This is a genomic window from Bacillus sp. FJAT-26390 (genome assembly GCF_001682865.1).
Lineage (GTDB): Bacteria > Bacillota > Bacilli > Paenibacillales > Paenibacillaceae > Pristimantibacillus.
Map to the genome: position 1 here is coordinate 459,218 of NZ_MAQX01000001.1, position 115,343 is coordinate 574,560.

General features: G+C 50.0%; 107 protein-coding genes, 1 riboswitch and 1 other annotated feature (2 of these 109 running past the window's edge). Of the genes, 79 read left to right on the forward strand and 28 right to left on the reverse strand.

Translation table 11 applies throughout. The annotated features are described in order from the left end of the window. Both A7975_RS02135 and A7975_RS02140 read left to right on the forward strand, forming a co-directional pair. Positions 1 to 402, forward strand: partial view of a stalk domain-containing protein gene (locus A7975_RS02135; protein WP_053375572.1) — the 3' portion only. Its footprint begins 162 nt before the window's first position; 402 of the gene's 564 nt are visible here — the last part of the coding sequence; its start codon lies off the left edge, out of view; the stop codon is at positions 400 to 402. Between the two features lie 116 nt (positions 403 to 518). Next, on the forward strand, positions 519 to 827 hold the full coding sequence (locus A7975_RS02140; protein ID WP_053375573.1) for a DUF1292 domain-containing protein: 309 nt from the start codon (positions 519 to 521) through the stop codon (positions 825 to 827). 75 nt (positions 828 to 902) lie between these two features. On the opposite strand, the gene A7975_RS02145 is transcribed toward A7975_RS02140, so the two are convergent. Both A7975_RS02145 and A7975_RS02150 read right to left on the reverse strand, forming a co-directional pair. Continuing rightward, complete coding sequence (locus A7975_RS02145; RefSeq protein WP_065384006.1) at positions 903 to 1,319, reverse strand: DUF1885 family protein; 417 nt, start codon at positions 1,317 to 1,319, stop codon at positions 903 to 905. Positions 1,320 to 1,459: 140 nt separating this feature from the next. Further along, positions 1,460 to 2,929, reverse strand: a complete 1,470-nt coding sequence (locus tag A7975_RS02150) for an aminotransferase class I/II-fold pyridoxal phosphate-dependent enzyme (protein ID WP_065384007.1) — start codon at positions 2,927 to 2,929, stop codon at positions 1,460 to 1,462. A 176-nt stretch (positions 2,930 to 3,105) separates the two neighbouring features. On the opposite strand from A7975_RS02150, the gene A7975_RS02155 reads away from it, so the two are divergent. Then, positions 3,106 to 4,299: an MFS transporter gene (locus A7975_RS02155; protein WP_053375576.1), complete on the forward strand. Its 1,194-nt coding sequence runs from the start codon at positions 3,106 to 3,108 to the stop codon at positions 4,297 to 4,299. Positions 4,300 to 4,353: 54 nt separating this feature from the next. Here the strand turns inward: A7975_RS02155 and A7975_RS02160 are convergent, their stop codons facing one another. From A7975_RS02160 to A7975_RS02170, 3 genes are read right to left on the reverse strand one after another with little or no spacing between them, the layout of a single operon-like run. Further along, positions 4,354 to 5,016 carry a TetR/AcrR family transcriptional regulator gene (locus A7975_RS02160; RefSeq protein ID WP_053375577.1) on the reverse strand — a complete coding sequence of 221 codons (663 nt, stop codon included), beginning with the start codon at positions 5,014 to 5,016 and terminating at the stop codon, positions 4,354 to 4,356. A 56-nt stretch (positions 5,017 to 5,072) separates the two neighbouring features. Further along, positions 5,073 to 6,095, reverse strand: coding sequence for an ABC transporter permease (locus A7975_RS02165; protein WP_065384008.1), 1,023 nt, complete (start codon positions 6,093 to 6,095; stop codon positions 5,073 to 5,075). After that, entirely contained in the window at positions 6,092 to 6,853 is a 762-nt protein-coding gene (locus tag A7975_RS02170; protein WP_065384009.1) for an ABC transporter ATP-binding protein, read from the reverse strand. The genes A7975_RS02165 and A7975_RS02170 overlap by 4 nt, the downstream gene beginning before the upstream one ends. A 251-nt stretch (positions 6,854 to 7,104) precedes the next feature. Between A7975_RS02170 and A7975_RS02175 the strand changes: the two genes are divergently transcribed. After that, positions 7,105 to 10,134, forward strand: a complete 3,030-nt coding sequence (locus tag A7975_RS02175) for an efflux RND transporter permease subunit (protein ID WP_065384010.1) — start codon at positions 7,105 to 7,107, stop codon at positions 10,132 to 10,134. A gap of 60 nt (positions 10,135 to 10,194) precedes the next feature. Here A7975_RS02175 and A7975_RS02180 read toward each other — a convergent pair whose 3' ends face one another. Genes A7975_RS02180 through A7975_RS02190 form a run of 3 tightly spaced genes read right to left on the reverse strand, consistent with a single transcriptional unit; the run spans position 10,195 to position 12,683 of the window. Next, on the reverse strand, positions 10,195 to 10,842 hold the full coding sequence (locus A7975_RS02180; protein ID WP_065384011.1) for a DUF1054 domain-containing protein: 648 nt from the start codon (positions 10,840 to 10,842) through the stop codon (positions 10,195 to 10,197). A gap of 28 nt (positions 10,843 to 10,870) precedes the next feature. Further along, positions 10,871 to 11,512 (reverse strand): response regulator transcription factor, encoded by a 642-nt coding sequence (locus A7975_RS02185; protein ID WP_053377756.1) that lies wholly within the window; start codon positions 11,510 to 11,512, stop codon positions 10,871 to 10,873. Between the two features lie 40 nt (positions 11,513 to 11,552). Then, positions 11,553 to 12,683, reverse strand: coding sequence for a sensor histidine kinase (locus A7975_RS02190; RefSeq protein WP_065384012.1), 1,131 nt, complete (start codon positions 12,681 to 12,683; stop codon positions 11,553 to 11,555). 222 nt (positions 12,684 to 12,905) lie between these two features. Here A7975_RS02190 and A7975_RS02195 point away from each other — a divergent pair, with 222 nt between their 5' ends. The 6 genes from A7975_RS02195 to gndA all read left to right on the forward strand — a co-directional run bounded on the left by A7975_RS02195 (position 12,906) and on the right by gndA (position 20,796). Further along, positions 12,906 to 13,850, forward strand: a complete 945-nt coding sequence (locus A7975_RS02195) for an ABC transporter ATP-binding protein (RefSeq protein ID WP_053375583.1) — start codon at positions 12,906 to 12,908, stop codon at positions 13,848 to 13,850. Positions 13,851 to 13,862: 12 nt separating this feature from the next. Next, positions 13,863 to 15,032, forward strand: a complete 1,170-nt coding sequence (locus tag A7975_RS02200) for an ABC transporter permease (RefSeq protein WP_065384013.1) — start codon at positions 13,863 to 13,865, stop codon at positions 15,030 to 15,032. Continuing rightward, positions 15,025 to 16,176 carry an ABC transporter permease gene (locus tag A7975_RS02205; protein WP_065384014.1) on the forward strand — a complete coding sequence of 384 codons (1,152 nt, stop codon included), beginning with the start codon at positions 15,025 to 15,027 and terminating at the stop codon, positions 16,174 to 16,176. The genes A7975_RS02200 and A7975_RS02205 overlap by 8 nt, the downstream gene beginning before the upstream one ends. Before the next feature lie 361 nt (positions 16,177 to 16,537). Continuing rightward, positions 16,538 to 18,241, forward strand: a complete 1,704-nt coding sequence (locus tag A7975_RS02210) for a proline--tRNA ligase (protein ID WP_065384015.1) — start codon at positions 16,538 to 16,540, stop codon at positions 18,239 to 18,241. A 258-nt stretch (positions 18,242 to 18,499) separates the two neighbouring features. Then, the gene (locus A7975_RS02215; RefSeq protein WP_053375586.1) at positions 18,500 to 19,096 is read left to right on the forward strand and encodes a hypothetical protein; all 597 of its coding nucleotides are present in this window, start codon (positions 18,500 to 18,502) and stop codon (positions 19,094 to 19,096) included. A gap of 287 nt (positions 19,097 to 19,383) precedes the next feature. After that, positions 19,384 to 20,796, forward strand: coding sequence for an NADP-dependent phosphogluconate dehydrogenase (gene gndA, locus A7975_RS02220; RefSeq protein WP_053377757.1), 1,413 nt, complete (start codon positions 19,384 to 19,386; stop codon positions 20,794 to 20,796). Positions 20,797 to 20,809: 13 nt separating this feature from the next. Here the strand turns inward: gndA and A7975_RS02225 are convergent, their stop codons facing one another. Continuing rightward, on the reverse strand, positions 20,810 to 21,133 hold the full coding sequence (locus A7975_RS02225) for a hypothetical protein (protein WP_065384016.1): 324 nt from the start codon (positions 21,131 to 21,133) through the stop codon (positions 20,810 to 20,812). A gap of 145 nt (positions 21,134 to 21,278) precedes the next feature. Between A7975_RS02225 and A7975_RS02230 the strand changes: the two genes are divergently transcribed. From A7975_RS02230 to ptsP, 6 genes are all read left to right on the forward strand, one after another. Continuing rightward, positions 21,279 to 21,800: a shikimate kinase gene (locus A7975_RS02230; protein WP_065384017.1), complete on the forward strand. Its 522-nt coding sequence runs from the start codon at positions 21,279 to 21,281 to the stop codon at positions 21,798 to 21,800. An 81-nt stretch (positions 21,801 to 21,881) separates the two neighbouring features. Continuing rightward, positions 21,882 to 23,177: a 3-phosphoshikimate 1-carboxyvinyltransferase gene (gene aroA, locus A7975_RS02235; protein ID WP_065384018.1), complete on the forward strand. Its 1,296-nt coding sequence runs from the start codon at positions 21,882 to 21,884 to the stop codon at positions 23,175 to 23,177. A 54-nt stretch (positions 23,178 to 23,231) separates the two neighbouring features. Continuing rightward, a complete protein-coding gene (locus tag A7975_RS02240; protein ID WP_065384019.1) occupies positions 23,232 to 23,672 on the forward strand; it encodes a CoA-binding protein in 441 nt (146 codons plus the stop codon). Between the two features lie 136 nt (positions 23,673 to 23,808). Next, positions 23,809 to 24,462, forward strand: a complete 654-nt coding sequence (locus A7975_RS02245) for a hypothetical protein (protein WP_053375590.1) — start codon at positions 23,809 to 23,811, stop codon at positions 24,460 to 24,462. Between the two features lie 186 nt (positions 24,463 to 24,648). Continuing rightward, positions 24,649 to 26,535 carry a glucose PTS transporter subunit IIA gene (locus A7975_RS02250; RefSeq protein ID WP_065384020.1) on the forward strand — a complete coding sequence of 629 codons (1,887 nt, stop codon included), beginning with the start codon at positions 24,649 to 24,651 and terminating at the stop codon, positions 26,533 to 26,535. Beyond that, positions 26,532 to 28,274, forward strand: coding sequence for a phosphoenolpyruvate--protein phosphotransferase (ptsP, locus tag A7975_RS02255; RefSeq protein ID WP_053375592.1), 1,743 nt, complete (start codon positions 26,532 to 26,534; stop codon positions 28,272 to 28,274). The genes A7975_RS02250 and ptsP overlap by 4 nt, the downstream gene beginning before the upstream one ends. Here the strand turns inward: ptsP and A7975_RS02260 are convergent. After that, positions 28,271 to 28,801, reverse strand: a complete 531-nt coding sequence (locus A7975_RS02260) for a type 1 glutamine amidotransferase domain-containing protein (protein WP_065384021.1) — start codon at positions 28,799 to 28,801, stop codon at positions 28,271 to 28,273. The two genes, ptsP and A7975_RS02260, sit on opposite strands and share 4 nt — an antisense overlap. 53 nt (positions 28,802 to 28,854) lie before the next feature. On the opposite strand from A7975_RS02260, the gene A7975_RS02265 reads away from it, so the two are divergent. The 4 genes from A7975_RS02265 (at position 28,855) to A7975_RS02280 (ending at position 32,099) form a co-directional block, all read left to right on the forward strand. Beyond that, complete coding sequence (locus A7975_RS02265) at positions 28,855 to 29,292, forward strand: VanZ family protein (protein WP_065384022.1); 438 nt, start codon at positions 28,855 to 28,857, stop codon at positions 29,290 to 29,292. Positions 29,293 to 29,484: 192 nt separating this feature from the next. Then, on the forward strand, positions 29,485 to 29,868 hold the full coding sequence (locus A7975_RS02270; protein WP_063846235.1) for a hypothetical protein: 384 nt from the start codon (positions 29,485 to 29,487) through the stop codon (positions 29,866 to 29,868). A gap of 522 nt (positions 29,869 to 30,390) precedes the next feature. Then, positions 30,391 to 31,395, forward strand: coding sequence for a catabolite control protein A (ccpA, locus tag A7975_RS02275; RefSeq protein ID WP_053375595.1), 1,005 nt, complete (start codon positions 30,391 to 30,393; stop codon positions 31,393 to 31,395). A 5-nt stretch (positions 31,396 to 31,400) separates the two neighbouring features. Then, entirely contained in the window at positions 31,401 to 32,099 is a 699-nt protein-coding gene (locus tag A7975_RS02280; RefSeq protein WP_065384023.1) for a 5'-methylthioadenosine/adenosylhomocysteine nucleosidase, read from the forward strand. Positions 32,100 to 32,175: 76 nt separating this feature from the next. On the opposite strand, the gene A7975_RS02285 is transcribed toward A7975_RS02280, so the two are convergent. Together A7975_RS02285 and A7975_RS02290 are read right to left on the reverse strand one after the other, a co-directional pair. After that, positions 32,176 to 33,354, reverse strand: a complete 1,179-nt coding sequence (locus A7975_RS02285) for an acetoin utilization protein AcuC (protein ID WP_065384024.1) — start codon at positions 33,352 to 33,354, stop codon at positions 32,176 to 32,178. Between the two features lie 609 nt (positions 33,355 to 33,963). After that, positions 33,964 to 34,599: a GNAT family N-acetyltransferase gene (locus tag A7975_RS02290; protein ID WP_053375598.1), complete on the reverse strand. Its 636-nt coding sequence runs from the start codon at positions 34,597 to 34,599 to the stop codon at positions 33,964 to 33,966. Between the two features lie 240 nt (positions 34,600 to 34,839). Between A7975_RS02290 and acsA the strand changes: the two genes are divergently transcribed. Continuing rightward, a complete protein-coding gene (acsA, locus tag A7975_RS02295) occupies positions 34,840 to 36,564 on the forward strand; it encodes an acetate--CoA ligase (protein ID WP_053375599.1) in 1,725 nt (574 codons plus the stop codon). A 66-nt stretch (positions 36,565 to 36,630) separates the two neighbouring features. Here the strand turns inward: acsA and A7975_RS02300 are convergent, their stop codons facing one another. Further along, positions 36,631 to 37,014 (reverse strand): VOC family protein, encoded by a 384-nt coding sequence (locus tag A7975_RS02300; RefSeq protein ID WP_053375600.1) that lies wholly within the window; start codon positions 37,012 to 37,014, stop codon positions 36,631 to 36,633. Positions 37,015 to 37,207: 193 nt separating this feature from the next. Between A7975_RS02300 and A7975_RS02305 the strand changes: the two genes are divergently transcribed. Further along, complete coding sequence (locus tag A7975_RS02305; RefSeq protein ID WP_053375601.1) at positions 37,208 to 38,167, forward strand: aldo/keto reductase; 960 nt, start codon at positions 37,208 to 37,210, stop codon at positions 38,165 to 38,167. A 70-nt stretch (positions 38,168 to 38,237) separates the two neighbouring features. Here the strand turns inward: A7975_RS02305 and A7975_RS02310 are convergent, their stop codons facing one another. Continuing rightward, the gene (locus A7975_RS02310; RefSeq protein ID WP_065384025.1) at positions 38,238 to 41,300 is read right to left on the reverse strand and encodes a transglycosylase domain-containing protein; all 3,063 of its coding nucleotides are present in this window, start codon (positions 41,298 to 41,300) and stop codon (positions 38,238 to 38,240) included. Positions 41,301 to 41,422: 122 nt separating this feature from the next. Next, positions 41,423 to 41,718, forward strand: a binding site (T-box leader). Between the two features lie 57 nt (positions 41,719 to 41,775). Between A7975_RS02310 and tyrS the strand changes: the two genes are divergently transcribed. The 3 genes from tyrS (at position 41,776) to A7975_RS02325 (ending at position 45,234) form a co-directional block, all read left to right on the forward strand. Beyond that, positions 41,776 to 43,029, forward strand: coding sequence for a tyrosine--tRNA ligase (tyrS, locus tag A7975_RS02315; RefSeq protein ID WP_176707687.1), 1,254 nt, complete (start codon positions 41,776 to 41,778; stop codon positions 43,027 to 43,029). 131 nt (positions 43,030 to 43,160) lie between these two features. Beyond that, a complete protein-coding gene (locus A7975_RS02320; protein ID WP_176707655.1) occupies positions 43,161 to 43,691 on the forward strand; it encodes an NfeD family membrane protein in 531 nt (176 codons plus the stop codon). Positions 43,692 to 43,716: 25 nt separating this feature from the next. After that, positions 43,717 to 45,234: a flotillin lipid rafts scaffold protein FloT gene (locus A7975_RS02325; protein WP_176707656.1), complete on the forward strand. Its 1,518-nt coding sequence runs from the start codon at positions 43,717 to 43,719 to the stop codon at positions 45,232 to 45,234. A 51-nt stretch (positions 45,235 to 45,285) separates the two neighbouring features. On the opposite strand, the gene rpsD is transcribed toward A7975_RS02325, so the two are convergent. Then, complete coding sequence (gene rpsD, locus A7975_RS02330) at positions 45,286 to 45,888, reverse strand: 30S ribosomal protein S4 (protein ID WP_053375605.1); 603 nt, start codon at positions 45,886 to 45,888, stop codon at positions 45,286 to 45,288. Positions 45,889 to 46,250: 362 nt separating this feature from the next. Here rpsD and A7975_RS02335 point away from each other — a divergent pair, with 362 nt between their 5' ends. The 5 genes from A7975_RS02335 (at position 46,251) to A7975_RS02355 (ending at position 51,028) form a co-directional block, all read left to right on the forward strand. Continuing rightward, positions 46,251 to 48,191 (forward strand): sensor domain-containing diguanylate cyclase, encoded by a 1,941-nt coding sequence (locus tag A7975_RS02335; protein WP_082197936.1) that lies wholly within the window; start codon positions 46,251 to 46,253, stop codon positions 48,189 to 48,191. Positions 48,192 to 48,332: 141 nt separating this feature from the next. Next, positions 48,333 to 49,064, forward strand: coding sequence for a hypothetical protein (locus tag A7975_RS02340; protein ID WP_053375606.1), 732 nt, complete (start codon positions 48,333 to 48,335; stop codon positions 49,062 to 49,064). 30 nt (positions 49,065 to 49,094) lie between these two features. Then, a complete protein-coding gene (locus A7975_RS02345; RefSeq protein WP_065384027.1) occupies positions 49,095 to 50,210 on the forward strand; it encodes an aminopeptidase in 1,116 nt (371 codons plus the stop codon). Positions 50,211 to 50,348: 138 nt separating this feature from the next. Then, the gene (locus A7975_RS02350; protein ID WP_053375608.1) at positions 50,349 to 50,591 is read left to right on the forward strand and encodes an HPr family phosphocarrier protein; all 243 of its coding nucleotides are present in this window, start codon (positions 50,349 to 50,351) and stop codon (positions 50,589 to 50,591) included. A 149-nt stretch (positions 50,592 to 50,740) separates the two neighbouring features. Further along, entirely contained in the window at positions 50,741 to 51,028 is a 288-nt protein-coding gene (locus A7975_RS02355; protein ID WP_053375609.1) for an Fpa/YlaN family protein, read from the forward strand. A 60-nt stretch (positions 51,029 to 51,088) separates the two neighbouring features. Here the strand turns inward: A7975_RS02355 and cax are convergent, their stop codons facing one another. Continuing rightward, on the reverse strand, positions 51,089 to 52,147 hold the full coding sequence (gene cax, locus A7975_RS02360; RefSeq protein ID WP_053375610.1) for a calcium/proton exchanger: 1,059 nt from the start codon (positions 52,145 to 52,147) through the stop codon (positions 51,089 to 51,091). 216 nt (positions 52,148 to 52,363) lie between these two features. Between cax and A7975_RS02365 the strand changes: the two genes are divergently transcribed. Continuing rightward, on the forward strand, positions 52,364 to 52,753 hold the full coding sequence (locus tag A7975_RS02365; RefSeq protein WP_053375611.1) for an Asp23/Gls24 family envelope stress response protein: 390 nt from the start codon (positions 52,364 to 52,366) through the stop codon (positions 52,751 to 52,753). A gap of 25 nt (positions 52,754 to 52,778) precedes the next feature. On the opposite strand, the gene ftsW is transcribed toward A7975_RS02365, so the two are convergent. Next, a complete protein-coding gene (gene ftsW / locus A7975_RS02370; protein ID WP_065384028.1) occupies positions 52,779 to 53,987 on the reverse strand; it encodes a putative lipid II flippase FtsW in 1,209 nt (402 codons plus the stop codon). Between the two features lie 10 nt (positions 53,988 to 53,997). Then, positions 53,998 to 54,342, reverse strand: a complete 345-nt coding sequence (locus tag A7975_RS02375) for a YugN family protein (RefSeq protein ID WP_053375613.1) — start codon at positions 54,340 to 54,342, stop codon at positions 53,998 to 54,000. A 402-nt stretch (positions 54,343 to 54,744) separates the two neighbouring features. Here A7975_RS02375 and A7975_RS02380 point away from each other — a divergent pair, with 402 nt between their 5' ends. After that, the gene (locus A7975_RS02380; protein ID WP_053377762.1) at positions 54,745 to 55,899 is read left to right on the forward strand and encodes an amidohydrolase; all 1,155 of its coding nucleotides are present in this window, start codon (positions 54,745 to 54,747) and stop codon (positions 55,897 to 55,899) included. Between the two features lie 223 nt (positions 55,900 to 56,122). On the opposite strand, the gene A7975_RS02385 is transcribed toward A7975_RS02380, so the two are convergent. Beyond that, the gene (locus A7975_RS02385; RefSeq protein ID WP_053375614.1) at positions 56,123 to 56,971 is read right to left on the reverse strand and encodes a thermonuclease family protein; all 849 of its coding nucleotides are present in this window, start codon (positions 56,969 to 56,971) and stop codon (positions 56,123 to 56,125) included. A 211-nt stretch (positions 56,972 to 57,182) separates the two neighbouring features. On the opposite strand from A7975_RS02385, the gene A7975_RS02390 reads away from it, so the two are divergent. The 8 genes from A7975_RS02390 (at position 57,183) to A7975_RS02425 (ending at position 65,389) form a co-directional block, all read left to right on the forward strand. Further along, positions 57,183 to 58,889, forward strand: coding sequence for a DNA repair helicase XPB (locus tag A7975_RS02390; protein ID WP_255314140.1), 1,707 nt, complete (start codon positions 57,183 to 57,185; stop codon positions 58,887 to 58,889). After that, the gene (locus tag A7975_RS02395; RefSeq protein WP_065384030.1) at positions 58,886 to 60,919 is read left to right on the forward strand and encodes a helicase-associated domain-containing protein; all 2,034 of its coding nucleotides are present in this window, start codon (positions 58,886 to 58,888) and stop codon (positions 60,917 to 60,919) included. The genes A7975_RS02390 and A7975_RS02395 overlap by 4 nt, the downstream gene beginning before the upstream one ends. A gap of 70 nt (positions 60,920 to 60,989) precedes the next feature. Further along, positions 60,990 to 61,481: a YlbF/YmcA family competence regulator gene (locus tag A7975_RS02400; protein ID WP_065384031.1), complete on the forward strand. Its 492-nt coding sequence runs from the start codon at positions 60,990 to 60,992 to the stop codon at positions 61,479 to 61,481. Positions 61,482 to 61,607: 126 nt separating this feature from the next. After that, positions 61,608 to 61,871 (forward strand): YlbG family protein, encoded by a 264-nt coding sequence (locus A7975_RS02405; protein ID WP_053375618.1) that lies wholly within the window; start codon positions 61,608 to 61,610, stop codon positions 61,869 to 61,871. 275 nt (positions 61,872 to 62,146) lie between these two features. Next, the gene (locus A7975_RS02410) at positions 62,147 to 62,584 is read left to right on the forward strand and encodes a hypothetical protein (RefSeq protein WP_053377763.1); all 438 of its coding nucleotides are present in this window, start codon (positions 62,147 to 62,149) and stop codon (positions 62,582 to 62,584) included. A gap of 132 nt (positions 62,585 to 62,716) precedes the next feature. After that, a complete protein-coding gene (locus A7975_RS02415; RefSeq protein WP_053375619.1) occupies positions 62,717 to 63,628 on the forward strand; it encodes a selenium metabolism-associated LysR family transcriptional regulator in 912 nt (303 codons plus the stop codon). Beyond that, positions 63,619 to 64,506, forward strand: a complete 888-nt coding sequence (locus A7975_RS02420; protein WP_483295885.1) for a PHP domain-containing protein — start codon at positions 63,619 to 63,621, stop codon at positions 64,504 to 64,506. The genes A7975_RS02415 and A7975_RS02420 overlap by 10 nt, the downstream gene beginning before the upstream one ends. Continuing rightward, positions 64,496 to 65,389: a MerR family transcriptional regulator gene (locus A7975_RS02425; RefSeq protein ID WP_065384032.1), complete on the forward strand. Its 894-nt coding sequence runs from the start codon at positions 64,496 to 64,498 to the stop codon at positions 65,387 to 65,389. Before A7975_RS02420 ends, A7975_RS02425 begins: the two co-directional genes overlap by 11 nt. Before the next feature lie 29 nt (positions 65,390 to 65,418). Here A7975_RS02425 and A7975_RS02430 read toward each other — a convergent pair whose 3' ends face one another. After that, a complete protein-coding gene (locus A7975_RS02430) occupies positions 65,419 to 67,194 on the reverse strand; it encodes an Rqc2 family fibronectin-binding protein (protein ID WP_065384033.1) in 1,776 nt (591 codons plus the stop codon). A gap of 178 nt (positions 67,195 to 67,372) precedes the next feature. On the opposite strand from A7975_RS02430, the gene A7975_RS02435 reads away from it, so the two are divergent. From A7975_RS02435 to spoVM, 23 genes are all read left to right on the forward strand, one after another. Further along, the gene (locus tag A7975_RS02435; protein ID WP_065384034.1) at positions 67,373 to 70,156 is read left to right on the forward strand and encodes a calcium-translocating P-type ATPase, SERCA-type; all 2,784 of its coding nucleotides are present in this window, start codon (positions 67,373 to 67,375) and stop codon (positions 70,154 to 70,156) included. A 121-nt stretch (positions 70,157 to 70,277) separates the two neighbouring features. Next, positions 70,278 to 71,108, forward strand: coding sequence for a diaminopimelate epimerase (gene dapF / locus A7975_RS02440; RefSeq protein ID WP_053375623.1), 831 nt, complete (start codon positions 70,278 to 70,280; stop codon positions 71,106 to 71,108). Positions 71,109 to 71,138: 30 nt separating this feature from the next. Beyond that, entirely contained in the window at positions 71,139 to 73,013 is a 1,875-nt protein-coding gene (locus A7975_RS02445; protein WP_053377765.1) for a bifunctional homocysteine S-methyltransferase/methylenetetrahydrofolate reductase, read from the forward strand. A gap of 342 nt (positions 73,014 to 73,355) precedes the next feature. Beyond that, positions 73,356 to 73,616, forward strand: coding sequence for an extracellular matrix/biofilm regulator RemA (gene remA / locus A7975_RS02450; RefSeq protein WP_005548256.1), 261 nt, complete (start codon positions 73,356 to 73,358; stop codon positions 73,614 to 73,616). A 13-nt stretch (positions 73,617 to 73,629) separates the two neighbouring features. Then, positions 73,630 to 74,247, forward strand: coding sequence for a guanylate kinase (gene gmk, locus A7975_RS02455; protein ID WP_053375624.1), 618 nt, complete (start codon positions 73,630 to 73,632; stop codon positions 74,245 to 74,247). Positions 74,248 to 74,263: 16 nt separating this feature from the next. Next, positions 74,264 to 74,473: a DNA-directed RNA polymerase subunit omega gene (rpoZ, locus tag A7975_RS02460; protein ID WP_053375625.1), complete on the forward strand. Its 210-nt coding sequence runs from the start codon at positions 74,264 to 74,266 to the stop codon at positions 74,471 to 74,473. A 130-nt stretch (positions 74,474 to 74,603) separates the two neighbouring features. Further along, a complete protein-coding gene (locus tag A7975_RS02465; protein ID WP_065384035.1) occupies positions 74,604 to 76,043 on the forward strand; it encodes an AraC family transcriptional regulator in 1,440 nt (479 codons plus the stop codon). Between the two features lie 115 nt (positions 76,044 to 76,158). Further along, complete coding sequence (locus A7975_RS02470; RefSeq protein ID WP_053375627.1) at positions 76,159 to 77,148, forward strand: iron-hydroxamate ABC transporter substrate-binding protein; 990 nt, start codon at positions 76,159 to 76,161, stop codon at positions 77,146 to 77,148. 162 nt (positions 77,149 to 77,310) lie between these two features. Beyond that, complete coding sequence (locus A7975_RS02475; protein WP_053375628.1) at positions 77,311 to 77,502, forward strand: hypothetical protein; 192 nt, start codon at positions 77,311 to 77,313, stop codon at positions 77,500 to 77,502. A gap of 21 nt (positions 77,503 to 77,523) precedes the next feature. Next, entirely contained in the window at positions 77,524 to 78,057 is a 534-nt protein-coding gene (locus tag A7975_RS02480; protein ID WP_053375629.1) for an NUDIX hydrolase, read from the forward strand. Positions 78,058 to 78,177: 120 nt separating this feature from the next. Continuing rightward, positions 78,178 to 78,702, forward strand: coding sequence for a YfiT family bacillithiol transferase (locus A7975_RS02485; protein WP_053375630.1), 525 nt, complete (start codon positions 78,178 to 78,180; stop codon positions 78,700 to 78,702). Positions 78,703 to 78,761: 59 nt separating this feature from the next. Beyond that, positions 78,762 to 79,976 carry a bifunctional phosphopantothenoylcysteine decarboxylase/phosphopantothenate--cysteine ligase CoaBC gene (gene coaBC, locus A7975_RS02490; protein ID WP_065384036.1) on the forward strand — a complete coding sequence of 405 codons (1,215 nt, stop codon included), beginning with the start codon at positions 78,762 to 78,764 and terminating at the stop codon, positions 79,974 to 79,976. Beyond that, positions 79,973 to 82,465 (forward strand): primosomal protein N', encoded by a 2,493-nt coding sequence (gene priA / locus A7975_RS02495; protein ID WP_065384037.1) that lies wholly within the window; start codon positions 79,973 to 79,975, stop codon positions 82,463 to 82,465. Before coaBC ends, priA begins: the two co-directional genes overlap by 4 nt. Positions 82,466 to 82,507: 42 nt before the next feature. After that, complete coding sequence (gene def, locus A7975_RS02500) at positions 82,508 to 82,993, forward strand: peptide deformylase (RefSeq protein ID WP_053375633.1); 486 nt, start codon at positions 82,508 to 82,510, stop codon at positions 82,991 to 82,993. 4 nt (positions 82,994 to 82,997) lie between these two features. Further along, on the forward strand, positions 82,998 to 83,951 hold the full coding sequence (fmt, locus tag A7975_RS02505) for a methionyl-tRNA formyltransferase (protein ID WP_053375634.1): 954 nt from the start codon (positions 82,998 to 83,000) through the stop codon (positions 83,949 to 83,951). Next, a complete protein-coding gene (gene rsmB, locus A7975_RS02510) occupies positions 83,948 to 85,468 on the forward strand; it encodes a 16S rRNA (cytosine(967)-C(5))-methyltransferase RsmB (RefSeq protein ID WP_082197937.1) in 1,521 nt (506 codons plus the stop codon). Before fmt ends, rsmB begins: the two co-directional genes overlap by 4 nt. A 100-nt stretch (positions 85,469 to 85,568) precedes the next feature. Further along, positions 85,569 to 86,615, forward strand: a complete 1,047-nt coding sequence (gene rlmN / locus A7975_RS02515; RefSeq protein WP_053375635.1) for a dual-specificity RNA methyltransferase RlmN — start codon at positions 85,569 to 85,571, stop codon at positions 86,613 to 86,615. A gap of 7 nt (positions 86,616 to 86,622) precedes the next feature. Beyond that, a complete protein-coding gene (locus A7975_RS02520; protein WP_065384038.1) occupies positions 86,623 to 87,384 on the forward strand; it encodes a Stp1/IreP family PP2C-type Ser/Thr phosphatase in 762 nt (253 codons plus the stop codon). Positions 87,385 to 87,389: 5 nt separating this feature from the next. Further along, entirely contained in the window at positions 87,390 to 89,486 is a 2,097-nt protein-coding gene (pknB, locus tag A7975_RS02525; RefSeq protein ID WP_082197938.1) for a Stk1 family PASTA domain-containing Ser/Thr kinase, read from the forward strand. Beyond that, entirely contained in the window at positions 89,446 to 90,411 is a 966-nt protein-coding gene (gene rsgA, locus A7975_RS02530; protein ID WP_053377767.1) for a ribosome small subunit-dependent GTPase A, read from the forward strand. The genes pknB and rsgA overlap by 41 nt, the downstream gene beginning before the upstream one ends. A 5-nt stretch (positions 90,412 to 90,416) precedes the next feature. Further along, entirely contained in the window at positions 90,417 to 91,061 is a 645-nt protein-coding gene (gene rpe, locus A7975_RS02535) for a ribulose-phosphate 3-epimerase (RefSeq protein ID WP_053375637.1), read from the forward strand. Positions 91,062 to 91,072: 11 nt separating this feature from the next. Then, positions 91,073 to 91,336, forward strand: coding sequence for a hypothetical protein (locus A7975_RS02540; protein ID WP_053375638.1), 264 nt, complete (start codon positions 91,073 to 91,075; stop codon positions 91,334 to 91,336). Positions 91,337 to 91,469: 133 nt separating this feature from the next. Beyond that, positions 91,470 to 91,550, forward strand: a complete 81-nt coding sequence (gene spoVM / locus A7975_RS02545; protein ID WP_010345573.1) for a stage V sporulation protein SpoVM — start codon at positions 91,470 to 91,472, stop codon at positions 91,548 to 91,550. Positions 91,551 to 91,648: 98 nt separating this feature from the next. Here the strand turns inward: spoVM and rpmB are convergent, their stop codons facing one another. Further along, positions 91,649 to 91,837, reverse strand: a complete 189-nt coding sequence (rpmB, locus tag A7975_RS02550; protein ID WP_053375639.1) for a 50S ribosomal protein L28 — start codon at positions 91,835 to 91,837, stop codon at positions 91,649 to 91,651. A 293-nt stretch (positions 91,838 to 92,130) separates the two neighbouring features. On the opposite strand from rpmB, the gene A7975_RS02555 reads away from it, so the two are divergent. The 5 genes from A7975_RS02555 to A7975_RS02575 all read left to right on the forward strand — a co-directional run bounded on the left by A7975_RS02555 (position 92,131) and on the right by A7975_RS02575 (position 97,592). Beyond that, positions 92,131 to 92,490 carry an Asp23/Gls24 family envelope stress response protein gene (locus A7975_RS02555; RefSeq protein WP_053375640.1) on the forward strand — a complete coding sequence of 120 codons (360 nt, stop codon included), beginning with the start codon at positions 92,131 to 92,133 and terminating at the stop codon, positions 92,488 to 92,490. Between the two features lie 56 nt (positions 92,491 to 92,546). Beyond that, positions 92,547 to 94,286, forward strand: coding sequence for a DAK2 domain-containing protein (locus A7975_RS02560; protein ID WP_082198054.1), 1,740 nt, complete (start codon positions 92,547 to 92,549; stop codon positions 94,284 to 94,286). Between the two features lie 34 nt (positions 94,287 to 94,320). After that, positions 94,321 to 95,175, forward strand: a complete 855-nt coding sequence (locus A7975_RS02565) for a DegV family protein (protein WP_053375642.1) — start codon at positions 94,321 to 94,323, stop codon at positions 95,173 to 95,175. A 7-nt stretch (positions 95,176 to 95,182) separates the two neighbouring features. Then, positions 95,183 to 97,234, forward strand: a complete 2,052-nt coding sequence (recG, locus tag A7975_RS02570) for an ATP-dependent DNA helicase RecG (protein WP_082198055.1) — start codon at positions 95,183 to 95,185, stop codon at positions 97,232 to 97,234. Positions 97,235 to 97,304: 70 nt separating this feature from the next. Next, positions 97,305 to 97,592 (forward strand): stage VI sporulation protein F, encoded by a 288-nt coding sequence (locus A7975_RS02575; RefSeq protein ID WP_053375644.1) that lies wholly within the window; start codon positions 97,305 to 97,307, stop codon positions 97,590 to 97,592. A gap of 61 nt (positions 97,593 to 97,653) precedes the next feature. On the opposite strand, the gene A7975_RS02580 is transcribed toward A7975_RS02575, so the two are convergent. Further along, the gene (locus tag A7975_RS02580; RefSeq protein ID WP_053375645.1) at positions 97,654 to 98,349 is read right to left on the reverse strand and encodes an SOS response-associated peptidase; all 696 of its coding nucleotides are present in this window, start codon (positions 98,347 to 98,349) and stop codon (positions 97,654 to 97,656) included. 174 nt (positions 98,350 to 98,523) lie between these two features. Here A7975_RS02580 and A7975_RS02585 point away from each other — a divergent pair, with 174 nt between their 5' ends. After that, complete coding sequence (locus A7975_RS02585) at positions 98,524 to 99,816, forward strand: DUF2515 domain-containing protein (RefSeq protein WP_053375646.1); 1,293 nt, start codon at positions 98,524 to 98,526, stop codon at positions 99,814 to 99,816. A gap of 135 nt (positions 99,817 to 99,951) precedes the next feature. Here the strand turns inward: A7975_RS02585 and A7975_RS02590 are convergent, their stop codons facing one another. The 3 genes from A7975_RS02590 to A7975_RS02600 are packed head-to-tail and all read right to left on the reverse strand — an operon-like array spanning position 99,952 to position 101,739. After that, on the reverse strand, positions 99,952 to 100,278 hold the full coding sequence (locus A7975_RS02590; RefSeq protein ID WP_053375647.1) for a YolD-like family protein: 327 nt from the start codon (positions 100,276 to 100,278) through the stop codon (positions 99,952 to 99,954). Continuing rightward, on the reverse strand, positions 100,275 to 101,540 hold the full coding sequence (locus A7975_RS02595; RefSeq protein ID WP_065384041.1) for a DNA polymerase IV: 1,266 nt from the start codon (positions 101,538 to 101,540) through the stop codon (positions 100,275 to 100,277). The genes A7975_RS02590 and A7975_RS02595 overlap by 4 nt, the downstream gene beginning before the upstream one ends. Further along, the gene (locus A7975_RS02600; RefSeq protein WP_053375649.1) at positions 101,530 to 101,739 is read right to left on the reverse strand and encodes a hypothetical protein; all 210 of its coding nucleotides are present in this window, start codon (positions 101,737 to 101,739) and stop codon (positions 101,530 to 101,532) included. The genes A7975_RS02595 and A7975_RS02600 overlap by 11 nt, the downstream gene beginning before the upstream one ends. 183 nt (positions 101,740 to 101,922) lie before the next feature. Here A7975_RS02600 and A7975_RS02605 point away from each other — a divergent pair, with 183 nt between their 5' ends. The 10 genes from A7975_RS02605 (at position 101,923) to A7975_RS02650 (ending at position 113,418) form a co-directional block, all read left to right on the forward strand. Beyond that, complete coding sequence (locus A7975_RS02605; RefSeq protein ID WP_065384042.1) at positions 101,923 to 103,485, forward strand: spore germination protein; 1,563 nt, start codon at positions 101,923 to 101,925, stop codon at positions 103,483 to 103,485. An 18-nt stretch (positions 103,486 to 103,503) separates the two neighbouring features. Beyond that, positions 103,504 to 104,715 carry a Ger(x)C family spore germination protein gene (locus tag A7975_RS02610; RefSeq protein ID WP_065384043.1) on the forward strand — a complete coding sequence of 404 codons (1,212 nt, stop codon included), beginning with the start codon at positions 103,504 to 103,506 and terminating at the stop codon, positions 104,713 to 104,715. Between the two features lie 16 nt (positions 104,716 to 104,731). Then, positions 104,732 to 105,814 (forward strand): GerAB/ArcD/ProY family transporter, encoded by a 1,083-nt coding sequence (locus A7975_RS02615; RefSeq protein ID WP_065384044.1) that lies wholly within the window; start codon positions 104,732 to 104,734, stop codon positions 105,812 to 105,814. 164 nt (positions 105,815 to 105,978) lie between these two features. Continuing rightward, positions 105,979 to 108,282 carry a methyltransferase domain-containing protein gene (locus tag A7975_RS02620; protein ID WP_065384045.1) on the forward strand — a complete coding sequence of 768 codons (2,304 nt, stop codon included), beginning with the start codon at positions 105,979 to 105,981 and terminating at the stop codon, positions 108,280 to 108,282. A gap of 72 nt (positions 108,283 to 108,354) precedes the next feature. Beyond that, a riboswitch (TPP riboswitch) is annotated at positions 108,355 to 108,467 on the forward strand. Between the two features lie 172 nt (positions 108,468 to 108,639). Continuing rightward, positions 108,640 to 109,686, forward strand: a complete 1,047-nt coding sequence (locus A7975_RS02625; RefSeq protein ID WP_231637505.1) for an ABC transporter substrate-binding protein — start codon at positions 108,640 to 108,642, stop codon at positions 109,684 to 109,686. Positions 109,687 to 109,752: 66 nt separating this feature from the next. Continuing rightward, on the forward strand, positions 109,753 to 110,055 hold the full coding sequence (locus A7975_RS02630) for a thiamine-binding protein (RefSeq protein WP_053375654.1): 303 nt from the start codon (positions 109,753 to 109,755) through the stop codon (positions 110,053 to 110,055). Continuing rightward, complete coding sequence (locus A7975_RS02635; protein ID WP_065384046.1) at positions 110,045 to 110,818, forward strand: ABC transporter permease; 774 nt, start codon at positions 110,045 to 110,047, stop codon at positions 110,816 to 110,818. Before A7975_RS02630 ends, A7975_RS02635 begins: the two co-directional genes overlap by 11 nt. A gap of 3 nt (positions 110,819 to 110,821) precedes the next feature. Further along, positions 110,822 to 111,616: an ABC transporter ATP-binding protein gene (locus A7975_RS02640; protein WP_065384047.1), complete on the forward strand. Its 795-nt coding sequence runs from the start codon at positions 110,822 to 110,824 to the stop codon at positions 111,614 to 111,616. 3 nt (positions 111,617 to 111,619) lie between these two features. Then, on the forward strand, positions 111,620 to 112,477 hold the full coding sequence (locus A7975_RS02645; protein WP_369688898.1) for a TatD family hydrolase: 858 nt from the start codon (positions 111,620 to 111,622) through the stop codon (positions 112,475 to 112,477). Positions 112,478 to 112,644: 167 nt separating this feature from the next. After that, positions 112,645 to 113,418 (forward strand): glucosaminidase domain-containing protein, encoded by a 774-nt coding sequence (locus A7975_RS02650; protein WP_065384048.1) that lies wholly within the window; start codon positions 112,645 to 112,647, stop codon positions 113,416 to 113,418. Between the two features lie 65 nt (positions 113,419 to 113,483). Here the strand turns inward: A7975_RS02650 and A7975_RS02655 are convergent, their stop codons facing one another. The 3 genes from A7975_RS02655 to A7975_RS02660 all read right to left on the reverse strand — a co-directional run. Beyond that, positions 113,484 to 114,074, reverse strand: a complete 591-nt coding sequence (locus A7975_RS02655; RefSeq protein WP_065384049.1) for a nucleotidyltransferase family protein — start codon at positions 114,072 to 114,074, stop codon at positions 113,484 to 113,486. A gap of 116 nt (positions 114,075 to 114,190) precedes the next feature. Further along, positions 114,191 to 114,349, reverse strand: a complete 159-nt coding sequence (locus A7975_RS33950) for a hypothetical protein (RefSeq protein WP_176707657.1) — start codon at positions 114,347 to 114,349, stop codon at positions 114,191 to 114,193. Positions 114,350 to 114,649: 300 nt separating this feature from the next. After that, positions 114,650 to 115,343: the 3' portion of a glycoside hydrolase family 5 protein gene (locus A7975_RS02660; protein WP_065384794.1), read on the reverse strand. Its footprint extends 959 nt past the window's final position; the window shows 694 of its 1,653 coding nt (coding positions 960-1,653); its start codon lies beyond the right edge, outside the window — the gene reads right to left on this strand; its stop codon occupies positions 114,650 to 114,652.

Here is a 115,343-nt window from a genome sequence, read left to right on the forward strand (position 1 = left end):
CGCCAATTAGCCACATCAATGCAAGCAATCGTTGAATGGGACAATCAAAGCAAACGAGCCACCGTGTATAAGCCAAATGTGCATATGTTCCTTTTCCAAAATAACGCGGTATTCGGAAACGTATCAAAAGGCTATCAAGCGAAGTTCAAAGTGTTTGCTCAGATCGATAATTTGAAGACGGATATCGTTGCCGTGAAAGTGTCGATCTTTGACCCATATGGTAAAGAGAAAGTGATTCAAACGGAATCCGTGAGTACGTCCAAGGACAATTTCTGGTATGCGACAGATGAAATTGACTACAAGTTTGAAGCTAGCGGGAAATATCCTATTCGTTTCTTTCTTAAGCTGAAAGGCTCGGATGAATGGACGCCTGTTTCCGAGAAATTAATTTCCTCCCAGTGATGCATAGGATTAACGCAGGCGCTCCTCAAATTTGAGGGGCGTCTTCGTTTGACCGCTGATAGAGTGTCATGTTACTATACGATAGTCTGTAAACATTATTGAAATGGGGTAATATCATGAGCGAGCATCAGCATGGAGATGATTGCGGCTGTGGTCAAGATCACGAGCATGAGGAGCATGTCTTTATCGTGACTGACGACGAGGGCCAGGAACGTGAAATGGTCATGGTTTATACGTTTGAATCCGAAAACAATGTGTACGCTGTATTGCTGGATCGTAATGATCCGGAAGCAGACGGTGTCATTTTCCGTATTGAAGAAGAAAACGATGAGTCCTTCTTGGTTGGCATCGAAGATGATGCAGAGTGGGATCGCGTAACTGCGATCTACGAGGAAATCGCACGCACGGAGAGCGAAGAGAACTAATTCTAGTTCGCAGCTTTCCAATAAGCGGGCACCAAAAAATTCGCGAGCACTGCTCGCGAATTTTTTTGTACCCGCTTATTTACGTGGATTATAGTAAATCGTACGCCCGTTGAACATAGTCAGCTCAGCCTGCAGCTGCTTCGCCATAAATTTACACAGCTCATTTGCTTTTGCCTTATCGCCATGCGTAGCCTCATCTGGAAGGACGACCTGCACGCAAGGAACGGTTTTGCCGGCTACGCTCGTTGTTTCACTGGGACCAAATATGATGTGCTTATAAAGAGGATTAATGCCTTTTAAATAAAACCAACGGTCATCTTGTTTCGATTCGATCGTATAGGGGAATGCGGCTTCGGCGTAATCCCAGCCTAACTGGGCGCCGGTTAGCTTGGTTTGCTCTACGTAATGCAGAAGCTGGCTTTGCACGTCTTCCAATGTCAGCTTTTCCACGGATGATCCTTGCACGAATTTTATGTAAGCGCTTTGACTCATCGCATCTCACCTCTGCCAACATCATAGCATGCTCGAAATCGGTTGACAATAAGTGGGATACCCTCGTTCCCTATCAAAAAAAACCGTCCCAAAAAGCACTTTCATGCTTCGTTAGGGCGGTTTTCATTATATTAATGCGATTAAGAAATAGCTGTTTCCTCTACGATTACTTTAACAAACTCGATGCTGCGGTCCTCAGGCCCTTTGACCGGCAAGCCGACTTGGACATGATCCACGATATAATCGATATTTTTTTGGGTAATCACTTCGCCTGGCAGCAGAATCGGGATGCCTGGCGGGTAAACATAAATAAATTCAGCAATGATTCGTCCCGCGGATTCCTTGAACGGCAGCACTTCCGTCTGGCCGTAGAATGCATCGCGAGGCGAGAGGGAGAGCTGAGGGATATCCGGAATTTTGACGACTAATTCACGTGCTTCAGCACCTTCATGGAACCGCTCTGACAAGCCGCGCAGCGCAATTAATAATTTTGATACGGAATCAGAGGTATCTCCAGGCGTAACTAAGCAAAGAATGTTATACATGTCGCTCATTTCGATTTCCACATTATAGTTGTCGCGCAGCCAATTTTCCGTCTCGTAGCCGGTAATGCCTAGGTGACGGACATGAATGGATACTTTAGTCGGATCGTAATCATAGGTAGCCTCATCGCCGAGAATTTCTTCTCCGAAGCAATAAAGGCCTGGAATCTCATTGATTTGCTGACGGGCATGCTGTGCCAGTTCAATCGCGCGCTCGGCGATTGCATGTCCATTCAAAGCAAGATTACGCCTCGACGTATCAAGTGACGCTAGCAAAATATAAGAGGTCGACGTGGTCGTCAGCATACTGATTACGGTCTGAATGCGGTGCGGATTAACTCTGCCCTTGCGAACATTAAGCACCGAGCTTTGCGTCATGGAGCCGCCGAGCTTATGAACGCTCGTCGCTGCCATATCCGCGCCAGCCTGCATAGCGGACATCGGCAGCTTTTCATGGAAATGAATAAGCACGCCATGCGCCTCGTCCACAAGGACAGGGATGTCGAAGCTATGTACGAGATCCACAATCTCCTTGAGATTAGCGCAAATGCCGAAGTAAGTCGGGTTGATAACAAGCACGGCTTTGGCATCCGGGTGGCGCTCCAGCGCCTTGCGCACGGAGCGGGTCGTAATGCCGTGGTCAATGCCGAGATTATTATCCCTAGCAGGCGAAATGAATACGGGTCTTGCGCCTGCGAAGATGATGGCAGCCATAATGGATTTGTGCACATTGCGGGGTACGATGATTTTGTCCCCGGGCGCGCACACCGATAAGATCATCGTTATAATCGCGCCGCTGGTTCCTTGCACGGAGAAATAGGTATAGTCCGATCCGAAGGCGTCAGCAGCCAGCTTCTGCGCTTCTTCAATAACGCCTGTAGGCTGATGCAGGTCATCAAGCGGTGCTATATTGATTAAATCGATCGACAACGCGTTATCGCCGATAAATTCGCGAAATTCCGAGTCGCTGCCCAATCCTTTTTTGTGTCCGGGAATATGAAACTGAACGGGATCCTGCTCCGCATGTCGGCGAAGCGCGGTGAAGAGCGGGGTTTTATTGTGATCCATCGCTATCATCCCTGCCTTTCATTAGAGGTAACAAACAAAGTTGAGTATAGCAAATACAGGGGGGAATGCAAGCTACATTTTTTTAATAATAGCCGAGGCAGCTTATTTGTTCTTCAATTGTTCATAGATGATGGTTAAAAGGATATGGTAACATAGGTTGGTGGAGGGGTTGCAGCATGAAAGATAAACGAATGCTTATCGTAATGGCTATTCTAATGACAACGTTTATAGGATTCGGCATTATCATCCCGGTTATGCCTGAAATTATCCAAGCAGCGGATCCTAGCAAAGCGGAATTACATACGGGCAGGATGCTGGCTATTTATTCCGCAGTATCATTCATCCTCTCGCCGTTTTGGGGGAGCTTGTCCGATCGAATCGGCAGACGGCCGATTATTCTAATTGGCGTACTTGGTTTTGCACTTAGCTTCTTGATGTTCGGGTTATCCTCGGGCAATTTAACGCTTATGTATTTGTCACGAGTGCTCGGAGGTTTGTTCTCGGGAGCAGTCGCTTCCGTTATCGTCGCGTATGTCGCCGACATAACGCCGCCGGAGGAGAGGACCAAAGGAATGGGGCTTGTCGGCATGTCGATCGGCCTTGGCTTTACGATTGGTCCCGGCGTTGGCGGCTTGCTCAGTGTGATTACGCTTGAGACTCCTTTTTATGCGGCATCTGCCTTAGCGCTCATTACGTTTGTGCTTGCTGCGGCGAAGCTGAAGGAATCGCTTGCGCCTGAGCAGCGGAGGAGCAAATCGGAGAAGCGGGTATCGCGGCTTGCGGCTTTTACAGGACCGCTTAAATACTTGTACGTGCTGGCGTTTTTTGTAACGTTTACGCTCGCGGGAATGGAAGCTACGCTGCAATTTTTTGGCATGCGCCGCTTTGACGTGACTCCGCTGCAGGTCGGCATTTTGTTTTTTGTTTGCGGGTTTGTTGGAGCGCTTGTGCAGGGTGGTGTTGTGCGCAGACGCATCAAGACAGGCGAGGAGCCCAAATATATTGCTTTGGGGCTTGTCATTTCCGCTATCGGTTTCTTCCTCCTGCTGGCCGCACATTCCTTATGGTGGGCAACGATGTCGCTAGCTGTATTTGGAATCGGCAACGCCTTGATCCGTCCGTGCGTGACGTCGCTCATTACGCAGAAGACGACAGTAGGCACAGGTGTCGCGTCGGGTTTAAGCTCATCAATGGATAGCTTAGGCCGCATAGCTGGACCGCTGCTAGGCTCCTTTTTCTTCACGATTGAGATGGGACTTCCTTACTTGCTGGGCGGCATATTGTGTTTGGCGGCGCTTCTGCTGCTGCTTCGTTTCCGTCAATTGGACAAGCACAGCTTCTCGGAAGGCACAGTAGATACGGCTAAATAAAATAAAAAAACAAGCCGGTTGTTCATCATAAGATGGACAACCGGCTTGTTTTGTTTAGGGGGCAAGGCCTTTGAGTATAAAGGTGATCGTTGCCTCCCGTTCCTTCACGTCATCCCAGCCGCTATCCGCTCGAGTGCTTGAAAAGGTCCGAAAAAGCACATAGCCCATGAGAGAGGAAGCCGCGAGGCGTATGATCGTAAGCGGCGACCAATCCACAATCGTGCCTTCCTGCTGAAACTTCCGTATATTGACGCTAAATTTCTCGAACACCTTCGTTAAAATCAGCTTATGGAATTGCTCTTGAAGGTCAGGATGAAACGGAATTTCTTGCACGAATATTTTGATGACCTGTATATGGCGCTCTACAAACTCTATGCGATTCTCGATAATTGCTCGCAGCAATTGATCCAGGCTGTCATAGCTGCTGTCGAGCACTTTATAAAAATCGCGGAGCACGAATGGCGCTACAAGCTTTGCCATTACAGGTGCTACGATAGAGAAGAGCAAATCCTTTTTGGTCTTGTAATGGCGGAAAATCGTACCCTCGGCAACGCCTGCACGCTGCGCGATTTCACTCGTAGAAGATGCGGCAAACCCTTTTTGGGCAAAAATTTCCGAAGCTGCCTGCACGATTTTTAATTGCTTATCGGTCATCCTTACTTCTTCATCATCTAGCTTCAACAGCTCTTGCAGCCATTGCTCAACCGGTTCTTGCATCTGAGACACTCCTTCGCTCTTACCCATTCCTTCATTATATCAGAAGCTTAACGATGCTACATGCGGCGGTGCTTCTTTAAAGCCAGCACATTCAATAGAGCAAAAATACAAGAGAAGCCGACTAACACGTAAACATCCGTTTGAAAATCACGCCAGCCCTCGCCGCGAATCATGATGCCCCGCATGGCATCGGCACCGTAATAAAGAGGCATGACGAAGCTTAGCTTCTGCAGCCAAGGATTCATCGCGTCGAGGTTGAACAAGCCAGAGAAAAACGCTTGCGGCACGATAACAATCGGAATGAACTGAATAATTTGAAATTCACTGCTGGCAAAGGACGACAGCAACGTTCCGAGCGTTAATGCCGTTAAAGATAGCAGCAAATTAATGAGCAGCATATATCCGATATTGCCAGCCATGTACAAACCGAGAACGTCAACGGAAAACCAGGCGATCAAGGACGCTTGCAGCAGGGTGAAAATGCCGAATCCGGCTAAATAGCCTGCGACGATTTCACTGCGCCTAATCGGCGTAGCGAGCAATCGCTCGAGCGTTCCGCTTGTTCTCTCCCGCAGGAAGGAGACGCCTGCAAGCAGGAAGACAAAGAAAAACGAGAAGAAGCCGATGAGCACAGGTCCAAAGGAATCAAATGCAGCCATGTCTGGTCCGCCGTGCAAATACGTAATAGCAGGTGCGGAGCTTGCTGCTCCGTTCTGAAGTACATTTTGCAATAGCAGCAAGACGGCTCGGTTAGTGGAGGGGTCGCTCCCCTCAAGCGTTAGCTCCGGCGTGCCTGCTCCGCTTAGTTGAAGGATGGCGTCGAGCTTGCCCGCTTTTAATGCCGCCTGCGCATCTTCAGCAGAGCTGTAGCTTATAATCTCCGCATTCAAGGTCTCGAATTTTTCCGTGATTGCCGCTGGAGGATCAATCATCCCAATGGCAGGCGAGACGGCTTGCCCGTCAAATACGAGCTTCATCAAGCATAGAATGAGCAGGGGAGCAAGGAACAGCATGGCAAGCGTTCTTTTGTCACGAAGAAATTGTTTGATGATACGAATGGCAAGCGCACGTATTCTCATGCTTCAACGCCTCCTTCACGGCCAAGCGCGATGAACGCTTCTTCGATGGTATTTGCGCCCGCTTGCCGGATAATCGCTTGAGGCGTATCGACGGCAATAAGCTTTCCGCCTCGGATCAGGCCAAGCCGATCGCATTTTTCCGCTTCATCCATCACATGCGTCGTAATAATGATCGTTACGCCTTGCTTGGTAAGCGCAGATAACTCCTGCCAAATCGATTGGCGCAGAACAGGGTCAATTCCGACCGTCGGCTCGTCAAGCACGAGCAGCTTCGGCTCGTGCAGAAGCGCGATTGCCAGCGAGAGCCGGCGCTTCATCCCGCCGGAGTAGGCTGCTGTTTGCTTATTCAAATGATCGGTTAATGCAACAAGCTGGGATACGGCTTGAATCCTCTCTTGAAGGACCGCCCCCTTTAATCCGAACATAGCGCCAAAGAAAGCTAAATTTTGCTTGCCCGTCAATTCGTTGTAAAGCGCATCCGACTGCGCCATGTAACCGAACGCTTGCAGCATTTTTAGCTGCGGCATCGGCTCGCCAAGCATGCGGACCGTGCCTGCATCGGCATGATCAATGCCTGTCATCAGCTTGATGAGCGTCGTTTTGCCCGAGCCGGAAGGGCCTAGCAATCCGAACAGCTCGCCCTGCGAAATGGAAAGCGTAATGTCTTCAAGCACGGCTCGGCCGCCGAATGAACGTGTAATGCCTTGCACCTCGACGGCAATGTCAGCTCCGGAAGGCTCGTTTTTGCTGGCAAACATGATGGGTCACGCTCCTCGTCCTCATAAATGAGTAAGTACTCACTTTATTATACATACGATTTGCGCGTTCGTGAAGTGAGTACTTACTCATTTTTTATAAGCTTGTAATCGGTCTACAGACGTAGCCGGATTACGACTAAGGGCGAGAAACAAATCCCTTCTCTGGACGTTTTTGCTATCCCCAGCTTCCCACTATGATTAGAAAAGACAATACAAAAGAAAACCGTAGAGGGAAAAGGAGTCGGAAACAAATGAGTAGATTGACAGAATGGTCATTCCGAAATAAGGCGGCCATGATTCTAATCGTCATTATGGCATTAGCGATGGGGGTAATCAGCTATTTCAGGCTGCCGATGGAGTTTTTGCCAGCAGCTGATAATCCGCAGGTTATGATAACCGCGATTGGACCGGGAAGCGATGCGAAGTCGATGGAGCAAATGGTCACGAATCCTCTGGAAGAGGCCGTAACGTTCGTGAAAGGGAAGACCGACATGTTCTCGACTTCAGGTGACGGATACGCCCAAATCAATATGAATTTTGACTCGAAAACGAACATGAAGGAAGCAAAGGCGGAAATTGAGCGGGTGGTGGATCAGGTCCAGCTGCCTGCAAATGTGATGAAGCCGTTCGTCGTTCAATTCAACACGTCGATGATTCCAATCGCGTGGGTTACGTTGACGTTTGACGAGGGAATGAGCGAGCAAGAGAAGGAAGCTAAGCTGAAAATCGTTACGGCAGAGCTTCAGAAGTCAGAAGGCGCGAGTCAGGTCAGCGTAAGCGGCAAGTCAACGCCAACTGTACATGTCGTGCCTACAACAGATAAGCTTGCTGCAGCGGGCATCCCTGTGCAATCGCTTATGGGCGTGCTGCAGGGCAGAGGGGCTTCCGTTTCGATCGGAGAACGCACGCTTGACGGAGGAGCCAGCAACCTAAACGTATATGACCAGGTAACGGATGTGGAAACGCTGCGCAGCCTTCCAGTCGCGGCAGGCGTAAAGCTTGGCGACGTGGCGACGGTGGAGCTAGCTAAGGATCAAGAGAGCATCAGCCGCATGAACGGCAAGGATGCGATCATGTTCACCATTTCTAAATCAGCGGATGCAAATGCGGTTACGGTCGGCAAAGGAATCGAGAAAACGATTGAGCGCCTAAACGCAGACAATAAGGGAATTGAAGCTTCTATCATTCTAAGCACTTCCGATTCAGTTGTCTCTTCCGTTAATAGCATGATGCGGGAAGTATTGCTTGGCGCATTGTTCGCTACAATCGTTATCTTATTGTTCATGCGCAATTTTAAAGCGACGATCGTAACGATTGTTTCCATACCGCTGTCGCTTGGCATTACGCTTTATTTGCTGCAGCTCTCAGGCGTATCGCTTAACATCATTACGCTTGGAGGCGTAGCGGTTGCGGTTGGCCGCCTAGTTGACGATAGTATTGTCGTCATTGAGAACATTTACAGAAGGCTGCAAAAAGAATCCTTCTCCGTCAAGCTCATTACGGATGCAACGAAGGAAGTAGCATCCGCCATTACCTCGTCAACGCTCGTAACGGTAGCCGTGTTTCTACCGATGGGCCTTCTGCGCGGCTCGCTGCAAGCCTTTCTGCTGCCCTTCGCGCTAACGGTTGCTTACTCGCTGCTAGCCTCTCTCTTAGTCGCACTGACTGTCGTACCGCTTCTAAGCGCGTTGTTGCTTCGGGGCACAAAGGAGAAGGAGCATGCCGGCTCGCCTAAATTCGCTGCCTTCATCCGCTGGAACCTTGCGCATAAATTAGTGCCGTTAATGATTGCGGTGCTGCTGTTCGCAGGCTCGATCAGTGCTTACATCTTCATGCCAAAAGGGGCGCTTGACTCCTCTAGCGCCGAGAATGTCAACGTAACGCTGCAATATCCAAGCGAAACGCCTGCGGATGAGGTGCTTGATGCAGGCAAAAAATTCGAATCCTATATGACCGGCAACAAAGATATCGAATGGGTCATGATGATGCTTGGCAATAGCGCCGATGCGGCCAAATACGGATCTGTATCGTCGCCTACGCTAATCACCTATATGATTGATCTTAAGGATGGCGTCGATGCTGAGTTATTTATGGAGGATGTAAAATCGCAGAAGGACAATTACAAAGATGCAACGTTAACGGTTAATGCATCCGATTTAATAATGGGAGGCGGGTCGCCGCAAATCAATATTGACGTGACCGGCGACGATCCTGAGCAGCTCGCTCAAACCGCGGATAAGCTTATCGCTGCCATTAAGCCGATTGATGGGGTGCAAAAGGTTGTAAGCAACCAGGAGGAGAAAAAATCGGTTTACTCGTTCAATGTCAATCCTGCCGTTGCAAAAGGCCAAGAAGTGGCGATGCAGCTGCAAAGCATGCTGAACCCGGTGCCGATTGGCACGATTAGGCTTGAGGACAGCGATACGCCGGTTATTTTGCAGCCGGTCTTGAACCCAGCCTCAAAGGCGGAGCTTGAGCAGCTCACTGTAATGACGGAGACAGGCGCCACTCCAATTTCGAAGGTGGCGGAATTGACGCGCTCCGAGGAGCCTGCCTTGTACTACCACAAAGACGGGAAAACCTATATCCGAGTAACGGCTAACGCCGAACCTAAGGAGCTTTCGGTCGTTGGCGATAAAGTCGACAAAGCGGCAGCGGACATGAAGCTGCCGGAGGGCGTAACGCTTGCAGTAGGCGGGGCGTCTGCCGATCAATCGAGCGATTTCGCAGATCTCGGATTAACGGCGCTTATTTCCATCGGTATCGTGTATCTGATCATGGTGCTGACCTTCAAAACGCTTAGAGCACCGCTCGCGATAATGATTTCGCTGCCTCTGGCCGCAATTGGAGCTGTAACGGGCTTGCTCGTATCGGGCGTAACGCCTGATTTCACGGCGATGTTCGGAGCGCTGATGCTGATCGGCATCGTCGTCACGAATGCGATCGTACTGATTGACCGCGTGAAGCAAAACGAGCAGACCATGTCGATACGCGAAGCTTTGATCGAAGCAGCGACGACTCGGATGCGTCCGATCGTGATGACGGCGGTAGCGACAGTATCCGCGATGCTGCCACTCGTGTTCGGTTCACATGAATCGGGAAGCATCGTTTCCCAAAGTCTTGCCATCGTCGTAATCGGAGGTTTGATCGCAGCAACGCTGCTTACGTTGATCATCGTTCCGTGCGTGTATGAGCTGCTATTCTTCCGCACCTCCCGCAAACAACGGCGCGCTAACGCAGCATCCGCGCAAGCGGAAGCCGCCGCCGCGCAGCAGGTTTAATAATAAAAGGCTGTACCACAAAGGTCAAAATCGACCTTGGGGTACAGCCTTTCTTTGTTGTTATAGGTTCGCCATGCGGTATAGCGGCATCAGCGTCTCGTAAGTAGAAGAAACGAGCGCCAGCAGCGCATCCCCGTCTCGAAGGATCGGGTCATCCGCCTGCACATGGAGACCGATTAGGAGCTCAGCCTTCTGCACGTCACGGAAGCGGACGAGGGCATCTTTCCAATCCTGCTTCGACATGCTGCTGACCGCGGTCGATTCCTTCTTCATATGATCCAATGAGAGCACATAATGCTCGGGAACCGTTGCGATTACGTCGTCAATTTGCTTAAGGAAGGCTTTTGCAATGTTGGATTTGTTCGGCACCTCATAAATAAGCGCCAGCCATATAAATAAATGATCATCGAACAAGCCCAATTGAAAATGAGGATGCGCTTTGTAGCCGCGCTTATTGTTGCAGATCGCGAGCCAAGTATCCTTCGGCGGATTTACTTTGCGGCGAGCATGCCTTGCTACATGCAGATACATTTCGTTGCCGGCATGCACGGCTGTATCTACGCTGAGCTGCTCCCCGAGCGCACGGAACTTTGGTTGAATTTGATTTTGAATAGCTGCCATTCGTTCTTCAAGACCCTCGAGTCCAAAAACATCAAAGTCAGCCTGCGTGAAGCCAGCTAGAGAAGTAGAAGCAGTCTGTGTAGTCATCGTTATAATCTCCTTCGGTTAACAAGAATCATTGATGCAATAATTTCAAATAAAAGATAGCGATTTGGGTGCGGTCACGCAGCTCGAGCTTGTTTAATATTTCGGTTATATAATTTTTGACTGTGCCTTCACTTAAAAACAAGGAGGCGGCAATCTCTTTATTGGATTTGCCGTCTGCAATAAGACGCACGATTTGGCCTTCAGCCGGCGTGAGGCCGTTTATCGTCGGCGGCTTGCTTGTATCGGTGCGAGGCGTCTCCAGCATGCCAGCAAGCTTGCGGGCAATTTCGGGATGGATGAGCACCGAGCCCTCATGAACCGTTTTGATGCCGCTGATGATGCGGCTTGGCGGTACATTTTTGAGCAAATAGCCATTCGCTCCGTTACGAATCGCCTGCGCGATATATTCATCGTCGTCGAAGGTCGTCAGTATAAGGACGGCAGGGGGATGCTCAAGCGCACGCAGCAGCTTCGTACCCTCCACTCCGTCACATACCGGCATACGGATGTCCATGAGGACGACATCGACGGGATGCTGGCGGACAAAATCGGCTGCTTCCTGCCCGTTAGCGCAAACGCCGGCAACCTGTAAATCTTGATCGAGATCCAATATGACATTCATGCTCTCACGAATAAAAGGATCATCATCCACTACCAATACTTGAATCATAAGCGCGAACAACCCCATTTCTAAGCAAGTGGTATCGTCGTTAACCTCCGAGAAGCGGCAGCGTTGTCGTAACCGAGAAGCGGCCAGCGTTCTGCCACTCCAGCCTGCCTCCGATAAGCGATATCCGCTCTTTCATCCCCTTCATGCCAAGACCAGCTTCAATAGGCTCGCCTGGAAGGCTGCCATTATTGGCTATCGTAAGCGCGACGGAATCTTCCGAGAAGTCAAGATCTACCGTAACTGCGGTCGCTTTGCCATGCCGAACGGCATTCGTTATGGCTTCTTGGGCATTTTTGAACAATATAAGCTCCAAGCTCGGATAAAGCGGCCTTGGGTGTCCGTTCACTTGAAAGCTGACGGTTATCCCCAAAGCGGAGGCGGATTCCTCAACGAGACGATCCAGCGCGTAACGCCTGGCGTCCTTCTCGCCATCTGCAGCGAGCCTGCGCACCGTACGGCGCATCAGCTCCATGCTGTCCTGCAGTTGGTCGCGTATTTGCGTAAGGGTGCCTTTAGCTCGGTCCGTATCCGCGTCAAACAAATGCAAAGCGGCCTCGGACATCATTTTGACACGAATAAGCCGGTGGCCCAGATCATCATGTATATCTTTGGCGATGCGATTCCGCTCTTCGACCTGCGCATTATGCTCCACCTGCAAGGCATAATCCTGCATTCTGCGTCTCGCAGCGTCGAGCTCCGCATGGCTTGCAGCCAGTGCCCCATACAAATCTTCGATTTGGTGGCGTTTTTCCTCGAACTCATTGGACGCATATAGAATGGCAGACGTTGTAACCCAGAGCACGGCGACTGCAAAAGTAATTTCATTGTCTCTGCCATGCAGGCCGGACAGCAATGCCAATAAACCAATCGCCGCCCAGAAAACGCACATCATAGGCGCGGGTCTGCTGCGAAATGTCGCAATGAGCGTGGAGAATAACAATAGAAACAAAACACCGCCATACGAGTAGGAAAACCAAGCAAAGCCGATCAGCTCCGCGAGCAGCAATAGATTGCCGGCTTTTGGAAACTGGGAAGAAGCTTTAATCAGGAGCAGGGCGAGCAGCACATAAGCGGTGTAAAAGGCGTACGAGCCTGCATTTACGTCAACGATGCTAATAATAGGAGGGATCGCTACGAGCAAAATCCGAATCCGGTGCAGCAGTATATTCATGGTAAAATGGCTCCCGCAGCTGAATTTGCTTCATTATAGCATAATGTTGCATGGGCGAACGATAATGAAAACAGCTTTTCATCTAACTTTCATGATGCTCGCGGCACTTTCTACAGGAGATGACTTTTGTCACCTTCAGAAGGTGACTTAATAGACCTGTTTCGAGGATAGCGATCTTGTATGATTGGTTTATCAGAAACAGACCGAAAGGATGAATAATAAATGAGTCTAGTCACATTTCGCGAGGTTGTTAAAAAATACGATACGACATTAACGGTTAACCATCTTAGTTTCAATATCGGCGAAGGAGAAATATTTGGCCTGCTTGGACCAAACGGCGCCGGAAAAAGCACTTCGATCCATATGCTGTCGGGACTGCTAGAACCAAGCGGCGGCGACATTTTGGTGGATGGCTTCTCAATCCGGAAGCAGCCCCTTGAAGTGAAGAAGCGTATCGGTCTAGTGCCGCAGGAGCTGGCTATTTACGAGACGCTGACAGCCAGAGAGAACGTTACCTTTTTTGCGAAACTGTACGGCTTAAGAGGATCGCTTCTGCGCGACCGCGTTGACGAAGCGCTTCAATTCGTAGGACTGCTGGAGCGTGCCAAGGATAAGCCTTCAACGTTCTCGGGTGGCATGAAAAGGCGCCTTAACATCGCCTGCGCCATCATGCACCGGCCAAAGCTCATCATTATGGATGAGCCGACTGTCGGCATTGACCCGCAGTCGCGGAATCATATTTTAGAATCGGTAAGAGCACTGAATAAACTGGGCTCAACCGTCATTTATACGAGCCACTATATGGAGGAGGTTGAGGCGATTTGTACACGAATCGGCATCCTGGATCAAGGCAAGCTGATCGCATGCGGCACGAAGGATGAATTGAAGCGCCAGGTCGGCCAAGCAGAAAAGCTGATTTTTGAAATTGACCGGAAATCAAGCACCGCGCTGACTGAAATAACAGACCATCCGGGCGTACAGCAGCTTGATGAGCATGACGAGGGTTTGACGCTTGAAGTGTCGGTGAAGGAATCGCCATCCATATTGCAGGATCTGTTGTTTATTATCCAGAAGCATGGCATCAATCTTCGCAAGCTGACGCGGATAGAGCCGAATCTTGAGTCGCTCTTCCTTCAAATGACTGGGCGCACTTTGCGTGACGAATAGGGGGAGTTAACAATGCGAGCATGGTGGACGACAGCTTATTATGAGCTAATTAAATATAGTCGGATGCGTTCGGTCCTCATTGTATTGATTGGATTGCCATTAGTACTGATCCTGCTGCTTGGAAGCGCGTTTGATACGGAGATTAAGCCTTCAAAGGTTGCGCTGTTTACGGCAGATCATGGTGAAATGAGAGCAAGCATCGATTCGTTCTGGAAGGATGAAGCGATCGCGCCTTACATTAAGGTGGTTGAGGCTGGTTCAGAGAAAGAGGTGCAAGACTTTGTGCGCGAGGGAATTGCCGACTACGGCGTGTATATTCCGGCAAATTATTCGGAGCTGTTGAAGGCCGGTGAAACTGCCAAATGGCTGACATACTCAGGGCGTTACGAAGAGAAAAATATAGCAGCGGATGCCGTTGTTAACCGATACTTGGCTAATGTGAACCTGCGCTTGGCGGCGATAGAGACGCTCGGTCCGGAGCTCGCGGCTTCACTTAGCGGAGCTGGCAGCCAAGCAGAAGCTAGCAAGAGTCACATTGCAGCCTATAATCTCGGTTCAGGAGATAGTCAAGAGTTCGGAGAAACATCTGCGATCCAATATTATTCAGCAGCTTATTTAATCATGTTTCTACTGTACGGAGGCATGTCAGCGGGGCTTGCATTGCTGAACCAAAGAGAGAGCGGCACGCTGCAGCGCATGTATGCGATACCTAGCTCATTTAGAGCGATCGTGTTTGGCATCATCGTTGGAGCCGGCATGCTTGCTGCGCTGCAAGCGGTCATTATCGTAGCGTTCACCTCCTATGTATACGGCGTGGATTGGGGCAGCCACTTAGGCTTGATTACACTCATATGTTTGCTTACGGCAGCGGCAGGCGCTGGGCTTTCTATCACGATCGCGTCCTTTGCCCGCACGCGGAAAACAACGCAAACCTTGTTTACTATTATTGTCTTCAGCATGACTTTTCTTAGCGGCGGCATGATGACCGGCATAGAGAAAATGGTTGGCGGCGCCAATAAATTAACGATCAATCATTGGGCAAACGTGAGTTTGCGAACGCTTATGAGCGGTACAGATACATCTGCGGTTTGGAATGGAATCGGGATACTTGGCGTTATTGCACTAGCGTTTACAATTATCGCAGTGATCAGGCTGCCAAAGGTGGTGAAGCAGCATGCCTAGCTTTCATATCGCAACTCAACTAATACGCAGAACGATGGGATCTCGCCGCGGACTAATTATGAACGTGCTGGTTCCTGCAATCTTTCTTTCTATTATGGCAGGGCTGTTTGCTAGCTTCGATGGGCAAAAAGCGGTTATTGCCATTAGCAATCAGGACGCTGGCCTATTAGGCAGCTACCTTGCTTCCTCGGTAGAGCAGGAGAGTCTCTACGAGATCCATTTGGAGCCGAAGCTGACGGAACAGGAGCTTAAGGATATGGTCGTAAATGGGAAAGCAGATGCTGCTATCTACATCCCTTCCGATTATTCCGCCAAGCTGCTCGAAGGCAGCGTAACGGAGGCGAATTTGTACCGGATGAATGTGCAATTGTGGAATGCATCGCTCGCAACCTTGCTGGAGACGGAAGCTAGTAAGCTTTCCTCCTCTGCAAGCCTTGTGAGCAGCACTGGCGAAGCGGATTTGACAAAGCTGACCGCGCTGCTTGATGCACAGGCGTCGCCAAAGGTAGTTGCCGATAAGGTCAGCATGAAGCTTGGCAAGATCGTTTCCAATCCGACGATGATCGGTTTAATCCTTATGTTCGTCATGATGCTTGTCAGTCAATCGATCGGTTTCGTCCTTGAAGATAGAGAGAAGCGGACGATGGCGAGAATGTTCACCGCTCCGCTCCGCGCTATCGATATCGCCTTCGGCAATTTTATGGGGAGCATGCTCGTAGGCACGATACAGCTTGTTATCGTGCTCAGCTTATCTTATTTCGTATTCGGCTACTCGCCGGGCATCTCGTTTGGGTCGCTGCTGCTTGTTCTGGAGTGCTTCTTGCTGGCGGCTGTTGGCCTTGCGTCGGCGGTTGCCGGGCTTGTGCGCAACAGCGCCCAGCTTTCGCAGATCAACAATCTTATTATTACACCGTCCTGCATGATCAGCGGCTGCTTTTTTCCGATATCCATCCTGCCTGATTTTATGCAAAAGCTCGCTAATTTCACTCCGCAAAAATGGGCCATTCAAGCGGTTGACCGTTTAGGCGGCGGAGGCAGCATCAGCGATATCGGACTTCAGCTTCTTATTCTGCTCTTATTCGCAGCCGTTATGATTGCGTTTGGTTCAGCTGTGCTTAGACCGAATCGCGCAAGCAAATCATAGAACACATCCAGTGTATAAAATATGGCTTGACTTCGCTTCCTTTGTATTGTAAATTTTATCAAAAGTTAATGACAATATAACAGCGTCGACCAAGGCTATGTTGATCAGCTGCCGTTTATCTCAGAGAGGAAGCCCGCAGGCTGCAAGGCTTCTATGAACGACTGATTATTCCCTACCTTGAGAGCTGCGGCGGTTAAGAAACGAGAACCGCTGCCGGAAGTCATCTTCCGTTATCTAAGCAAGGGCTGCCACAATGAACGGCAGCTATACTAGGGTGGTACCACGAACGCATTCGTCCCTTACGAATGCGTTCTTTTTGTTTTCATTTAACCTAATTTAATCACAAGGAGGCTATTCAACTATGAGACAAAGCCAGTTATTCATGCCAACTTTGCGCGAGGCGCCATCGGAAGCGGAAGCAGCCAGCCATATTCTGATGCTGCGCGCAGGTCTGATCAGACAGCTCGCGGCTGGCATTTATACGTATTTGCCGCTCGGACGCCGCGTGCTTAGAAAGCTCGAGCAGATCGTGCGGGAGGAAATGGATCAAGCAGGGGCGCAAGAGGTGCTGATGCCTGCGATGCAGCCAGCCGAGCTCTGGCAGCAATCCGGTCGTTACGAGGTTTACGGTCCTGAGTTAATCAGGCTGCGCGACCGCCACGATCGGGAATTTACGCTGGGTCCGACACATGAGGAAGTGATCACCGCTCTGGTTCGCAGCGAGGTGAGCTCCTATCGCCAGCTGCCAATGACACTGTACCAGATTCAAACGAAGTTCCGCGATGAACAGCGTCCTCGCTATGGGCTGCTGCGCGGCAGAGAGTTTTTAATGAAGGATGCTTACTCCTTTGACGAGGACTTTGAGGGCCTTCACCGCAGTTACATGAGCATGTATGAAGCGTATAACCGTATCTTTACGCGCTGCGGCCTGAATTACCGCGCCGTTGAAGCGGATGCCGGCTCCATCGGAGGCGAGGGCGGCACGCATGAATTTATGGCGCTCGCCGAGATCGGTGAGGATACGATTGCGGCATGTGATGCTTGCAGCTATGCGGCTAATTTGGAAAAAGCGGAATTTCGTGCCGAGCTGCGGAGCGAAAGCGGACAAACCGTTCAACATAAAGAGCCGGAGCGTCTCCATACGCCGAACATTAAAAAAATGGAGCAGCTTGTTGAGGCGTTTGGCGCTCCTGCCGATACATTTATGAAAACATTGATTTATTCGGCCGACGGAAGCCCGGTAGCGGTTATCGTAAGAGGCGATCATGAGGTCAATGAAATCAAGCTGAAAAATGCGCTAGGTGCCACGCAGCTGGAGCTTGCGGATCAGGAGACTACTGAGCGGGTGACAGGTGCGCCAACTGGCTTTGCAGGTCCGATCGGCTTAACGATTCCTATCTTTGCAGACTATGCGGTGCTTGCGATGGAAGCGGGAATCGCAGGCGCAAACGAGCAGGACTATCATGTAGGAAACGTGCAGCCGCGCGTTCATCTAGCGCATGCGCAGGCAGGCGATTATCGCAATGCATTGGCCGGAGACGGCTGTCCGCGCTGCGAGCAAGGCCATTTGACGTTCCATCGCGGCATCGAGGTTGGGCATGTGTTCAAGCTTGGGACAAAATACAGCGATGCGCTGAATGCTAAATTTCTAAATGCGGCGGGTACGGAACAGCCTTTCATAATGGGCTGCTACGGTATCGGGGTATCACGGCTTCTATCAGCGGTACTTGAGCAGCATACAGACAGCAACGGGATCATTTGGCCGAAGGCTATCGCGCCGTATCAGGTGCATGTCGTGCCTGTATCCGCCAAGGATCAGGTGCAAATGGATTTGGCGCTTCATATAGCGGCTAGGCTGCAGGAAGCGGGCGTAGAGACGCTGCTTGATGACAGGGACGAGCGACCGGGCGTCAAGTTCAAGGACTCGGACCTAATCGGCATACCGCTGCGCATCGTAGTCGGGAAGCATGCAGCCGAAGGGATCGTCGAGCTTAAGCGTCGAAGCGAATCGGAAGCGCAAAAGCTAGGCTTAGAGGAAGCGATTGCTTTTGCGCTCGAAAAGTAAGCATCTAACCGAAAATAATGCGCTTTCATATAAAATTCCCACTGCCGCCTATGGAATAGCGGAACGAAAGGGTAGCGAGCCGTCTGGATTTGGAGACGGCAGCGCCCTTTTTTTAGTTTAGTCGGCTGTATTCGTAAAATTAGTCAATAATCCAAGTTGCCATAACATAAGATGGAGTATAAGATGAAGATAAGAACAAATTATCAGAACATTTCGTCAACTCATCATCATCTAAACTGAGGTAAGGGAGGGATTGCCGTGAACAAAAGCCACGAAGTCGAATACTGCAATTTGGAGCTGCGATTTGACCGCCGGCAAATCCAAAATCTCATCCGCGATCTTATTCAGGAAGGTTACTCCTTGTATTGGAGCGAGACGGAAGGGCAGTTTTTAGTATCCATTCGAACCGGCCGCAAGCTCGTTAAGCTGCAATTCCAACGAATGAAGAATCGTTACAAAATTGTCGGCGACTATATCATCAAAGACGAGAAGCTGTCAGAGTTGATTGAAAAGCTGATTAATGACACACGTGGACATGCGGTTGTGAAGCGCATTAAAGATCGTCAAATCGTCATTGAAAGTATTATGTTCGGTGAGATTATACGACTCGTGGAGGTGTCCGGTATGGAACATCGGATTATTTATCAGAAGAAGCCTTTCGTTACAATAGAAGAAATGATTAGAGCTTTTCAATCCAAGCGAGCAGAGGAAAGAGCCATCGTGCTGCGTTATGAACTGGATTACGAGCTGTCGATGTTATTCGATGCACTGCAAGGCGATGACGAGGAAGCGGTTACGGAATCGAAAGAACGGCTGATGGCGCTCCGTTCGGAAATGTTGCAACTGGAGCTCTGATGATGGATGTTGGTCCCTATATGAAAATCTAAAAGCGATCGAAAGCTGTGCGGAATATGCAGCCTTTGATCGTTTTTAGGTTGCGCTGTGAGCTTGAATCCGCAGGTGGTTGTAGAGAATAGAATGGGGATTTCCTTCATATATAAGATAAACTTTTTGAATCGGTCAATATTTTTGATGCTGCAATTGAGACATTTTTCTAGGCAAATAGTTTTCTTCTTGGCGTAAAAGGAGTAAAATGAAACTATTGTGACCCAAAATAGATGATGAAGGATGGAAGAAACCAGATGTCTAAACAGCAAATTGGCGTTATTGGATTGGCCGTAATGGGTAAGAACCTTGCCCTTAACATTGAGAGCAGAGGCTTTACAGTATCGGTATTTAACCGCTCCCGCGAGAAGACAGATGATCTCGTACAAGAAGCAGTTGGCAAAAATCTTGTCCCGACGTACACGATTGAAGAATTCGTGCAATCGCTTGAAGTGCCGCGCAAAATTTTGATCATGGTACAAGCTGGCGCAGGAACAGACGCAACGATTGACTCCCTTGTTCCTCATTTGGCTGAAGGCGATATTATCATCGATGGCGGCAACGCTTATTTCCCTGATACTGTTCGTCGCAGCAAAGACCTTGAAGCAAAAGGCTTCCGCTTTATCGGTACGGGCGTATCCGGCGGCGAAGAGGGCGCTTTGAAAGGACCTTCGATTATGCCAGGCGGTCAAAAATCCGCTTACGAGCTTGTTGAACCGATCCTGACTGCTATTTCTGCTAAAGTAGGCGATGACGCTTGCTGCACGTATATCGGACCGGATGGCGCTGGCCACTATGTGAAAATGGTACATAACGGAATCGAGTACGGCGACATGCAGCTGATTTGCGAAGCATACGACCTGCTCAAAAACGTGCTTGACGTAAGCGCGGAAGAGCTTCACGAAATTTTCTCCGAGTGGAACAAAGGCGAGCTTGACAGCTACCTTATCGAGATCACAAGAGATATCTTCTCCAAATACGATCCTGAGACAGGCAAACCGATGGTAGACGTTATCCTAGATTCCGCTGGCCAAAAAGGTACAGGAAAATGGACAAGCCAAAGCTCGCTGGATCTTGGCGTTCCGCTCTCCATCATTACGGAATCCGTATTTACTCGTTTCTTGTCCGCAATGAAGGAAGAACGCGTTGCAGCAAGCAAAGTGCTTAACGGCCCTGCAAAAACACCTTTCCAAGGCGACAGAGCGGCATTTATCGAGTCCGTGCGCAAAGCGCTGTTTGCAAGTAAAATTTGCTCGTACGCACAAGGCTTTGCCCAAATGCGGGCAGCTTCCGAAGAATACAACTGGGATCTTAACTACGGCGAAATCGCAATGATCTTCCGCGGCGGCTGCATTATCCGTGCTCGCTTCCTGCAAAATATCAAAGACGCTTACGACCGTGATCCTAACCTGCGCAACCTTCTTTTGGATTCTTATTTCCAAAACATCGTTGAGTCCTACCAAGGCGCTTGGCGCGAAGTGATTTCTGCCGCTGTTACTAACGGCGTACCGGTTCCTGCTTTCTCAAGCGCAATCGCTTATTTCGACAGCTACCGCACAGAGCGTTTGCCTGCTAACCTGCTTCAAGCACAACGCGATTACTTCGGTGCCCACACGTTCAAACGTTTGGACAAAGAAGGCAGCTTCCACTTCAACTGGATGCAATCTTAATACGAGCAGCTCTTTAACGGTTCCGCTCGCGAGGATTGTCCACATACAATCCGTGCGCTGCTTGGCGCAGCCATTCTCGCAGCCGATCAGCCTCTTGGTTGCTGTAATGCCTGCGATGAATGAGGGACATGGCCGCTACGGCAAAAAAATGAAAGTTTTGCAATAAGCGTGGCTGCGAAAGATCCATTAAGGCTGGATCTTCGTCAGCCACCTTTTTTTTAATCAATTCAAGCATCCAGACAACATCCGCGCGACAGAGCGGATGATCGGGATCGAGAATACGGTCGATCCGTTTTTGAGTGGGGTGGAATTGTTGCGGATGGGGATCTCTGGTCATCGCTAAAGTCACTCCTATTCATCATCATTCATCATTATCATCCATACGGCATATGCAACTTTTTTATACCCTAGAATTGCAAAAAAATGATATGATGTTGAAGAAAATAGGGTTTACCAAGAACGAAAAGGGTGAAACGGTTACGATGGACAGGCAACCATTAAAGAAATTAGTATTAATTGGGTTTATGGGAACCGGCAAGTCAACCGTCAGCAAGCTGCTCGCAGAGAAGCTTGACTGGAAACGTGTCGACGGCGATGAGGAAATCGAGAGGCTTGAAAACAGGCTTATTTCCGATATATTTGCGGCGGATGGCGAGGCGGGTTTTCGGATCATTGAAACCAAGGTGCTTGATACGATTTTGGCGAGCGAGGAGTGCTCTGTTATTGCTACAGGCGGCGGTGCCGTACTCAGCGAGGTGAACAGGGAGCTCATGCTGAGCAAGGGTTTTGTAGTTGCACTGAAGGCGAGTTCCGAGCAAATCATTGCAAGGGTCAAAAATGATACCGCAAGGCCGCTGCTGGAAGGCAATGCGGTTGAGCGAGTTAACCTGCTGCTTGAGCAGCGCAAGCATGCTTATGATTTCGCGCATTTGACGATAGATACGACAGATATGTCGGCAGAAGAAGTCGTTGATGCGATACTTGCGCAGCACGTCATTTCGTAATTACTGGATGGTTCATCACGCCAAACGGCCGATCGGCCGCTTGTGGTGTATATATTATTGTAAAGGGAGATCATACGAACTATGGACGTATTAGTGACGCCAACGCCAAGGCTTGAAGGCGAGCTTCAAGCGCTATCCTCGAAAAATTACACGACCCGCTACCTGCTTGTAGCAGCTCTTGCGGAAGGAACAAGCACCATTTATTATCCGGCTCATAGCGAGGATAGCGACGCTATGCGTCGTTGTATCCGCGATCTAGGAGCGACGGTGGAAGAGGATGATGAGAAAATCGTCATCACCGGCTTTGGCCGTCATCCGAAGCCAGTTGATCAGCTTGACGTAGGCAACGCAGGTGCTGTATTGCGGTTTTTGATGGCTATTGCGGCACTATGCCCAGATGTAACCTTCATTAATCGTTACCCGGATTCGCTAGGCAAGCGTCCGCACAGCGATTTGATTGAATCCTTGACTGCTATGGGCGTTTCTATTGAGCACCAAGACGGCAAGCTTCCTATCCGTATCCAAGGCGGAGCGCCAAAGGGCGGAAAAATCCAAGTGTCGGGCAACATTAGCTCGCAGTTTTTGAGTGCGCTGCTGTTCTTGACTCCCCTGCTGGAGGAAAACAGCGAGATCGAAGTGCTGCATGATTTGAAATCGAAGGTTGTCGTTGGCCAGACGCTTGAAGTATTGGAGCAAGCTGGAATCGTCATCCATGCCGATGAGGACTATATGCGTTTCCGTGTTCCTGGCAATCAAAGCTATGCGGCTAAAACATACTCCGTTCAAGGAGACTATCCGGGATCTGCGGCTATTTTGGCTGCTGCTGCCGTAACGGAATCCGATGTAATCGTTCATCGCCTTGAAGAGAAGAGCAAGCAAGGCGAACGCGCGGTCGTCGACGTGTTGAAGATGATGGAGGTTCCGCTGACGCATGAGGGCGGCATTGTCCATGTTAAAGGTAACGGAAAGCTGAAAGCTGTTGAGTTCGATGGCGATCATGCGACCGATGCCGTGCTTGCGATGGTTGCTGCGGCCGTTTTTGCGGAAGGAACCTCACGGTTCTATAACGTAGAAAATCTGCGCTACAAAGAATGCGACCGTATTACCGATTATTTGAATGAGCTGCGCAAAGCAGGCGCGAACGTGGAAGAGCGCCAAGCTGAAATTATCGTGCATGGCCGCCCCGAAGGCGTCGAGGGCGGCGTTGAGATTAATGCCCATTACGATCATCGCGTTATTATGGCTTTGACGGTCGTTGGTTTGCGTGCGAAACAGCCGATTCGCATTCGTGATGCTCATCATGTAGCCAAGTCGTATCCCATTTACTTTGATCATTTGAAAGCTTTGGGAGCGAACGTTGAGTGGATTGAAGGCTAAATGATGAAAGGCGGCTCGGCGCTTGTTCCTAAATTGATGAATTGAGGTGTTACGATGGCATTTGAGAATCCTACGCGTGTGCAGATAAAGGGTATTTTGGAGAAAAGTACGACTGTTGCTGTTGTTGGCTTGTCAGACAATCCTGAGCGCGTGTCCTATATGGTATCCGAAGCGATGCAAGCAAAGGGCTATACGATTATTCCCGTCAATCCTAACGCCGATACCATATTGGGACAAAAAAGTTACGCATCGCTCAAGGATATACCCGTACCCGTTGATATCGTTAATGTATTCCGCAGAAGCGAGTATACACCTCCTGTCGCGGAGGAGGCGGTTGCGATTGGCGCCAAGACCTTCTGGCTGCAGCTTGGAATCGCAAGCGAGGAAGCAGCTGCCATTGCAGCAGCTGGCGGCTTAGAGGTCATTATGGATCGTTGCATTAAAGTTGAGGATTCTATCCTACTTCCTGGTGGAAAACCCAAATCATTACTGTAATAAAAAAACGGTCACTCCTACACACTAAGAAAGGCTTCAAGAGCGAGTGCCGAACTTGTTATCGCATAATCAATGTGGGCGTAACGGTCGGTAGTCATCTGAAGACTCTATGAATGGTATCCAAGGAGGACACGACGTGAATCAATTTTCGCAACAACCGGGTAATTTCCAAGGACAACAGAGCTACCTAAACCAAAACGCACAATTCCAGCCAACAGGCAATGTGCAATCGCATTATCAAGGGCAGCTCAGCCAACCGACTTTTGGCAGACAAACGAATTCTATCGTTTCGAATGTGCCAGGCGGTTATCAAGCGTCTAATTCTTATAACCAAGGTGCGCAACAACATTTTGCTACATCTGGCTATTCGAATATGACAAATCCGGTAGGAACGAACAATTCATTCATCTCGCATCAACCGGTTCAAAGCTATGCGCAATCGCCAGCAACGGCTTTTGGCAGCACAGGTCCGGTTATCTCGCATGTTGGCTATCAAGCAGGTCCTGACAGTCAACAATCGCAATCTCATTATCAACCGTCCTCGAATTTTGGTTCGCAGTATGCTCAGCATGCGGGATCATCAAATTTTGGTGGCTTTGCACAATCTAACTTGCAAAACCAGCAAAATAACTATGGCGGCATGACTCAAACGCATTCAAACACAACATCGATGCATCCTGTATATGAGGCGACTAATGCTTATCAACAAGCAGGCCCAGTCATTTCACAATTAGGCTGGCAGTCGAATAGTGGTATTAACAACTCACCATATTCCGGCGGCAATCGATAACATCGTTTTAAAAAATTAAGATTAGAATCATCAACAACGGCGGGCCTTCATAGGCTCGCCGTTTTACTTTGACAAAAACGTAGCAAACGCTTAACATCGAAATAGATATAATGGACTAAATGCTTATGCAGTCAGTTTTGCAACGCAAATTCGCATTTGCAGCGCAAAATGCAAAGGAGGTGCATGATGGTTTTCATAGGAAGCCTGCAGCAGCTCGGTAGAGCTTTTATGCTGCCGATGATTGTATTGCCGGGAGCGGCAATATTTTTGAGCTTAAGCAAGCTGCCTTGGGCGTACATAGGATTACCGGGCATGGAAGGTTATTTAATTGCCGCAAGCGAAACGATTTTTACGTTTTTACCATATATCTTTGCGCTTGGCATATCGCTTGGATTAACTGGAAACGCGCTTGCAGCCGGTATGGCAGCGCTCGTCGGAATGTTTATTTACAGCGGCATTACCGGCACGGCTGAAGTGCCGATTGAACCAACCGTACTTATCGGGACTATAATTGGTATTTTATCGGGTGTCAGCCATGAGAGATTCAAAAGTCTCCGCTTGCCGGAGTACATACAGTTTTTTGGAGGGCCGAGATTCGTTCCGCTGTTCGTGAGTTTTGTTTCCTTGCTATTCTCGATTGGCATGATCAACCTCGCACCTTATTTGCAAAAAATGCTTGTGGAGCTTGGCGATATCGTTGCTTCTGGCGGCGGATTCGGCATCTTCTTGTATGGGTTCGTACATCGCATTCTGGTCGTGTTCGGCCTGCACCATCTAGTCAGCCATGTGTTCTGGTTTCAGATTGGCGGCTATGAGACGGAGACGGGCAGCATGGTATACGGCGACCTGCCTCGTTTCTTTGCGGGCGACCCATCGGCGGGCGTGTTCATGGCAGGGCTTTATCCGACCATGATGTTTGCTTTGCCGGCCATTGCGCTTGCGATTATTCATGAAGCGCGCGAGGATTTGAAGCCGAAAATACGGAAAACGTTCCTATATGCAGCACTCGCTTCATTTTTGACGGGTGTCACGGAGCCGGTAGAATTTGCATTTTTGTTTGTTGCTCCGTATTTATACGTCGTTCATGCCATATTGTCAGGTATCATCATGTGGGTTACCTACGAGCTTGGCATTAAGCACGGCTTCTCTTTTTCTGCGGGCGCCATCGATTTTGTCATTAATTTGCATTTGGCTACCCGGGGATGGCTTATTATTCCCATTGGCATCGTCGTTGGTTTTGTTTATTACTTCTTGTTCCGGTGGGCGATACGCAGATTTAGAATTCCGACGCCTGGCCGTGAGGAAGGCTCGCAGCTCGATGAATGGGCAGGCGACATTCCTTACCGTGCCCCGCTTATCTTGCAAGCCATTGGGGGCAAGCAAAATATAGAAAAAATGGAGTCCTGTATTACTAGACTGCGGCTTAAAGTTTCCAATGATAAGCTGCTCGATATAAATTCATTACGCAATCTAGGAGCAGCAGGCGTCATTAAGCTAGGCGGCGGACATGTTCAAGTCGTATTCGGGACTTACTCCGAGCTCATTCGCGAGGAAATGATCAAGACGATCCATCGCGATCAGGCTCAAGTACTGTTCCACTCGCCGATGCAAGGACGAATGATTCCGCTTGATGAGGTGCCGGACCCTATATTTGCCGGCAAGCTCGTTGGACAAGGCGTGGCATTCATTCCCGACAAAGGAGAGCTTGTCTCTCCAGTCAAAGGAAAGGTCATTCATATTTACCCAACTATGCATGCAATAGGCATTCTTACTCCTGAAGGGCTGGAGGTACTGCTCCATATCGGAATCGACACCTCTCGCCTTGCAGGCAAAGCTTATTTTAATGCGGTGGTGAAGGAAGGCGACGAAGTTACGCCAGGCATGCTGCTTATCAAATTTGATTTGCAGCGCGTCAAGAAGGAAAGCAAGTCGCTTGCGACACCGATGGTTATTACTAATTCCGATCTTGTACACTCTTGGCGGTTTGCACCGTTCAAAGCGGTGAAAAAGGGGCAGTCCTCAGTATTGTCTGTTGTACTTAAAGAGAGAAACGGTGGAGGGGAAACACAATGATTCAAGGAATAGGAGCGTCAGCAGGCATAGCGATTGGGAGATCGTTTGTGCTTCCGAATTGGGAATGGGAATTACCGGAGCAAAAGATTGATGTAGCTGATTTTGCCCGCGAGTTCGAACGTGTTTACGAAGGCATTCGTACCTCGAAATCGGAAATCGAGCAGATCAAGGACGAGCTGCGCGATGTTGTCGGTTCGGAGGAAACACATATTTTCGATGCTCATATAGCCATTTTGGACGATCCTGTCTTTATGAATGAAATACAAGGCATTATCCAGCGCCAGTACAAAGCGGCGGAAGTAGCGGTGAAGGAAGCGATCGATCATTTTGTAACGATGTTCGATTTGCTCGATGATGAATATATGAAGGAGCGGGCGCTTGATATTAAAGATGTGGGCAATCGATTGCTGAAGCATCTGCTGGGAGCGCCGGAAATTACGCTCCCTTCGGATACGCAGCCCTTCATTCTCATCGCGAAGGAGCTCTCGCCCTCACAGCTTGCTCATATCAATCCGCAGCATGTTCTTGGCATCGTGACGCTAGCGGGAAGCACGACTTCCCATTCGGCTATTATGGCGCGCGCGCTTGGCGTTCCGCTTGTCGTAGGCGTTGAGACGAAGCTTGCTGAACCGATACAAACCGGACAAACGATCATTATCGATGGCAGCGACGGAACCGTGTTTATCGACCCCGTGCAGCAGGTGATCGATTCCTATTCCGAACTGCACAGCCATCAATCGGAAGCGAAGAAAAAGCTGCATGGCATTGCAGGTCACCGTCCTGTGACGCCAGATGGCAAACGATTGGAGCTTGCGGCTAATATCAGCTCGTTCAAAGAGCTGGAAATTGCGCTCCAGAGCGGCGCGCATGGCGTAGGCTTGTTCCGCACCGAGTTTTTGTATATGGACCGCAATCGGTTTCCGAAGGAAGAAGAGCAATTCGAAGTGTATCGCAGCGTAGCCGAACGGCTTGGAGGCGAGCCGCTCGTTATTCGGACGCTAGATGTCGGAGGCGACAAACAGCTTGATTATTTTGAGCTTCCTGAAGAGGATAATCCTTTCCTTGGCTACCGTGCGATCCGGATTTCACTGGACCGTCAGGACTTATTTAAAACGCAGCTGCGCGCTATATTGCGTGCCAGTCATTATGGCCAAGTGAAGCTGATGTATCCGCTTATCTCTTCAGTTGACGAGGTGCGCGCAGCCAACGCAGTGCTGAACGAAGCGAAGCGTGAGCTGGAGGAAGCGGGACAGCCTTATGACAAAGGAATGAAAATCGGCATTATGATCGAGGTGCCGGCAGCCGTCATGATAGCCGATTTGCTTGCGGAGGAAGTTGATTTCTTCAGCATTGGCACAAATGATTTGGTTCAGTTCACGCTTGCCGTCGATCGTATGAACGAGGAAATCTCCCATTTGTATGAGCCTTATCATCCTGCGCTCATTCGAATGCTGCGCATGACCGTTGAAGCGGCGAAGCGAAGCGGAATTACCGTTGGCGTATGCGGGGAGCTTGCGGGAGATTTAAGAGCGCTGCCGATTTGGCTTAGCTTGGACGTGGATGAGCTGAGCATGTCATCTCATTCGATCTTGCAGGTGAAGGAGCGGCTGCTATGCACTTCTCAGGAAGAGAGCAGAGAAGTGTTTCAGCAGCTCCATGCCTGCCGCACGAGCACCGAAATACTAGAGCAGCTAAATGGCTTTATGGAACGATTAGACAAAAAAACAGCGAATGGTTAGCCCATTCGCTGTACTAATGCGTCTACAAATGCTTTGGCATAAGGAGGAAGATCCGGCGGTCGGCGTGCGGAGATGAGGTTTCCGTCAACAACGACGGCTTCATCAAACCATGTGGCGCCTGCATTTTCCATGTCGTCACGAATGCCGGGAGTTGAGGTTACTTTGCGGCCCTCTAATATTTTCGCCGAGATAAGTACCCAGCCTGCATGGCAGATTTGGCCGATTGGCTTGTCCTGCGCATTCAGCTCCTGCACAAGCTGCAGCACCTTCGGGTAACGGCGCAGCTTATCGGGAGCCCAGCCGCCTGGCACGAGCAAACCGATAATGTCCGCGCTGTTCACTTCGTCAAATGACATGTCAGCAACAGCAGGCACGCCGTATTTGCCAATATGCTTCTTGCCTTTCTCGGGTCCTGCATACAAGACGGTTGCACCGGCCTCGCGTGCGCGATAAACGGGATACCATAGCTCCAAATCCTCAAACTCGTCGTCTAGCAAACAGATGACGGTTTTGTTTTGTAATGACATTATTTTCCCCTCCATCTATTAAAGATCTCTATTATTGTAACGAAGGAGAAACAATGAAGCAAACAGATTCGATTTCAAAATCATTCTCTTACCTTAGGCTGCTTCGTTTTTTGCCCGCGGTAGCCTGGATGGCCGTTATTTTTGCCTTGTCCTCCAGAACTAGCGACGAGATCGGTACGCTGCTGCCTTTCTTTCAAAAGTTTTTTCCGTTCATGGAAGATTTTAATTGGGGCCATTTTGTCTCTTATTTTGTTTTGGCTCTAACCATCGATTACGGCATCGGCAAGCGGGGCGACCGTTTCTGGATGAAGGCTGTTATCGTGCTGCTTTGCGGGCTATACGGAATTACGGACGAGTATCATCAATCATTCGTGGGCGGCAGAATGCCTGACCCTATGGATGTGCGCAACGATATGATAGGAGCTGCGATATGGACAGCTCTTGCAGCAATACCGCCGGTTCGAAAAAAATGGAGAAAAATCGCCCATTAATTCGGAAGCTTTTGGCAGGCTCCAAAGATGAATTTAGTAGTAAAAATTACATAGCTGTGTAAGCAGGAATTTATGCGAAAATGGTCGAATCATTTATACTATTGTAACTCTAAAAAGCAATACTTAGCGGCGATAGCTGCTACTAAGAAGGAGTGGACCACTTTGCATAAGCGGTGTCATTGTGGTGACATCATGAAGATGAAACTGCGCACAGTAATTTATTCGGGGAAGGTCGAGATCGACAACGTACCGATTTTCTCATGCACTACCTGCAATAGGAGCGAAGTTTTTCCGGAGGTGAAGCCGGATTTAACGGGATTAATATCGCAATTGGGGGCTCAACCAGATAAACAAACCTTTCTTTTTAATGAATGCAATGAATGGGCGAACTTGCTGGTAGAGGCGAAGGCGGAGAAGCAGCAGACGGACCAATCCGCTTTCGAGAGATTGGTAGAGCAGCGAATCAATAAGCTGCTGGATTTGTATTTGCTTGCTCAGTCTCTTAATGATGAGGCTTGGATCGAGGATTTAAAAAAGCGGCTTGAGCAAATAAGCCGTCGCACTCTCCTTACATAGTCGCTTTGGACCAGCGGGCTTTCAGGCTATACGAGCCGCAGCAGAGCGGACACTGCGTCCATCATGGAAGCGATGCTTTTTATCCTCGCTCTTTGTGTGACGCAGGCTGTGGACGGGAGCTGTTAGAATGGATAGGCCCGTGTGTGCTCGAGTGTTTTTGAAGATAAGATTTGGGGTTTAGCAGTGACCATAGGGCAAGCCGAAGGGAGGAAACTTCCAAGGCTTGCCCTTTTCCATTTGTAGATATGTTGAAATATTTTGGAGGGCAAACGGGAGGCAAAACAGCATTTCTGCGCTTATCCAGCCGCGCGGCAAGCCTTATATCTCTGCAACATTACCATAGCATTCAGGCTGTTTGTGCTGTGCATTTGGCTATAGATGATTGTTGAAAAAATCAATGAAAGCACGGAATATCAGGGTTTTTGACGTCTTTTGTTTTGCGTTGCCTTTCCCTTTATGCTATGATTACGTTAATATACGGTGTACGAAATTTTAAAATTTGAGCTAATGGAGAGAACCACTGTGACGGTAACCATTTATGATGTAGCAAGAGAAGCAGGAGTGTCGATGGCTACGGTTTCCCGGGTTGTAAATAACAATCCCAATGTGAAACCAGCAACACGCAAGAAAGTATATGAAGCAATTGAACGGTTAGGGTATCGTCCAAATGCTGTAGCAAGAGGTCTTGCGAGCAAAAAAACGACTACAGTTGGCGTTGTCATTCCCGATATTTCGAATGCCATTTTTGCCGAGGTAGCGCGCGGAATCGAAGATATAGCGAACATGTATCATTATAATATTATTTTGTGCAACGCGGACAAGAAGAAAGACAAAGAAATCCGCGTAATCAACACCCTTCTGGAGAAGCAGGTCGACGGTCTGTTGTTTATGGGCGGCGCCGTAACAGAAGAGCATCTGCAAGCATTCAAGACAGCAAACGTACCGATTGTACTTTGCGCGACTTCCGATGAAAGCGGACAAATTCCGTCTGTCGACATCAACCATGAGGACGCTGCTTTTGACGCGGTTCAACAGCTGCTTGCACAAGGACATAGACGTATTGCGATGATTAGCGGCACGCTGCAAGATCCGTCGATTGGTTATGCAAGGTTCCAAGGCTACAAGCGCGCGCTTGAAGCTGCCGGCATTGCCTATGACGATTCCTTGGTGCGCATCGGCAATTATCGTTACGAATCAGGCGCGGAAGCAATGAAATATTTTATTGAGCTGGACGAGCGTCCAACAGCTGTTTTCTCTGCAACGGATGAAATGGCGATTGGCGCGATTCACAGCATTCAAGACTCCGGCTTGAAAGTGCCGGAAGATATCTCCGTAATTAGTGTTGATAATAGCCGGATGGCATCGATGGTTCGTCCGCAGCTTACTGCAGTAGCGCAGCCCATGTACGATATCGGTGCGGTTTCCATGCGTTTGCTGACGAAGCTGATGAAGAAGGAAAACGTTGATCAATCCAAAGTAGTACTGCCGCATGAAATCGTTGTGCGTCAATCGGTTGGAGGAGTATAAAAGAAATGTCGTTTAACAAAATTGGTATTATTGGGGCTATGGCGGAAGAAATTGAATTGCTGCATGAGCATGTTAACGTAGCGTCTCAGGTGACGAAAGCAGGCATCACCTATTATGAAGGCACGTTTCACGATAAAGCGATTATTTATTGCAAATCGGGCGTAGGTAAAGTAAATGCAGCCGTATGCACGCAAATTTTGCTTGATCTCGGAGCTGATTGCGTACTGTTTACAGGCGTAGCGGGCGCAGTTGACCCTCAGCTAAACATTGGGGATATTGTCGTTTCCACAAGCTGCGTGCAGCATGATATGGATTGCTCGCCGCTTGGCTTTGCACGCGGGACGATACCTTTTCATCCTAGATCGGAATTTCCGGCTGACGAGCGCTTGATCGAGCTTGCTTCAGCAGCAAGCGAACGACTTTTTGCAGGACGCAGCCTTAAGGGCAAAGTGCTGTCAGGCGATCAATTTATTGCTAGCCGCGAGACTGTGAAGCTGCTGCATGAGACGCTGGACGGCGCATGCGCGGAAATGGAAGGAGCTTCGGTCGCACAGGTATGCGATATGAATGAAACGCCATTTGTGATCATTCGTTCGATGTCGGACAAGGCTGATGGATCGGCTCACGTGAACTTCCCGGAGTTTACGGTTAAAGCGTCCAACAATTCCTACCAAATTATTGATGATATCATCAAACATATTTAATGCATTTAGAAGAGAACAAGCCCCGATTCTGGCATCGGAGCTTGTTCTTTTTTTGTTATGGTTTTAAGAGGCGGCTTTAAATATCCTGGACTACGATCTTTTGCATCGCCCTATTTTTTTCGGTGATCTCGGTCCGCCTTGGCATAGGCTCGATGTCAGATGGATCATCCAGCCATTTTGTCGGCAGCTTGAGCGGACTTATTGCGGCCCAGCGCTGAAGCCAGCTATCAGGAAGCGAAGGCGCTTCACCAGCAGTTACCGCTTTAGCGATGGGGTGTTCTATCATCGTGAGCCACACCAATGACCAAGCTCTAGGCACAACGCGGAAAATGTCATAACCGCCGCCGCCAAGCGCAATCCAGCGCCCATCAGTATGCTCATGGGCAAGCTCATGAATGATTGCTGGAATCTCGGCATAGATCCGCATGCTGCAATGGATATGGGAAAGCGGGTCGTATGCATGCGCATCACAGCCATGCTGGCTAATAATGATGTCCGGTTTGAAGGCTTCGATCACTTTGCGAAGGGTGACATTAAAGCTCTCCAGCCACGAGTCATCCTCGGTATAAGGCTCAAGCGGAACATTGTAGCAGGCGCCTAAGCCATGGTCCACGCCCTTTTCGTACACGAAGCCTGTTCCAGGGAACAGAAATTTACCGGTTTCATGTATCGAATAGGTGCAAACGTTAGGATCATCATAGAAAACCCACTGAACGCCATCTCCGTGGTGGACATCCGTGTCAATATAAAGTACTCTAGCGTCGTAGGTTTGGCGGATATGTTTGATTGCGACCGCTGCATCGTTATATACGCAAAAGCCAGAAGCGCGGTCAGGAAAGGCATGGTGCAGTCCGCCGGCGATGTGGTAAGCATGCTTGGTTCGGCCTGTCATAACCGCATCAGCCGCAGCTACGGAGCCGCTGACAATCGTCATCGCAGCTTTATGCATTCCTGGAAAATAAGGCGTATCCTCGGTGTGAAGGCCGAATTGCTGAGCGAGAGTGCTGCTGTCATTAAATTCCGCGTCCTCGCTTAATTGCTTGACCGCTGATAGATAGTCGGTTCGGTGAACGAGCGACAGCAGCTCTTCCTCGGAGTAGGAGGGAGGAGCCTCCATTTGCTTCTCAGAAATCGCGTTTATTTCTTTAAGCAGGTCTATCGTTAGCGTAATCCGCAGCGGATCGAAAGGATGCTCCTCACCGAATTTATATCCGCTAGAATCCGTATGATGAATGAATATAGCATCTGAAGCCATCCCTATCCTCCTAAAAGGTTTGCGAAGCAAACCTACTTCGTAAGCATGAGCTAAGGTTTGCGAAGCAAACCTACTTCGTAAGCATGAGCTAAGGTTTGCGAAGCAAACCTACTTCGTAAGCATGAGCTAAGGTTTGCGAAGCAAACCTACTTCGTAAGCATGAGCTAAGGTTTGCGAAGCAAACCTACTTCGTAAGCATGAGCTAAGGTTTGCGAAGCAAACCTACTTCGTAAGCATGAGCTAAGGTTTGCGAAGCAAACCTACTTCGTAAGCATGAGCTAAGGTTTGCGAAGCAAACCTACTTCGTAAGCATGAGCTAAGGTTTGCGAAGCAAACCTACTTCGTAAGCATGAGCTAAGGTTTGCGAAGCAAACCTACTTCGTAAGCATGAGCTAAGGTTTGCGAAGCAAACCTACTTCGTAAGCATGAGCTAAGGTTTGCGAAGCAAACCTACTTCGTAAGCATGAGCTAAGGTTTGCGAAGCAAACCTACTTCGTAAGCATGAGCTAAGGTTTGCGAAGCAAACCTACTTCGTAAGCATGAGCTAAGGTTTGCGAAGCAAACCTACTTCGTAAGCATGAGCTAAGGTTTGCGAAGCAAACCTGCTGCTTAATACATAAAGCGTTGCCGAAAGCGAACCCGGTCAAAATGCTCGACAGAGCTGAGCGGAACTTCCTTGCCAATGCGCACCATGAGGCAATTAGCCGGATGGGAGCAAATTTCGGGATCATCCGTTGCGAACCAAACCATGCCAACGGATTGCATCAATCTCTCCATCATTTTGCGGTAATCCCACACGTTCAGCTTTGTTCCTTCCAAATCCCAGTGCCAATAATATTCAGTCGTAAAAACAATCATGTTCTCTAGTTGTTCTTCTGCAAAAGCGAGCTGAATCATTCGCTTTCCTAAGCCTGCGCCGCGATAATCATCCGCTACTTCTATCGCTCCAAGCTCAATGAGATCGGTCATTCCGCCTTCCGACCAGCGTTCAAGCTCATCGGCATAGTGAAAGGTGACGTAGCCGACGATAACGTCACCCTCACGCGTCAAAATGATTCTTCCTTCATCAAGCCCAGCGATCTCGACAAGCGCATCATGCTGCTCATGCGGCCTGCGGAATGCGTCTAGCGATTTGTGCATCTTCATGTTTGCTAGCCGCTCAGGCGGTACGGGTCCTTCAATAATAAGCTCACGGCTTGCGTCCAGAGCGAGCTGTTCCCGCTGCAAACGCTTTCGATGTTCCAAGGCTGAACCCCCTTTGCTGTTAGGCTGCTGTCAGATCTCAAACCTCTACTACTCTTTATAACAAACATTCGAGTAAATGAAAAGCGTAGTCGAATAGAAAAAGGTTATGCTATAATAGGTTTGGCGGTTGAAATCATGGGTATGCGAATGGTAGTCAGCTTGTTTGCCTCAAGTAATGACTCGATTTTGAAAGCGTATTCTTATGGATGAAACATACAGATTTGATGGGAGAGTGATAGTATGATCAACTTACATCAAGAAAGAATTCCAGCAACGGCACAAAATCCGAATTTACCGAGCTATGAAGCAGCAGTAGACTCCTTTGATTGGAGCCAGATCGAAAGTCAATTCAGCTGGCATACGACAGGAAAAGTGAATATGGCTTATGAAGCCATCGATCGACATGTCGAGCAAGGCAAAGGCGGGAAAATTGCGCTCTATTATAGCGATAATGAGCGCGATGAATCCTATACTTTTGAGCAGCTGAGCAAGCAATCCAATCGTTTTGCAAACGTTTTACGCAAGCTTGGCATTACGAAGGGCGAACGTGTCTTTATTTTTATGCCTAGGACGCCTGAGTTGTATTTCAGTGCGCTTGGCGCGCTTAAGGTTGGCGCAGTTGTAGGACCTTTATTTGAAGCTTTCATGGAGACGGCGGTAAAGGATCGGCTGCAGGACAGCGAAGCTACAGCGATCATTACGACGCCTGCTTTATTCAAGCGGATAAAGCGCGATGAGCTGCCTAATCTGAAGCATGTGATCGTCTTCGGACAAGATGTGCCGAAGGAAGAGGGCATCATCGATTTTGCGGAAGAAATGGCTGTTGCATCGGACGAAGCAGAGATCGAGTGGCTTGATCGCGAGGATGGCCTTATTTTGCATTATACTTCCGGTTCAACCGGCAAGCCTAAAGGTGTCTACCATGTTCAAAATGCGATGATACAGCATATGTACACGGGACAAATTGTACTTGATTTGAAAGAAACGGATATTTATTGGTGCACAGCCGATCCAGGCTGGGTGACGGGCACGTCATACGGCATTTTTGCCCCGTGGCTGAACGGCGCTACGAATGTCATTCGAGGCGGACGTTTCAGTCCAAGCGATTGGTATAGCGTTATTCAAAAATACGGCGTAACCGTCTGGTACAGTGCACCTACAGCTTTCCGCATGCTTATGGGCGCGGGCGATGATATCTCCCAGCAGTTCAACCTGACAAGCTTGCGTCATGTGCTTAGCGTAGGCGAGCCGCTGAACCCAGAAGTTGTCCGGTGGGGACTGAAGGTATATGGCCAACGCATTCATGATACTTGGTGGATGACGGAGACCGGCGGCCAGCTAATTTGCAACTATCCGAGCATGGACATTAAGCCAGGCTCGATGGGCAAGCCTTTACCGGGCATTAAAGCTGCGATTATCGATGACAGCGGCAATGAGGTTCCGCCTTACCGGATGGGAAATCTAGCGATTCAAACCCCTTGGCCGTCCATGATGCGCAAGGTATGGAATAATCCTTCGAAATACGAAGAGTATTTTTACCTAAAAGGCTGGTATATCTCAGGTGACTCCGCTTATATGGATGAAGACGGCTATTTCTGGTTCCAGGGACGCATCGACGATGTCATTAATACAGCGGGCGAGCGCGTAGGGCCGTTCGAGGTAGAGAGCAAGCTGGTTGAGCATCCGGCAGTAGCGGAGGCGGGCGTAATCGGCAAGCCAGACCCGATGCGCGGAGAAATTATAAAAGCGTTCATCGCGCTGCGCGAAGGTTATGTGGCTTCGGATGAGTTGAAGCAGGAAATTTCGCAATTCGTAAAAGTAGGCTTATCCGCGCATGCAGCGCCAAGAGAAATCGAGTTTAAAGATAAGCTTCCAAAAACGAGAAGCGGCAAAATTATGCGACGCGTCTTGAAGGCGTGGGAACTGAATTTGCCAACGGGCGATTTGTCCACGATCGAGGACTAGGTTCATAAACATAGAAGAGAGGATGTCTCCCAAACGGGCGGCATCCTCTCTTTTTGTTTTTGCATATTACCGCTGGAATAGCTCGACCCGTTCACCATCAATCCCGCTTACGAAAAAGTATCTGTAGCCGTTCGGCAGAGTTGTAATTTCTTCATCCACAAACGAAACGTCTAGCTGCTTCAAACGTTTGAACTCGGCTTCTATGTCGTCAACCGTTACGGCAAAATGATGCACCTTTCCTTCAACCGGAAGGCTATCGTTGTAGCCCTGAACCAATTCCAGATCCGTCTCGTCGGAATCGCCAAAACCGAGAAAAGCCAGCTCAACAATACCATTTGTATGCTGTATGCGCCCTTTAAGCTCAAATCCGATAATGTTGGTGTAGAAGGCAATGGATGCCTCAATATCTTTAACCATTACGCCAACGTGATCAATACGTCTCTTTGTCATCGTTTTTGTTCCCTCCTCAAATTAGCTATAAATATTTTCCTTTATGTATTCAATAAATTTTATCACAAGGAGAAGAAAATTGTCTATGCGCTGGAATTTGCAGAAAATGGGTTGACATTCAAACTCGCCGATTTATAATGATGTTATATCTTAGTAAAAAGGTAGGAAAAGTTGTGTAAAAGGAGGTTAGCAGTTGGAGAAAAGGAAATTAGGCAATAGCGAGCTATTTCCATCGGTTATTGGCTTTGGCGCATGGGCTGCAGGAAAGGCGGGCTGGGGGGAAGTAGCGGATAACGAAGTCGAAGCTGCCATTCACCGGGCGTATGATTTAGGGATTACTTTTTTTGATACAGCGCCAGTCTATGGATATGGGCATTCTGAGCAATTGCTTGGAAAAGTGCTTCAGCCTTTTCGGGAGAAAGTGATTATCGCGACAAAAGCTGGCCTCGAATGGAATACGCAAGGGGAGGTAAGCGTTAACGTAACGAAAGCGAATATCGTGCGCGAAGTAGAGGAAAGTCTGCGGCGCTTAAATACGGACTATATTGATTTATATCAGATACACGCACCGGACTCCAGCGGCAAAACATCCATTGAAGAGACCTTTGAAACGTTGAATCAGTTAGTGGAAGAGGGGAAAATACGTTACATTGGCGTCTCGAATTTTAATGTGCAGCAATTGGTTGCAGCGCAAACGGTCAGTTCTATCGTTTCTTTGCAATCGCCGTATAATCTGTTCCAGCGTGATGTAGAACATGCGGCTTTGCCTTATATCAAACAGCTGAATATCGGATTTATACCATATAGCCCCTTGGCGCAAGGGCTGCTTACGGGGAAATTTAATTATTTAACGAGACTGCCACAGACAGATGTGCGCGCGCAGCTAAACCCTTTATTTTCGGAAAAACAATTCGTCAAAAATCTCGTCATCATTGAAACTTTTACCGGCATAGCTAGAGCGATCGGCAAGCCGCTTAATCAAGTCGCAATTAATTGGTTGTTGTATCGCAAGGAAATTTCAAGCGTCATTGCGGGAGCTAAGACGGTCAAGCAAGTAGAAGAAAATGCAGCTGCTGCCAGATGGAGCTTAACCAGAGAAGATTATGAGCAAATAAGTCGATTGTTCGAAACGGATTCTTCTTATGCCATTTAACTCACAATATTAAAAAAAGGTAGCGGCCTCATGCGAGGCTGCTACCTTTATTGATTATGCTGCAATCCAATTAACTTACGGTTTGCTTCGATGATGGACCAGATTCGCCGTTTGCATTTTCCGATGTGACGAAAAAGCTTCCGGTTATGAGTGGTGCAACATACTCAAAGCTCGTTTCCGTGGTGGAGGCGATCCTTGAATATTTTCCATCGTTATTTGGACTGTAGTATACATGATATTTTGTCACTTGGTCCGAGACGCTGTTAGAAGCCCAAGTTAGGCGTACGCTAAGATCCGTCTTTGCTGCTTTTAAGTCCGTCGGAGCAGCAGGTACTGCTGCTGCCGGCGGTTGCTCCCCGCCCGGGTTTTCCCCGCCTGCAGGCGGTGTAGGGATGATTGGCACGTTGCCGTACTGAACGAGCTGGCTCGGTGCAGATTCCTTGCCGACAACATCAACCGCGGTTACATAATACGTATAGCTATGGGAGCTGGAGGCGTTGAGCTTCATTCGTTTCTCAGCACCTGCAATAATGGATTCCCCTTGCTTCTCGTAAGCGCCCTGATTAAGCGATCTGTAGACGCGGTAACCGACGACATCCTTAGCAGCACTGTCGCTAAATGTCAAAATGAGCACTCCATCCGATGATTGCAGCTTAACGCTGGCAGGAGGCGGTGGAGCAGCCCCGTCATCGACGCGCGGATCCCGTTTGGACGGTGCATTGTCTTTCGCATCCGCAGGCAGGTATACCTCAATCGGACGCCTGCTTTTTGCCGGTAATTTAGACTGTGCGTTCTTGATCTCATCCATCAGGACGTCAAGTGGCTTCTTGCGCTTAATAACGATTTGTTCCTTAACCATATCGCTTGGCGTAGCAGGGTTAGGGACATAGTTGACACCCTCGTAAGTGATATACGCCATCTTCACGAGCGCATCGTCTGTTTTCTTCGGTATATCTTTTTTGTTGAACCAGTCGGTAACAAGCATGCCAGCTTCCTTCGTTAATTGGCTAGGGAGCAAGCCGCTTGCGCTCGACACCGTTGCTTTGACGATTCCGGAAGGCCTCTCGAACTTATCGGTTACGAACATTTCAGGTTTTGTTTCTGCTACTTTGTTCATAATTAACGCCCATATCGACCGTGCTCTTGCTTTGCCGTTCTCGCTCAGGGAATTAACCTGTTCTTCATAGCCGGCCCATACGCCTAACGTAATATCAGGAGAGAAGCCCATGAACCAAACGTCGCCGTAGCTTTGAGTGGAGCCTGTTTTACCGGCAATCGGAATTTCACCGTATTTTTTGAATTGCGATTTGAGCTTGTTGGCAGAGCCGCTTCTGTCCGAGATGACAGTAGACAGCATATCTGTCATCAGGAACGCGCTTTGTTCCGAGAATACGCGTTTTGGCTCTTGCTTGTGCTCATAGACGATTTTGCCATTAGCGTCGGTAATTTTCGAAATCATATAAGCGTCATTGAAAACACCTTTGTTCGGAATAGAGCCATAAGCGTTCGTAAGCTCTTCAACGGACGTACCGATGCTTAGTCCGCCGATTACGCCGGTTTGCGCATACGCATCGCCCGGCTGAAGCGTCGTGATGCCGAGCTTTTTAACAAAGGCCCAAGCATTCTCGATCTTGACTTCCTCGTTAAAAATTTTCAATGCCGGCAAATTCAAGGAACGGTTTAACGCCTCACGCGCCGTAACGAGACCTGCAAATTTCCGGTTTACGTTCATCGGAATGTGGAAGCCTTTCTGACCGTCCTTGAGTACCATTGGCGCATCATCAATGATGCTGGCAGGCTGGATAAGCCCCATTTCGATTGCCGGCAAGTAGGCGGCTAACGTTTTCATGGTAGAGCCTGGCTGCCTAGTCATTTGAGTGGCGTAGTTCAGCTGTTCCTCGTAAAAGTCACGGCCTTCCAGCATGCCGACAATCGCGCCGGTTTTGTGGTCCAACATGACTGCGGCGATTTGCTCTAGGCCTTTCTCCTCGCTATAAGGAGAGAAGTTTTCATCATTGCTGCCGATCTCGCGCATGAGTCCGTAGATATCCTTGTCAATCGTCGTATAGACGTGATAACCGCCGCGAAGCAAATGGTCGCGGGCTTCTTCAATCAGCGGCGCATTTTCTTTTTTGCGAAGATCAGCTTTGGTTAATGTCTTATCCTGCTCCATAAGCATAATCTCTGCTGCTTGACGTTCTGCTTCAAGCATCAAGTAAGGGTAAGTCGTATAGGCCTTCTCCGATGGCTTCGCAAGTGTCTTGCGAATATCGAACTTGAGCGCTTCATCATATTCTTGCTGGGTGATGCGGCCCGTCTCGAACATCCGCATAAGCACGGTGCGTTGACGGCCAAGCGCGAGATCGAAGCCCTTTTGATTGAATTGGCCTTTTCCCGTAAATGCCGTGTATGCTGAAGGCCTTTGCGGAAGGCCTGCCAAATATGCGGATTGCGCAATGTTGAGTTGGTTTAAATCTGTAATGTCAAAGACGCCTTTGGCAGCTGCCTTGATCCCGAACAAATTGTAGCCGCTAGAACCGTTGCCAAACGGAACCTTGTTCAAATATGCCGCTAAAATTTCCTTCTTGGTCAAATAACGCTCCATGCGCAGGGACAAAAAGATTTCTTTGATTTTACGGCTGTCGGTTTTGTCCAAGCTTAGAAATACGCGGCGAGCGAGCTGCTGGGTAAGCGTGCTCCCCCCGGTTTGCGTATCCTCGTTAAGTAGCTTTTGCTTCACGGCGCGTCCTAGCCCGTTGATGTCTACCCCTTTGTGCTCGAAAAAATTGTTGTCTTCGATACCGAGTACGGCATTGATGACCTGAGGCGGTAAATCATCGTATGTAATGATCATTCTATCCTCAGACGTTCTCAGCTGTCCGACAAGTGTATCGTCATTGAAGTAGACGAATCCGGTTATGGCATTCTCGCCGACTTTCTCTTCAATAACGGTTCGTGGCCTTACTTCTTCATTTTTTACGAGTGCCGCAACATAGCCAGTAACGGCGCCGCCTGCAAGCAATCCGATAAAGATTCCAAAGTATACCATCCATTTGACTGTTATAAATGTTACGATTCCGAATGTACGCCATTTGCTTCGTTTGATTGGCGACGGTTGACGATCCTCTTGCATCCTTATAACTCCTCCTCCAAATAGCACACCTATTATAACATAAATCAACAAAATTACGCATGCTTTAACAAGATTGACTTCCTCCTAGGCACTGTGGTATAAAATCTATAATGTTTTATCTAATCAATGCTTTGAAGGGCATCAGTAGACAGCGAACCGCATTTTGCAGAGAACCGGTGGGTGGTGGAAACCGGTATGCGCCGCTTGTTGAATTACCGCCTGGAGCTAAGTGAAGGAACCGTATGCTAAGATCGGCTTTAGCCCAAGAAAGGGCGCCTGTCTTAAGCCGTAGTAGTTCACTTCGGAGCCCGTCTCCGTTATCAACAACGAAGTGAGAGTGTCGTACAGCCCATTTGCTTGATAGGCTGGCGTACTCTAACGAGGGTGGTACCGCGAGCTAATCCTTCTCGTCCCTTGGGGCTGGAAGGATTTTTTATGTCTATATAGACGCATACGAGGGAGGAAAAGTTGTATGGTGAAGTGGGAAAGTTTGTCGAAAGAACAGCAAAACGAGGTGGAGCGACAGCTCGCGGTTATCCGGCGCGGTGTCGTTGAGATTGTGCCTGAGGATGAATTAAAAAATAAAATAGCTAATGCCGTTGCGACGGGCACTCCGCTTAAAGTGAAGCTAGGTCTTGATCCATCGGCGCCGGACATTCATATCGGTCATACCGTCGTGCTGCACAAGCTGCGCCAGTTCCAGCAATTTGGCCATCAGATTCAGCTTTTAATCGGTGATTTTACGGGGAGAATCGGCGATCCTACAGGCAAATCGGAAACGCGGAAGCAGCTGACGGAAGAAGACGTGAAGCGGAATGCGGAAACGTACCAGAAGCAGATTTACAAAATACTGGATCCAGAGCTGACGAAGCTTTACTACAACTCGGAGTGGCTGGCACCGCTGAACTTTGCGGAGGTTGTTAATTTAGCCGCGAAGGTAACCGTAGCGCGCATGATGGAGCGTGACGATTTCACGAAACGCTACACAACCGGCCTCCCAATCAGCATTCATGAATTTTTCTACCCGCTAATGCAGGGATACGATTCGGTTGCGCTGGAATCCGATGTAGAGCTTGGCGGCACGGACCAGAAATTTAATCTGCTTATGGGCAGAACGCTGCAGAAGGAATATGGCAAGGAAGCTCAGGTAGCTATTATGACGCCGCTGATCGAGGGCTTGGACGGCGTAAATAAAATGAGCAAAAGCTTAGGCAATTACATCGGCATCGATGAGGAGCCTAACGAAATATACGGCAAATCAATGTCCATTCCAGATCGACTTATGTACAAATATTATGAACTGGCTACCGATTTAAGCAACGAAGAGCTGGCAGCTTTGAAGTCCGGTCTTGAGGATGGCTCCGTGCACCCGCGCGATGCGAAAATGCAGCTGGCAGCAACATTCGTACGAATGTACCATGGCGATGAGGCAGCGAAAGCAGCCGAAAACCATTTTGTAACCGTATTTCAGCAGCGTGCTTTGCCGGATGATATAGAAGAAGTAACCGTATGGACAGGAGATCTGGAAAACGGTCAAATCCGAATCGTAAAGCTGCTTACGGAGCTTGGGCTGCAGCCGACGAGCAGTGAAGCAAGGCGCAGCGTGCAGCAGGGGGCGGTACGTATTAATGAAGAGAAAATTTCCGATGTGAACGCTGACGTTACACTGCATGACGGTGACGTGCTTCAAGTCGGCAAACGCAAATTCGTCAAAATTAAATTAGTATAATTGTTCTAATAAAGCTTGTTGAATGGATAAAATTCAGCAAGTTTTATTTTTTTAGAAACAAAACTGCTTTTTGAACGTAATAAATAACGGAAGCATTAACAGGTTCTGGATACAGTGAGAGGAGGAGGAAGTTGGAGACGCTATTTATGTCTTGTCTAATCGGCGGTATAATGTACGCCCTCGTTAGTGTCATTTTTGGGGATTGGCTGGGGCAAGCATTGGACGGTGCACTTGATTTCTTATCGTTAGACGGTCATTCTTGGCTGTCGCCGACTGCGCTCGTTGGGGGAATTACCGTTTTTGGCGGGGCAGGGCTCATGCTCGATCGATATACTTCCTTTGGATCGACAGCCATCGTTATGGTTGCCTTATTGATTGCGCTCCTTGCTGGAACGGCCGTTTTTTTCCTGTATATCAAACCAATGGAGCAAAGTGAGAACTCGATCGCTTTTTCGCTTAATGGAATGTCAGGCATGCTGGGAGATGTGCTCGTTCCAATTCCGGCTGCCGGTTATGGTGAAGTGATGGTTAAAGTGGGGGCTGGCTTTACGAATCAGATTGCGGCAAGCTTTGATGGAGTTGAAATTGCAAGCGGCGCAAGAGTAGTCGTTGTCGAGGTAAAGGACAGCACGCTTTATGTTTCCGAAGTGAACTTATCTTAATTAAGCAGTAGAGAGGGGAATGTCAATGCCGGAAGTTTTTGTTATACCTGCAATCGTAATTGGAGTGCTTGTCGTATTGGGTCTTGCCTTCTGGGCGCGCTATAAGACAGTCAGCCCGGATGAGGCAATGCTCGTAACGGGATCGTTTCTCGGCTCGCGCAACGCCAGTACGGATGAATCAGGCCGTAAGGTAAAGATCATAAGAGGCGGCGGCGCGTTTATTTTACCGATATTCCAAAAGGCTGAGTTTCTGTCATTGCTGTCGCATAAGCTTGATGTGTCGACACCGGAGGTCTATACGGAGCAAGGGGTTCCGGTTATGGCGGACGGCGTGGCGATTATTAAAATCGGCGGAGCGGTTGAGGATGTGGCAACGGCGGCGGAGCAATTTCTAGGCAAACCGACCGAGGCGCTCAAGGGTGAAGCGCAGGAAGTGCTGGAAGGACATTTGCGTGCTATTCTAGGCTCCATGACGGTCGAAGAGGTTTATCGCAACCGCGACAAATTCGCCCAAGAGGTACAAGGCGTTGCGGCTAAGGATTTGAAAAAAATGGGCCTTCAAATCGTATCCTTCACGATCAAGGACCTGCGCGACAAGCACGGATACTTAGATGCGCTCGGCAAGCCGCGTATCGCAGCTGTCAAACGGGATGCGGAAATTGCAGAAGCTGAAGCGGTGCGGGATGCTAGAATTCAAAAAGCGCTTGCGGCGGAGGCTGGCCAAAAAGCCGAGCTTGTGCGCGACACAAACATCGCTGAAGCAGAGAAAGAGAAAGAAATGAAGGTCGCATCCTTTAAACGGGATCAGGATACGGCGAAAGCCGAAGCAGATCAAGCTTATTCGATTCATGAAGCACGCGCGAAGCAAAGCGTGGTTGAAGAGCAAATGAAGGTGGAGCTCGTGCGCAAAGAGCGTGAGATCGACCTCGAAGGCAAAGAGATTTTACGTCGCGAGAAGCAGTACGATGCAGAAGTGAAGAAAAAAGCCGACGCGGATCGTTATGCGGTCGAGCAAGCGGCAGAAGCGAACAAGGCGAAGCAGCTGCGCGAAGCAGATGCCCTGCAATACCGGATCGAAGCAGAAGCGAAAGCGCATGCAGCGCAGAAGCGTCTGGATGGTTTGGCTGTTGCAGAAGCGGAGAGAGCGAAGGGAACGGCGGAGGCCGACGTGATCAGGCTGCGCGGTTTGGCGGAAGCGGAAGCGAAAGAGAAGCTAGCCGAGGCGTTTGAGAAATTTGGTGAAGCGGCCATCCTCGATATTATCGTCAAAATGCTGCCTGAGCTTGCCGGCAAAGTGGCTGAGCCGATCAGCAACATTGATAAGCTTACCGTTGTTGACACCGGGAACGGCGAAGGGGCGGCGCGTCTAAGCAATTATGTGACTTCATTGATGTCTACCGCGCCAGAGATGCTGAAGAGCGTATCCGGTATCGATGTGAACGCGCTTATTAAAGGACTGACCTCGAAGGCGATCAGTGTGCCAAGCGGCAATGCTAAGCCTGTAGAGATTACAGCAGCACCAAAACTGCCTGACCAAGCTTAAACGAAAACATAAAAAAACCTTGAACCGAATGGTTCAAGGTTTTTCTCATAATTAACGGCTGTAGAATTCGACGATTTGTTTCTCGTCGATATCTTGGGAAAGCTCACCGCGATCAGGCAGACGAAGGAATTTACCTTCCAATGTTTGATCGTTGAACTCAAGGTAGTTCGGAAGGTGGTGACGGCCTTCCATTGCTTCTTTAATCGTTCTTAGGCTGCGGCTGCGCTCGCGCAAACCGATTACATCGCCAAGAGATACGCTGTAAGAAGCGATATCCACTTTCTTGCCGTTTACAGTTACGTGACCGTGCGATACCAACTGACGTGCTCCTGCACGGGAGTTGGAAAGGCCAAGACGGTAAACGAGGTTGTCAAGACGGCTTTCAAGGAGGCCCATGAAGTTTTCACCGGCTTTACCTTTCATTTTTGCCGCTTTGTCAAACAAGTTGCGGAATTGTTTTTCGTTCAAACCGTACATGTGGCGAAGCTTTTGTTTCTCTTGCAATTGAACGCCGTAACCGCTCATTTTTCTGCGTTGGTTAGGGCCGTGTTGACCTGGTGGAAAAGCGCGTTTTGCAAGTTCTTTACCCGTTCCGCTCAAAGAGATTCCAAGGCGACGGCTTAGTTTAAATTTAGGTCCTGTATAACGTGACATACGTAATATTAACTCCTTCATCAAATAAATTTGTGAATGGGGTTGTGTTTCGCCGAATACGTTCAAAGTCCGAGCAAGCTCGTCCCTGTTAGGCTAGTCAGCCGCTGGCCTACAGCGAACGTATTTCATGAGGGTGACACAAAACCGTACGCCCATCTATTCATCAATAAATAATATATGAAATATATAGTCGTTGTCAAGGTTCATGCATGAAATTAAACAAGAACGTAAGCGCATCGAAAGACCTATATTTTACATACATAGTAGTGCAAATTTCTCAAAGATGGAGTATGATGATTGTAATAATAAGCGAAAATGGGAAGCTCATCTCCTTGGTTATCAGATGAAAGGGTTGGGGCTGCATGGTTGATCGAGTGAATAGCAATTTTGCATATCATAAAACCTCTACAATTGTGGATACATCAGCAGAATCACAACCGGTTTGGTTTAGCAGTGAAGATATTAGCGATGCGGACGAGTCCTTGTTATTTCCTTTGTTTCAAGACAGCTTTAAGCAGTGGGCAAAAGAATCAGCAGCGTTGGCTTCATTTGAGAATGGCGAGTTTGCGCTATTTAATAAAGAAGGGGAAGAGGTCGCTGCAACGGGGCAGTATCGCGATGGGCGCGAAAATCGTAATGCTGTGCTAATGACGGCGGTTAGCCGTGCTTTAAGCGGTGGAGAGGCCAGCATTAATGGAACGGAAGATTTATTTGTGGCAGCGGTGCCTGTTCATAGGCGGAACGATGGTGCCGTTTTTGGCGTTTTCACCTACCTATCAACTAATGGATCTCGAATAGAGCTAGAGCAGCTTCTTGGATGCTCGCTTCATTTCCGCAGCTGCTTTTATCATATGTTCGAACAGATTTATGTTAAGGATCTGCTCTTGCAGCAGCGGAGGGCTGAGAAGGAAGCCGACCGTAGAAACGCTTTGTTTCAAGCCGCCAAACGGCTATATGATCAAATCGACGTATCCTCCGTGCTGTCGGAGCTGCTTCTCAGCCTAGAGATGCTGTTCCCAAGCTCAGAGGTTGATTTGTATCTATCGCAGGATCATTTGAACGGAGATCCGCGCGTGAAGCCGCTCGTTTTCAAAAATGCCGAGCATGATCTCGTGGCTAAAGCGTTTCTTAACGGACAATCGGTAACCGAGCATGACCGGGACGGCACGCTGCGGCTCGCAGTCCCGATGACCGGCAAGCAAGCCGCATATGGCGTGCTCCGCATGTCAATCGGTCCAGGCAAATGGGATGAGGCGGATTTGCCGGCCTTCCTGCTGCTCGCGGATACTTCAGGCTCTGCCTTTGAGAATGCGAAGCTGTACGAGCAGTCAAATTTGCTTATCAATGAGCTTCGTCTTATCAATGAGCTCACGAAACGTCTGAATCAGTCCCTTAGGCTGAAAGAAATTTTTCAGTTTGCGAGCAGCGAGCTTTTAACGATATTTGATGCGGATTTTTGCTGCGTCCTGCAGCTTAATAAAGAAAAAAATCAGTTTGTTGTCATGTCGAGCAACTTTCCTGCACTTGCAAGCGAGCATTTCTCGCCCGATTACGGCTTTTGCGGAATGGTTTACCGGACGAAAGAGCCGCTGATCATATCCGATTACTGGCATACTCGCGTTGTAACCTCCAAGCTGATGGACAATACGAGCTCGAGATCGCTTATCGCTGCGCCGATCCTGGTCGATGGCGAGGTCGTTGGCGTCATTTTGGTCACGCATAAGGCGCCAAATTTTTTCTCCTACGAAAATTATAAGCTGCTGCAAGTGATGAGCACGCATATCGGCCTTGCGGTTACGAATGCGTCCCTGCATGCGGAAGTGCGCCGGATGGTAATAACCGACAATTTGACAGGGCTGCATGCCCGCCATTATTTAAATGAACAAATTCAAAACCGTCAGCGCAAAGATCCGTTTGGATCGCTCATACTAGTGGACATAGATTTGTTCAAGCGGGTAAATGACACGTTTGGCCATCAGGTCGGCGATCGGATTCTGATTCAAGTGAGCGATATCATTAGGAGCTCGATCAGACACGGCGACATTGCGGCACGTTGGGGCGGCGAGGAGCTTGCGGTGTACCTGCCGGGCATCCGAGCGGAGCAGGCTTATCGCATCGCTGAGCGGATCCGCCTGCAGGTGGAGAAAGACACCGATCCTGTTGTAACCGTATCCTGCGGCGTCTCCGAGTGGACGTTCGAGGATGAGAAGGTTAGCGTCGAGTCGTTGTTCTACCGAGCGGACATGGCGCTTTATGAGGCTAAGCACAACGGGCGAAATTGTATTTTCGTAGGACAGAACTAAATAATGCCTGTTTTCCACAGCGAGACAGGTTAGATGAAGGATGCCTTGACGGGCATCTTTTTCTTTTTGCCCTTAAACGGAATAAGGAGCAAGCAGGTAAGGGACGATATTACAATAATAAGTTGGACGGGAGGAAAAGAGATGGGAAGAAATAAGGCGATTGGAGCAGGCGTTGTGGCAGTAGCTTTAATGATGTCTGCACTCGGCTGCGGCAGTGCCGGCGACAAGCGAACACCTAAGGAGTGGCTGTCTTTGTCATACTCGGGGCTTGCGGCAACGGATCAATATGATTTTACGGGCTCGATGAGCATGAAGACGGCGGACGGGCTCGAGTTTAAGCCGGAAGTATTTGAAGGCAAAGTAGTGGATCATCAGCAATTGACGCTTCAGACGAATACGGCGGACCCGCTGCACTGGAATCCGGTACAAGTGCTGGAGGCGTTAAACAATGCCAACGACGAGGTTCGTTTGTTAAATGAAAGCAATAATCCAGACACGGTTACGCTGCTGATTACCGAGAATGCCAGTGTCTCAAAGGAGAGATGGGAGCAGCGCCTGCGGCAGCAGCTCGATCAGCTTGATGTACCGGCAGCGGATCGTCCGTATCACGAGGAGTGGTCGAAGGAACTGGCGCGTTCCCGCAAGCAATTGGAACAGATGCTGGCGTCCATGCAAGCGGTGACGAAGTATGAGCTTGTCATCGACCGAGACCGGCTGCTGCCGCTAAAAATGGAGGAGAAAACATCCTTCAGCTACACGTATAATCAAAAGCCGGCAGCCGAGGAAAGGCACACGACAGTAAGGTTTCAATCCTTTAACGGAGCATCGAGCGAAACTGTTCAACAGACGCAAAAACGTGTTACGATGGATTAGATCGAAAGGAAGAAGGAGAGGATTTTTAACATGCGTGACCCAAGATTGCAAAAGCTAGCCCAAAATTTAGTCGAGTATTCCATTGATGTTCAGCCTGGCGAAAATGTGCTCATTGACATGGTCGGTTCAGAACGGGAGCTGACAAAATGTTTAATAGAAGAGGTTGCTAAGCGCGGCGGAAGACCGTTCGTAGAATCGAGCGATCGCTCTGTGCTTCGTACTTTATTGCAGCATGCTACCAAAGAGCAAATGGAGCTATGGTCGTCGCTTGATTTGGAGCGAATGAAAAATATGCAAGGTTATATCGCGGTACGCTCCGGCGACAATGTCAATGAGCTGGCTGGCATACCTGACGCGAACATGCGCTTGTATGAGCAAATATACAGAAATCCGGTACATATGGAGCAGCGCGTTAAAAAAACAAAATGGGTCATTCTGCGTTACCCGACCCCATCGATGGCACAGCTTGCGAACATGAGCACGGAAGCGTTTGAGGACTTCTATTTTGACGTATGCAATTTGGATTACGCTAAGATGGATCGAGCGATGGATCCGCTGCAAGCGCTCATGAGCAAAACAGATCGCGTGCGCATCGTATCGCCAGGCACGGACCTGAGCTTCTCGATCAAAAACATCGGAGCTAAAAAATGTTCGGGACACCGCAATATTCCTGATGGCGAAGTATTCTCCGCGCCTGTCCGCGATTCGGTGCAAGGTACCATTACGTATAACGCGCCAAGCGTTTATTCCGGCGTTACGTTCCAAAACATTTCGTTTACGTTTGAGAACGGAAAAATTGTCAAAGCAGAAAGCAATGACACGGCCCGCATAAATGAGATTTTAGACATGGATGAGGGTGCTCGTTACATCGGTGAATTCGCAATTGGATTTAATCCGCATATTTTGCATCCGATGAATGATATTTTGTTCGATGAAAAAATTGCCGGAAGCCTGCACTTCACGCCAGGCCAAGCGTATGAGGAAACGGACAATGGCAATCGCTCCTCCGTCCACTGGGATTTGGTGCTAATCCAACGGCCGGAATACGGCGGCGGGGAAATATATTTTGACGATATTCTCATTCGTAAGGATGGCGTGTTCGTTATTCCTGAGCTTGAAGCATTAAATTCAGAAAACTTGAAATAAATGAACACAATGATATCGCTTTCCTCTATAATAAATGGAAAATAAAGCGTTTTTCATTTTACCACTTGCTCGATGTTACGTTTCGGGTTATCATGGTGACAAAGGTAAGCTTTACTAATATAACTGGAGGGATCTCCCATGTCCAACAACGCAGCTATTGTAGAAATTTCCCAAACGGCTAGCCAATTCACTTCGTCCATCGTTCTGCAAGCCGAGAGCAAATATATCGATGTAAAAAGCATCCTCGGACTATTCACAACACTAGTAGGCGGCCATGCATATGAACTGCATGTACACGGACCTGATGCTGAAGAAGCAAAAACAGCGATGGCAGATGTTTTCGCTAAGCACAACTTGAACGTTACCGTTATTACGGATTAGTAGTATTATAATATTATTATAATATTCCAGAATTGGCGTCCCTTCATTTTTGAAGGGGCGCTTTTCTGTTTTGACCTTGTATAATCCCTCTTTTTCGTCTAATATAAAGGGTATAGAAGACGGCGGATACGCGCACAGGGGGGAAAACGATGTCTTCACCGGAAATTACGGTACAATTGCATGAGAAAGCGCTTCGTCTCCTTCAAGAAGATGCGAGTAAAATAGAAAAGCTAATCGAAGTTCAGATGGAAAACTTGACTACCCGTCAATGTCCGCTGTACGAAGAAGTGCTAGATACGCAAATGTATGGATTCTCGCGAGAGGTTGACTTTGCTGTTCGCGCAGGCTTGATAGCAGAGATGGCAGGCAAGGAAATAGTGAATCGATTAGAGCGGAATTTAGCGATGTTATACGAAGCTTTGGAAAGAAAAGAGTAGCCTCCGGTTGGAGACTACTCTTTTCTTTATATATGAAGGTGCATGGGGCAAATATTTGGCCTATACGAGGTAGAAGGCGATACCGAGAATCACGTAGACCATAATGAGTAGAACACCCTCGTACCAGTTCGTCTGTCCATCCCGCGATACCGATTTGGCGATAAAGACGGAAACGCCGATTGCGGTCAGCTCGATTGGGGTAAAGACGATATCCATCGTGTTGCCGAACAACGCGCTGACAAGGATGAGCACGGGCGCTACAAACAAGGCGATTTGCAAGCTGCTTCCGATGGCAATTTCTACGGCTGCGCCAATCTTGTTTTTCATGGCTAGGATGACGGCAGCGCTATGCTCCGCGGCATTACCGACGATAGCGATGACAAACGCCCCTATAAACAGCTCAGATAGGCCAAATTGGGCGCTAAACGCATCAAGGGTATGTACGAGCCATTCACTCACAAACGCCACCATAACGGTCGCGAGGAGGAGGAACAAGATCGACTTTCCTTTGGACCATGCAGGCTCCTCGCCATGATCGGCATTCATGACGACGTCTGACAACATATCCTTATGTGTGACCATCGAGAAGATGAGCCACAAGATGTAGGAGACGATCAGAATGCCGGCAACCGCTAGACTTAAAAATTGGTCTTTCTCAAAGGTGAACTTCTCTGAAACAACGAACACCGCCGGTACGAAAAGACCGATAACGGCCATGATCATAAGGGTGGAGTTGTGATCGGCTAGCCGGTTGTTGAAGCGCTGCTCCTTATACTTCAACCCGCCTAGCAAAATGCTGAGTCCTAACACAAGCAAAAGATTTCCGATGATCGCCCCTGTTAAGCTTGCCTTCACCATGTCAAATTGCTGTGCTTTGATCAAAAATATTGCGATAATAAGCTCAGCGGCGTTGCCGAATGTCGCATTTAGAAACCCGCCCAGCCGCTGTCCGGCATAGTGGGCGACGCTCTCGGTCGCTTTGCCAAGGAACCCTGCCACAAAAATGATGGCGATCGCTGAAATGACGAACTGCGCTGTGTTGTTAAAGTGAGCGAAATGACCGATCGCGCTCAGCGCAAACATGACGATCAAGCCTGTGAAAAACAATTTTTGATTCATACGAAGCACCTCTTTGCAAATTTGCTGAAAACCTGATAATAATATAGCGGAAATGAGGAGACATGTAAACTTTACCAACATGCTATCAAAATGAAACTTACAAATTGTTATCATTTAAAATAGCAAATATTCACATTCATTTAAAAGCACTGTTCTTGCTTCGCGCCTAAGCTTCCATTACAATAAACGTATATGGCAAAATGAGGAGTGTGTCACATGACCGAAGAACTTCAAACTGGTCTTATCCGAATCTCTGATGATGTAGTAGCAACGATAGCTGGACTCGCAGCGCTTGAAACGCCAGGCATTGCAGCAATGTCTGGCGGTATCTCCGAAGGTCTTGCCAAACGTCTAAGCGGCAAAAACGTGCAAAAAGGCGTATCTGTCGAGGTAGGCACGACAGAGGCGGCAATTGATCTTCGAATTATTGTTCATTATGGCATTCCGATTCAAGAAGTATGCCGTCAGTTGCAGCTTAATGTTCGCGAATCCGTAGAAAACATGACAGGCCTGCATGTTGTGGAAGTGAACGTGAAGGTGGAAGGCGTAGCCTTCAAAGAGGAAGAATTGGAAGAATCGCAGCTGCAGCAGCAACGACTGAAATAAAAATAAGCAAGCAACAAAAGACCTCTTACATGGAAGAGGTCTTTTGTTTTGCCGCAAATCGGTTTTGGGAGCCGCTTTTTGCGCTTCGATTTTCAACTTTATTCGATTCTCTTGAAATGCTTAGAAGAATACCCATACTCATGAGACAAAAAAGCAGCGATGAGCCGCCGTAGCTTATGAATGGCAGGGTAACTCCAGTCATCGGAATGGCGCTGGTTACGCCTCCAATATTAATGAATGCCTGTATGGTCAGCAGGCCGACGATGCCGATGCCGACAATCGTTCCGTATTCATCAGGACAGCGCAGAGCGACGATAAGGCCGCGCCATAAAAAGACTAAATAAAACAATAAGAAAATCGTGCTTCCGATAAAGCCAAACTCTTCGGCGATGATCGAGAAAATAAAATCATTGTAGGCGTATTTTAAATAATGCAGTTTTTGAATGCTTTCGCCAAAACCAGCTCCGGTCAATCCGCCATGCCCCAGCGCTTGCAAAGATGACACAATTTGAAATCCGGTATTTTGTGCATCAGCCAGTGGATCAGAGTAGGCCGTAAACCGGTCAATTCTATATTGCCAGCTTGTTGGGTCGATAGCCATTCCTATGCTGACTACAATTGTGCCTAAAATCGCGAGGACGATCCCTACAGCAAATAAATGCTTGAGGTTCGCGCCTCCTGCTATAATCATTATCGCTGCGCATGAGCCAAGTACCAAACAAGAACCAAGGTCTGGCTGCATCATAATTAGGCCACAAATGAACCCGACGATAACGATGACCGGCAGCAGTCCCTTTTTAAAATCACGAAATTTCTCGCCTTTTTTGGAAATCAGCGCTCCGAGATACAAGATAAGCGCAAGCTTGGCAGCCTCGGTTGGCTGAATGCCAAGTGATCCGATACCGAACCAACTCCGGGCGCCGTTAATGCCCTCGTTGACAAAAGGGACAAGCATGAGCATGAAAATGACAGGTACAAAAAAAAGCATGAAAGCTTTCTTATATACTTGATAACGCAGGTTCATCATAAAGAGCATGATGAACGTACCAAGGCCAGCCCATATGAGCTGGCGTTTGATAAAGTAAAGTGAATCATTCCCTGTTGCTTTTGAAACCGCTGCTATTCCGGAGCTTGCGCTGAATACCATCACAAGCCCAAAACCTACTAGCAGAAGAGTCAAAATGAGAAGCAGAAAGTCCGGTCTTCCACGGCTACCGTTCTGCGTGGCTTTCATGTTGCCACCGTTATGCTAACAGCTGTTTCAATTGTTGAAGTCTTTGTGTAGCTGTATTCATAATAGGCTGCGGTACCGGAGATTCATACTCAAGGCCATGCGGGAAAGTAGCTCGTCCAATGTAGACGGATTCAATAACAAGCACGGCATGCGGCGATTCAAGCTTGCCTTCAACAGCGCGAGTAGTAATCCTTAAGAAATATTCGGAACCGCTAGCGCGATCCTCAAGTTTTAAATCGTATGTAGCGCGATAGTATTCCCATTGCCAACGGACGAAGCCAACTTTTTCAGCAGATTCATCTAAATGGTCTAGTTCGCTTTTAACACCGTTTAAGCCGGTATTTTCAATAATCATGGTAGTTCCTCCTAAAGGTTTTGTGAAGCAAAACTGACTTCGTAAGCATATGCTTCCATTTCAAAAGACAGAGTTGTGCATTCTTTTCTCATGATAGTATGTTTCCCCAGCAAGCGCAACCCTTACTCCCGCCACTCGCCGCGATCAAAAGTGACATTTTGACGAAATGTATAATTCCTGCTGATTCATTGTCGCATATGCTTCCTTAATAAGGCTGACATCTGGTAAACTAGATAAAATGATCTTATCTGTTAGGAAGCATGGCTTCCTAAGGTGCGCTTTGTGAAACAAACCGCAGAGTGAGCTTTCAGAAATTTTTTTGTTTCACAAAAAAGTAAGGAGGTTTGCGATTTGCAGACAGAGGATGTCGTAGATCTAGAGCTTCAGCAGCTATATCCGAGTATGATTCGTTGGCGGAGGCATCTCCATCAATATCCGGAGCTTTCGTTTCATGAGCGCGTAACGTCAAGCTGGATTGCAAGCCAACTTGAAGCGCTTGACTGCGAGGTGCAGAAGGACGTTGGCGGGCATGGGTTAATTGCTGTCTTTAAAGGGGGCAAGCCAGGGCCAGTGGTTGCGCTTAGAGCAGACATTGACGCGCTGCCCATTCAAGATGAGAAAAAATGCGATTACGCGTCAAAAGTGCCGAACGTCATGCATGCATGCGGCCATGATGGGCATACGGCAACGCTGCTGGCAGTCGCTTCGTATTATTCGGCTAATTTAGCCGAAATAAGCGGTGAACGCAGGCTGCTATTCCAGCCTGCCGAGGAGGTTACGCCGGGCGGAGCCAAGCCGATGATTAAAGACGGAGCGCTTGACGGTGTAGATGTCATTTATGGCGTACATTTATGGACGCCGCTGGCGCATGGTTTGGTAGCTTCTAAAGGCGGGCCGTTCATGTCTGCCGCAGATGAATTCGTTATTGATATTGTTGGACGCGGCGGGCATGGCGGGCTGCCGCATCAAGCCATTGACGCGATCATGATCGGCTCCACGCTTGTTCAAGCCGTGCAATCGATCGTTAGCCGCAATGTAAATCCGCTTCACCCGGCAGTCGTGTCCATCGGCTCCTTTCAAGCAGGCTCAACCAACAACGTAATTGCAGAGAGATGCAAGCTGATGGGTACGGTTAGGTCATTTGACGAGAAAACAAGGAAGATGATTCATGACCGTTTGGAATCGCTCATTACGCATGTGTGCCAAATGCATGGGGCTGAATTCGATTACCAGATGCGGATCGGATACCCGCCGGTAGTGAATGATGAATCGGAGGCCGAGCGTTTCTTTAAGGTTGGCGCGCAGTTGTTCGGCGAGCCCGCCGTCGTTCTTTCGGAAGCGATCACAGTAGCAGAGGATTTCTCTTATTATTTGGAGAAGGTGCCAGGCTGCTTTATGTTTGTAGGAGCAGGCAATGAGAGCAGCGGGGCCAATTACTCGCATCATCATCCGAAATTCGATATCGATGAAAGGGCGATGCTTCGCGCTGCAAGGCTTCTGATCGGCATGGCAGAAGATTATGCGACTAGCCTAGGAGCAGACAGGCTCAACCTCTGAACGGATGTAGCGGCGGAAGCGTGGAGTACGACTGAACATCGGAGATAGCCCGCATTGAACAGAATGGTTATAAACATAAAAAATAGCGGTACAGGAGGCAATTCCTGTACCGCTATTTTTCTATCCTCTTCAATGGCTGTTTGTTTAATCAGATTACGGCAAGCGATTGCCGCCCGACCTCATGGCATTCATTTTTTGCATGGGAGATAGTTGCCTTGATTGGCTAGTCGTCTTCCCAAACAGAAACTAATTCATTGTATTGGTTGTACAGCTCAGCGGGATCTGACTCTTTGTTATTCCAAATATTAGTTGCGCCCCATTGTAGGACGGCGAGATCGGATGCTGCCGTCTCGTCTGCAGAGGAAATGACCACTTTCTGACGGGCTTCCAGCGTGTAAGCACTAAAAGGGTAGGTCTGGTTGCCGCGAACACTGACGAGCTTCCAGCCATTCAAGTCGATCGCTTGGTCTGTCGTGTTCGTTATCGTGACAAGCTCTGCCAGCTTGTCCACCTCAATGAGAATTCCGCTTCGCGCGGCCTTCTTGACGGGGAATTCCGTATGATTGCTTTCAAAGGCACTGCTCCACAGGCCGATTTTGGCTTGTTTTGCTTGCTGCTCCAGCTGCTTGTATGCGTTTTCCATCTTGACATTAGGTTCAACAATCAGGACCTTTGCCAGACCTTGCGCAAGCAGCAGCTCGTTTAGTATCCGCCCATCCTTAAGCTCGACAACAGCCAGCGTACGGCCGTATTGATCGGTCGTTTCCTTGTCGAAGGTAAGCCGGACTTCTTGGGATTCAGCTAATAGCTCCTCCGTCGCAGCAGACGCTTCGGGTCCAAAGGCTTCCACCGGACTATCGGGCTTCTTGGTTTCCGGCGTATCTACATATAGAAGTCGAATGGTCGTCTCGTCGGAACCGGTTTTGATTTTGAAGGTGTCACCGTCTATATATCCGGCTACCTGATACCATTGGTTCGTTTGAATAACATTCGAGGAAAGCTCGGAAATGGCCGAACAGCCGGCAAGCGGCATGCAAATGAGCATGAGGAGAATGATTATAATTCTTTTCATAGAAGGGATACCTCCAGCCCAATGTGCGGTCAATTATGAGAACTTCTTAATTACTATAACACATTTTATATAAAAAAATCGCGTAATACATGCGCAGGTTGCGGCATAAAAAAGTGTTAAATTCTTCATACTGACAGGTGAGGGCATCTGAGTAGAACATTAAAAGGCAAATTTATGAAATAAACTAGAAATAAATGGCTGGAGGAGGAGAATGATGCACAATCTTCACGAAAGGCCAATAATCGTGCAATCGGATTTATTGGTGCTGCTTGACGAGAGTAAACCTATGGCACAGCAAGCAAGAGAGAAGCTCGTTCTCTTCATGGACGCCGTCAAAAGAGCGGGTTCAATTCATACCTATCGAATGACCCTTTTAACGTTATGGAATGCGGCAGCAGCAGGAATTACAGCGGACGAAGTTGTAGGCTTGCTTACGAAGTACGGGAGATATGAGCTGCCATTTCAGGCGGAGGCAACGATTCGAAAGCTGATCGGCAGGTACGGCAAGCTATGGCTGTCATCTGAATCCGGCAAGCTTATGCTGCATGGAGAAGCATCGATCATAGATGAGGTTATCACGCATCAATCCATTATGAGCTGTGTGACGATGAGGTCTGAGGCGACAGCTTGCGAGCTGAACGATAGCTGCAGGGGGGCTTTGAAGCAGGAGTTGACAAGGCTTGGCTATCCCGTTATTGATTTGGCAGGTTATCACCTCGGAGAGGAGCTTGCTATTCAATTAAAAAATCGAACGCTGAGCGATCGGAGCTTTGTGTTAAGGGAATACCAGCAAGCTGCTGTTGAACTTTTTTATAAGGAAGGAACCGTGCAAGGAGGCAGCGGCGTTATCGTATTGCCCTGTGGAGCGGGAAAAACGATCGTAGGCATTGCAGCGCTGGCTAGGCTTGGCAGGGCAACGCTAATCTTAACGTCTAATTCGACCTCTGTTAAGCAGTGGAAGGACGAGCTGCTTGATAAAACATCGCTGACTGATCCTGAGGTCGGTCAATATTGCGGCACGCTGCGGCAGGTTCGTCCGGTTACGATAGCAACCTACAATATGTTGACGCATCGAAAATCAAAGGACGCTCCTTTTACCCATATGAAGCTGTTTTCGGAAAGGGATTGGGGACTCATTATTTATGATGAGGTGCATTTGCTCCCAGCCCCTGTGTTCAGAATGACTGCGGATATTCAAGCAACGAGGCGGCTTGGCCTAACGGCCACGCTCGTTAGGGAGGATGGCTGCGCGGAGGACGTTTATTCCTTGATTGGTCCGAAGCAGTACGATATGCAGTGGAAAACAGCCGAGGCGGGCTCCTATATTGCTTCGGTATCGTGTACAGAGATAAGAGTGCCGCTCCATGCAAATAAGGAAGCGTTATATGCGCAGGCAAGCGCGCGCTCGAAGCTTAGGCTCGCAGCTGAAAACCCTGGAAAAATTCCGGTCGTACAGCAGCTTTTGCGCGAGCATGCAGGCAAGCCTACCCTTATTATTGGACAATATTTGAACCAGCTGCATGAGCTTTCTGCGGAGCTCGGCGCGCCTCTGTTAACGGGAGAGGTGCCTCACCAGGAGAGGCAACAGCTGTATGACCGCTTTAAGTCGGGGCAGATTTCCGTGCTAATTGTCTCGAAGGTAGCGAATTTTGCCGTTGATTTGCCTGATGCGGCTGTCGCGATCCAGCTCTCCGGCAGCTTTGGCTCGCGCCAAGAGGAAGCGCAGCGGATCGGGAGATTGCTAAGGCCCAAAGCGGGCAGCAATCGAGCATGGTTTTATACGATTGTGACCGATCAAACGAAGGAAACGGAATTTGCACTTAAGAGACAGCTGTTTATGCTTGAGCAAGGATATCAGTACGAGAGGCTTAGCTTGCCACATAATAAGAATGAGGTTGCGGAGGCTGCTGCTCAATGAGAATGCAACAATTAGCAGGTAAGCTGCCCGAGGAACGAAAAAAAAGCTTCATGCAAGCATCAGCATGGCAAACAGCGCGGCAGCAAGGCTTGTTTTGGGAGGAAGCGGCTGCAAGGGATGAAACGATACTTGAGGCTGCCGCAGCGCTGACTCCTTATGCGGCGGAAGTATTAAAGGGAATGCTGCGACTATTTGCCGCTGTGCCTGCCGAAGAAGAGCGGCTCATTAAAGAGCTGCGACGGCATACCGACTTATCCGGCGCAGAGTGCCGAATCGGAATCGCAGAGCTGGAGGAAGCCGGCATCTTATTTTCCGCTCGCAAGGTTTGGGGTGAGAACCTGTATTTTGTGCCTGTGGATGGCTTCGCCAGTTGGCAGAGGGCATTATTCCCAAGCAACGCTGAACCCCTTGCAGCAGAGGACAGGGAAAGACTAATGAATGGGGTCATGAGACCTTATTGCCGGCCATTTGGCAGACAACTGCTTGCAGCTCTATCGGTATTGGGGCGAAGCGGATTAGCGGTTACGGTAAATGGAACGCTTCCGAAAAAAACGGTGAACAAGCTGCTGCAGGCATTAGATATAGATGAAAGCTATTTGAAATCCTTTGCATTAAAAGGGGCATATTCTGATGTTTATCCATTGAATGCCGCTTTTATTTTGGAGGCGGCATCAGCGCTCGGCTTGATCGAAACATTGGACGGATCAATGCGGTGGAATGAAGGTATGCTTAGCAAATGGCTGAACATCGGAGAGCCGGAGCGGGAGAGCCAATTAATGGATTGGTGTTTGGCGCTGCTCCTGCCGGCCGGAGGCATGAGTGCGCATTTGGCGACGGCATTAACTGCACTGCAAGCCGGGGAATGGTTTTCTAAGCGCAGGATGAATGAACGGCTGAATGAAGCTAAGCTTCTTATGAGCAGCGGTGCAGATTCGAATGAAGCTGGCTTAGAGCTGTCCTGGTATGGATTATTGTACAGTCTTGGCTGGTTAGAGCTGGTGGATTATGCCCACTCTGACCACACGGAGCTGTTTTTCCGGTGGAAGTCTACAGCTCCAATAAAAACTGCGAGCAAGCAAACGTATGAGACACATTCTTCTTATGCCGCTGTACAGCCAAACGGAGAAATTATGGTTGAGCCGGAATGCCCTTTTTGGATCAGATGGGAGCTTGAGCTTCTTGCTGAACGGAAATCGGATGAGCTGGTCGCGATCTACCGTGTTGAAGCGGCTTCGATTTCCCGAGCTTTAGAGCATGGAAGGACGCATGCTTCCATCCAACATTTTCTTGAGCAAGCATCGGGCGAGGAGTCGTTGCCGCTTGCGATGCTGGCTATGCTGGAGGAATGGACAAGCCGTGCATGCCGGACAGCGTTTGCCGAGGTAGCGCTGCTGCGCTGTGACAATGAAGCGATGGCGGCGATCGTAGAGAACCATCCAACAATTGCTCCCCTGCTTACGCAAAAGCTTGGTTCGTGCGATTTTATCGTCGATAAGGCCCAGATAAGCGCCATTAGAGGCATGCTGCAAAAAGCAGGTTATCCCGCTAGGAAGGCCGTACAATCAGACGGTCAGTATGAGGCGGACAGCTACCCAATTATCTATATGGAGAACGAACAAGCCTTGGAACCGCTTTTGACGGGCAAGCATGCAGGAACTTCGCCTTCTTATATTTACGAAGCTTTTTCGCTGCAGCATTTTGAACTTAATGAGCAAGCTGCTAGGAAGAAACTTCAAACGATGGCGGAGCTTGAGCGGGTGCCCGTGATGTGGACAAAGCAGCTGCGTGCCTATCACCACTCCACCAGGAAGGAGCTTATCGAACACGCCTTGCAATGGCAAACGCCGGTTCAGCTGCTTATGGAGCGCGAGCTTCGATCATTTGTTCCGGAGAGGCTTGAGCAGCAGGATGACGGCTGGGCTGTCGTTGGCATGCTTCGCGATGAGCCGGAGAGGCTGATGATTCGGTTAACGCCGGATATGTGGGAGGAAATGCGGCTAGTCATTCCGGGTCAAGGCGCTTCAATATAATCTCTATCTATTGGCTTTGCGATTATGATATGATAGTGTAGAATTTAGCGAATTGAAAAGAGGTGGATGAATGCCAACTGCTGAAGGTTTAACGGCTAATCAGTTGGAGCAACCGCAAGGCGGCGTTTCTTCTCTTGATATGGCGTCGCTGCTGCTTTGCGCCTATGAATTAGGTGACTGGATCAATCAATCGGCGGAAGTCGCCGAATATTTATATTGGAAGTCGGCTGTGAACGAGGACGAAGAAGTGAAACTGCTGACGAGGCGGTTCGACAAGGCAAAAGAGTTATTTGAAGAATGTCAACGATTTGGCCGTTTTCACCCCAATTACAACGAGGCGAAGGATAAGGTCAAAGTCATTGAGCGCGAGCTTGGAGAGATTGAAAGCGTTCGCCGCTTCAAATTTGCCGAGCAGGTCGTAGACGAGATGCTTTATGATGTTTCTCGTACGATCGCAGAGTCCGTATCGCAAAACATTAAGGTGCCGGGCAACGAAAAAGCTGGCGGCGGAAGTTGTGGAAGCGGCGGCTCATGCAGCTGCGGCAGCGGCGGTTGCAGCTAACACGGGCTTACGAAGTAGGTTTGCTACGCAAACCTAAGCAAAGGCTTACGAAGTAGGTTTGCTACGCAAACCTAAGCAAAGGCTTACGAAGTAGGTTTGCTACGCAAACCTTTGAGGAGGGAAAAGATGCTACCGGATCGAACGGGTTATATCGTATGGGTAAGCGATTTGAAAGCAGCAAGGTCTTTGGAAAGATTCGGAACGGTTCATTACATGTCGCGGAAGATGCATTACGTCGTCATGTACATGAATGCGGAGCGCTCTGAAGAGGCTGTGCGGCAAATGGGGAAGCTTTCGTACGTTCGTAAGATCGAACGCTCATACCGAAATGAGATCAAGACCGAATATAGCAAGGACAGTGAAGATAAAACAAGATTTTACAGCTTGTAAGATAAATTCCAACCTTTTCCTTTCGGTGATGTGAACAGTGAGGTTGCATCGCTCGATAAGGTTATGTAATAATGTAAAATATTACATTATTCTGAATATCAAATGCTTCTCAGTGAGAATTAATACTGAGAAGCTTCTTTTTTATATACGTATTCCAAATACTTACATAATTGGTCTGACTTTAATTTATTGTTGTAATCTCGGACAATCGTGGTAAAATGGAATTAAATACATAGTATAAAAGCCCTGGTTCCTTGGAAGGAGTAGGTTGCGTGGTGAAAGATAAAATGACGAGAAGATGGAGTACATATGAGTCGTTTTATATCGATCTGGGTGATAAGAAAGTTGCGGATATCGTGATTACGAACCATGCCAAAAGTCGTTGGCTGGACCGGATAGAAAGCGAAAAAACCGGCTTTGAAGACATCGCAGAATTTCTATGGGAATGCCTCAAGCAAGGGCGCGTAGAGCCTTATTACCGCAACGAACAGGATGTTTACCTAATTGATGATGACCTTGTATTTGTTGCGGAATTTGCGGACTCACTAACGGAAACGGATATTACCGGATCTCCTTTACATAAGATGATCATCGTAACCTTTTTAGGGCGCATGTCAGAAACCATTGAGCTTAGGGACCTAAAGTCCTATTATTCATGGCTTCGTCATTCTAGGCGAATGACTCTTGTGAAGAGCAGCAGAAAACGAAAATAGGACTTTATAACTATATATAAATGGGGGAAGCATGCAATCTGCAAAAAGATTGCATGCTTTTTTTGTTGCGCTTGTAAGATTCTGTACAAGCTTTATAGTATAATAATGACCAGAAGAAAGGATGATTGGTTCATGGCGCTTAATTTTCACCAGCTGCATATTTTTTGTACGGTTGCGGAACGAGGCAGTTTCTCCGCAGCGGCGCAATCTTTACATATGACTCAACCCGCCGTTACGATGCAAGTACAGTCGTTGGAGGATTATTTTGGCACGAAGCTGCTGCAGCGTTCTACGAAACGCATTGAACTGACGGAAGCGGGAAGGGCTCTTATGCCTTACGCTCAGCGCAGCATCGACTTGATCCGTGATACGGATCAGGCAATGTCGGCTTTCACCAAACAGCTGAAGGGAAGGCTCCAGCTCGGGTCAAGCTTAACGATCGGGGAATATATATTGCCGCGATTGCTCGGTCCGTTTGGCCAGGAATACCCGCATATTTCAATCAGCATGAAGGTTATGAACACTTCGCAGATTATGGAGGATATTTTGAATCACCAGCTTAATTTTGGCCTTATTGAAGCCCCGATTAATCATCCGGATATGCATATGGAGGCGGTAATGAGCGATGAGCTCCGATTAATCGTTTCCAAATCCCATCCATTGGCTGAGCGGGAATCCGTTACGTTAGAGGAAGTGATGGAATATCCTTTTGTGCTTCGGGAGCAAGGTTCAGGGACGAGGCTTGTAATGGAAGAGCAGCTGAGGAATAAAAATATCGATCCTTCCACTATGAAAATCGTAATGGAGCTGGGCAGCACGGGAGCTGTGAAGTCTGCTGTTGAGGCTGGCTTAGGCGTTTCCTTCATTTCATCTTCTTCCGTCAAGCATGAGGTAGCGCTCGATTTGATCCGCATGATTAAGGTGTCGGATTCGAAGTTTCAGCGCCAGTTTTATTCCATATACTTAAAATCGGCGATACTGCCAATATCCGCTGTCACATTTTTATCCTTTTTGAGAGAGAGGGACTTGCAGCAATGGCTCTAATGAATGGACTTGCTGATCTGCATACACATACGACCGCTTCGGATGGCATGCAATCTCCTGCTGAAAACGTTAGATTGGCAAAAGCGGCGGGGCTTGCCGCAATCGCGATTACCGATCACGATACCGTTGCCGGCGTGGCGGAGGCGATGCTGGAAGGGGAGCGTTTAGGAATAACTGTTGTGCCAGGGGTTGAAGTGAGCACGGTTGCAGATGGGACAGATATTCATATCCTTGGTTATTACACGAACAATGATGACGAGAAGTGGCTAACGCGTCTTGCCAGCCTGCGTCGTGTAAGGGATCAACGAAATGAAATGATTTTAGATAAGCTGTGCGAGCTCGGAATAGCAATCACGATGGATGAGGTTATCGCGGCTGCTCATGGAGACGGCAAGCTCGAAGCCTTGCAGGATGCAGCCGTTAGTATCGGTCGCCCGCATATTGCCGCTGTCCTTGTGAACAAGGGAATCGTCTCCACTATGAAAGAAGCATTCGACCGTTATTTAAAAACAGGAGCTGCTGCTTACGTCAATCCGCCAAGATTAAACCCATTTGAGGCGGTTGATTGGATTCGGGAAGCCGGCGGCACTAGCGTAATTGCGCATCCGGGGCTTTACGGCAATGATTCGTTAGTCGAGGAAATTATTCGGTATGGCGTGCAAGGAATCGAAGTGTTCCATTCCAATCACGGTCCGGAGGAAGAACGCCGATATGCGCAGCTTGCAGCGAGGTATCAATTGATTGCAACGGGCGGATCGGATTATCATGGATCGCGTCAAGGCGTTATTTTTCATGGTGAAATAGGCAATCGCACGGTAGATGTGAACGTTCTCCAGCAGCTAGAACCTTTATGGGGGAAAGAGCGCAATGAACCATAGGCTCTTTACGATCAAGGAAGCCTCCATGCGTACCAGCTTATCAACGCAGCTCATTCGGAAATGGGAGGAGCGTTACGAGGCTGTTATCCCGCAAAGAATGGCAAATGGCTATCGCGGGTATACGAATCATGATATAGAGACCCTTCTTTGGTTTAAGAAGCAGGTCGATGAAGGCGTACCGATCGGAATGGCTGTTCAGGAATGGAAGAACGCCGATCATGCAGCGATGGATTGGACAAATCCGATTGAGCAGCTGCTTCAAAGTTTTATTGAGCTTGATTTAACCAATGCCGAGCGCATTTATGAACAGCTTCTAGCGGTTCTTCAATTGGAAAATTTGATGCTTCAAATTTTGGAGCCGACGCTCGTCGAGCTTGGAGAGCGCTGGGAACGGGGAGAAATTTCAGAATACCAGGAGCATTTCGGCAGCCTCTTTATTCGGGACAAAATGCTCGCGATCCGCGGCATGATTCGCACAGTTGACGATAGCCCATTGATGGTGACGGCATGCGGACCGGGCGAGCGTCATGAGCTTGGCATTTTATTTTTTGGTTATTTTGCGCAGATGGAAGGTTTTCGGGTCGTTTACCTGGGAAGCTCGCCCTCGGAGAAAGGGATTTTTGATTGTTTGGTGGAGGTACGGCCGGCAGCTTTTACATTTAGCTTCTCTGTCACTCAAGCTTTGGAGGAAGCGGTGCCTTTTCTGCAAGAGCTCGATCAACGGATTACCGGCGGCCAGCTGTCAACGAAAGTTTTTATTGGCGGAAAAGCGATTTATGAGGATGGCCTGCTGGCAGGAACCAAGCATGTGCACATGCTTGTAGGCGATGGCAAGCGCTGCGTCGAAAAAATAAAAACACGGTTTCTTATTCCAAATGAATAAGAGCCGTGTTTTTTTATGCGCAATCGTCTTTACTTTAATTCGCTTGCGAGTGATTTAATGCGCTTCTCGTCAGGCGTGATGTACAGCGTCTTCTGGTTGTCGTATATGACGAAGCCGGGCTTTGCGCCGTTTGGCTTGCGCACATGCCGGATTGTCGTGTAATCCACGGGGATCGAGCTTGAGTCACGGGCTTGGCTATAGTGTGCAGACAGCATTGCCGCCTCTTCTAGCGTCGCATTGCCGAAGTCGCCGCCTCTTATAACGACATGCGAGCCAGGGATATCCTTCGTATGGAGCCATGTGTCGGAAGGCGCCGCGAGCCGGTTCGTTAAATATTCGTTTTGCGTATTGTTTTTGCCGACATATATCGTTGCTCCCTCAGAGGAGGTGTAGCATAGCAAAGTTGGTTTAAGCGTTTTTTTCTTCTTCGGACCGCGCCGGCCGCGCTCTTTCATATAACCCTGCTCAACGAGCTCGTCACGAATCTCGCCAATATCGCCTAGCGATGCGTTGTCAACCTGCTGCAGCAGCGCTTCAAAATATTGAATTTCGGTACGGGCGATTTCCATTTGCTCGGCAACGATCGATAAGCTGTTCTTATGTTTCGTGTACCGGCGGAAATAGCGCTGCGCATTATCGGAAGGCGTGAGCTGCGGGTCAAGATCAATCTTGATTACAGCTTGCTCCTCATCATAGAAGTTAACGAGCTCAATGGTGGTGTCGCCGCGCTTTATTTGATGCATGTAAGCGGTAAGCAGCTCGCCGAGCACTCTATATTTTTCCGCATCCTTCGCTTCAACAAGCGTATCTTCAAGCTTTTTAATTTTTGTAATGTTTTTTGCTTTTTCATTTTGGACGAACCGAATCAGATCGGCAGCACGCTGCTTAACGGTATCGCGTTCCGCCTTATTGCCGTAGAAGCCTTCAAGACAAGTGCTTATGTCCGGAAAAACAACGGCTTCGCCTTCAATATGGGTAAGCTCCGTAATGGAGAAAAAGGATTTGCCGGTGTCCGCGTTTGTTTTGATCGTAGGCGTATAATGGTCGTTTCTGACTTGCTCGATAAAGCTTGAGTAGCTGCTCCATAATGCAGCTAGGCTTTGCTGCGATACGCTTTCGTCAGCGGATTGCTCGTCTGTGGCTAAGTCAGCGTGCGCACGGTGTACAAGCTCCTTAGCAAGAAGCGGGCTGAAGCCGCATAGCTTGTCTACTAGCCTTTTGTGCAAGGGAGCAGTCTCGTCTGTTTCGCTTAGCGCATCCAAAAATTGCTGCTCGTTCTCGATAGCCAGCGGATCAAGCTTGCCTTGCTCGGGCGGCGAAGCGTAGCTGCTGCCGGGCATTACGATACGATGGCTGCTGATAGCTGGCGTAACATGATGAATGCCGTCATGAATGATGCCGGTTGATGGATCCATCAAAATAATGTTGCTATGACGCCCCATAATCTCGACTATGATCGTTTTGTTTGATAAGTCACCTAGCTCGTCGCGATGCTTCACTTCAATATGAATAATTCGCTCGGCCCCGATTTGACGAATGGACTCGATCATGCCGCCCTCGCAATGCTTCCGAAGCAGCATGCAAAACATCGGCGCTTCCATTGGATTGACATATGTACCGGTAGTCCAGTGGACTCGGGGATAGGTTGGGTTGGCGGACAGCAGCAGCTTGCCCTGCATACCGGCTCCGCGAATGCTGAAAACAAGCTCGTGTTCGGTTGGCTGATGGATCTTATGTATACGCGCACCAACGCAGCGCTGTAGGTCATGCGTGATCGCATGGGTGACGATGCCGTCTAATGCCATGGTGTAGTTCCTCGCTTCCTTGGTCTATCTTTCTCTATCATGCCATAGTTGAGACAAAAACTTAAGTCCTTGATGGGATATTTTATGGGCTGTCCGAATACATTTACCCTATAAAGGCTGTCCGAAGGGCCGGCGTCGTTGCTGCTTGGCTCGGCATATTACGGGAGGGAGTTATACCATGGAACAAATGAAATGGCATCAAATGGGGACAATTGAGTTGGTTGACGCGTTAGTCAGCTCCCCAGATCAAGGGCTGACGACGTCGGAAGCGGCGCAGCGGCTGGAGAAGAATGGACGGAATGAATTGACAGAGGGGAAGCGCGTATCGCCGATCTTGCTGTTCCTCAACCAATTTAAAGATTTTATGGTGCTCGTCTTGATGGGAGCGACATTGATTTCTGGCTTGCTGGGCGAATATTTGGACGCGATTACGATTGTCGCGATCATCGCCCTGAACGCAGTGCTTGGTTTCGTGCAGGAGTTTCGCGCGGAACGCTCCTTGCGGGCGCTCAAGGAATTGTCTGCCCCAACGGCCAAAGTTATACGCGGCGGGGAATTGCAGACTATTCCAGCCAAGGAGCTGGTTGCCGGAGATCTGATTTATTTGGAAAGCGGAGACCGGATCCCGGCTGACGTGCGCCTGCTGGAGGCGAATAGCTGCTATGTTGAGGAATCGGCTTTGACGGGGGAATCGGTACCGGTCGGGAAGCATGCAGTAGCAATCGGCGAGGATGATCTGCCGCTAGGCGACCAGCTCAACATGGGGTTTATGGGGACGATGCTTACTCGCGGAACAGCAAGGGCCGTCGTTATTCGTACAGGCATGGATACCGAAATGGGCAAAATCGCAGGACTCATCGAGCAGACGGAGTCGATGGAGACGCCGCTGCAGCACCGGCTAGAGCAGCTTGGCAAAATACTAATCGTCGTTGCGGTAGGTTTAACGATTATGGTAGTCGCAGCAGGCATTATGCACGGTCAGCCAGCGTACGGCATGTTCCTTGCCGGCGTAAGCTTGGCGGTTGCGGCGATTCCGGAGGGCTTGCCGGCTATCGTAACAATTGCGCTTGCGCTCGGCGTTCAGCGGATGATCAAGCGGAAGGCAATCGTTCGCAAGCTGCCATCCGTAGAGACGCTGGGCTGCGCTTCTGTCATTTGCTCAGACAAAACCGGAACGCTTACGCAAAACAAAATGACGGTTACTCATGTGTGGATTGGCGGAAGGCAGCTTGAGGTAAGCGGTGAAGGTTATGAACCGACAGGTGCCATTTATGAAGCGGGCAACGCCCTTGACATTAAGCATGATCAATCCGTCAAACGTCTGCTTCAAATAAGCGCGCTCTGCAATAACGCTCAGATCGTGAAGGTAGAATCGGCGGAGACGGGTAAACGCAAGAGCAAGGAAATCCAAGAAGAGTGGGTGCTTAAAGGCGATCCTACCGAGGGAGCTTTAGCCGTGCTCTCGGCTAAGCTCGGTTCATCCGCGAAGGCGCTTGAGCAGCTTTACAAGCGGGAGAAGGAGTTTCCATTCGATTCGGAGCGAAAGCGGATGTCGGTTGTCGTTGCGCATCAGGGCGGTCGTCTCATCTGCACGAAGGGTGCTCCTGATTTGCTGATGGATCATTGCTCCTATGTGCTATGGGAAGGCAAGGTTGTGCCTTTTACGGCTACTTTAAAACGCAAATGCGCAGAGGCAGGCGAGCTTATGGCGCAATCCGCGCTTCGCGTGCTTGGACTTGCTTATCGCGATCTGCGCGCCGGCGATGTGTGCGAGACAGAGAGCGATGCGGAATGCCAGCTTGTATTCGTTGGCTTAACCGGCATGATCGATCCGCCGCGCCGCGAGGTGAAGGAAGCGATAGCGACCTGCAGACGTGCGGGAATCAAGACAGTAATGATTACCGGGGATCATCAGCTGACGGCGGAAGCGATTGCCGGACAGCTCGGCATCATGCCGCGCGGCGGCATCGCGATGAGCGGCAGACAGCTGGAAGCGATGGACGACGAGCAGCTTGACCGCCTCGTGGACAACATTTATGTATACGCGCGCGTTTCGCCAGAGCATAAACTGCGGATCGTCAAGGCGCTTCAGCGCCAAGGGCATGTAGTTGCCATGACAGGCGACGGCGTTAACGATGCTCCTGCGATAAAAGCGTCTGACATCGGCATCGCGATGGGCATTACCGGGACGGATGTATCGAAGGAAGCTTCGGCGCTCGTTCTAAGCGATGACAATTTCTCGACGATCGTAGCTGCCATTGAAGAAGGCCGCGGCATTTATGAAAATATTCGCAAATTCATCCGGTACTTGCTTGCATCAAATGTCGGCGAAATTCTCGTTATGTTTTTAGCGATGATGGCGGGGCTTCCGCTTCCGCTCGTACCGATTCAAATTTTGTGGGTCAACCTGGTCACAGACGGCCTGCCGGCGATGGCGCTTGGCGTGGATCAGGCAGAGAAGGATTTGATGCAGCAGAAGCCGCGTTCGGCCAAAGAAAGCATTTTCTCGCGCAGGCTCGGCTGGAAAATCATTAGCCGCGGCATATTGATCGGGGTTTGCACGCTTGGAGCGTTCTGGATTACGCTGCATGATGCGCCGGGCAGCGCTGCGCAGCTTATGAAGGCACAGACGGTCGCTTTCGCAACCTTAGTCATGGCACAGCTCATTCACGTATTCGACTGCAGAAGCTCGCGCTCTATCTTTCACCGCAATCCGTTTCAAAATAAATATTTGGTGCTCGCTGTACTCTCGTCGCTCCTTCTGATGATCGGCGTGCTTTATATTGAAGCCCTGCAGCCTATCTTCAAAACCGTTCCGCTTAACTTCCGCGAATGGTGTTTGGTCTTTGTAGCGGCAGGAATTCCTACTTTCTTAATGGGAATTGGCAGCGTGCTCGGCACTAAGAATAAAAATAAGACCAAATCAAAATGGCCGATCGGACCGCAAACCGCGGCGAGATAACACAAAAATACAAATCATGATACAAATTATGAATAGCCTTTCTCCTTGCTTTGCGGTATGCTATTAGCAATTAATTATAGTTTTATCATACCTAGAGATGCGGCAAGGAGAGGGCAAACAGATGAATTTTACAAAGATGAACGGTTTAGGAAATGATTTTGTCGTCATAGCTGGCGAGCAGCAGCTCCCGGATGATGCAGCGGATTTGGCCATCCGGCTTTGCAACCGGTTTTTTGGAATCGGGGCAGACGGACTTGTTTATATTTTGCCTTCGGAAGTCGCTGATTTCCGCATGCGCATTATTAATTCCGATGGCTCGGAAGCAGAGCAATGCGGCAACGCTATACGCTGCGTAGCTAAATATGTATACGATAATGGTTTAACCGATAAAGAAGAGATTACGATCGAAACGCTTGGCGCCGGCGCTCAAAAGGTGCAGCTTACCGTTCAAGGCGGCGAAGTGTCATCGGTCCGCGTCGATATGGGAGAGCCGATTCTTGGCGGCCTGCAAGTGCCGACAACCATTGATGCCGAACGCGTCATTGAGCATCCGATTGAGGTGGACGGACGTGAATTCCGCTTCACCGCCGTATCGATGGGCAACCCTCACTGCGTTATTTATGTAGAGGACGCTGTTCATTTTGATCTGAATACTTGGGGTCCGAAGCTTGAGACACATCCGCTCTTTCCTCGCAAAATCAATGTTGAGTTCGTAACGGTTAATTCCCGTACGCATACCGACATGCGCGTATGGGAGCGCGGCGCGGGACCTACGCTTGCTTGCGGCACAGGTGCATGCGCAACGGTTGTCGCTTCGGTATTGACCGGCGCAACGGATCGGACGGCTACCGTATCGCTTAAAGGCGGCGACCTTCTCATTGAATGGAATGAGTCCGATAATCACGTATATATGACTGGACCGGCTGCGGTATCGTTCCGCGGTACACTGTAAGAGCAAAGTTAGATGGGTGGAATGAAAATAATGAAACCGGATTTGCGGGAAGCGCTCCAGCAGCGTATCTTGACCGGGGACGGCGCGATGGGAACCTATCTGTATCAGATGGGGTTCCCTGTCGGCGTTTCTTACGAGGAATTTAATACGATTCGTCCCGATGTCATCGAGAACATTCACCGCCGCTATTACGAGGCTGGCGCACGCGTCATCGAGACGAATACGTTTTCTGCCAATTTGGAGAAGCTCTCCAAATATGGCTTAGAGGATGAGATGGACGCCATTAACCGTGCCGGCGTGCGCGTTGCGCGCGCCGCAATCGGCGATGACGCTTATGTTGTTGGCGCGGTGGGCTCGGTACGTGACGGCAAGCTGAAAAACTTGCGCACAGCTAAAGTAATCGAAGCTTACCAGCGCCAAATGCATGCTTTGCTTGACGAGGGCGTGGACGGGCTTCTGCTTGAAACGTTTTATGATCTTGATGAAATGCTGCTTGCGCTGCGTATTGCGAGATCGGCTTCCAACGTGCCTGTCATTTGCCAGTTTGCAGTCGAGGATGTTGGACGCACGCAGGATGGCAATGGAATGAAGAGTGCGTTCGATCAGCTTCAAGAGGCCGGGGCAGACGTTGTAGGCTTTAACTGCCGCAGCGGTCCTAACGGTATTATGAGAGCGATTGATTCGATAACAGGTCCTGTCGGTTTGCCGCTGTCGGTATATCCGAACGCAGGTATTCCCGACTATATTGACGGCAAATATGCGTACAGCGCTGGTCCTGAGTATTTTGCTGAGTCAGCGATGCGCTTTGCCGATCGCGGTGCGCGCCTCATCGGCGGTTGCTGCGGAACGACACCTGAGCATATCAAAGCCATAGCTGCTGCGCTTGACGGTTATGTTCCTCAGCTTGGACAAGCGGTTGCTTCTCATGCCGCGGTAGAGACGATTGTCGTAAAACCAGCGGAGAAGCCGGCTGCATCGGATACGGCTCCCCAAAAGGTTGAGGTGCAGGAGCCAACTATCGTTGATCTAGTGCTGAAGCGTCATACGGTAATCGTAGAGCTTGATCCGCCGCGTGATCTGGATATTCGCAAGTTTATGGACGGCGCAGCCGCCCTTAAAGAAGCGAAGGCGGATGCCGTTACGATGGCTGACAATTCGCTTGCCGTTACGCGCATGAGCAATATCGCGCTTGCAGCGCTCGTACAAGAGAAGGTAGGCATTCGTCCGCTCGTTCATATCGCATGCCGCGACCGCAATCTGATCGGAACACAATCCCATATGATGGGACTGGATGCGCTTGATATCGATCATGTGCTGGCTGTAACGGGAGATCCGGCACGATTCGGCGATCTGCCTGACTCAAGCTCGGTGTATGACCTTACCTCATTCGAGATGATTCGGATGATTAAGCAGCTCAATGACGGAACGGCCTTCTCCGGCAAGCCTCTTAAGCAAAAGGCGAAGTTCGTCGTAGGCGCGGCATTTAATCCGAACGTCAAACATTTGGATAAGGCTGTCCAGCGTCTCGAGCGCAAAATCGCTTCAGGCGCGGACTATATTATGACTCAGCCTGTATACGATCCAGGATTGATCGAACGGATCGCCGAGGCGACGAAACATTTGACCGTACCTGTATTTATCGGCATTATGCCGCTAGCTAGCGGGCGCAATGCTGAATATTTGCATAACGAGGTGCCGGGAATCCAGCTGTCTGACGAGGTTCGTCAGCGGATGTCGGGTCTCGAAGGCGAAGCGGGCCGTGCGGAAGGCGTGCAGATTGCGAAGGAGCTGCTCGATGCGGCTTTGCCGCATTTTAAAGGAATTTATTTAATTACTCCGTTTATGTTCTACGATATGGGCGTTCAGCTTACAGAATATGTATGGCAGAAGACAGAGCGTATGTAGCCAAATAGCTTAGAATGAATGCGAAAAACAGGCTTTTTTGCTTGTTTTCGCATTTTCGCTTGTTCGTTTGTAAAAAATCAATTAAAATAAAGCATGGATACTGTTGCCACACTTACACAGGATGGCAAGGACAGGCTGCCGATCAGCAGCTTCGGCATAAGCTTTAGCGTGCTTCGGGACGTATGTCCGGCACTTTTTTCGTCAACAATAGTGCAGTAGTTCTGTCGGTTTTTGGCAAGAACGCAAACTTGTCGTATTCACATTTATAAAATATAAAAAAGAGTGTTTGAACATTTGCAGGCAGATGCACAGGGAAGATCGTAGGCGGAGGAGGAACCAGGCTTGGCTATTAAACTTATTAATATCGGATTCGGTAATATTGTATCAGCTAACCGCATTATTTCAATCGTAAGCCCGGAATCGGCTCCGATTAAGAGAATCATTCAAGAAGCACGCGATAGGCATATGCTTATTGATGCCACATATGGACGCCGCACACGCGCTGTTATTATCACGGATAGCGATCATGTGATATTATCAGCAGTACAGCCAGAGACGGTTGCACACCGGTTGTCTACCAAGGACGACGATAACGACGAATAGTACGGGGAGTAATATGGATAAGGGATTGCTAATTGTGTTGTCCGGCCCTTCAGGGGTTGGCAAAGGAACGGTTTGCTCCGTTCTTCGTAATAAGGTTCCTGAGCTGGTGTATTCCGTGTCGGCAACGACTAGAATGCCGCGTCAGGGTGAAGTAGACGGCGTTAATTATTTTTTCAAAACGAGAGAGCAGTTCCAAGAGATGATTGCACGAGACGCACTTTTGGAGCATGCTGAATATGTTGGTAACTACTACGGAACTCCGCGCGATTTCGTGGAACGCACCTTAGCGAGCGGCAAGGATGTTATTTTGGAGATTGAAGTGCAGGGAGCGCTTAAGGTAAAACAAAAGTTCCCGAGCGGCATCTTCGTATTTTTATTGCCTCCATCCTTGGATGAGCTGAAGCAGCGAATTACCGGCCGTGGTACCGAGACTTTGGATACGATCAATAATCGCATGTCTGTAGCGGTAGAGGAAATGAATTTGCTCGGCCACTACGACTATGCGGTATTGAATGATGAGATAGATGCTGCTTGCGATCGTATTCGCAGCATCATGATTGCAGAGCACTGCCGCAGAGAAAGATATTTACCTTACGTTTCCGGAATGGTTGCCGCAATTGAGAAAGCATGAGTGAGGAGAATGAACGATGTTATATCCGTCCATTGACGAAATGGTGAAAAAAGTTGACAGTAAATACACGCTTGTTGTAGCGGCTTCGAGACGCGCTCGCATGCTCCGCAACGGAGACAAGTCGGAGCTCAAAAATCCGCGCTCCCGCAAGTATGTAGGTGTTGCGCTAGAAGAAATTTACGGCGACATTCTCCAAGTAGAAAACCTCGCTACCAAAGAGGATTAATCCAATATTCGTTAACTAGGAACGGAGTGCCTACTTTATAGTAGGTGCTCTTTTTTTGTGTTATAATGAGAATGTTTATCACTTGAATAATCGTTTTTTGTAGTCCTATAAAAAAAGGGTGTGGTTTGCGTTGTTTTTAAAGCGAGTACCAGTTAAACGTAAAGGCGTAAGCTGCTTTTACTATAAAATAGTTGAATCTTACCGGGATGAGCATGGCAAGCCAAAGCATCGATTAGTTTCGAATCTTGGCATTCTGACAGAGGCAGAGGCGGCTGAAATGAAGCGGAAGCTGCAATTGGGCAAGGATGCGGATGCTTTGCGAAGGACTGAAGCTAGAGAGGCTGCTGTATCAGACCCTGAACCTAAGCGGAATAGACCAAGGAGACTGTCCAACAAAGCTGAAACAAAGATTGAGCAAAATAAGCTTCATGGCCAGGAAAAGCAAGCAGTTGCACAGCCATGGCTAGTTAGCGCGCTTGAATATATAAGAGAAAACTATCGAAATCCGATAACGAGAAAGCAGCTGGCACAATCCTCTGGCGTTAGCCTCGAGCATTTTTCAAGGGAGTTCCGGCGGCATACGGGCAAAACCTTCAAGGCTTATCTGACGGAGCTGCGCATTCGAGCTGCCCAGGAACAGCTGCTAAGCTCGAGGTCCGGTTTAGTAGATGTCGCGCTCAATGTCGGATACAAGGACGGATTTTATCTGAGCAGGAAATTCAAGCAAGTAGTCGGTACGGCACCTCTGTTCTATATTAAACGTCCGAAGAAAATAGCATCATTGACCTATAATTATTCAGCAAGCTTGCTGGCTCTTGGCATGACGCCAAGCGTTGCGGTTGTCTCAGGCTGGGTATCTGGCTATTTTCGAGATGTGGTCAAAGAGCAACCCAGGCAGTGGTATGGGAATGTGCCAATCCGCATAAGCGATGCGATAGGTCCGTTTAAGCCTGATCTGATTTTTGATTATCAAATAAGCGAGGAGCTTGCCTTGGAGCTGCGCGCTATTGCGCCGTTAATAAGCTTGCCGTTCGAGCAGATGGATTGGGATGAGCAGTTTCGGTTTATCGCAGAGGTCGTAGGCAAGAGCGGCGAAGCAAACGATTATTTGAACAGGCTCGAGAGTTTGATGGTGAAAGCAAATCGAAGGTTGGACCAGAAGCTAGGTACCCGCGGAACGGCGGTTGTTGTGGAGCTTGGCATGGACAAGTGTTATGTTTTTGGCGAAAAGTGGGGGCGAGGTACCCATGTTCTGTATGATCAGCTTCAGTTTGCGCCGCCCCAAAGCCTATTGCAGGATGGAAGCTGCAAAATTGGTTATGTACAAACTTCGATTGAGAATATTCATGCATACGCGGCCGATCATCTATTTTTTGCGCTGCCGACCTGCGCAGTTGAACGAGCGAAGGTGCTCACTTTTATGAATACAGATAGCTGGAACCAACTCGATGCCGCCAAAAATAAACAGATCTACTCGATTGACGGGGGATGCTTTTACGGCTTTGATCCAGCCTCTACCAAAAGGCAGCTGCTCGATATCGTTTCCTTGCTTACCAAACATGAAAAGTAATTTTGTGCGCAGCATCACATTAAGGCATGGACGAATGACGCGCTCAGTTGGTAAAGTTATTTTTGAGAATGATTATCATTCGTATTAAATAACAGAGGGAAAGAGGAGTTAATGAATGTTGCGATTAAACAAAGGTATGTGGTTAGGATCTATTTTGCTCGTATTTATTATGCTGATAACGGCTTGCGGCGGTGCAGGCGCCCAGAAAAACAAAGCTGTTAACGAAGCGGATCAAGCAAGCGAGGCGCCGACTGCAGATGAGAAGGAAACTCGTCTTTACAATACGATTCATGGCGATATCGAAATTCCGGCTAATCCAAAAAGAATTGTAGCTGACCAGTATTTGCAAACGATGCTTGCTTTAGGCGTTAAGCCGGTAGGCGCCGATCAATATTATATCGATAATCCTTATACGAAGGATCTCGTTCAGGGAATCGAAAGCATCGGGGAGAGAAGCGCAGTTAATTTGGAAAAAATTACGGCGCTTGAGCCTGATCTTATTATTACGGCGACCGAGGATTCGAATACATATGAGCAGCTTTCGAAAATTGCGCCGACGGTCAACATTCCCTTTGGAACGAATGCAACCTTTAAAGGCGTGCATGCGGAAGTAAGAGGAATCGGAGAGCTGCTTAATAAGCAGGAAGCGGCCGAGCAATGGATTGGCAATTATGATAAGCGAATCGCTGAGCTGCGCAGCCAGTTAGACGGGGTTATTGCTCCGACGGAAACGTTCTCGATTATCGAGGCGGCATCTAAAGTGTTTTATACGTTTGGAGACAATTTCGGAAGAGGAGGTCAAGCCATTTACGGCGCTTTGAAGCTGACTCCGTCCGATATTATAAAGAATGAGTTAATGAAGGAGCAGTGGAGAGAGCTTACGCTAGAAGTGCTGCCGGATTATGCTGCCGATCATGTTCTCTTGTTCTCGGAGGATGGCACGGATCAATTCAAGGACAGCGCAATCTGGAAGGCGATCCCCGCGGTAAAAAACAATCACGTGTACGAGCTTGCGGCGGATCGTTATTGGTATTTTGACCCGGTTTCGGTGCTGGCGCAATCCGAGGAAATAACAGCCATGCTGCTTGAGCGGAATCAAAAATAAGGATGATGCAAGGCGAAAGAGAGCTGTCCAAAAGCCGTTTTACGGTATTGGGCAGCTTTTTTAAGTATGAATGCCTATAATTTGATAAACTAAGCTTACAAGTAATGAATGGCTCAAGCCAAAGGGATGATCGATAAACGGCTGATGGAGAGGTTGATGGCTATGGCTAATGATCAAGAGCTGAAAGAAATAAAGGAAACGCTTCAGAAGCTTGAAGGTCAGGTCGCTCAAATTAGGGCGGATTCGAAACGTCAAAGATCTGGTTTTGCCCGATTTTTCATTGGTTTTTTTATCGTATTCTTTGCAATCATCATTGCGAGTGGCGTTATCCAGTTTATAAGCCATAATAAATAAATGTAGAGGAAGATTGAAGGCATGACGATTACATTGAATCAATATCCTGCTCTCTCAAAGGGGATTGTATGGGGCTTTGTTGAAAATTGCTTTTCGCTTGATTATGAGGTGGATACAGCTTCTGTGAGCAATATAAGCATCATTCCGACAGTAGGCGATAAGTATGTTGTAATGAAGATAGATAACGGAAAATGGGAGCTAATCGGCGGTACGCTTGAGCCTAACGAGCATCATATGGACGCGCTGGAGCGGGAAGTAAAGGAGGAAATTGGCGCGGAGCTGATAGACTACACGCTCTTTGGCTGCTTTAAATGCCATTCGTCCGCGAGCGAGCCTTACCGCCCTCATATTCCTCATCCTCATTTCGTGAGACTTGTCGGGTATGGCGAAGTAAATATTGTCGGTGAGCCTCTAAACCCGCCCGATGGCGAGCAGGTCATTGCAGTAGAGGTAGTTGGCATCGATGAGGCTGTTAGATTGTTCGAGGAAATTGGGCGCAGCGATATTGCCGAGCTTTACCTGATGGCGCATCGACATAAAAACGGTCAATCATAGGCGCAGAGAACAGATTTTATCGGATAAAATGTAATCGTTCAGGTTAGATTTTGAAGCTGCATATGTTATGATAGATGGTGGGACTTATGTTTCAGGGACGAATGAACAGGAGGGAACGGAATGGACAAATTGCGTTATCCAATTGGCAGGTACTCGTTCGAGGGAATGACGGTTAAGCATCGCGAGCAATGGATTTCAGACATAGAAAAGCTGCCTGGGCAGCTTAGGGCGGCGCTAGCGGACTTGAATGATGAGCAGTTAGACACCTCTTATCGGAGCGGTGGCTGGACACTGCGCCAAGTGGTCCATCATCTTGCGGATGCTTCAATGAATTGTTTCTCGCGCTTCAAGCTTGCGCTGACTGAGTCCAATCCGACCATCAAGCCGTTTAACGAAGAGCGATGGGCGGAGACGGCAGACAGCCTTCAAGCGTCACCGGACATCAGCTTAGCGATCGTAGAGGGCATTTATGCTCGCTTGGTATTGCTGCTTCGTTCGATGCAGGCATCTGATTTTGATAAAATGTTCTACCATCCGGAGAAGGGCAGCCAAATTGGGCTGGCTAATTTTCTAGGATTCGTTGCGTGGCATGGCAAGCATCATGTTGCTCAAATAACAAGCTTAAGAGACCGCAAGGATTGGTAGTTGGTCGTAGCGCCAATGTAAAAATATAAGCAATGATAAGCTTGATAGGGAGATACACCATGCTAAAAGGGAAATCAATTATACTCGGCATTACAGGCGGCATTGCAGCCTATAAAGGCGCGGCGCTATGCAGCAAGCTGGTGCAGGCGGGCGCGACCGTACACGTTATTATGACGGAATCGGCTACAAAATTTATAACGCCGCTAACTTTGCAAACGTTGTCTCGGAATCCGGTTTATATCGATACGTTTGATGAGAGGGATCCAGCGGTCGTATCGCATATCCATTTGGCTGACCATGCGGATTTAATCGTTATTGCTCCGGCTACCGCCAATGCGATTGCGAAGCTGGCCGGAGGCCATGCCGATGACATGCTGAGCACGACGCTGCTCGCAGCGACATGTCCGATATTAATCGCTCCGGCAATGAACGTGCACATGTATGAGCATCCTGCCGTTGTGAACAATCTCGAGCTGCTTGCTTCCCGCGGCGTCATGTTTGTTGAGCCTGGCACCGGCCAGCTGGCATGCGGTTATGTTGCAAAAGGGCGCCTTGCAGAGCCGGAGGACATCGTTATGGCGATTGACTCTTGGTTCAGCCAAGGCGGCAAGCTGAAAGGGAAACGGGTGCTTGTCACCGCAGGCGGCACGATGGAGCGGCTTGATCCGGTACGATATTTGACGAATGATTCATCCGGCAAAATGGGCTTTGCGATTGCAGAAGCCGCGCTCCTTATGGGCGCTGACGTGACGCTGGTTGCAGGACGCACCACGGAAGCGCCGCCTACCGGCATGAAGGTCATTCGGGTGGAATCCGCGCAGCAGATGCTGGAGGCGGTAACGAGCGTTTATGACGAGATGGACATCGTCGTAAAATCGGCAGCAGTAGCCGATTACAGGGCGGTAAACATCAGTGATCAGAAAATGAAAAAGAGCGGCGAGAAGCTGGTGCTGGAGCTTGAGCGGACCACCGATATTTTGGAGACGCTTGGACAGCGAAAGCAGCATCAGTTTCTTGTTGGCTTCGCGGCAGAAACGGAGCAGGTTGAGCATTATGCGATGGACAAGCTGCGCAGAAAGCATTGCGACCTCATTGTAGCTAACGATGTGAGCAAGGATGGGGCAGGCTTTAACGGGGATACGAATATCGTTCAGGTTTTTGGTTCGGAGGGGCTGGTTGATGCCATGCCGCTTTTGTCTAAACGCGAGGTCGCTACCCGATTGCTTACGTTGATTGCAGAGCGTCTTCCTTCTTCCGGAGGGAGAGGCGAATGATTGCTAAAGTCATTGTAGACGTGCCGAGCCGCCAGACGGATCGGCCGTTTGATTATGAGGTACCCGCGGCGTTAGCGGACTGGATCGAGGTAGGCAGCCGCGTCGGCGTACCGTTTGGACCGCGTGTCCTACAAGGCTTCGTCACGCAGCTTGCAGAGACAACGGATGTAGACATGAAGCGTCTAAAGCCCGTTTCGGAGCTGCTCGATCACGTCCCGCCGCTGCTGCCCGATCTTATCGAGCTTGCGAAGTGGATGAGCGAGAAATATTGCTGCTCATGGACGACGGCGCTGCAAGCGATGATTCCGGCTGCTTTGAAGGGAAAGGCTGAACGCCTTGTCGGCATACAGGACGAAGAAGCGGCAAGGGAGGATCTTCCCGCTGCCATGACGGAATGGATCGGATCAAGCGGACAGCTCGTAAAGCTGGAGGGGCTGCTGGAACGTTTCCCGGAGCATGCGAAAGCAATTAAGGCTGCGCTGCGCGAGGGTGTGCTGGTCGAACAAACCTCTATTAAAGACCGCCTTGCCATCCGCAAGGTTTTAACTGTATTCGTTCCTGATGATACTGACGAAATCCGCAGGCAAATGGAAGCTTTGCCTGCGCGAGTAGCAAAGCAGCGCGAATTGCTGGCTTATATGCTCGATCACGGCGGACCCTTGCCTATGCAGCAGCTGCTCGCCGAGGCGGGAGGTTCTGCGGCAAGCGTGCGCTCTTTAGCGGAGAAAGGGCTTCTCGTTATAGAAGAGATCGAGCAGCAGCGTGATCCCTATGCGGGGCGCTTCTTCGAGCGAACGACACCGCTTGCGCTGACCGAAGGCCAGCAAGGCGTATTTGAACGTATCGCTAGAGCCGTTCATGCAGGCGAGCCTCAAACGATGCTGCTGCATGGCGTAACGGGGAGCGGCAAAACGGAGGTTTACTTGCAATCGATTCAGTTCTGCTTGGAGCAGGAAAAGCAAGCGATCGTGCTCGTTCCCGAAATTTCGCTCACCCCCCAAATGGTGGAGCGCTTCAAAGGACGGTTCGGAGATGCGGTGGCAGTGCTGCACAGCAGGCTCTCGAACGGCGAGCGCTATGACGAGTGGCGCAAAATTCGCAGCCGCCAGGTACAGGTGGCGATTGGCGCGCGTTCGGCTATTTTTGCACCGTTTGAACGACTTGGGCTTATTATAATTGATGAAGAGCATGAATCTTCCTACAAGCAGGAAGAGAGCCCGAAATACCATGCGCGCGATGTGGCGGTGCGAAGAGCGAGGCAGCATGGTGCCGCGGTCGTGCTTGGATCGGCAACGCCTTCTTTGGAGTCGTTTGCTGCGGCAAGCCGGACGTTAACGGCAAGGGACGAGGGCCGCGAGCCGGCGCTGCTGCCGATGCCCATACGCGTAGGCGGCAGGCCGCTGCCGCCGGTTGCGGTTATCGATATGCGCGAGGAGCTGAAGGAGGGCAACCGCTCGATGTTCAGCCGCCTGCTGCACAGCTCGCTTGCCGAGCGGCTTGAGCGTGGTGAGCAGTCGGTGCTGCTGCTGAACAGGCGCGGCTACTCCACATTCGTCATGTGCCGCTCCTGCGGTTATACTGCGGCTTGCCCGCACTGCGACATTTCCCTAACGTATCATCAGAAATCGCGCGCGCTGCGCTGCCACTATTGCGGGCATGCCGAGCAGGCGCCAACGACCTGTCCTTCCTGTCAAAGCGAGCATATTCGTTATTTTGGCACCGGGACGCAACGGGTTGAGGAGGAGCTCTCGAAGCTGTTCCCAGGCATTCGGGTAATCCGGATGGATGTGGACACAACGACGGAGAAAAACTCGCATGAGAAGCTGCTGAAGCAGTTCGGAGAGCGAAAAGCAGATGTGCTGCTAGGCACGCAAATGGTAGCGAAGGGGCTCGATTTTCCTTACGTCACATTAGTCGGGGTCATCGCGGCGGATACGTCGCTTAATTTGCCTGATTTTCGCGCAGCCGAACGAACGTTTCAATTGCTTACGCAGGTTGCGGGGCGAGCTGGCAGGCATCATTTGCCAGGTGAAGTCGTTATACAAACCTATGCGCCGGAGCATTATGCGGTCGTAACGGCGCAGCAGCATGATTACTCGGCGTTTGTAAGCGAGGAGCTGCGGCATCGCAGCGCAATGGGCTATCCGCCTTATTGCAGGCTGATCCTCGTCACGATGTCCCATGAGCAGCTGCCGCTGCTATCGTCCATCAGCGAACGATTTGCGGCGGACCTGCGCGAGTTAGCCGAGAATGAGGGCGTACTGCTGCCGCTAAGCAGCGGATTTAGTAGAGCGCTTGAGGTACTCGGGCCTGTTGCATCGCCGATTTCGAGAATGAAGGATCGCTACCGTTTTCAATGTGTGATAAAATATCGGGGGAACATCGATGCTTCGGCTCTCGTTCGCAAGGCGCTCACGTCGTTCACAGACGGGCCGCCGCAGCGCCAGGTGCAGTTCAGTATTGACGTAGATCCGCAAGTTATATTATAAATAGCTATTACTATTTTATTGAACGTAAAGGAAGGGAATACTATGAGTATCCGTATAATTGTGAAAGATCCAGACCCGGTTTTGCGGGAGGTAGCTAAGGAAGTAACGAAGTTCAACCCCAATTTGCTAAAGCTTGTAAACGATATGGCAGAAACGATGTACGACGCGGAAGGCGTAGGCCTTGCAGCGCCACAAATCGGTATCTCAAAGCGGGTTATTGTCGTTGACGTAGGCGATGAGAACGGCTTGATCGCGATGGTTAACCCGGTTATCGTTGAGCAGGAAGGCGAGCAGCTTGGTCCTGAAGGCTGCCTGAGCATTCCTAACCTGAACGGTGATGTGCTGCGTGCAGACCGCATTGTCGTGACGGGCCAAGACGTTAACGGCGAATCGTTTACGGTCGAAGCACAAGGTTACTTCGCGCGTGCTTTCCAGCATGAGGTCGACCATTTGAACGGCATTTTGTTTACCGATTTGGCGGAGAGTATCTACGACATATCGGAAAGAGCTAGAAAAGGCGGCGAATAGCTTCATGCGTATCGTATTTATGGGAACGCCGGATTTTGCCGTTCCCTCTTTAAAACTGCTTCTTGAGCAGCAGTACAATGTTGTCGCTGTCGTAACACAGCCTGACCGGCCGAAGGGCCGCAAAAAAACGCTGACGCCGCCGCCTGTAAAGGAAGCGGCGTTGTCGCTTGGCCTGCCTGTGCTGCAGCCGGAGCGGATGCGCAGCGCAGAAGCCGTTGCAGCGGTGGCGGAGCTAGCTCCTGACCTAATCGTAACGGCAGCCTACGGCCAAATTTTGCCGAAGGCGCTGCTTGATATTCCGCGTCTTGGCTGCATTAACGTGCACGGCTCCTTGCTGCCGAAATATCGCGGCGGCGCTCCTATTCAGCGCTCTATCATCAATGGGGAGAGCTCAACAGGCGTGACGATCATGTATATGGCGGTAGGTCTCGACACGGGCGATATGATCAGCGTCGTGGAGCTTCCAATCACGGACGAGGATACATCGGGAACGATGTTTGAGAAGCTAAGCATTGCTGGCGCGGATTTGCTTGGCCAAACGCTGCCGTCGATTATCGCCGGCGAGGCGAAGGCAGTGCCGCAGCAGGACGAGCAGGCAACATATGCGCCGAACCTGACTCGCGAGGATGAGCGAATCGATTGGACGAAGTCCGCACGCGCGATCTTTAATCAGGTGCGCGGCTTGTCGCCAATGGCGGGGGCATTCACTTATTTGAATGGCGAAGTTTTCAAAGTGTGGCAATGCGCTGTTCCATCGTCTTCTTCGAAAGCAGCAAGCTCTGCGCCGGGCACAGTGCTAGCAGCGGACAGCAGCGGCATTCAAGTCCAGACTGGCGACGGCGTGCTGGTGCTAAGAGAAATTCAGCCTGCGGGAAAAAAAGCGATGAGCGCTTCGGATTGGCTGAAGGGTGCGCGTCTTGAAGCGGGCACGCTACTTGGCGATGGAGGTGCAGCATGACGGAAAGCACGCAAAAGCCAAACGCCAATCGCAACGGCAGCAATAGCGTGAAAGGAAAGCCTAGAGCTAAATCAGGCAATAAGCGTCCTGCGAGCGGCGGCAAGCCTGCGGGCGGTTCCCCGCAGGCGCAGCAGCCGGGATCGCGCAAGGCAAAATCCCCGCGCGAGCTAGCGATGGATACGCTTGTTAAGGTTGCTCAAACCGGCGCCTACAGCAACTTGCAGCTTAACCGGACATTGCAGGATGCAGGCTTGCAGCGAGCGGATGCCGGCCTTGTCACCGAGCTTGTGTACGGTACGATTCAGCGGCAAGCGACGCTTGATTACTGGTTAAGCCGGTTTGTGTCCAAGGGGTTACATAAGCTTGAGCCATGGGTTCATCAACTGCTTCGCATGAGTGCTTATCAGCTTCTTTATTTGGACCGCATTCCCGCGCACGCAGCGGTGAACGAAGCGGTAACGATTGCGAAAAAACGCGGACATTCCGGCATTTCCGGCATGGTTAACGGCGTGCTTCGCAGTATCGACCGCGGCCGCGGGGAGCTGCAGGCTTCTGAAATTAAGCATGCGGATCCTATCGTGCAAATCGCGCTTCGCCACTCCTACCCGGAATGGCTCGTAAGCCGCTGGGTTGCCGCTTACGGCGCCGAAACGGCTGAAGCGATCTGCGCTGCGGGCAATGAGCATCCGCATTCCAGCGTTCGGGCGAATACGCTACGCGGAAGCCGCGAAGACGTAATCGAATTGCTAAAGGAAGCCGGATATGAGGCCGAGCCATCCGCTATCGCGCCTGCGGGCATAGCGATCAATCGCGGCGGCAATCTTGCCGATACGGACGGGTTCCGTGAAGGCTTATGGACGGTTCAGGATGAAAGCTCGATGCTGGTCGCGGAGGTCGTAGCGCCAAAAGCAGGCATGCAGGTACTTGATTGCTGCGCTGCTCCCGGCGGCAAGAGCACGCATCTGGCTGAGCTTATGGGCGGCAAGGGCAAGGTATGGGCGAATGATCTGCATGCTCATAAGCGTGATTTAATCGTCACGCAGACCGAGCGTTTGAAGCTTCGCAACGTCGAGGCGATTACCGAGGATGCGCTTAAGCTGGCGGAACGCTTCAAGCCGCAATCGATGGATGCCGTCCTGCTGGACGCGCCATGCTCCGGATTTGGCGTTATTAGGCGGAAGCCGGAAATCAAATGGACCAAAACGGCAGGCGATGTATCCGATATTGCAGCCGTTCAGCAGCGTCTGCTGAGCGCAGTATGCGATTTGGTTCGCCCTGGCGGCGTGCTCGTATACAGCACATGCACGATCGAGAAAGACGAGAATGAACAGCAGGTTGCGAAATTTTTGCAGGAGCATCCTGAGTTTGAACTGGATCGCAATTGGCCGGAGGCCGTTGTAGATCAGTTAAAGAAAGTTGGCGCAATAAACGAGCATTTCGATGGACAAGCGCAGCTGCTTCCGCAGCATTTTGACAGTGACGGATTCTACATCGCTAGGATGGTAAAGCGTCCATAACCTATGCTTATGGCTGAACATGGACGTTTGTGGTAAAATAAATCGATGGCGGCGACCGGAACGGTTTAGCCGCCCTACTATAAGGTACAGGTGTGATGAAATGAAACCATGCGTATATGACTACACGCTCGAGCAGCTTCAACAATGGATGATTGACAACGGCGAGCCGGCATTCCGGGGCGGACAGCTGTTTGATTGGTTGTATGTGAAGCGAGTGAAGAGCTTTGAAGATATGTCTAACCTATCTAAAGGGCTTAGAGAAAAGCTTGACGAAAGCTTTCAAATTATAACGTTAAACGAAATTACGAAGTTTGAATCGAAGGACGGAACCGTTAAGTTTCTGTTCGGCCTTCATGACGCGCATGCAATCGAAACGGTTATTATGCGGCATAACTATGGCAACAGCATTTGCGTTACTACGCAGGTTGGCTGCCGGATCGGCTGTACGTTTTGCGCATCGACGCTTGGCGGCTTGAAGCGGAACCTGACTGCGGGCGAGATCGTCGCTCAGGTCGTGACTGCTCAGCAGATGCTTGATGCTACAGGCGAGCGCGTTTCCAGTATCGTTATTATGGGTTCTGGCGAGCCGTTTGAGAACTATGACGCAACGATGGCATTCCTTCGCATCATGATTCATGAGAAGGGCCTGAATATCGGACAGCGCCATATCACTGTATCAACAAGCGGAATCGTCCCAAGCATGTATAAATTCGCAGAGGAAAATACGCAAATTAACTTGGCCTTGTCGATCCATGCGCCAAATGATGCGCTTCGCTCGAAGCTGATGCCGGTCAACCGCCGCTTCCCATTTGATGACGTAATGGCAGCTTGCCATAACTACATTGCGAAGACAGGCCGGAGAATTACGTTTGAATATGCGCTTATCGGCGGAGTCAATGACCGTGCCGAGCATGCGCAAGAGCTTGCGGACGTGCTTCAAGGCATGTTATGCCATGTCAATTTGATTCCGGTTAACCACGTGCCTGAGCGGAATTATGTCCGTACGCCGCGTGAGGACATCTTTGAATTCCAACGCGTGCTTGAGAAAAATAAAGTGAGCGTAACGATCCGCAGGGAGCAAGGTCATGATATTGCGGCAGCTTGCGGCCAATTAAGAGCGAAACATATGGAGTCTCAGGCGAGGTGATGACTGATTGTTAACGGCAAACCGCAGTGATATCGGACGGGTTCGTCAAGTCAATGAAGATCAATCATGGGTTAGTCAATTGAATAACGGGGTTACCCTTGCCATCGTAGCTGATGGCATGGGCGGTCACCAAGCTGGCGACGTAGCGAGCCAGAAGGCGGTAGACGCATTCCGCAGCATGCTGGAGCAAAGCGCAGCAAAGGCTGACCTATCTCTACAAGAAGGCAAAATGCTTATTCGACAAGCCATTTCGCAAGCGAATGAGGCTGTTTTTGAGTTGGCTTCGCGCAATGAGCAATATCACAACATGGGCACTACGATTGTAGCTGCTTTGGTTAAGCAGAATAATGCGATTATTGGACATGTTGGCGACAGCCGCGCATATAAAATTAATGAAGGTGTCATCACGCAAATTACGAATGACCATACGCTCGTCAATGAATTGGTCAAATCCGGCCAGCTCAGCTTGGAGGAAGCAGCCCATCATCCGCGCCGCAATGTGCTTACACGCGCAATTGGCACGGATTCACATGTGGATATCGAGGTGCAAGCGGTGGAGCTGTCTCCGCAAGACGTGCTGCTGCTTTGCAGCGATGGATTAACGAATATGGTGAGCGAGCAGGAAATGCTGCTAACGGTCACGACGGAGCAGCTGGAGCTGGAAGCTAAAGCTGATCATCTCATTCAGCTTGCGCTGCATGCTGGCGGAGACGACAATATAACGGTCGTTCTCCTGCAAGAAGCGGCTGGCACGAACCGAGAGGGGTGACAAGGATGATCGGACAGGATTTAGGCGGGCGTTATGAGATTTTAACACGTATCGGCGGCGGCGGAATGGCGCTTGTTTATAAAGCGCATGATGTGCTGCTCAACAGAAAGGTCGCGGTAAAGGTGCTGCGGCAGCAATTTGTGCATGACGAGGAATTCATACGCCGATTCCGTCGTGAGGCACAGTCAGCAGCTGCGCTTTCTCATCCGAATGTCGTCAGCATCTATGATGTAGGGCAAGAAGAGGATACACATTACATCGTAATGGAATACATTGAAGGCCACAATTTGAATGAAATCATACAAGAGCGTGCGCCGTTGCAAACAGATGAAGCGGTGCGTATTGCCATGCAAATCGCCGATGCGCTGGATCACGCGCATCAGAATCATATTATCCATCGCGATATTAAGCCTCATAATATCTTAATCGGCAAAAACGGGCGCGTTAAGGTTACCGACTTCGGTATTGCGCGCGCGGTTACATCGTCAACGATTACACAGACCGGCTCTGTCATGGGCTCGGTTCATTATTTTTCTCCTGAGCATGCCAAAGGGATCAATACGGGAGAGAAGTCTGATTTGTATTCGCTTGGCATCGTGCTCTATCAAATGCTTACCGCGCAGCTGCCGTTTCTCGGCGAAAGCCCGATCAGCATAGCGTTAAAGCATTTGCAGGAAAATTTCGAAGAGCCGCGTATCGTTAATCCGCATATTCCCCAAAGCGTGGAGAACGTCGTTCTTAAAGCGATGCGCAAAAACCCGAGCGAGCGTTACAACTCGGCGCATGAAATGCTTCTCGATCTGGATACATGTATGCGTCCAGACCGGTTGAAGGAGCCTAAAATTACGTTTACGCATGTCAACGATTTGGAAGAGACCCGCGTCATGCCTGCCATTCGCGGAGATATTGCTTCTGCGGCTCCTAAGGAGCGGGAGCAGCCGATTAATGCGAAGAATGAAGAGAAGGCAGCGGTCAAAGAGCTGCCTCCTAATTCGAAAGGCTGGAAAAAGCCGCTTACGGTCGTGGGTGTTACGCTGGTTGTCCTTGGACTTATTATTTGGGGCTTTATCTGGCTGCTCGGCTTCCTTGACATAGCGGAAGTAGACGTGCCTTATGTAGTAGGCAAGCAGGAAGCCGAGGCGCGGCAAATGATTGAAGCCGCTGACCTTAAGGTGGAAGAGCCGGTCCTTCACGAGCATAACAAGGAAATTCCGAAGGATCAGGTACTCAATCAGTCTAAGATGAACATGAAGGTAAAGGAAGGCTCCCTAATTCAAATTACAGTCAGCGATGGGCCGGAGCTTGAGGAGCTTGGCAATTACGTCGGCAAAGCATTGCAGACGGCGATTGACGAGCTGGGCGCATTAGGCATTACCGAGGACCAAATCGTCATTGATCCGGTGTTCAGCGAGGAGGCTGCGGATACGATACTTCAGCAGTCGCCTAAGCCTGGGGAGCAATATAATCCGGAATCCGTTGAATTTAATTTCATGGTCAGCAAAGGCCGAGAGACCGTTCCGATGCCGAATTTAATCGGCAAGCGCCTAGACGAAGCCAAGGATCTGGTTAAGGCAAGTGAGCTGACGCTTGATGACGCGGATATTTTGTACGAACCTAGCTATTTGCATCAGAAGGATTTTGTCATTAGCCAAAACCCGTACAAACCGAAGGATCTTGTATCCAAAGGGGCAAAAATCTCGATCCGAGTAAGCTCGGGTCCGCCAGCGGATGCGAAGGAGCATCAATTCAATATTACGATCTCGCCGGCTGTAGCTGGAAAGACAAGTGAAATTCGAATTGAATATTCCGATGCGCGCGGTGAAAAAATTGAGTGGGATAAACGGCAAATTACGAGCACTCAAACGTTCCCTGTAACCGTTCTTGTTGCGCCGGATACAGAAGCCAGAGTGACGGTTTACCGCGACAATCAGTTTATCGATACCAAAACGATTTCGTACGATGAATTATTGCAGGGTACGAATTCATCCACCTTGACCATTCCGGGTGAACAAGTGCCGGCGACAGATGTGCCGGTGCAAACGGAGGTTACCGAAAGCAATGATGAGCCAGTTGAAGAAGAGCAACCAACACAGCAGCCATAATAGTAAAGAAGGTCATCTCAAAGGCACAATTGTAAAAGCGCTTAGCGGTTATTACTATGTGCGAGCGGAGAACACGGCATCGGACTCGGTAACGGTCCAATGCCGCGCCCGCGGCGTGTTTAAGAACAGGGGACTTACGCCGCTCGTTGGCGACGTGGTCATGTACAGCTTGACGGAGAACGGGGAAGGAACCGTTGAGGAGCTTTTGCCCCGGACATCGGAGCTTATCCGTCCTCCAGTAGCGAATATCGACCTAGCGATTCTGGTGTTCTCCGTTACGGAGCCTGCACTGAATTTACAGCTGCTCGATAAATTTCTAGTGCATATCGAGCATGTCGGCATACCGGCGGTATTATGCTTAAGCAAACAGGATTTAGAGAATGACGGTTTGGAGACAGAGGAGGCGCAGGCTGCGGCCGCCTCTGTTAATCGTATATACAGGGCCCTTGGCTACGAAGTCTATGGGACAAGCTCACGGCTTGGCGAAGGGATTGCACCGTTTCAAGAGAGGCTGAAGGGCCATTTGGCGGTTTTCGCGGGCCAATCGGGCGTAGGGAAGTCCTCGCTGCTTAACGCGATCGTACCTGGCCTAGAGCTAGAGACAAATGCAATCAGCAACAGGCTGGGAAGAGGCAAGCATACAACTAGGCATGTTGAGCTGATTGAGATCGGCGGAGGCTTAGTAGCAGATACGCCAGGTTTTAGCCAGCTGGATTTTCAGGAGTTAGGGATTGAGGATTTAGGCTATTGCTTTATCGAGATGCGAGAGCTGTCACCAAACTGCAAGTTTAGAGGCTGCACGCATGTGCATGAGCCAGGCTGCGCCGTGCTTGCGGCGGTAGAAAGCGGGGCTATCGAGAAGAGCAGGCATGATCACTACCTTCTGTTTCTAGCTGAGATGAAAGAGAAAAAACGGAGGTACTAACAACGATGACCATTATTGCACCTTCTATATTATCAGCGGATTTTGCAAGGCTAGGAGAAGAAATTAAGGCTGTGGATGCGGCTGGAGCGGATTGGATCCACATTGACGTGATGGACGGGCATTTTGTTCCAAACCTCACCTTTGGCCCGCCGGTCATTTCGGCTATCCGTTCAGCTACAAAGCTGCCCTTTGATGTACATCTCATGATCGAACGCCCGGAGCTGTCCATTGCAGACTATATAGCTGCTGGGGCTGACCGCATTACGATTCATGCTGAAGCGTGCGTGCATCTGCACAGAACCGTACATTACATTAAAGAAAAAGGTCTTCCGGTTGGGGTAGCGATTAACCCAGCAACGCCGGTTTCGGTGCTTGAGCCGATTTTGCATGATCTTGATCTCGTGCTTATTATGACGGTAAATCCGGGTTACGGCGGACAAAAATTTATTCCGTATTCGCTTGTGAAGCTGCGCCAATTGCGCGCCATGTTGGAGGAGCAGGGCCTGAGCGATGTGCATGTTCAGGTTGACGGAGGGGTTAATCAAACGACGGCAGCTGTTATCCGCGAAGCTGGAGCCAATGTGCTTGTAGCGGGGAATGCCGTGTTTGCGCAGAATGACCTTGCTGCGGCAATCGCGGTATTACGTTAGGGGCCGGCGCAATGAATGAGAAGTTGAAAACAACGTTTTGGCTAATCGGCTATACCTTTCTTGCAGGGCTGATGCTGGCGCTTTTCTCTATGTTGACGGAAGTTTATCGGTATCTATTTTCCCTGCTGGCTTTATACATAGGTATACGCTTCTTTCGGAGGTTTGAGACGGTAGGGCTGCGAATTGCTTTCTTCGTACTAGCGATTGTATTTTATTTGCTAATCGCCGTTGTCGCGGCTGCTTTTGTCTTTTTGAGAGATCATCAAGCGCCATAAACGGGCTTGTCATGCAAACTCTTCGCTAGCTCTCGATGGAATAGGACGAACTGACTACGCATAGGATGGTTACATGAGCGTAGCAGTTTTGTCACGGATTAATTCGATGAGCGTGTCTGAGGAGGGATGAGGCATGAAATTTTATACAATCAAACTGCCTAAATTTTTGGGCGGGTTCGTAAAGGCGATTTTGAATACCTTCCAAAAAAATTAGGTCAATATGCTGCAGGGCACCCTTCGGCCGTGATCGTGGAAAAGTAAAAGAAAAGCACCTGAGCGCTCAGGTGCTTTTGTCTATGGCCATAGCCATCATTATACGCGGGTAACTTTACCAGCTTTCAGTGCGCGAGTGCTGACATAAACACGTTTTGGTTTACCGTCAACCAAGATGCGAACCTTTTGCACGTTTACGCCCCAAGAACGACGTGTTTTGTTGTTTGCGTGGGATACGTTGTTACCTTTACCAGGTGCTTTACCTGTAAGAAAACATTTGCGGGACATGACTACACCTCCTTTAAGTCTTGCTAGAGCAAAACTGATTCCATTTACAATGGCTTCGTTATGCGTGAGGAAAACTTCATTCGTAAGCGAAATAACATTTAAACACACTTGAATATCGTATCATAAACATTGGATCTGTTCAACCTAAATCTACGGACAAGGTTGTGAGCCGCCGCTTTGAAAACTTGCAATGGCGCAGAAACACTGGATTTATCGATCGGACTTCTATAAAGGTCACGTTTATAGTACAATGAACGTAGTCCATAATATATACAGTAAGGGAGTGTATTTCCATGCCTCTGCAGCTAAGCACCGAATTAGGTTCCATACATGTCTCAGACCATTGCATAGCCATTATTGCCGGCTCTGCGGCCATGGATTGTTATGGACTTGTCGGAATGGCTTCCCGCAAACAACTAAAAGACGGAATTGCCGAGTTGCTCGGACGGGATAATTTAACCCGGGGCGTCGAAGTTAGACGAGAAAATGAAAAGCTTCATATTGATCTCTACATCATCGTGAGCTATGGAACGAAAATTTCCGAGGTAGCGCATAACATTCAATCCAAGGTTAAATATGTGCTGAATGACGTTATCGGTCTACAAGTGGAAGAAGTCCATATAATTGTGCAAGATGTCAGGGTACTTAAGTAACAGGGAGGGAAATTTCGTTGAGTAAGCGCTTTATAAACGGATCTGATTTTGCCGCAATGGCACTGCTCGGCGCGGATTATTTACAGCGCAACGCAGAGCACGTTAACGCATTAAATGTTTTCCCGGTGCCGGATGGCGACACGGGAACTAATATGAACTTAACGATGTCCTCTGGCGTTAGTGAACTCCGCAGCAAGCCGTCAAGCAGCATCGGTAAAGCGACGGAAGCATTATCGAAGGGGCTGTTAATGGGCGCAAGGGGCAACTCTGGCGTTATTTTGTCACAGCTTTTCCGAGGCTTCTCTAGATCGCTTGCCGGTCTTGAAGAGGCGGGAACGACGCAGCTCGCCGCTGCTTTGCAATACGGTGTTGACCTCGCTTATAAAGCTGTCGTAAAGCCAGTCGAAGGAACGATCCTTACGGTCGCCAAGGAAGCTGCTAAGCATGCGGTTCAATATGCACGCAGAACAAATGATGTCGTTGAATTGATGCAAGAAGTGCATCAGAAGGCGCATGAAGCTTTGCAGCGCACGCCAGATTTATTGCCTGTCCTTAAGCAGGTTGGCGTAGTTGATTCCGGCGGACAAGGCCTTGTATTTATTTATGAGGGGTTCGTGCGCAGCCTGACAGAATTAGACGGCCAGCTCGATTCCTATTCGATGGGTTCAGAAGCGGCTCCTCCAGAGGAGGTAGCTGTTCCGACAATAGCTCCTGCACCAAACATCCGTAAGCAAGAGCTTTCATCGGCGCAATCACGCTTATCAACGGAAGCAATTGAATTTTTATATGATATGGAATTTTTTATCAATCGCAAGCTAGCTGGGCATACGGGAGCGTTTTTTGATGAATCCGCTTACAAACGTGCGCTTGGAAAAGACGGAGATTCCATACTTGTTATAACAGAAGACGATATCATTAAAGTGCATGTACACTCTCGCAAGCCTGGCGACGTGCTGAATCTATCACTTCCTTACGGCGAATTAACCGATATTCATATTCTTAACATGCGCGAGCAGCATCGCGATTTGCTTGAGCATGAGCAAGAACATTCATCTTCGGACATAGCGGACTTCTCCGCGGCTGAGCTGCTTGCCGGGCAGGCTGTTCAAGGCATCCCGCCAGGCCAAGTGTTCGAGAAGGCGCCGTTTGGCATTATTGCGGTCGCTTTAGGCGAGGGAATCGCGGACATTTTCCTCGAAAATGAAGTCGATACGGTATTGTCCGGCGGCCAGACGATGAATCCGAGCACCGAAGACTTTGTAAAGGCTATCGAAGCGTTGTCTGCGGAGCATATATATATTCTCCCGAATAACGGAAACATTATTTTGGCGGCGGAACAGGCTGCTGAACTAAGCGAGCGCAGCGTTACGGTCATTCCGACAAAAACGATCCCGCAGGGCTTAGCGGCGGTACTCGCATTCAAGGAAGAAGAAACGGCTGAGCGAAACAGCCTATGGATGAAAAATGCAGCGGAGCAAGTGCTCTCTGGACAAGTAACGAAGGCTGTGCGCGATACGACGATTGATGGCGTATGCATCAAGGAAGGCGATTATATCGGCATTAAGGAAAAAGCGATTATGGTTTCGAATGCCAGCCTGCAGGACGCCAGCCAGTCGCTAATCGCAAGCATGATGAGCGCAGGTGGAGATCTGCTGACGATTCTTACCGGTGCGGAAGCCGATGCAGCAGAGACGGCAACGCTGTGCGAGTGGATCGGCGAGCAGTATCCTGAGCTTGAGCTGGAAGTGCAAAAAGGCGGACAACCGCTGTATCCTTATGTTTTTGCGCTCGAATAAAAGGTTAACGTTTTAAAGCTGGGAGGGGTTAACATTGGGGAAGGTTAGAATCGTAACGGATAGTACGTCCGACATTCCAGAAGAGGTTAGAGAAAAACTGGGGATCACGGCTGTGCCCCTTAAAGTGCTCTTTGGCGAAGAAACGTTTCTGGATGCGGTGACGATTACGTCCGAGCAGTTCTATGAGAAGCTTGCACAGTCTTCCGCGCTTCCTACGACGTCGCAGCCATCGCCAAATGAATTTTCAGACGTATATGAACGTCTGCTTGCTGAAGACGCCGAGTCGCCTATTATTTCGCTTCATTTGTCTGCGGCGCTCAGCGGTACTTATCAATCGGCTGTAATTGCGCAGTCCATGCTTGAGGGAGAATCTGATATTACGATTTTGGATTCGAGATCAGCTTCATTTGGCTTTGGGATGCGTGTCGTGAAAGCGGCTGAAATGGCGCAGGCAGGCGAATCCAAGGAACGGATTATCGCGGCAATCGAGCAGCTCGAGCGCGATACGAATTTATATTTTCTCGTAGATACTCTCGAATATTTGCAGAAGGGCGGAAGGATCGGCAAAGCCTCCGCGCTGATTGGTTCGATTCTAAACATCAAGCCTATCTTATCCTTGGATAAGGAAGGTGTCGTGCTTGCGGTAGATAAAGTGCGCGGCTCCAAGAAGGCCATGGGGCGCATTGTGGAGATGCTGAAGCAGACGTACGGCGACGAGCCGGTCGGTCTCACAATGGCTTACTCTTTCCGCAAGGATACGGCAGAGGAGCTTCTTGAGCTTCTCAAGAGCAATTTTAATGTGCAAGCCATTGGCTGGACGACGATTGGCGCGGTTATCGGTACCCATACGGGACCGGGCGCATCGGCCGTGTTTATGTACAGGATGTGATATGATGATGACGCTGGATCAAATTTCTGTTCGGCAAATCAAAGGCGTGAGCGCTCCTAAGGAACAGGAGCTTCACGCCTTTGGCGTGAGAACGGTTGCGGATTTACTGGATTATTTTCCATTTCGTTACGAGGATTATCGCATTCGCGAGCTGACCGACGTAAAGGAAGGCGAGAAGGTCACGGTGCTCGGGCATGTGCGGGGCGTCCCCCTCTTGCAGCGCTATGGCAAGAGCAAGTCGAGGCTCACCTGCAAGGTGGAAGTGGGGCAGTGGCTGGTTACAGCTGTATGGTTTAACCGTCATTTCCTACAGGATCAGCTGGTCATCGGGCGGGAAATTATGCTCACCGGCAAATGGGAGCAGCAGCGCCTGCAAATGACGATATCGGACTCGGAATTTCCAGGCAGCGGCGGCGCAGCTAAGTCGGGAACGCTGCAGCCGGTTTATTCGGTCGGCGGAAGCATTACGCAGCCGTGGATGCGCAAGACGGTGCGGCAAGCTCTGACGCAGTACGGGACGATGATCGAAGAGATGCTGCCGCATGAGCTGGTACGCCAGCATGATCTAATGGCAAGGCGAGATGCGGTTCAGCGCATTCATTTGCCGGATGATACAAAGGAAGGACAAGCTGCCCGCGATCGGTTGGTTTATGAGGAGCTGTTTCTTTTTCAGCTGAAGCTGCAGGCTTATCGGGCGCTTAATCGCAAGCGCAATGACGGCATTGCGCATCAGATCGAGAGCGAGACGATTCGCCAGTTTGCCGCGACTCTACCGTTCGAGCTGACCGATGCGCAGAAGAAGGTCGTCAATGAAATTTGCGTCGATATGAGAAGGCCGTCCTGCATGAATCGCCTGCTGCAAGGCGATGTTGGCTCCGGCAAAACGGTAGTCGCAGCCATCGCTCTGTACGTAGCGGTTAAATCAGGCCATCAAGGGGCGCTCATGGTGCCGACCGAAATTTTGGCGGATCAGCATATGCGCTCGTTAACGAGAATGTTTGCCGATCTTGGCATTCAGGTTGCCCTTCTTACAGGCAGCCTTACGGAGAAGAAACGAAGAGACGTGCTTGCCGGGCTGCAGATGGGAATCATCGACATTGTAGTCGGCACGCATGCCCTTATTCAAGATGATGTTTTCTTTCGGAGCCTGGGGCTAGTCGTTGTCGATGAGCAGCATCGCTTCGGCGTAAATCAGCGCAGCGTGCTGCGCCGCAAAGGAATGAATCCGGACGTGCTGACGATGACGGCCACCCCTATTCCAAGAACGATGGCGATTACGGCTTTTGGGGATATGGATGTGTCGACGATCCGCGAGCGCCCGCATGGCCGCAAGCCGATCAAAACGTATTGGGTGAAGCACAGCATGATGGAGCGCGTGCTCGGCTTTATTCGCAAAGAGGTTAGCAAGGGCAGACAAGCCTATATCATTTGCCCGCTGATTGAAGAATCAGAGAAGCTTGATGTGCAAAATGCAATTGACCTGTACGTGCAAACCCAGCAATCGTTTCCCGATTTGCGCGTGGGGCTGCTGCACGGACGGCTTTCAGCTGCCGAGAAGGAAACGGTAATGGGCGCTTTCGGCGCGAACGAGACGCATGTGCTTGTCGCGACGACGGTTGTCGAGGTAGGCGTCGACGTTCCGAACGCGACGCTTATGATCATTATGGACGCCGAGCGGTTTGGCTTGTCTCAGCTGCATCAGCTTAGAGGCCGGGTTGGCCGGGGCGAGCATCAATCACATTGTATACTCGTTGCCGATCCCAAATCGGAAACCGGAAAAGAGCGGATGAAGGTGATGACCGACACGGATGACGGCTTTGAGTTGTCGAGGCGCGATCTTGAAATTCGGGGCCCCGGCGACTTCTTTGGGACGAAGCAGAGCGGCTTGCCGGAGTTCCGCTTGGCGGATATGGTTGCCGACTATGAGGTGCTGGAGATTGCTAGGGACGATGCCGCTGAATTAACAGGGCGTGACGATTTTTGGTCGAATGAGTCCTATGCCAGATTGCGCAGCGTATTGCAGAAGGATCAATTTTTTCAAGGAGAACAGCTGGACTAGGCAATAATTACCTTCAAACGGCATATAGATTAAAGATGTAATCGGATTGCCGGATGGAGGTGTCAGGGCAGTGAGTTACCAAAATTATGGAATTCGGCCGCAGCTGGTCGAGCGCGTTAAATACAAAATGAAAAACCCTGTAGTGAAGGACAAAATTAGGCAACTGCTGGGCAATGTAACGAAGTATGATTTGCAGGACCGGCCAAAGGTGAGGAAGCTTGTGAAAGCGGCGGCCGTTATTTTGCAGGAACAGCTTACGGATACGCAGGAGGACCAGATCGTCGCCTTCGTGATGGGGCAAAAAATCGATCCCAACAACACGTTTCATCTGTTGAAGCTGTGGGGAATGTTTCGCTGACCGCTTAAGGTCAGCGATTTTTTTTTTGTTATCAGCAGAGTCGCAGCTTCCTTCTCTGCACTTACCACAGCTCTAGCTGCTCGTCCACTTTACATGGCTCGATTAACGCAGACTCGTCGTTGCGGACGCTTCCAACGGCTGTTGAAACGGGATAAGCCTCGAGCTCATGCGCCGAGTAGGGCTGCAGGAGCGGCGTGATCGCACTAACGTCCGTCACCGCGCGGTTCAGCCAAAGCTGCTCATCCTCCGGACGCAAAATGACCGGCATCCGGTCGTGAATCGGCGCAACGAGCTCGTTCGGCGTTGTGGTTAATATCGTGCAGCTATTTATTTTGGTCCCGTCAGGCGAGAGCCATGTCTCATAAAGTCCTGCCATGCTGAAAATAGAGCGGCTCTTCAGCACGATGCGCATCGGCTGCTTGCCACTCGCCGTCGTTCTCCACTCGTAGAAGCCATCTGCCGGGATGATGCACCGCTTGTGGCGCAGCGGCTTCTGGAAGGCAGGCTTGCTCGCTGCCGTCTCCGAGCGCGCGTTAAGCATTTGGAAGCCGATCTTCGGGTCATCAGCCCATGGCGGCACAAGTCCCCATTTGAGCTCGCCGAGCCGGTTGCTGTGTCCGTCGTTAATGATTGACAGCACCTGCTGGCTTGGAGCTACGTTATATTTTGGACGGTGGAACGGCACCATCGTCTCCTCGATCATATATCTGACCATCAGCTCTTCCAGCGTAACGGTGAGCGTATATCTTCCGCACATGACTCTCTCCCTCTTTCCTTTCGCATGCTCTTATTATACATCTTGGGAAACGGCAGCGCATATGTTGCTTACACGGTATGACATGCGGCACAGTGGCAGATACTGGTTCATATAGACTTGCAGCTTTATATCAACTCCTACGTAGCCAATGATGTTGAACAAGGAGCGCTGACGATGGGCAATAAAAATGGATTACGGACATATCGCCGCTCAATCGGCTACTGGCTGCGCCAGCTGCTCGCGCTTCCCGGCGCGGCGTTTGAGTACGCGATCGGGAAATGGGGCGCGATGAATGCCTCGCAAGCGATGATGGCAGAGGCGGCTCCGCTGCAATTATCATCTGCTGCCGTTGCGAAGCTCATGTACGCATGGTCAAAGCCCGCCGTATTGCCTGCGGCTGGGCCATCGGGCAGCTGGAGCATGGAGGAGCTAGCGCTTATTGATCGAATCCGCTCGGAGACGGCTGCCAGCAACCGCAATAATGTAACGCGAACCGAGGCATACCGCAGCGTGTATTTTCGCATGCCGGAGCTGCACTGGGCGTTTCTTGCCCATATGGTGTCGCGCAACGGCGGCTGGAACATGACGGATTTGCAAGGGGAGTGGCTGCCATTGCTGCTGACGCCCGAGCAGCGGGAGGCGGTGTTCCGTTTTTTGGAGCAGGCGAACGCTTTGATCTTTCAGGATGCTTATCCGCAGCTGCTGCTGTACGAATGGAGCCGGCGCGAGGGCAGGAGCCTGTTCCATCTGCTGCCTGCTTTTGGCGTATCGGCTTTTATGGCACCGGTTTGGAAGCAGTTCTGGCGTGACCGCGACCCCGTGCCGCTAACGATTGCGCTAATCGTAAACGAGCAGCATTATATCGAGCAGCGTGTCGTGCAGCAGCCTTATTTTCGCGAAAAGGTGCTTCATACGCTGTTTTTTGGACTGCAATCGCTGCTGCAATTGAACGGCGTGATTTTTCCTTATGGGAATGGGCAAGGAAAAGGCGATGAAGCCGAAGTGCTGAGGCTCTCCGGGCTCATCTTGGAGAGCTTCGAAAATTTGCATGAGCGAATTGAATTCGGCAAGCGTCTTTATGCGCTGCTGTTTGGCATCCCCCGTGTGCATGACGGTGCTAAATGTTTTGCGGGAGCGGTTAAGCATAGCGGCTCGCGTGCCGACTATGCGCCCCATATGTTCGCTCGCGTTCGCAAGGGGCCGCCGCAGCGCGTCTATGTGGAGCGCCTCCTTGGCGGGCGGCTGAGGCCTGGAGCGGAACCGATCTACAGTCCGGAGCTTGGCTCGGCGTGGGGCGACCAGCCGGTTGGGCCGCCTGAGCTTGGCGATTGGTTTAAGTCGGCAGACGATATCGCGCCTTATTTTGAGAAGCTGCCGCTGCCGCATTCCTTTGAGATTACGAATGAATACGGGCTTATGCTTAATAAGATTGAGCTGGCTGTCCTTGCGATGCAGCGGGGGAAATAAAACGGCGGAACGAATGGCATGCGCTATTGAGTCTAATATTGAATTTTATTCAGCTATCGATCGTCACATAGAACAAGGAGCTGCCCAGCCTTCGCGCTTGGCAGCTCCTTGTTTTGAATGAATGGTTTAGAGACATTATTCCTCGGCTGCGGCGCCCTCGATATCCCGAATCGAGAACCATTCGCCATCGACCATAAAGCGGCCTTTCAGCTGATCGACCCGATCGACGATGCCGACGACGGTCAGCTCCTCCAGCGGATGGAACAGGCGAAGCGTGATGGAGTGGCGCTGCTGCAGCGATTCGTTCACGAAGCGGGCTACATTTTCCCACTCCTGCTCGTCAAGCTCTACGCGCTCCCGCTGCCTGAGTGATTTCTCATGCTCATTAATGGCGACCTTGTGCTCGGGCAGCATCATGCGGCTCGACTCCCAAAGCCCGTTGCCTTCAAGTTTCTTTCTCATTTGTAATGTCCTCCGATCTTCTCCGAGCGATGCAGCGCTTGCCCAGCGGGAGAGACGGATACGGCTCTTAAAATAACGGCGTCCCCGTACTTCTTCTTCAAGGCATCCGTCGCCCTCTCAAGCGCCATCGTCTTCTCGCGGTCTGGGTCAAACAGCGAGAGCTGGTACTCGTCATCCTGCGAAAATTGCGACAGGCTGATGCCGACCTTTCTTACGGGGTAGCCGTCCCAGTGCCGCAGCACCAGCTGCACCGCGGCGCGGTAAACCTGGTTGGTGACGTTGGTCGGATCGTCCATTTTCATTTGGCGGCTAAAGCCGGTCGGGCGGTCATAGTCGGCTCCCATCAATCCCACAGACACGACATGCCCCATATAGCCTTTGCCGCGGCAGCGCTGGCACACAAGCTCCGTCAGCTCAAGCAGCACAACCTTGATTTCCTCCAGCTTGCCGTAGTCCCGGGGCAGCGTCATCATATGCCCAACCGCCTTCGGGGCAACCTGATGCGTTCCCGGCGTAACGGGGCTGTCATCGATGCCGTTGGCAATACGCCAGTACAGCTCGGCGTTAATGTCGGAGTTTTTGCCGAATTTGCGGCGCATCATCAGCTTCAGCTTATCCAGCGGCGTTGCCGCTAGCTTGCCGATCGTATCGAGCCCCATCGCATTAAAATGGCGCGTCATACGGCTGCCGACCATGAACATTTTGGCGGTGGGCAGCGTCCATAGCGTATCTTGAAGCTTATCCTTCGAGAGGATGTAAATGCCCGATTCGTTTTTCTTTGCATAGTTGTCGCAGGCCGTCTTCGCCAAAATTTTATTTTCCGCGATGCCAAAGCGGGTGTATATGCCAAGCTCCGCAAAAATGCGAGTCTGGATATGATGCGCCAGCTCCTCCGCCGACCCATACAAATGCAGCGAGCCTGTCACATCGAGAAACTGCTCATCGATCGAATAAGGCTCGACGAGGTCGGTATACGACTGATAAATGCGCGTAATAGTCATGGAAATATCGATATACAGCTGCATGCGCGGTCTAATGATTACCAAATTCGGACACTTCGCAAGCGAATCGCCGAGTCTCTCCGCAGTGGTTACTCCAAATGACTTGGCGATCGGGCAGGCGGCGAGAATGATGCCGGACCTGCGTTCGGGATCGCCCGCCACGACAACCGGCAAATCGCGGTACTCGGGATGCTCCGCCTTCTCCACCGACGCATAAAACGATTGGCAATCCGCGAGCATGATGGCTTTATTAAGAGACATTTCGGCTCACCAGCTCTGCCGCTAATATATTTGCCGCAAGAAAGACGCGCTGTGCGCCCGAGTCGATGCAAAAGGCTCTAACGTAGCCGTTTCTCACCGATAGGACCCGAATTCTTCGTTTCGTAAACTTGCCTTTTTTGCTCATATAAATCACATCAACGACACAACCGATTACGCTGAACCATTTTTCTAATGTCATGATGTATCCCTCCAAGATAAGAACGTTTGTTCTTATTATATACAGAACATTCGTTCTTATACTAGTGGTTTTTTGTGGATGTTTTTTACAAAGACTGGCACGTTCCTCTGGCGATAGGTGACGTTTGAAATAGCGGCGTACATATTTAAATCCATATTGCGCCAAAATAGAAGCAACATGGAAATGAAAGGTGCCGTTATGAACAAACAAAATGCAGAGACGTTAACGCCGTTTAGTCCATCGCTGCATGCGAATCTGGAAACGATCCGCGATCGGTTCGGCGGAAGCTCGGATATTGTGATCCGCATGTTTCGCAGCGATGCGGCCCCCGATCGCGAAATCGCGATTATATATGTGGATGGAATCGTGGATTCGGAAACGATTAACGAAAGCGTCATGGAGCCGTTAATGTCGATGAAGCTGCCGGACCATGTATTCGTGAAGGGCGGCAAGCTGCTGGAGGCGCTTCGCAGCTGCATCGTGTCAATCGGATCGGTACAGGATATTCGTTCGTTGGAGCAAGCGCTCCAGTATATGACGGACGGGCTATGCGTCATTATGGCAGACGGGAGCGCTGCGGCATTAACTGCGGATGTCGGCGGAGGCGAGCAGCGCAGCGTTACGATTCCGCAGACCCAGACGGTTATTCGGGGGCCGCAGCATGGCTTTGTCGAAAGCATTCGAACGAATATCAGTTTAATACGGCGCATCATTCGTTCTTCGGACCTGCATGTGCAGGTGCATAAGATCGGCCGTCAGACGCATACGAACGTGGGCGTGCTCTATTTGCACGGCGTAGCGGATGAAGGAATCGTTAAGGAGGTTTACCGCAGGCTGGCGGCAATCGAAATAGACGGCGTGCTGGAGAGCGGATATATTGAGGAGTTTATTCAAGACGAGACCTTCACGCTTTTTCCGACGCTGCTGAATTCAGAGCGTCCCGATACGGTTGCAGCCGCGCTGCTTGAAGGCAGAGTGGTGGTCATGGTCGACGGATCGCCGATGGCGTTGATGGCGCCAACGACTTTTTTTACCTTTTTCCAGTCGCCTGAGGATTATTACCAGAGATACGATATTGCGACGTTCGTACGCATGATCCGTTATGGCGCGTATGTGATTTCGATTCTGCTGCCTGCCCTATATATCGCAGTGACGACCTATCATCAGGAGATGCTTCCGACTACGCTGCTTATTAGTCTAGCGGCGCAGCGGGAAGGCATTCCGTTTCCAGGCTTGCTCGAGGCGCTTCTCATGGAGGTTACGTTCGAGGTACTGCGCGAGGCGGGACTTCGGATGCCGCGGGCAATCGGCCCGGCGATCTCAATCGTTGGCGCTCTCGTGCTCGGCCAGTCTGCCGTGCAAGCAGGCATCGTATCGGCGGGTATGGTTATCGTGGTATCCTTCACGGCTATTTCCAATTTCGTTATGCCTGAGTTCAATATGGCGGCAACCTCACGCATTATCCGGTTCGCCTTCATGATTATGGCAGGCATTTTCGGCTTCTTCGGCATATTCATATCCGTGCTGATTATGCTTATCCATCTCGCATCGCTGCGCTCTTTCGGGGTGCCGTACATGTCTCCGATCGCGCCAGGGCCAACCAAGCAAGGGATATGGAGAGACGTGTTCGTGAGGCTGCCCTGGTGGGCAATTGTGCTTCGGCCTCTTGATTTGAACCTGCGCAATCCGAAGCGGCGCCCGAACGGAAAAAAACCGCCGGCACAGCGACACTCCGGCAAGCCGTAAAGAAAGGGAGGAACGGCAATGACTAAATGGAAGCTGCTGCTGCCGCTGATTGTGTGCTTGCTGGCTGCCGGCTGCTGGAATCGGGTAGAGCTCAATGATATTGCCGTAATTTCCGCAACCGGAGTGGATTGGAAGGACGGGAACTGGGTGCTGACGTATCAGGTTGTCATTCCGCAAGCCATTTCCAGCCAGAGCGCTTCAAGCAACTCGGCGTCGGTAAACGTGTTTTCCACGAAGGGCGAGAGCTTCCGCAGCGCAGTCAGCAAAGCGAGCCAGGAAACGTCGCGTCGCCTGTACTTCTCGCATACTCAAATCATCATTATTGGGCAGGAAGCTGCCCGCAAGGGGCTGGGGCCGCTGCTCGACACGTATCTTCGCAATCATGATTCCCGCGAGACGGTGAGTGTGTACTTGTCGAAGGGGAGCGCGCGCCGAATGCTCGAGCAGCTCATTCCGCTTGAGAAAATACCTGCTTCAGCCATTCAGCGCATGATCACAAACGAGGAGCTGAACAGCTCGATCTTCCGTCAAATGACGGTGCATCAAGTGATGATGGACTTGCTGGGCACCACCCATGCTACAGGACTGCCGGGATTGGTCGTGGCAGGGACTACCGAGAGCATGGATACGGTTGGAAAGCTCTCGCGCACCAACACGCCGTCTAAGGTCAGGTTATATGATTTGGGATTGATTGCAGGCGACAAGCTGGTAGGCTGGATTAACAATGAAGAAAGCCAAGGCGTGATGTGGCTTGCAGATCATGTGAAAAAAGCGACGATCCCCTTTGCATGCGCGGCGGATGGGGAAGGACAGAAGAACTCGACTATCCGGATTACGCATGCAAAAACCAAGCTGCGTCCAGAGCTGTCAAACGGCAAGTGGATCATGCATGTGAATGTGAGCTCGGAAGGGACGCTGATGGAATACAACTGCGCGGGCGAGCTTGCGAAGCCGCGGCAGGTCGATCAGGTCGAGCGGCTCATTGAACGGGAGATTGCTTCGATTATGGAGAAAGGCTGGAAGGCCGTCAGCAAGCACCGGGCTGATGTGCTGGGCTTCGGCAATGTGATTCATGAAAGGTATCCGAAGCAGTGGTCGAAGTCGCGAGAGAACTGGATGGAAATTTTCCCTAACACGGAAGTGAAAATTGCGGTAGAGGTTAAGCTTCTATCGACAGGCATGAGCGGAAGCGGCTTTAAGAAGGAGCAGAAGAAGAAGGGAAGCTCATAATCGGAAAGGAGACCGTATGCAGCAGATCGGGAAAAATCAGCTTTCAATTTTGATCATCGTATTTTTGATCGGCAGCACGCCATTGTTCGAGCTTGGCATCAAGGCGAAGCAGGACGCATGGATGGCGATGACGCTGGCTGCGTTAGCCGGCCTGCTGCTTACAGTTATTTATGTCCGCATACAGAAGCGCTCTCCCGAATCGGAGCTTGCCGAGCTTTACATCATGCATTTTGGAAAATGGATCGGCGGCTTTGTTGGCCTTATGCACGCGCTCTGGTTTGCGTACGAATCGATGCGCAACGTAAGGGATGTCGGCGAGCTCACGATGATGGCGCTGCTTTCTTTTACGCCGAAGTGGATTGTCATGCTGCTCATTTTGAGCGCTGCAGCTTATACCGTAAGCAAGGGACTTGAAGTGTTTGTCCGCGTCGTACAGCTGTTGTTTCCTATAGCAGCGCTTAGCTACATGGGCATTATTTTATTTCTGTTCATTGCCAAATTGCCGAAAATCTCGCACCTGTTTCCGCTCCTCGAGAATGGAATTGGGCCTGTAGTAAAGGCGGCATTTCCGGATTTATTGTCTTTTCCCTTTGGGCAGACGATTATTTTTTTCGTTTTCTGGAAGCATGTCAGCGAGAAAAAAATTATCGGACGCGTCTCCTATTTATCTTTTATAGGGGTTTCGATGTTTCTTATCTTTATGAATGCGCTCACGATTTGCGTTCTTGGACCGGAGATAGCTGCGCTTACGGCGCTGCCTCTGCTTGAGGTTGTGCAGTTAATCAGGCTGGCCAACTTTCTGGAGCGGCTTGACGTCATTGTAACGCTGCTCTTGTTTATAGGGCTTTATGTGAAAATGACCGCGCTATATATGGCTTCGGTATTCACGTTTAACGTCATAACCGGCATTGCCTATCGCTATTGCGTGATGCCGATTGGCATCATCATCTACGCCGCTTCGTTTTTGGAGAGAAATAATACGATGCATATATGGATCGGCCTTGATATTACGCTGAAGGTTGCCCCGATATTTCAGGTTTTGCTGCCGCTGCTTATGCTTATCGTAGGCATACGAAAAAAATATAAAGCGGCAGCGTAGCGGCAATTGATGAAGGGCATTTCTCACAGAAACGGCAGCCCCGACATATTTTATGGATACAGATCGAAATATGAGCATAGGAAACGGCTTATATTTCATCGCGATACGAGCATTGCCGCCGACGGACTGCGTAAGCCGTTTACGCTTGCTTGAGGGGGATACGCGTGAGCGATGCCATTAGGAGCACGACAAGCATTATTCTCGTTACCTACAATAAGCTTGATTACACGAAGCAATGCGTGGAGAGCATTCGCAGGCATACGCAGAAAGGCTGCTATGAGCTGATTATTGTAGATAACGGATCGACGGATGGTACGGTGGATTGGGCAACAAACGAAAGCGACATCATCGTCATCGACAACGGCAGCAATGCAGGGTTTCCGAAGGGCTGCAATCAAGGGCTCGCAGCAGCCTCCGGCGAGCTGCTTATGTTGCTAAATAACGATACGATCGTCACGCCAGGCTGGCTTGACGGCTTAAAGCGCTGCTTGCTCAGCGATGAGCGAATTGGTGCGGTAGGCCCGGTAACGAACTCAGCGTCATACTGGACGACGATTCCGGTCACGTACAAAACGATAGAGGAGATGGAGCTGTTCGCTTCCGCGCTGCATGCGATTCCCGACAAAACGAGGTGGGAGGAGCGCGTGAAGCTGGTTGGCTACTGCCTGCTTATGAAGCGGGAGGCTTGGGAGCGGGTCGGGCCGTTTGACGAGTGTTTCGGCATCGGGAACTTTGAGGATGATGACTACTGCTTGCGGCTTCGGATGGCAGGTTACCGGCTGCTGCTATGCGGAGATACGTTCATCCATCATTTCGGCAGCGTCTCCTTCAGCTCCGAGCCGGAGCTCTTCCGGCAAACTTTCAATAACAATGCAAATGTTTTTAGAGTAAAGTGGGGCTTTGATCCAGGCGAGGCGACGTATATACGAATGGATTTTAGTACCGTCATACAGCGGGAGTCCCATGAATACAGGCGCGAGGACAGCTCCATCCTGGAAATCGGGTGCGGCTGCGGGGCAACGATCCTTCATTTGCTAAAGCAGTTTCCAGCTGCCAAATGGTACGGCGTCGAGCGTAATGAGCTTGCGGCGAGAGTTGCCGAGGCGTCAGGAATTACGGTGTTCCGCTCGAACGAGCCGGAGGACTGGACACTGCCCGACGAAGGGCTGGACGGGATTCTGATCGGAGATGCGCATGCCTATGGCACGCCGCAGTCCATGAAGCGGCTGGTCAGCCTGTTAAGGCCGGGAGGCTGGATCATCGGCTGCTTCGCGAATCGTTATTATTTTGAAAATATTAGGCAATATCTAGACCCAACAAATGTGAAGGCGCAGCGCCAAGCCGCCATTCAGTATACGAAGCAGCAGGTCAATCAGCTGTTCACGCAGTCAGGCTTTGCTTATGTGAAGGTGACGCTCGCGGAGCATAAACCGCAGGAGCACCTTGACTATATCAGGCTGCTGGAACAAGTAACGAACGAAATGATTTCAGATGAGCTTACTGCCGCATATCTGCTCGTATACGGCCGTGTTGCATCTTCCGTTCAGGAGCAGGAGCCAGAGGCAGTTGTAACACCGGCCGAGCCAGGGCGCGTCCATGACAGGGAGGGTAAATCGCTGGAAGACGTTAACGTGCAGAAGATTGAACCGGCAGCAGCCCTCAAGGCAATGAAGCGGGAAATGCCTTCACCAGAGCGGCAGGAGCTATTAAAAGAGCAAAACGACGTACAGTTTACCGGCGAGCGGCTGGTTGTGAATCAGGCGGTTAAGCAAAGCTACAACAGCGTTTATCATGAGCATATGAGACGTTATGAATTTGCCGGTACGCGGGTAAAGGGACTGCGCGTTCTGGATGCCGCATGCGGAGCAGGTTACGGAAGCGCGATGCTGAAGCAGGCGGGTGCTGCCGAGGTGATAGGCATTGACGTTGACCGTGTGTCGCTTGAGCTTGCGGAGCGGGACTATGGCAGCGGCGGCGTGTCGTTTGTGAAGGGCGATGTGCTGCGGCTGCCCTTTGAGGATGAAGCCTTCGATGCGGTTGTCTCCTTCGAGACGATCGAGCATGTCGCTTCGGGAGCGGACTTTATTAAGGAGACGGCTAGGGTGCTAAAGGCTGGCGGATTGTTTATCGTATCGACGCCGAACCGCACCGTGACGAACACGCATATTTATTTTGAGGAGCGGCCTTTTAACGAGCATCATCGCTTTGAGTACCGCACGGCAGAGCTGATCGGCGAGCTTGTCCAGCACTACGCGGTCGAGGCTGTGTATGGGCAAAATGCGTTCGATGATTCCCTGTTTCCGGCAATGCGCTGGCTGCGGCAGACGAACGGCATCGCGCCGGGCCGGGGCAAGGAGCATAAGCGAGCTTGGACGCCGGATGAGCTGATCCCGCTTCATTTGCTTAAGAGTGCCGAGCCTATGTATGTGGTGGCGCTATGCCGGAAGACGAAGGGTTTGCAGGCTTGATGATAATCATTTTCAAAAAAAGAGTAGCATTATGATTGGGTTTTGCTATACAATTGAAAGTATTGACGAACCGAATATGTTCCGGGGAGCTGGTTAGGCCGGCTGAGAGGGAATTATCTGTACAATTCCGACCCGTTAAACCTGATCTGGATAATGCCAGCGTAGGGACAGAAGCTCTGTTTATTCAGCAAGCCTGATCTTAGCGATCAAGCCTTTGCTGCTTCAAACAGCTGCACAGCCAATCACATGGCGTCCTCCGGATTAGGGGGACGCTTTTTTTAATTGTTGCCAACCGGACACTGATGCGGACTCGTCATTTTACACAAATAGAAGCAGTGAGAGGGGAACAAACACATCATGAATCAGAAGAAAACGGGTCGCCAATCATGGAGAATAGTAGCGGCTATGCTCGTATTCGTCATGGCGCTGGCAGGCTGCGGCACAAACAACAACGCGCCGGAAGCGAGCAAGCCGCCGCAAGAGCAAGAGGGAGCAGCGGACAAGCCGCTGGAGAAGGTGCAGGTTGTACTGGACTGGACGCCTAACACGAATCATACCGGACTTTATGTAGCAAGAGATAAAGGTTTTTTCAAGGAGCAGGGGCTTGACGTTGAAATTATTCAGCCTGGCCAAAGCGGCGCCGATCAAATGGTAGCCTCGGGCAATGTGCAGTTCGGCGTAAGCTATCAAGAATCGATTACCATGGCTCGGATCGCAGGCGTTCCGCTCGTGTCGATTGCAGCGGTCATTCAGCATAACACTTCAGGCTTCGCCTCTCCGGTTGCGAAAGGCATTGACTCGCCGGAGAAATTCGAAGGCAAAACCTATGGCGGCTGGGGCGCTCCTGTCGAGGAGGCGGTCATTCAATCGCTAATGCAGGAGAAGGGCGCGGATGTCAGCAAAGTAAACCTGATCAGCATCGGCGACAGCGATTTCTTCACGGCGGTTAAGCGCGATATTGATTTTGCATGGATTTATTATGCTTGGACAGGTGTGGAAGCAGAGCTTCGCGGCGAAAAAATCAACATGGTTTATTTGACCGATTACAGCGACAAACTGGATTATTATACGCCGGTGCTGACGACAAGCGAGAAGATGATTAAAGAGAAGCCGGAGCTTGTTAAGGCATTCACGGCTGCGGCGGCAAAAGGTTACCAATACGCGATCGGCAATCCGGAGGATGCGGCAGAGATTTTGATTAAAGCGGAGCCGGATTTGAACGCGGATCTCGTGCGCGCAAGCCAAAAATGGCTAAGCCCGAAATATCAGGACGACGCGCCGCGTTGGGGCGAGCAAAAGCTTAGCGTATGGGAAAATTACGCGAGCTGGATGTTCGAGCACAAGCTGCTGGAGAAAGAGCTTGAAGCGGACAAAGCCTTTACGAACGAATTTTTGCCGGAATAAAGGAACATAGGGAGGCGGCAGCATCTGCCGCCTTGCGCCAACATCGATGAGAAAGAAGGAATTCTAATGGCAAACGCATTAGTAAGCATTCAAATCCTGCCGACTACGCCGGGTGGCGAGAGTGTTATCCCTTACGTGGACCGGGCAATCGAGATCATCAAAGCAGCGGGTGTACCGTACCGCGTAGCGCCGCTTGAAACGACGATGGAGGGCGAGCTCAGCCATCTGCTTGGCGTAGTGCAGTCGATGAGCGAAGCGATGACGGAGATGGGCTGTCCATCTGTCATTTCACAAATCAAAATTTACTACAATCCGGCTAATGGCGCCTCGATGGGCAGGCTGCTCGAGAAATATCCAGATGGGCAATAAGAGAACGCTTTGGTCCCAAACCTGGCCGCCATCAGCAGTGCTTATCGCGCTAATTGCTTGCTGGCAGGCAGCAACCGCGCTTGGGTTGTTCCAAGAGTGGCTGATTCCGTCTCCTATCTCAATCGTTCAAGAAGCAATCGATATTTGGCCAAGGCTAATGATGCATACAGAAGCGACGGTGCAGCTTACGCTAATCGGCTTCGTGGGGGGATCGGCGGTGGGCTTCGTGCTCGCCGCTTTGCTGCATTTAATTCCCGGCGTACGTACGGCGGTATACCCTTTGCTCGTTTTGACGCAAAACGTACCCATTATAGCGATTGCGCCTATTTTGACGATGCTGCTCGGCTGGGGTTTGCTGCCGAAGGCGCTGCTTGTCATTATGGTATGTTTTTTCCCAATAACGGTTGCGATGCTGGGCGGCTTAATGAACACCGACGCGCAGCTGCGCAACTATTTGCAAATGATCGGGATTCGCAAGTGGCAGCTATTTTGGCGATTGGAGCTGCCGCACGCCATTGTCCATCTGTTTTCCGGATTAAAAATCGCGGCCTCCTACAGCGTGCTCAGCGCGGTTGTAGCCGAATGGCTCGGTACGAATAAAGGACTGGGCTCGTTTATGCTCATTTCGTCCAAAGGTTTTATGCCCGATCGCGTGTTCGCGGCGGTCATCATTATCGTTGCGCTTAGCCTGACGTTATTTGGTCTAGTCACTTTGGCGGAGCGTCTTGTCATTCGTTGGCGCCCTAAGAAAGAGGTGAGGTAGCGAATGAGCAATATAAATGAGAATCTGCAGGCGACGTTGCAGGTGCAGGGCATCCGCAAGCGATTTGGGCAAGGCGCCTCGAGCAAAGAGGTGCTGGCGGGCTTATCGTTTTCCGTAGCGGATGGGGAATTCGTCTCCATTATAGGACCCTCTGGCAGCGGAAAAACGACCTTGTTTCAAGTGATTGGCGGCCTTGAGCGGCCATCGGAAGGCGAGATATGGATCGACGGCAAGCAAACGACCGGCGAGCGGGGACATATTTCATATATGCCGCAGCAATCTTCACTGCTCCCTTGGCAAACCGTTGCCGGCAACATTGAGCTGTCGCTTACGATCTCAGGCGTTGACCGAAAATCGGCGAAGGAGAAAACAAAAGAGTGGCTGGAGCGGATTGGGCTGCATGAATATGCGAATTCCTATCCGCATGTGTTGTCCGGCGGCATGCAGCAGCGAGTTTCCTTTCTTCGGGCTTTGCTTGCGCCGCAGAATCTGATGCTGCTCGATGAGCCGTTTGGCGCCTTGGATGCTTTGACGCGGCAGCAAATGCAGCAGTGGCTCATGTCGATCTGGGAGCATAACCGCAGATCGGTGCTGCTCGTTACGCATAGCATCGAAGAAGCCTTGTATTTGTCCGATCGGATTATCGTGCTGTCCGCTTCGCCTGCCGTAGTGCTCGAGGAATTTCAGGTACCGTTTGAGCGTCCGCGCCATGAAGCATTATGGACAGATCCGCTGTTCAATACGTTGAAGCAGCGTATTTATGAGCTGCTTAAGGTTGGCGCGAAGGAGGGGAGCTAACAGGTGGCTGCAGCATTTGGTTGGAACGAGCGTGAGGAGCAATCGGCTTTAAAGACTGCATGGACCGCAGGGGCATGCATAGACGCACATCTCCATCTCGATTTATATGCGGAGGAGGAGCGGGATTCGCTGCTGGAGGACGCCTTCGCGGAAGGCGTTGCAGCGGTGGTTGCCGTCTCGATGCATTTGCAATCCTCGGTGGTGAACCGTGAAATCGCGAATCGCTTTGACGGACGGGTGCATCCGGCCTACGGCTTTCATCCGGAGCAGCCGCTTCCACCCGAAGCGGAGCTGGATGAGCTGTTCGCGTGGATTCGGCTTCGCCATGCGGCGGGTGAGAGATTTGCGATCGGCGAGGTTGGATTGCCGTATTATACGCGGTTAGAAGCATCGCAAGCGGGTTTGCCATTTGACGAAAAGCCGTATTTGGAGCTGCTTGAGCGCTTCGCTGCACTTGCCGGTGAGCTCGATCGTCCGATTGTGCTGCATGCGGTATATGAGGATGCGGACAAAGCTTGCGACTTATTAGAGAAGCACGGCGTACGCAGGGCGCACTTTCACTGGTTCAAGGGCAGTGAGGACGTCGTTCGCCGGATGGCTGCCAGCGGCTACATGGTCTCGATTACGCCGGACGTTGCGTACGAGGAAGAGATTCAGCGCCTTGTCGCGCAGTATCGGGTGGAGCAGCTCATGGTTGAAACGGACGGACCGTGGCCGTTCGAAGGGCCTTATGCCGGCCAGCCGACACGCCCAGCGATGGCTGCCGATGCAGCTAAGCATATCGCTCAGATTAAGCAGCTGCCCGCTTTACAGGCCGCGGAAATATTGCTTGCCAATACGCGGCGGTTTTACGGACTCTAGTCGTTTAAATTAGGGCTGCCATGCAGAATGAAAGATTCTGCATGGCGGCCTTTGCTTTTGCTTGCTACAATCGTACCGCTTTGTCCATTGCAATTGCCGCATCCGCCGCATACAAAGATAAGGACAGGGTAACGAGGCGTGCCACGTAGGCAGAAGGGGGTCAGGAGATGGCAAAGCTGACAAAAGAACAATTTATCGAGACATTAGCGCCGATTGTATTGCGGGTTAAGCGAGAAGGATCACCAATGTTTCCATCCGTTCGATTAGCGCAAAATCTTCTTGAAACAGGAGGCGTCATTCATTCTTGGAATAATTTAGGCGGAATAAAGGTTGGCAGCGGGCAGACGAACGCATATTGGCATGGCAAAGCGGTAGTAAAAGGAACCTGGGAAGTTGTCGATGGGCGCAGCTCAAAAACAAAAGCCGCGTTTCGAGCCTATGACAGCGTGTATGATTTTTATAAGGATTTGGATTTGCTGCTGGCAACTCCGAGGTATGAGCGCGTTCGCCGTGCTGTAACGCCGGAGCAGCAGGCTGACATGCTGTTCGCATGCGGCTATGCAACCGATCCCGCATATCCAGCTAAACTAAAATCTATTATTACGCAGTATAATTTGAAAAAATATGATGCTTTAAGCCTTCAGCAGGAGCCAAAGCCGGAGAAGCTCAAGGATGCTGAGCATGTTGATGTTGAATACAAGGACAAGGTTATATCGGATGGTTACCTGCTTAACGGGGTGACTTGGGTGCCTGCAAGGGCGCTTGGCGAAGCGCTTGGCGCGAAGATTAGTTGGACGGGAACGCATGTAACCGTAAATGGCAAAGAGCTAGAATCCATTTTGTCCGAAGCGACGGGTTATGTTCAGGTTCGCGCTCTGGCAGCAGAGCTTGGGCTTGCCGCAAGCTGGGACCCGGCAGCGCGTATTATTTTGCTTACGTAAGAAGAGTCATAAGCTTAGCGTAAAATAAAGCCAGCGGGCAGCCGCTGGCTTGGTTTTTGTACGGATTACTCGAATCTATTAGACCGCTCCGGCTCAACAATCCTTACCAGCGGCCAAATTTGCTGCCAGTTCTTGTTCGCTATACGCGACTCGTAGTGCTTCATCTTCTCATTCGAGCCAGCAAAAAAGGGAGTCGGCTTGACCTCCATATGAATGACATCGTCGATTCCGCAAGGGGCGGCCAGTACAACATTATAATGATGATTAAGCGTAAGTCCGAGCGCTGTAGCGGTCTCTGGAAATTTGGAGATAGCATCAACGGAGGATGTATAAGGCAGCGCATGGTCGATGAGATGCATTCTTGCCTCGTTTTTAACGGACCAAGGGACAGTCGGATTCAAGGCTCGAAGCTCGGCTTCAAGCTTCTTCTCGACAGCTTCATCCAAATTGCTGGCATCGAAATAAATGACATCTACGTCCGGTGTGGCTGTCCGCTGCGGATAGCCATGCAGCACGTCCCAAATTTTTGAGCGGATGAAGCCTGCGCATACCCACCAATCCGGCAATTGCAGCATTTTGGCGGCGCTTAATACCTCCATCATCCATTTGTCTTCACGCACTAGCCGAATGATATCTTCTTCATTATGTATGCTCAAGGTTTAACCTCCACCTATGAAACCGTTTATTTAAAAGCACTGGGCACAACGTAACCGGCATCCTGCCGCGAGCTGCGGGAATGCCGGTTTATGTTGCGCTGCATGGCTTATGCCATTCATTTACCTTTTTTGGATGCGGCCCAGAAAGCGAGTATGACAAGGGGAATGAGAATGTACCAAGGGATAGTAATCGTGCCTCCAACAATAAATGCCAGTGCCATTACGATAATGACACCAAAAATAATGTACAGACAGCCTCTGCCGAATGTTTCCATCGTTAATCGCCTCCTAAAGCTTAGGTTTTGCTCGGCAAAACCTTCTTCGTAAGCAGCCACTTCCAGACAGTATATTCGGTTATAACGTTTTTATGGGTTGTATGGTTCCAATTAATGTGGCGCAGCAGGGGAGGAAGACAAAAAAATGGCCCACATCGCTGTGGGCCGGTGTCCTAGAACTATATATCAACAGTGGGGTTGATGTCTCTTATTATAAAAAGCGAACCTTAACCCAAGATTAAAAATGTTTGTCGGTTTGTTGAAATGAAAGGAGCGGTAATTATTGCCTCTATTCGCTGCTCAGGGAGCCGAAGCGATAATAAACTGCTCCCAAGCGCCGCCTACCGCAGTACGGTTCGCGTACAGTACATTGCCATTGTTCAAATCCGCACATACGAAGAGATTATTTGCAGCAGATTTCAGCGCCACAAGGCCGTTGCCTAAATCCTGCCTATAAAACTTCTCCCATGTTCCAATGAACGAGGCATTCGCGATCAAGCGGCCGCCGTTGTTAAGATCGGCTTGAACATATTTAAGGTTGGTGAGCGAGAGCAGGGAGATCGTGCCGTCTGCGTTATTGATGACCTTAAACCGTTCCCAATCTCCGGCAGTCGTCCGATTGGCGATCAAGGGATTAAGTCCGGCGTTATCCGCGCTCACAAAAGTGCTGTTTGCATTCGCTTTGAGGCTGGACCATGTTGCAGCAACAGGCGCCGCGCCCGTATATTTTTTCACTAAATTTTGAAAGACGGTATTCGAGGTGAAATTGGCGGTTGCGAACTGATTCCATTTGGCTGCGATGGTGGCTGCGCTATCGCTGTTTAAGTTTGGCGCAGGGTTGTTGTTATTGATGTAATAACCCCAGTTGCCTCCGCCCTTGACCTTATAGCTCCAATTCGTCCATGAGGCGTTTAAGCTATTGAGACCGTTCAGCCATTTTTCGTATAAATCATTTTGCCCAAAAGAGAATTCGCCTGCATAAACCGGAACATTC

What these genes read in the sequence shown, in the direction of transcription:
- A7975_RS02140 (WP_053375573.1), top strand. Translation starts at nt 519, where the DNA reads ATGAGCGAGCATCAGCATGGAGATGATTGCGGCTGTGGTCAAGATCAC.
- A7975_RS02145 (WP_065384006.1), bottom strand. Translation starts at nt 1,319, where the DNA reads ATGAGTCAAAGCGCTTACATAAAATTCGTGCAAGGATCATCCGTGGAA.
- A7975_RS02150 (WP_065384007.1), bottom strand. Translation starts at nt 2,929, where the DNA reads ATGGATCACAATAAAACCCCGCTCTTCACCGCGCTTCGCCGACATGCG.
- A7975_RS02155 (WP_053375576.1), top strand. Translation starts at nt 3,106, where the DNA reads ATGAAAGATAAACGAATGCTTATCGTAATGGCTATTCTAATGACAACG.
- A7975_RS02160 (WP_053375577.1), bottom strand. Translation starts at nt 5,016, where the DNA reads ATGCAAGAACCGGTTGAGCAATGGCTGCAAGAGCTGTTGAAGCTAGAT.
- A7975_RS02165 (WP_065384008.1), bottom strand. Translation starts at nt 6,095, where the DNA reads ATGAGAATACGTGCGCTTGCCATTCGTATCATCAAACAATTTCTTCGT.
- A7975_RS02170 (WP_065384009.1), bottom strand. Translation starts at nt 6,853, where the DNA reads ATGTTTGCCAGCAAAAACGAGCCTTCCGGAGCTGACATTGCCGTCGAG.
- A7975_RS02175 (WP_065384010.1), top strand. Translation starts at nt 7,105, where the DNA reads ATGAGTAGATTGACAGAATGGTCATTCCGAAATAAGGCGGCCATGATT.
- A7975_RS02180 (WP_065384011.1), bottom strand. Translation starts at nt 10,842, where the DNA reads ATGACTACACAGACTGCTTCTACTTCTCTAGCTGGCTTCACGCAGGCT.
- A7975_RS02185 (WP_053377756.1), bottom strand. Translation starts at nt 11,512, where the DNA reads ATGATTCAAGTATTGGTAGTGGATGATGATCCTTTTATTCGTGAGAGC.
- A7975_RS02190 (WP_065384012.1), bottom strand. Translation starts at nt 12,683, where the DNA reads ATGAATATACTGCTGCACCGGATTCGGATTTTGCTCGTAGCGATCCCT.
- A7975_RS02195 (WP_053375583.1), top strand. Translation starts at nt 12,906, where the DNA reads ATGAGTCTAGTCACATTTCGCGAGGTTGTTAAAAAATACGATACGACA.
- A7975_RS02200 (WP_065384013.1), top strand. Translation starts at nt 13,863, where the DNA reads ATGCGAGCATGGTGGACGACAGCTTATTATGAGCTAATTAAATATAGT.
- A7975_RS02205 (WP_065384014.1), top strand. Translation starts at nt 15,025, where the DNA reads ATGCCTAGCTTTCATATCGCAACTCAACTAATACGCAGAACGATGGGA.
- A7975_RS02210 (WP_065384015.1), top strand. Translation starts at nt 16,538, where the DNA reads ATGAGACAAAGCCAGTTATTCATGCCAACTTTGCGCGAGGCGCCATCG.
- gndA (WP_053377757.1), top strand. Translation starts at nt 19,384, where the DNA reads ATGTCTAAACAGCAAATTGGCGTTATTGGATTGGCCGTAATGGGTAAG.
- A7975_RS02225 (WP_065384016.1), bottom strand. Translation starts at nt 21,133, where the DNA reads ATGACCAGAGATCCCCATCCGCAACAATTCCACCCCACTCAAAAACGG.
- A7975_RS02230 (WP_065384017.1), top strand. Translation starts at nt 21,279, where the DNA reads ATGGACAGGCAACCATTAAAGAAATTAGTATTAATTGGGTTTATGGGA.
- aroA (WP_065384018.1), top strand. Translation starts at nt 21,882, where the DNA reads ATGGACGTATTAGTGACGCCAACGCCAAGGCTTGAAGGCGAGCTTCAA.
- A7975_RS02240 (WP_065384019.1), top strand. Translation starts at nt 23,232, where the DNA reads ATGGCATTTGAGAATCCTACGCGTGTGCAGATAAAGGGTATTTTGGAG.
- A7975_RS02250 (WP_065384020.1), top strand. Translation starts at nt 24,649, where the DNA reads ATGGTTTTCATAGGAAGCCTGCAGCAGCTCGGTAGAGCTTTTATGCTG.
- ptsP (WP_053375592.1), top strand. Translation starts at nt 26,532, where the DNA reads ATGATTCAAGGAATAGGAGCGTCAGCAGGCATAGCGATTGGGAGATCG.
- A7975_RS02260 (WP_065384021.1), bottom strand. Translation starts at nt 28,801, where the DNA reads ATGTCATTACAAAACAAAACCGTCATCTGTTTGCTAGACGACGAGTTT.
- A7975_RS02265 (WP_065384022.1), top strand. Translation starts at nt 28,855, where the DNA reads ATGAAGCAAACAGATTCGATTTCAAAATCATTCTCTTACCTTAGGCTG.
- A7975_RS02270 (WP_063846235.1), top strand. Translation starts at nt 29,485, where the DNA reads ATGAAGATGAAACTGCGCACAGTAATTTATTCGGGGAAGGTCGAGATC.
- A7975_RS02280 (WP_065384023.1), top strand. Translation starts at nt 31,401, where the DNA reads ATGTCGTTTAACAAAATTGGTATTATTGGGGCTATGGCGGAAGAAATT.
- A7975_RS02285 (WP_065384024.1), bottom strand. Translation starts at nt 33,354, where the DNA reads ATGGCTTCAGATGCTATATTCATTCATCATACGGATTCTAGCGGATAT.
- acsA (WP_053375599.1), top strand. Translation starts at nt 34,840, where the DNA reads ATGATCAACTTACATCAAGAAAGAATTCCAGCAACGGCACAAAATCCG.
- A7975_RS02300 (WP_053375600.1), bottom strand. Translation starts at nt 37,014, where the DNA reads ATGACAAAGAGACGTATTGATCACGTTGGCGTAATGGTTAAAGATATT.
- A7975_RS02310 (WP_065384025.1), bottom strand. Translation starts at nt 41,300, where the DNA reads ATGCAAGAGGATCGTCAACCGTCGCCAATCAAACGAAGCAAATGGCGT.
- A7975_RS02325 (WP_176707656.1), top strand. Translation starts at nt 43,717, where the DNA reads ATGCCGGAAGTTTTTGTTATACCTGCAATCGTAATTGGAGTGCTTGTC.
- rpsD (WP_053375605.1), bottom strand. Translation starts at nt 45,888, where the DNA reads ATGTCACGTTATACAGGACCTAAATTTAAACTAAGCCGTCGCCTTGGA.
- A7975_RS02335 (WP_082197936.1), top strand. Translation starts at nt 46,251, where the DNA reads ATGGTTGATCGAGTGAATAGCAATTTTGCATATCATAAAACCTCTACA.
- A7975_RS02340 (WP_053375606.1), top strand. Translation starts at nt 48,333, where the DNA reads ATGGGAAGAAATAAGGCGATTGGAGCAGGCGTTGTGGCAGTAGCTTTA.
- A7975_RS02345 (WP_065384027.1), top strand. Translation starts at nt 49,095, where the DNA reads ATGCGTGACCCAAGATTGCAAAAGCTAGCCCAAAATTTAGTCGAGTAT.
- A7975_RS02350 (WP_053375608.1), top strand. Translation starts at nt 50,349, where the DNA reads ATGTCCAACAACGCAGCTATTGTAGAAATTTCCCAAACGGCTAGCCAA.
- A7975_RS02355 (WP_053375609.1), top strand. Translation starts at nt 50,741, where the DNA reads ATGTCTTCACCGGAAATTACGGTACAATTGCATGAGAAAGCGCTTCGT.
- cax (WP_053375610.1), bottom strand. Translation starts at nt 52,147, where the DNA reads ATGAATCAAAAATTGTTTTTCACAGGCTTGATCGTCATGTTTGCGCTG.
- A7975_RS02365 (WP_053375611.1), top strand. Translation starts at nt 52,364, where the DNA reads ATGACCGAAGAACTTCAAACTGGTCTTATCCGAATCTCTGATGATGTA.
- ftsW (WP_065384028.1), bottom strand. Translation starts at nt 53,987, where the DNA reads ATGAAAGCCACGCAGAACGGTAGCCGTGGAAGACCGGACTTTCTGCTT.
- A7975_RS02375 (WP_053375613.1), bottom strand. Translation starts at nt 54,342, where the DNA reads ATGATTATTGAAAATACCGGCTTAAACGGTGTTAAAAGCGAACTAGAC.
- A7975_RS02380 (WP_053377762.1), top strand. Translation starts at nt 54,745, where the DNA reads ATGATTCGTTGGCGGAGGCATCTCCATCAATATCCGGAGCTTTCGTTT.
- A7975_RS02385 (WP_053375614.1), bottom strand. Translation starts at nt 56,971, where the DNA reads ATGAAAAGAATTATAATCATTCTCCTCATGCTCATTTGCATGCCGCTT.
- A7975_RS02390 (WP_255314140.1), top strand. Translation starts at nt 57,183, where the DNA reads ATGATGCACAATCTTCACGAAAGGCCAATAATCGTGCAATCGGATTTA.
- A7975_RS02395 (WP_065384030.1), top strand. Translation starts at nt 58,886, where the DNA reads ATGAGAATGCAACAATTAGCAGGTAAGCTGCCCGAGGAACGAAAAAAA.
- A7975_RS02400 (WP_065384031.1), top strand. Translation starts at nt 60,990, where the DNA reads ATGCCAACTGCTGAAGGTTTAACGGCTAATCAGTTGGAGCAACCGCAA.
- A7975_RS02405 (WP_053375618.1), top strand. Translation starts at nt 61,608, where the DNA reads ATGCTACCGGATCGAACGGGTTATATCGTATGGGTAAGCGATTTGAAA.
- A7975_RS02415 (WP_053375619.1), top strand. Translation starts at nt 62,717, where the DNA reads ATGGCGCTTAATTTTCACCAGCTGCATATTTTTTGTACGGTTGCGGAA.
- A7975_RS02420 (WP_483295885.1), top strand. Translation starts at nt 63,619, where the DNA reads ATGGCTCTAATGAATGGACTTGCTGATCTGCATACACATACGACCGCT.
- A7975_RS02425 (WP_065384032.1), top strand. Translation starts at nt 64,496, where the DNA reads ATGAACCATAGGCTCTTTACGATCAAGGAAGCCTCCATGCGTACCAGC.
- A7975_RS02430 (WP_065384033.1), bottom strand. Translation starts at nt 67,194, where the DNA reads ATGGCATTAGACGGCATCGTCACCCATGCGATCACGCATGACCTACAG.
- A7975_RS02435 (WP_065384034.1), top strand. Translation starts at nt 67,373, where the DNA reads ATGGAACAAATGAAATGGCATCAAATGGGGACAATTGAGTTGGTTGAC.
- dapF (WP_053375623.1), top strand. Translation starts at nt 70,278, where the DNA reads ATGAATTTTACAAAGATGAACGGTTTAGGAAATGATTTTGTCGTCATA.
- A7975_RS02445 (WP_053377765.1), top strand. Translation starts at nt 71,139, where the DNA reads ATGAAACCGGATTTGCGGGAAGCGCTCCAGCAGCGTATCTTGACCGGG.
- gmk (WP_053375624.1), top strand. Translation starts at nt 73,630, where the DNA reads ATGGATAAGGGATTGCTAATTGTGTTGTCCGGCCCTTCAGGGGTTGGC.
- rpoZ (WP_053375625.1), top strand. Translation starts at nt 74,264, where the DNA reads ATGTTATATCCGTCCATTGACGAAATGGTGAAAAAAGTTGACAGTAAA.
- A7975_RS02470 (WP_053375627.1), top strand. Translation starts at nt 76,159, where the DNA reads ATGTTGCGATTAAACAAAGGTATGTGGTTAGGATCTATTTTGCTCGTA.
- A7975_RS02475 (WP_053375628.1), top strand. Translation starts at nt 77,311, where the DNA reads ATGGCTAATGATCAAGAGCTGAAAGAAATAAAGGAAACGCTTCAGAAG.
- A7975_RS02480 (WP_053375629.1), top strand. Translation starts at nt 77,524, where the DNA reads ATGACGATTACATTGAATCAATATCCTGCTCTCTCAAAGGGGATTGTA.
- A7975_RS02485 (WP_053375630.1), top strand. Translation starts at nt 78,178, where the DNA reads ATGGACAAATTGCGTTATCCAATTGGCAGGTACTCGTTCGAGGGAATG.
- coaBC (WP_065384036.1), top strand. Translation starts at nt 78,762, where the DNA reads ATGCTAAAAGGGAAATCAATTATACTCGGCATTACAGGCGGCATTGCA.
- priA (WP_065384037.1), top strand. Translation starts at nt 79,973, where the DNA reads ATGATTGCTAAAGTCATTGTAGACGTGCCGAGCCGCCAGACGGATCGG.
- def (WP_053375633.1), top strand. Translation starts at nt 82,508, where the DNA reads ATGAGTATCCGTATAATTGTGAAAGATCCAGACCCGGTTTTGCGGGAG.
- fmt (WP_053375634.1), top strand. Translation starts at nt 82,998, where the DNA reads ATGCGTATCGTATTTATGGGAACGCCGGATTTTGCCGTTCCCTCTTTA.
- rsmB (WP_082197937.1), top strand. Translation starts at nt 83,948, where the DNA reads ATGACGGAAAGCACGCAAAAGCCAAACGCCAATCGCAACGGCAGCAAT.
- rlmN (WP_053375635.1), top strand. Translation starts at nt 85,569, where the DNA reads ATGAAACCATGCGTATATGACTACACGCTCGAGCAGCTTCAACAATGG.
- pknB (WP_082197938.1), top strand. Translation starts at nt 87,390, where the DNA reads ATGATCGGACAGGATTTAGGCGGGCGTTATGAGATTTTAACACGTATC.
- rsgA (WP_053377767.1), top strand. Translation starts at nt 89,446, where the DNA reads ATGAGCCAGTTGAAGAAGAGCAACCAACACAGCAGCCATAATAGTAAA.
- rpe (WP_053375637.1), top strand. Translation starts at nt 90,417, where the DNA reads ATGACCATTATTGCACCTTCTATATTATCAGCGGATTTTGCAAGGCTA.
- A7975_RS02540 (WP_053375638.1), top strand. Translation starts at nt 91,073, where the DNA reads ATGAATGAGAAGTTGAAAACAACGTTTTGGCTAATCGGCTATACCTTT.
- spoVM (WP_010345573.1), top strand. Translation starts at nt 91,470, where the DNA reads ATGAAATTTTATACAATCAAACTGCCTAAATTTTTGGGCGGGTTCGTA.
- rpmB (WP_053375639.1), bottom strand. Translation starts at nt 91,837, where the DNA reads ATGTCCCGCAAATGTTTTCTTACAGGTAAAGCACCTGGTAAAGGTAAC.
- A7975_RS02555 (WP_053375640.1), top strand. Translation starts at nt 92,131, where the DNA reads ATGCCTCTGCAGCTAAGCACCGAATTAGGTTCCATACATGTCTCAGAC.
- A7975_RS02560 (WP_082198054.1), top strand. Translation starts at nt 92,547, where the DNA reads ATGGCACTGCTCGGCGCGGATTATTTACAGCGCAACGCAGAGCACGTT.
- recG (WP_082198055.1), top strand. Translation starts at nt 95,183, where the DNA reads ATGACGCTGGATCAAATTTCTGTTCGGCAAATCAAAGGCGTGAGCGCT.
- A7975_RS02580 (WP_053375645.1), bottom strand. Translation starts at nt 98,349, where the DNA reads ATGTGCGGAAGATATACGCTCACCGTTACGCTGGAAGAGCTGATGGTC.
- A7975_RS02585 (WP_053375646.1), top strand. Translation starts at nt 98,524, where the DNA reads ATGGGCAATAAAAATGGATTACGGACATATCGCCGCTCAATCGGCTAC.
- A7975_RS02590 (WP_053375647.1), bottom strand. Translation starts at nt 100,278, where the DNA reads ATGAGAAAGAAACTTGAAGGCAACGGGCTTTGGGAGTCGAGCCGCATG.
- A7975_RS02595 (WP_065384041.1), bottom strand. Translation starts at nt 101,540, where the DNA reads ATGTCTCTTAATAAAGCCATCATGCTCGCGGATTGCCAATCGTTTTAT.
- A7975_RS02600 (WP_053375649.1), bottom strand. Translation starts at nt 101,739, where the DNA reads ATGACATTAGAAAAATGGTTCAGCGTAATCGGTTGTGTCGTTGATGTG.
- A7975_RS02605 (WP_065384042.1), top strand. Translation starts at nt 101,923, where the DNA reads ATGAAAGGTGCCGTTATGAACAAACAAAATGCAGAGACGTTAACGCCG.
- A7975_RS02610 (WP_065384043.1), top strand. Translation starts at nt 103,504, where the DNA reads ATGACTAAATGGAAGCTGCTGCTGCCGCTGATTGTGTGCTTGCTGGCT.
- A7975_RS02615 (WP_065384044.1), top strand. Translation starts at nt 104,732, where the DNA reads ATGCAGCAGATCGGGAAAAATCAGCTTTCAATTTTGATCATCGTATTT.
- A7975_RS02625 (WP_231637505.1), top strand. Translation starts at nt 108,640, where the DNA reads ATGAATCAGAAGAAAACGGGTCGCCAATCATGGAGAATAGTAGCGGCT.
- A7975_RS02630 (WP_053375654.1), top strand. Translation starts at nt 109,753, where the DNA reads ATGGCAAACGCATTAGTAAGCATTCAAATCCTGCCGACTACGCCGGGT.
- A7975_RS02635 (WP_065384046.1), top strand. Translation starts at nt 110,045, where the DNA reads ATGGGCAATAAGAGAACGCTTTGGTCCCAAACCTGGCCGCCATCAGCA.
- A7975_RS02640 (WP_065384047.1), top strand. Translation starts at nt 110,822, where the DNA reads ATGAGCAATATAAATGAGAATCTGCAGGCGACGTTGCAGGTGCAGGGC.
- A7975_RS02650 (WP_065384048.1), top strand. Translation starts at nt 112,645, where the DNA reads ATGGCAAAGCTGACAAAAGAACAATTTATCGAGACATTAGCGCCGATT.
- A7975_RS33950 (WP_176707657.1), bottom strand. Translation starts at nt 114,349, where the DNA reads ATGGAAACATTCGGCAGAGGCTGTCTGTACATTATTTTTGGTGTCATT.